The organism is Thermococcus marinus, assembly GCF_055389025.1.
In genome coordinates this window covers 1,310,220-1,417,325 of record NZ_AP042417.1, presented here as the reverse complement: position 1 = coordinate 1,417,325, position 107,106 = coordinate 1,310,220, and the positions used below count along the sequence as shown (strand labels likewise).

Sequence of the window (107,106 nt, the reverse complement as noted above, 5' to 3'; positions counted from 1 at the left end):
GCGAGGCCGAAGCGCGCTACGGGCGCGCGATGGACTTAATCATAGCCGGCCAGAAGTACGAGTTCATCGACGGCCTGACCCACGAGTTCATGAGCTACGGCAGTGCAAAGGAGACCCTCACCGACCAGCTCGACAGGATTCTCGTCCACCCGGTTTACGGCTTCATAGCCATGGCATTCGTCTTCTACCTAGTCTTCAAGTTTGTCTTTACGTTTGGGTTCCCCCTCCAGGGGGTTCTCGATGACGCGTTCGGCAGGCTGGGAGAATGGGTGGCACCGCACATAGCTGACGAGACGCTCCGCGGGTTGCTCGTTGATGGTATAATCGGCGGCGTCGGTTCGGTGCTCAGCTTCTTCCCGCTGGTCTTCCTTCTCTTCCTCGCCCTCTCGTTCCTCGAAGACCTCGGCTACATGGCGAGGGTAGCGGTGCTCATGGAAGGAATACTCAGGAAGTTCGGCCTCCCCGGAAAGGCCATAATACCGCTCATCCTCGGCCTCGGCTGCAACGTCCCGGCGGTGATGGCCACAAGGACGCTCGACGAGGAAAAGGACAGGCTGGTCGCGATGTTCGTGAACCCGTTTATCCCATGCTCCGCCCGCTTGAGCGTCATCAGCTTCCTCGTCGGGACGTTCTTTGGGGGGGACGCGCTCGTTGCGCTGGCAATCTACCTGATAAGTTTGGGCGTGGCCCTGCTCTCTGCAAAGCTCGTCAGCAGGTTCGTTCCAGGTGAGGAGAGCCCCTTCGTGATTGAACTACCGGAGTTCCTTCTCCCCAGCTGGAAGAGCCTGCTCCTTCATTCCTGGGAGAGGAGCAAGGAGTTCGTCAAGAAAGCGGGAACCGTGATCCTCGTGGGTTCGATAGTGATATGGTACCTCAGCAACTATCCGGTGCCCATTGGAACCGGGAAGAGCTACGCCGAGAGGCTCGGGCACCTCGTTGAGCCATACCTTCACCTCATGGGGCTTGACTGGAAGGCTGGAGTGAGCCTGATATTTGGAATAATCGCCAAGGAGAACGTTATATCAACGTACAGCATACTCTACGGCGGTCTGAGCGGTGAAGCACTCAGAGAAGCCATTATGGGTGCGATGAGCTCCCTCCAGGGCTTTGTCCTGGCTGTTGTCACGACGCTCTACATCCCGTGTGTAGCAACGATAGGCGCCATAAGGGCAGAGAGCAACTGGAAGTGGGCACTAGCAGTCACGGTTTACATGATAACTGTTGCCTCCCTCGTTGGAGTCATCATCTGGCACGTTGGAACGGTGCTGGGGTTGTGAAGATGGGCAAGATGGAAGAAGTGCTGAGGTTAATCAACGAGGGCAAGCGGTTTCCACAGGAGATTGCCGAGGAGCTCGGAACTAAGGTCGAGGAAGTCGAGGGAATCATTGAGCTCCTTAAAAGTCTCGGATACATCGAGGAGATTGAGCAGGGGCCGTCCTGCGAAACCTGTCCGCTCAGGAAAATCTGCTATGGGAAGTGCCTCGTGCCGAGAGTGAAGGTGCTCAGGCCCAGCTTTAAGGTGCAGGGGGAGTGAGCGGGGCCTGGCTTCATTTTTAAACATTTTCCGCTTTTGATTGTATCACAAATCTGGGGGCTGTTCACCCCAAAACGGGCAACATTGCGTACTGCCTTTGAGTTGCAGGCATTTTGAGTTTTCCACGTCAAATCTTGACATGTTTCTGACTATTGTTGTACATCTCCCTGGGGGTGATATATTTTACAGCCGTAAAATATATAAGCCCGCAGGTGGTAGCCATAAATGGTGATACCATGAAAGCCGTAATCCTTGCAGGCGGTTTTGGAACGAGGCTCAGGCCGCTCTCATCAACGAGACCGAAGCCGATGATTCCTGTTCTCGGAAAGCCCAACCTCCAGTACATCCTCGATGCCCTTGAGAAGGTCGAGGAGATTGACGAGATTATTCTCTCAGTCCACTACATGAGGGGCGAGATAAGGGAGTTCATAGACGAAAAGATGCCAGATTATCCCAAGGAGATACGCTTCGTAAACGACCCGATGCCCCTTGAGACGGGCGGTGCGCTGAAGAACGTTGATGACTACGTGAGCGAGGACTTCCTTGTGATTTACGGTGACGTCTTCACCAACTTCGACTACCGCGAGCTCATAAAGGCCCACCGCGAGAACGAGGGCCTTATAACGGTTGCAGCGACCAAGGTCTACGACCCGGAGCGCTTTGGAGTCCTTGAGATGGACGAGAGCGGAAAGGTGCTCCACTTTGAAGAGAAGCCCAAGAGGCCGAAGAGCAATCTCGTCGATGCGGGAATCTACGTCGTTAACAAGAAGGTGCTCGAGGAAATCCCCCGGGGCAAAGAGGTCTACTTCGAGCGCGAAATCCTTCCGAGGTTCGTCGAGCGCGGCCAGGTCTACGCCTACAAGATGCCGAAGGGAACCTACTGGGTCGACCTCGGAACTCCTGAGGACTTCTTCTACGCCCACCAGATTGCACTCGATGAGATGGCGAGGGAGAACGGCTACTTCTACATAGCAGAGACGGCAGAAGTCCCTGAGGACGTTGAGATTCAGGGGCCGGTCTACATTGACGAGGGCGTCAAGATAGGGAATGGCGTAAAGATAAAAGCCTACTCATACATCGGGCCAAACACCGTGATAGAGGACAAGGCCTACATCAAGCGCTCCGTCCTCATCGGAAACGACATAATCAAGGAAGGGGCCGAGCTCAAGGACGCAATCCTCGGCGAGGGAGTTGTCGTCGGCAGGGACGTCATCGTAAAGGAGAACGCCGTTATCGGAGACTACGCCAAGATTTACGACGGGCTTGTCATCTACGGCGCCAAAGTCCTGCCCTGGAAGAAGGTCGAGGAGTACGAGGCCTACATCAAGATAAAGCTCGACCCGACGAAGGTCAGGCCCGGCCAGTACCCAGACCGCTGTCCACTCGGCCTTCCAGAGTGTATCTACAAGAAGTTCAAGGCAATAGCCGGCGAGAAACCGCCGTGCGATGAGTGTATCGAGAACCAGTGGCTATTCTGATTCCTCCCACTTTTTTAACTATTCGTAACACCACTCATATGACACGAACTTGTCAAACTTCTTGGCCAAAAACCTTAAATAACATGCTGTTTTTGCTCCGTTAAGGGAAATCCAATGAAGAAGTTTCCTGCTAAGCTTGCTTCTTGGGACGACATAGAAAGATGGGCAAAGGAAGGAGCTTGGAACATTCTGGAAGGAGGCTGGAGACCAGACGTGGTGGTTGGACTCGCAAGGGGCGGCTGGGTTGCGGCGAGGCTCTACTGCGACTATCTCGGCGTCAAAGACCTCGTCAGCCTGAAGGTCGAGCACTGGGGCGTTACAGCTACACCTGACGGCAAGGCGAAGCTCAGGTACGGCACCAACTACGACCTGGGCGGCAAGAAGGTTCTCATCGTGGACGACATAAGCGACACCGGAGAGAGCCTGACCCTGGCCAAGAACTACGTCGAAGGCCAGAAGCCCGCAGAGGTAAGGGTCGCAACGCTCCTTACCATCAAGGGCTCCCGCTTCAAGCCGGACTACTACGGCGAGGAAATCGACTGGGCCTGGATAGTCTTCCCGTGGAACTTCGTCGAAGACATGATTAACCTCGTGGGCAACATTCTTGAGGAGAAAGAAGCTGTGAGCACCGACGAGATTGTTGGGCTCTTCAAGGAGCTTCACGGTATGGAAGTCCCAAAGGGCAAGCTCGAAGAGGCCCTCAGGATGGCAGAGATGAGGAAAGTTTTTAAGTTCCGTGACGGGAAGTGGCGCAAAGCCTGAGGTGCTACCATGGACAGGGAAAAGAAAGTCGAGGAGATACGCAACCACAGCGTCTACGCCCGTGAAATCTACGAAATGCACAGCGAGAGCATAGACAGCGTTATAGAAAACTACGAGAGCCTGAAGGAGGACTATCTCAGCGACCACTCGCGGGCGAGGATTGTCAGGATAGTCTTCAACGAGGACAACGGCCTCCCCCTGGCGATAGAGTTCAACAGGAAGGACGACAGCTTCAAGGGCTTCACAATTGCCATCGGCAAGCCCCACATCAAGAGCAACGGGAACGGAAAGGAAAATGGAGAAGAAGCAGACCCCGCTCAGGAAGAGGCGAGCGGCTGAACGTAGAAGCCCAGCTCTATTCCATTTTTACTCCATATTTCATAGCTGCTGAGGTAGTAGGTCGGATTCTGGAACAGCGCCGTTAGCTCCCTGTTCTCGCCGGCAACCCAGACGATGTAGTTCTCCGGGTTGTAGGGGTTTCTAACCGCCATCACGACGCTCGCATTAACAACGTCCCCGAGACTTCCAGCGACAACACTTGAATCGCCGTAGAGTCCCCTAAGCGGGCTCTTATCGTCGAGAAGGACAAAGCTCGTGACGTCTGTGGCGTGTGCCAGAACCCATGTCCCGTTGACTCTCTCAAAGTGGAGCGGGAACTTATCGTCAAGCTCCTCGACCAGCATATTCGACACGGGGCCTCCAACAAGGACGATGTTCTCCCTCAGCTCGTCGTCGGTGACGTTAACGTCCGCTTTAACTACTACATCAACGTAATGCGGCCACTGGGAGTAAAAGGCCCTGAGGTTCTCGGCTATGGCCTTGGCTGTCCTCTTGTCGTACTCTGTCCCGCTGGGGTCGGGGTTCTGGGTGCCGTACACCACAACGACTCTTCCAGCAACGGCTCCTTTGTCGAATGCCTTCAAGGGGGTCACTGGGACACGCTTCTGGTAGAGCTCCTCTGCATTTTGAGACGGTACTGCGGCCTTCAGTTCGTCCATCATATCATCAACGTAGTCGTCCAGGGGTTTTCCTTCTTTTGTGCTTATCTCGGCGTATTTTTCGTAGATTTCGAGGGTGTCCTCTATCCAGAACTCTCCCCAGGCCTTCTGCATCCACATCTCCAGCTCTGCGTACGCGGGGGTGACTTCCTTAAGCGCAAAGTCGGCCCAGCCGTCGGCGAAGCCTTCATATATCATCCCGGTTGGGCCCCAGAAGTGTATATCGTAGCGTGCAAGGTACGGCATGTCTTCCTCTATCGTGTCCTCAAGGTACCTGAGGCTGTACGTGAGGTCGTCATAGTGGGCGTTGAGACCGGGAATTGTGAGGTCGTGGCCGAGCTCATGGTAGATGAATGTGAGGTATATGAGCTCGTTGAGCTCCCTGCTCTTGATGTAGTCCCTGTTGAGGGGAAGGCCAAACATCGTGTCCCTCGCTGTCTTGTAGCTCCAAAGCGTCCTCTGGGGGTCGCGCCTCACCAGGGGGATTATTCCGCCAGCGCCGTAGACCTGAAGGCCGTCGCGGACTGGGCTGAAGCTGTGGCCGTGGATTGCAACAAGAAACGGGTGGTAGAACTCGAAGCTGACGTTGGAGACGCCCATGTAGCGCCCCATGAACTCGTCCGGCGGGAGGAGTGAGAGGGCGTTCTCGTATATCTCAAGGTCTTCCGTGTAGTAGTCCTGGTGGTCTCTGTAGAAGGCCATAAAGTTGCTCTCCCGCGCGAAGTCCCTAAGGACCCCGATAAAGTCTAGAGTCCATGGATCGTCGATGGGGGCCCAGGGCTGGAGCTCCGGGGGTTCTGTACAGAGGAGGAGGTAGTACTCAAGGGAATACAGCAGCATGTCCTTTTCGGATATTGATGACGCCCCGTCGAGGTGCTCCCTCAGCATCTTGACCGCGCGGTGGTTCCTGTAAGGTGCGAAGTACGAGTCCACCTCGTCGAGATAGCCTCCACGGTCTATGACGAATGGGTCGCCCCTTCCGAAGGCAAGGTAGTAGACAACACTCAGCAGCTCCGTGTTGGGGCTTATTGTCACGAGAACCCTGGGGCTGGGGTCATAGGCACCCGCCGGGAGTGCACTACTCAGAAACAGCAACACGATTATTAAAGCTCCCAACTTTTTCATGACGACACCCCATAGTACAGAAGTGATGCGGTTTATAAGACTTCTGTAATCTGCAAGATTCCCCGAACAACGTTTAAAAGATGTGCGTTGAGTTAAGTTAGGGTGACCGAAAATGAAGAGGGGAACTCTGCTCATAGCACTGCTCCTAATCGCGTCGTTTATTCCGCTCACCGGCGCTTCAGAGGAAAAGCCCCTAGTGGTCGCCAGCATAGCTCCTATTGCCTCAATAGTCCAGGACGCCTTCGGCGACGCAGTGGAAGTCGTGTACCTGATTCCGCCGGGTGCAAACCCCCATGAGTACCAGATGACGGCGGACCAGATTGAACTCCTGAGGAGTGCGGACGTCATAGTGACCACCGGCGGGCACCTGCCCATGGAAAAGAAAATATCAGAGCTCAAGGAGGAAGGCACCATTACCGGGGAGACACTTTTCTTTGATGATTACAGGGAGGAAGGTTTCCGCTACCTGCCCGAACACTGGTACAACGGCAAGGACAACCCTCACGGGGTCTGGCTCGATCCCTACAACGCCCTGGCCATAGCATCGGCCGTGGAGAAGGCGCTCGAAAAGGCTGACCCGGTGAACGCGGGACTTTATAGGGAGTTGTACTCGGACTTTGAAGGCAGGGTTAGGGCCATAGTTGAAGCTTACAAGGCGCTTGTTGATGAGAACAGGACAGCCGTAATCCAGCTCCCCTCGAACCAGTACGCCATTGAGTGGCTTGGAATTACCGCGGTCGCTTCGATAAAGCCTGAGGAAGAGGTTCCGGCCATAGCCGTTGACGAACTCGTCGAAACGGCCAGAGGGGCAGACCTTGTAATCTATGCAGTAGACAGCCCTGAGCAGATGAAGGACGCGGCGAGCGAGCTGGCCAGGAAGAGCGGGAAGCCCCTGGCTGGAATACGTGTCTTCTGGAGTGAGAAGCCCTACACCGAAGTTCTGATAGAGAACAGCGCCGCCGTGATTAAGGCCCTCGGCGGTGAGCGCCAGGAAGCCGGGAATGTTCAGGAAAACGACGTGGGACGCTATGTGGTGCTTTCCTTGGTCTCTGGAATAGTGCTTGGGGTTGCTCTTGGGGTCATACTCAAGAAGTGACTTCCTCTTTTTCCCGTCAGTTTCATTTCTCTCTGCAGTCGGCAATGGAAGAGAAGATAAAAACGGAGAGGGAGCTCACTCCCTCTTGTAGGGCTTTCCGTCGGCCTTCGGCGGCCTCGCCTTTCCTATTATTCCCGCGACCACTACCAGGGTCACGACGTAGGGTAGCGTCGCTATGAACTGCCAGGGTATCGTCCCCGCGAGCCAGGGGTTGTTCTGGATGTAGATTGCGAGGTTGTCGAAGAACCCGAAGAGGAACGCTCCTCCGAGCGCCACGAGCGGGTTCCAGCCGCTGAAGACCATGTTGGCGAGGGCTATGAAACCCCTTCCAGCGGATATCGTCTTCGTGACCGTGCCGAGCCAGTCAACACTCAGGTAGGCTCCAGCTATTCCTGCAAGGGCGCTCGCTATCAGAACAGCCGTGAAGCGATAGAGCTCGACGTTTATTCCGAGGGCATCTGCCGCCTCCGGGTTCTCACCGACCGCCCTAATCCTCAGCCCGAATGGGGTCTTGAAGAGCACCCACCAGGCTATTATGGCGATGACTATCGTTATGGGCACCATCGGGCTGAGGGAGTTTCCGAAGGCGTCCATCCAGAGGGGCTCAATCTGGACGTTGCTCGGAACCTGGTGCTGACCGGCGGTTCCCCAGTATGCGAAGATTCCAAAGGCCACGGCTCCAGCGGCGAGGAGGTTGAGGCCGATACCTGGGATGACGTGGTCTCCCTTCAGGTAGACCGTCAGTATTCCGTGTAGGGCTCCGAGGAGCATGCCGACGAGGGCTCCGCCGAGGAGTCCAACCCAGCCGTTTCCCGCAAGCTCTGCAAACATCGCGCCGAAGAACGCTGAGAACATCAGTATTCCCTCGTAGCCGATGTTAACGACACCGGCCCTCTCGCTTATCACGGCGCCTATGCTGGTTAGGGCTATCGGAACCATTGCGGCGAGCGAACCGAGGAGCAGGCTGATTATCATTGTCTCGTTCATGCCTCACCCCTCCTGAACACCTTGGTAACGAGGTCGAGCAGTCCGGGGACGGCGACCGCTATGATGATTATTCCCTCAATGACCTTGACCATCTCAAGCGGGACGTGGGCATGCTGCTGCATTGCTGTAGCTCCTGCGTTCAGCGCTCCGAAGAGGATTCCGGAGAAGATTATGCCGAGCGGGTGGTTCCTTCCGACGAGGGCAACGCCTATTCCATCGAAGCCGTAGCCGTAAACGTTGGCCAGTCCCTGGGTTATCGCGTAGCTCGGGGGAACTCCCATGACGAGTCCAGCCCCTGCGAGTCCCGCGCTCATGCCGCCGATAACGAACGACCATATTGCAGAGCGCCTTGGGTTAATTCCGCCGTACTCTGCCGCCCTCGGGTTCTGACCGCTGGTTCTGAGCTCGTAACCGAGCTTGGTGTGCCACATCACGATGAAGATTATCACTGCCGTGAGCACTGCGACTATGAAAGACCAGGAAAGGCTCGTTCCCTTCATGAGGAGCGGAAGCCTGGCCGAAGGTGGAACTGGCAGGGTGCTGTTGGGGTCTTTCGGGTTGTAGTAGACGCTGACCGCAAGCCAGCTGACGACGAAGAAGGCAATCCAGTTGAACATTATCGTGGATATGACCTCGTGCACTCCCCTGAAGACCTTGAGGACTGCCGCCGGTAGGGTCCAGAGGGCACCTACGAGAAGGCCAGCGAGGAGGCCGGCTATCGGGTTCTGGAGGTGCTGGGTCACGATTATCGCCGCTATGGCGCCGAAGTAAACCGTCCCTTCGGCTCCGATGTTGAAAAGTCCAGTTCTGGCACCTATTGCAAAGGTTATGGCGGTCAGGATTAGCGGGGCGGCCTTGCTGAGGGCCTCGGCAATGCCGTCAGCTGACCCTAGAGACCCCTTGATGAGCCAGTAGTAAGCGGAACCCGGGCTGTAGCCGCTGAACCAGAGGACGAGGGCGCCAACAAAGGCGCCGATGAGTATCGCCAGGACGCTCTCGGCAAGGGGCTTGGTGTATCCCCTGAGCTCACTCCTGAGGCTCACCCTTAACACCTCCCATCATGAGTCCTATCTGCTCCTCGGTAACCTCCTCCGGCTTAACTATGCCCATGAACTGGCCCTCGTACATTATCGCCATCCTGTCGCTGAGCTGTAAGACCTCGTCCAGGTCTGCAGAGACGAGAAGGACGGCCTTACCCTCGTTCCTCAGCTTGACGAGGTAGTTCCTGATGTATTCCGTCGATGCTACATCAACACCGCGCGTCGGCTGAGCCGCTATGATGAACTTTGGTTTCTTGCTGACCTCTCTCGCAACTATCAGCTTCTGCTGGTTTCCACCGCTCAGGCTCTTCACAGGGGCCTTGGTTCCGGGCGCGCTGACTTCGAACTCCTCTATGAGCCTCTTCGCATGCTCCTCAACCTTACTCCAGTCGAGGAGGAAGCCCCTTGAGAACTCCTTCCTCCAGTGCATTCCGAGGATTGAGTTTTCTGTGACGCTCATGTCGATGATAAGACCCATGTGAATTCTGTCCTCCGGGATGTGGGCCATTCCCATGTCGTAGAGCTCCCTCGGCGTTTTGCTGGTGATGTCCACACCGTTGAGATAAATCTTACCTTTCTCAACTTTCCTAAGCCCGGAGATAGCTTCTATGAGCTCGCTCTGGCCGTTGCCCTCGACACCGGCTATTCCGAATATCTCGCCTGCCCTCACCTCGAAGGTGAGGCCTCTAACAGCCTCTTCCCCCCTGTCGCCTTTGACCCACAGGTCTTCAACGCGGAGAATGACATCACCGGGCTCCTTTGGAGGCTTCTCAATCCTCAGCACAACGTCCCTGCCGACCATCATCTTAGCGAGGAGCTCTGGCGTTGCTTCGCTGGTATTAACTGTTCCGATTACTTCACCCCTCCTGATGACGGTAACGCGGTCGGTAATCTCCATGACCTCGTTGAGCTTGTGGCTGATGAAGATTATCGTCTTCCCCTGCTCCTTGAGCTTTCTGAGGACTGCGAAGAGCTCCTTCACCTCTATCGGGGTGAGGACTGCCGTGGGCTCGTCGAGAATGAGTATGTCAACGTCGCGGTAGAGCATCTTCAGGATTTCAATCCTCTGCTGGACGCCGACAGGCAGGTTCTCAACCGGGACGTCGAGGGGCACCTGGAAGTTGAGCTCGTCCATGAGCTTCTGGAGCTTCTTCCTAGCGTTCTCGACGTCAATCTTGGACAGGAGGCCGTGTCCTTCCATGCCAAGGATTATGTTTTCGAGGGCGTTGAAGACGTCCACGAGCGTGAAGTGCTGGTGGACCATTCCAATTCCGTTGGCTATCGCATCTGCGGGGCTCTTGAAGTGGACTTCCTTCCCCCTGAGGAAGATTTTGCCCTTTGTGGGCTTGAGCATTCCGAAGAGTATCTTCATCAGAGTCGTCTTTCCGGCACCGTTCTCCCCGAGAAGGCCGAGGATTTCGCCCTCGTAGACCTTAACGGTGACGCCCTTGAGGGCCTTTGTACCGTCCGGATAAACCTTAACAATGTCTCTCATCTCAAGCACTGGAGTCCGCTCTTCCATCGCTTTTCACCCCCAGGGAAAGAAGAACAAAAAAGGGAAGAAATCACTGCTTGTGGTTCTGGTAGTAGTCGAGGGCCCAGTAGGCACCGAAGCGGTATCCACCCTCGAACTTGTAGAGCACCGGAATCTCCATACCGAGGACGATTCCGATGGTATCCTTGCCGTCGTTGAGGGCTATGAGGGCCGCAAGGGCTCCGGCGAGGGCCGAGCCCTCGTTCTCCTTGAAGAGCACCATCTGGACGTTCTTGGGCATCTCTGGGTCGAAACCGTCGATGATGACGAACCTCTGGTTCGGGTACTCCTGGGCAACCTGCTTGACGGGTTCGGTCATCATGTAGCCGACGGCAACGATGATGTCGTACTCACCGCTCTTGGCGAGGCTCCTGAGGTTCGGGAGGTAGTCGTTCTCGCTGTTGCTCTGAACCTCGGTGACCTCAAGGCCAAACTCATCGGCCGCCCTCTTGGCACCGAGGTAGGCCATGTCGTTGAAGCTCAGGTCGCCCCTGCCTCCAACATCGTAAACGACGGCTATCTTCTTGGTGTTCTGCCTCTGGTTGAGCTTTTCATCAAAGTGGGTCTCCGGAGCGGGCTCGTTGGCGCTCCAGTTCTTGGCGTATTCCTCCATGGTCTTCCAGTCCTCGGCTTTCCTTAGGGCCTCAATCTGGTCCTTGGCGGTGGCCTTCGGGACGACAATCTGGCCGTTTACTATCTGGTTCTGGAGCTCGTCAACGGCCCCCCATATCCAGTCTGGAACCTGCTTCCTGGTCTGCTCAAGGAACTTGATGAGCCCGTCCTCGCTCTTGAATCCGAGCTCGCTGAGCTTCTTCTGCTTGATATCCTCAGGAAGAGAATCGAACATGGCCTTGACGTCCTCGATGTCTGAGAGCTTGACACCGCCCTCCTTGAGGCCGAGCTCGACGACACCGCCGACGAACTTGTTCTCCTCCGCCTGCTTGACGGCGTTGTAAACACCGAGGTCAACGCGCTTCATCATGCTCGCAATTATTGCTCCCGGCTTAATCCAGTCCTGGGCGGAGTCAACACCGATTGCAAACGGCGGGCCCATCTTCTTGTTGTTGGCCTTCAGGTAGTCGCCTATGGCCTCAAAGACACCGAGACCGGTTCCACCGGCGACCTGGTAGACTACCCATGCGCCCTGCTGGAGCTGGGCCTGGGTGGCCTGTTTGCCCTTAGCAGGGTCACCAAAAGAGCCAGTGTAGGTGTAGAGGATGTTTATTCCGGTCTTCTCCTCCCCACCGCTGATGCAGCCGCTGGCCACTACGCTAAAGGCCATAACGCCTATCAGGAACAGAGCAAGCAATCTTCTCATGCCTAACACCTCACGAGTTCTGAAAATATCTAAAGTGTAACGCAAATATATACTTTGCGGTCTGGAAAAAACCGAAAATTTGGGAAAAACTTTAAACCTTCGTGGAAAAGTTTTTTGTGATGACGATGTTGAAGAAAATAGCCGAAATGGATTCGGGAGCGGTTTTAATAACTGGAGACGGGAAGAGACTCGCGGAAATATACTTGAATGTATGGGGCAGTAGGGGCAAGCGCATACTTGCGGAACACCTCCCATTTAAGGTGGACGGTGATGTTTACATTGGTTCACCTTTTGAGGGTGACGACTTCGACGTGTACCTGATACTCAACCCCCTCTCACGCCCGAAGGAAGAGCGGGAAAAGTTAATCGAGTGGCTGAAAGAGCACAGGGATAAGCTTGTCCTGCTGTATGAAAGCAAGTATGTGAAGGACTCGATAACGCGCTACAAGCTGAGGAACTTCATAGACTACCTCATAGCGTACAAGAGGGAAACTGTTGGCTTCGAGAGGGTTGACGTGATGCGCCTGGATGGCGGAAAGGTAGTGGGGGGCAAGACCTACGTGAGGAGGCGCTGAGGCACGTGGCTTATAAACTGTGAGGTAGAGAGACCAGCGCCCGATGACGAGTGGCTTCGGGTCTGAGGAGTGATGACACCAGCTATCGCCGAGGGCTTTTTATAGGCTTCCTCAATCTTTTCTCCGGGTGGGAGCATGTTTGGAAAGCTGAGGGAGAAGCTCAAGAGGTTCACCCGGCAGGTCGAGGAGAAAATCGAGGAGGAAGAGAAAAAGGTGGAGAAAGGGGCCGAGGCCGAGAAAAAGCCCGGCCTGATGGAGAGGCTCCTCCAGGTCGAGATAAAGGAGAAGGACGTCGAAGATGCACTCGACGAGCTGGAGCTTGAGCTCCTTGAGGCAGATGTTGCCCTTGAGACCGTTGAAGCCCTCAGGGAGAAGATTAAAGAGAAGCTCGTCGGCAAAAAAGTTCGCATCGGAACGAACAAGGCCAAGCTCATTGAAGGGGCACTAAGAGATGCCATTCTTGAAATCCTAACGCCCGAAAAGAAGCTCGACCTCCTTGAGATGATTCGCTCCAAGGAGGAGAAGCCCTTCGTGATAGTCTTCGTCGGCTTCAACGGCTCGGGGAAGACGACCACCATTGCAAAACTCGCCAACTGGCTCAAGAAGAACGGGCTGAGCGTCGTCATAGCGGCGAGCGATACGTTTAGGGCTGGTGCGATAGAGCAGATAGAGGAGCACGCCAAGCGCGTCGGCGTCAAGGTCATCAAGCACGACTACGGGGCGGACCCGGCGGCAGTTGCCTATGACGCCATACAGCACGCGAAGGCGAGGGGGGTTGATGTCGTTCTCGTGGACACCGCGGGAAGGAACGAGCTCAACAGGAACCTCATGGACGAGATGAAGAAGATTGTGAGAGTCACCAAGCCCGACCTGGTAATCTTCGTCGGCGACAGCCTGAGCGGAAACGCCGTTGTAGAGCAGGCCAAGCAGTTCAACGAGGCCGTTAGGATAGACGGCGTAATCCTCACCAAGCTCGACGCGGACGCGAGGGGCGGAGCGGCCTTGAGCATAAGCCACGCGATAGGCGCGCCTATACTCTTCGTGGGCGTCGGTCAGGGCTACGACGACCTTACGCCGTTCGACGAGAAGTGGTTCGTGGAGAGGATTTTCGGGGAGGAGTGAGCTTTTCCCTTTTCTTACACGCTGACCGCGAGCCCCATACGAACCACAATCCAGACCGCGAGGAAGCTCAGAACGGCTGCGACGGCCCATATGGTTTCATCGTTTCTATCAGGTTGTATCTCCAAAACCTTCTCTCCAGCCCACTGGAGAAGGGGTGCGAGGAGCAGAACGGTGAGCAGGGCGATTCCTTCGTCAATGGTCAGGAGCGCCGTTCCCGCAAGCACCACAATCCCTGCGGAACCCGAAAGCAGGGCTGTTTCTCTCCGCTTCCTCCAGAGGGCGTAAACGGTAGGAATGAGAAACGGAAGCGCAACGGCAAGGAAAAAGATCGGTGATGGAGAAAACTCAAAGGAGCAGGCTGGAGGGTTCCTCGACCAGCAGACGGCCTTCACGTAGTCTTCCCACGGAACGGCGAAAGCGAGCACGAATTCAATGGAGGGAAGGAGGAAAGGATAAAGGAGTGAACGGAGCTTCATGGTTTACCACCCCATGTTAACACGATGCAGCTGTGAGTTCAGCCACTATCATCATGCCTACTATAAGGCCCGGCAGAAAGCCCGCAATGCTGAGCAGCACTTTTTCCCACTTGTCTTTCCCCAATACACCCCCTACCACAGCCGAAACAACAATCAAGACTACTAAAACACCCGGTCCCGTAGTTTTAAAATAGATTGCAATCACCGACAAAACGGGCAACCCTATTGAAAGTGCCGATTTCTTTAGGGCGGGCTCCTTAGACCAGAGGTATAGAATAATCAGGACGAGTGCAGGAAGAAGGACCAAGAGAACGAACTCCAATGATGGAGAGTATTTGCTCCAGGAAACGCAGGGTCTTCCTGCCCCAGCCGTCCAGTTCTCAAAGAAAATTGTGCTTTTTTCAACATAATATCCACCGACGGACCGACTATTGTAGGCAAGCATAAGTTCCCAGGCCGTTGAGAAAGCAATAACAGAAAGGTGGAGAAGGAGGTTTTTTAGTTCCATAAGCTCACTCCCATACCTTATACTTTGACGGAAATGCCGTTCCACACCATGATACAGAGGATAATTGAAGCTATAAGTGACATGGTTGCCCATATCCATTTCTCCCCCGCCTTCTGTGGGGTAGTTTCCCCCTGCTGACGCCAATGTATAGTATCGCCGAGGTGATTCCTGCCCCTATGGGGGGTACCGGTGACTTTTCTAAGAGATAAAGAAGGAGCAGAGTTACTAAGACAACGGCAAGTGAAGATGTTCCAAACGCTATGAACTCACTCCATTTCTTCCAGAGGCCGAGGAGGATTGAGGCCATGAACGGTGCCATCACGAGAACAACGAAAGCCAGCGATGGACTAAAGTGAAAGTCACAAATGGGGTATGGGTGCGTCTGAAGGCAAGAAGCTCCAACGTAATATTCTGAGGGAAGCAGAATCATTAGCAGGAACTCCCATGCGGGAAAGAGGAAAGGATAGAGGAGCGAGCGGAGCTTCATCGGGCTCACCCCTGTTTTGGAGTAATTTTCACTAAGTATGTATCTGAGCCCCAGTTACCCCACGCCAAATAGTGCTCGTACATGTCCCATCCATCATGAATCACTACGTAATCTATGGTGTGGCTGTTTCCAACGTATCCAACTATGACAACACTATGGTCGTCGTATGATTTTTGTTTATCTACTACACTGCCTCCATTGTCTAACTGGAGTAGTACAGGTCTGTGGTTATCAACTTCTTCAATGACATCATCCTCATGTATATACGGTGCATAAAACAATGTGCACAAACCCCATGTGCATGTTGGCTGTGCGTCGTAGCTGTGCATGAGGGGCCACGAGACTATTCTTTTCTCCTTGTACATATAAGTTTTACACCCACAGGACCCTTATAAGCTCCTCAAAGTCCACCTTCGCCGTCATATCTATGTTTATCGGCATTACTCTGACTCATCTCCTCCCGAGTTGAGATTTGTGATTTTATACTGCACCAGATATTCCACTCCAAACCATAATGCAGAGGATAAACGAGATTATGAGTGACACGGTTAGCCACACCCATTTTTCTCTTCCTTTTGCGGAACAGTTTATTCTTCTGTAGAGGCCACCATACAAAACCACCGAGGCGATTCCCGCTCCGGTAAAGGGAATCCAAGACTTTTCGAAGATATACAGGAGTAGGAGAGTTACTAAGACAACGGCAAGCGCAGGGATTCCAAACGCTATGGGTTCATCCCATTTCTTCCACAGGCCGAGGAGGATTGAGACTATAAACGGCGCTATCACGAGGAGAATAAACGCTGGTGAGGGCCTAAAGTGAAAGCTACAAATTGGATGTGGATGAGTCTGAAGGCAGGAAGCTCCAACGTAGTAGTCCGGGGGAAGTAAAACTATCAGCAGGAACTCCCATGCCGGAAAAAGAAAGGGGTAAAGGAGAGAGCGAAGTTTCATGGGATTTACCTCCTCTTGGGGACTATTTTGACGAGATGAGTTCCAGAGCCTCAGTTCACCCACTCCTTCAAGTGAAACCACTGTTGGATATATTCTCCATTGACGTTAATAAACTTTGTGTGAACATAAATTAATAAGCATAGCATTACTCTTGTTTAGATTAGATTTAATGAGTTCAATTGCTCATCGTATATGTAAATATAAGTTTTACACCCACAGAACCCTCTTCAGTTCCTCAAAGTCCACCCTCGCCGTCATATCTATGTTTATCGGCGTGACGCTGACCTTCCTCTCGACCTTCAGGGCGTAGGCATCTGTCCCTGGCTCGAAGTCTTGGACAAGTTTGCCGACAATCCAGTAGTAGGGGTTGCCCTTGGGGTCAATCCTCTCCTCGACCGTTGGGGAGTAGCGCTTCCGGGCTAAGCGGGTGATTGCTATCTCCGTTTCCTCCGTCGCGTCGCTCGGAACGTTGACGTTGAGCATGTCAACGCCCTCAGGAAGACCTCTCTCCAAGAGGGCTCCCGCGATTCTCTTGAGGAAGTGAGTCGAGACCGAGAAGTCAACCCCCTCACCCTCGCCGAGGGTCTTCTTCCACTCCACCTCAAGGCTAATCGCTATGCTCGGAATCCCGTGGGTAGAAGCCTCTATTGCCGCTGAGGCCGTCCCTGAGACTGTTATCTCGGTGCTCAGGTTCTCGCCGAGGTTAATCCCGCTCACGGCTAAACCAAAGCTCCCGAAGCGGGCTATGGCGAAAATCACGCAGTCAGTAGGAGTTCCATCTATTCCGTAGGCTATCTTTGCGCCGGGAACGTCAACGCGCTTGGCCCTTATCGGCCTGTGGAGCGTCATGGCCCTGCCGCTCGCGCTCCTCTGGAAGAGGGGGGCAACGACGTAAACTTCGCCGAGCTCACTCAGGGCTTTCACAGCGGCGCGCAGTCCGTTGGAGTAGATTCCATCGTCGTTCGTCAGGAGAATCCTCAAAACGAACCCCTCCGCGTCAGTGTTTATTGTCAGGGTTCTCATATAGTTTTTCTACATTCCTTCATGCCAAACATAGCCCATTAACTGCATTGTGAAGGCAGGCAATATAAAACGTTTGGGCTGGCATGCCTGCTCATAGTTGGTCTCTGCTCCAAATGTGGAGGATAATGTTTTAATATGAGACCCGGTATTATATAGTAGACACTCGGGGTGATACATATGCGGGCCCTAAAATCAATCCCAGAGGTGAACAAATCAGAGCTTTTGGAGTATGCAAGGAAAGAAGGCGGTCTGATGCTAGTAGTAGCGGGCGGCAGACCCATTGCTGCTCTTTCCAACGGGGAGCCCGTGTACTCTCCTGTCGAGGTTCCCGAGGTGCTCAGGGACGTAACCCTCTACCGAATTGACAAGTGGGAGCTGCTCGATCTCATTCATGGGGAGCTTGAGCTCCCTCAAACGGCCGGAACCCCTTCTGAGGCTGTCCCTAGGGTTGTGGATTTCTCCATGAGCCTTGACCTGCCCCCGGAGCTTATGCTGAAGGTCGAGAACGCGGTTCTTGACTTTGTTAAAAAGCTTTCCCGTGGAGGCAGGGTGGCGGTGGCATCAATCAGGGCGGACGGCAGGGTGCTCCAGGGGGTTACCGGAACCAACATCCTGGCACTCAGCGTTTCTGCGGAGGGTTATGCCACTGAAGACGTCCCGCTGGATGTCATTGCGCGTGAAATGGGTGTCATCATCGAGAGGGCGGTGGGCTTTAAGACTCGCGTCCACGTGAAGGAGGCGAACTTCAGGGTCGTTCCCAGGCTCCCGCTCGTGAAGTTCAGGAGAAAGGCGGTGGACTTCAAGGGCGGAAGGATAATCGAGGTGTCCCTCCACGCCGGGAAAGGGGCAGGCCTGAAGATTGACAGGGCAAAGGTTGAGGCGGAGGTTGAGAAGCTCCTGAGGGAGGCTGGGATTTCACAGGAGTTCGTGGAGGCGGCAAAGGGGGACGGAGGCCATGAGAGCGGAGAGGCAGACGTCGGGAAGATTGAACGTGAGGTTCTGAACCAGTTTTCGGCCGTCCGCGGGATTTCAGTGAACTGGGTGGAGGTCGTGAAGGCCCCCTCTGGCTATCGGGTCGTGGTCGGCGTGGACAGGACGTCCAAGAGCTTGAGCGACAGTAAACTCGAAGAAACCGCCAAGGGGGCACTAAAACGGGTTGAGGAGGGAATAAATGCGCTAGGCAGAGGCGCCAGAATCGAAAAGGCCTACATCGTTATCGAGCGCGATATATACTGACTTTTACTGACCTTTCTTTTTGGTACCCTCTTCACGGCGGGGCCTGCAAACCCTTAAAAGAGAACCCTGCAACGTGCCCTTGGTGAGAGCATGACATACTGGACAAGCGAAGACAACGTCGCCGGAAAGCCCGGAACGGCACTCTTCATAATACTCCCCACCATTGGGTGCTACCGCTTCAGGATTGGAAAGGCCTGCTACATGTGCGCTTACCCCACTGCCGCCCCGAAGGTGAAGTGGAGCCAGGAAGCGATAGTGGACTACGTGAGGGAAGCGCTGGAGAAAATCAAAGGTAAGAAGGGACCCTTCGCGGTGAGAATGTTCACCTCGGGCTCGTTCCTTGACAACGGAGAGCTCAAACCTGAGACGAGGAGGAAAATCTTCGAGCTCTTAGCTAAGATGGACAACGTTGAGGAAATCGTCATCGAGAGCAGGAGCGAGCTCGTCCGCTACGATGCTGTTAAAGAGCTTGCCGAGCTCGTCCCAGACAAGCACTTTGAAGTTGCAATAGGACTTGAAACAGCTAACGACGATGTAGCTGATGTCTCGATAAACAAGGGCAACACCTTCGCGGACTTCGTAAGGGCGGCGGAGATAGTACACGAAGCCGATGCGAAGGTTAAGACGTACCTCCTCCTGAAGCCGATATTCCTCTCCGAGCGCGACGGGATAGAGGACGCCAAGGAAAGCATAATCAAGGCCGAGCCCTACACGGACACCTTCTCAATAAACATAACGGACATCCAGAAGGGCACGCTCTACGAGAGGCTCTGGGAGAAGAACGAGTACCGCCCTCCCTGGCTCTGGAGCGCCGTTGAAGTCCTCATCTGGGCGAAGAGGAAGTTCCCGAACAAGAGAATCCTGAGCGACCCGGTCGGTGCGGGCTCAAAGCGCGGCCCCCACAACTGTCTCACCGACTACGACAAGGTCATTGGAAAGGCCATCAAGAAGTTCTCGGCAACCCAAGACATGAAGTACATCGAGAACCTGAAACCGGAGTGCAGGGAGCGGTGGGAGTACATAGTCGAGAACGGCCTCCTCGACTGGCAGCTGCTGACGTGGTGATTCTTCGGGAGGAGGCCCTCTTCTCCTGAAACTTTTGTTCTGAATACCCCCTGTTCCCGAATGGACTCCTTCTGAACATCAATGTCCCCCCGCGAAAGCTTTAAATGTTGACAAACGTAAAAGGCCCTGCTAAGAGGTGATTCCCATGGCCGAAAATGCGAACACAGTCATTGAAAAAAACGGCTATCTCGTCGTCGGGAAGGCGGAAGGTGTCGTTGAAATTGACGTTGATACGTTTCTCTGCAAGGGCTGTGGAATTTGTGTCGAAATGTGCCCCAGGAAGGTCTTTGAGTGGAGCAAGGAGCTGAGCGAAAAAGGCGTCCACTACCCAGTTCCGATTCATGCCGAAAAGTGCGTTAAGTGCAAGCTCTGCGAGCTCCTCTGCCCGGACTTCGCGATATCAGTAAGGTGGTGAGTATGATAATCCGCGGCGACGAGCCTGAACAGCTCAGGCTCATTCGAAAGCTCTACAAGCCCGGCAACTACTTCCTGCAGGGCAACGAGGCCGTTGCATACGGCGCGCTCTTTGCGGGCTGCCGCTTCTACGCAGGTTATCCAATAACTCCATCGAGCGAGATAGCGGAGACGATGGCGCGCGAACTTCCGAAGCTCGGCGGCTACTACCTCCAGATGGAGGACGAGATAGCGAGCATAGCCGCGATGGTCGGGGCGTCCTGGACGGGCCTCAAGGTCATGACGGCAACCGCGGGGCCGGGCTTCAGCCTCATGCAGGAGAACCTTGGCTATGCTGTGATGACCGAGACCCCGCTCGTCCTCGTTGATGTGCAGAGGAGCGGGCCTTCAACGGGCCAGGCCACGAAGGGAGCGCAGGGCGACTTCTTCCAGGCGAGGTGGGGAACTCACGGCGACCACCCGATTGTGGCGGTTTCTCCTATCAGCGGGCAGGACGCCTTCTGGGAGACAATAAGGGCCTTTAACATCGCCGAGAGGCTCAGGACTCCCGTGGTGGTTCTCTTCGATGGTGTTCTCGCCCACACGAGGGAGCTCATCAAGATTCCCGACGTTGATGAGGTGGAGATAACCTACCGCAAGCTCCCCCAGAACGAGGAAGAAGCTAAGCTCCCCTTCGGCGACCCGCACGGAGACGGCGTTCCACCGATGCCCCTCTTCGGACACGGCTACTTTACCCACGTCACCGGTTCGACCCACAAAGAGAACGGCCTTCGCGATGTCTACACGCCGGAAGTCCACGACAGGCTCGTGAGAAGAATCCACAAGAAGATAGAAGGGAACCGCGAGGTCTACGAGAAGTACGAGGAGCACTTCACGGACGACGCAGAGATACTGGTCGTCAGCTGGGGAGTGACGGCAAGGCCCGCCCTCGGAGCCGTCCTCAAGGCACGGGAAGAGGGCATAAAGGCCGGCCTCTTCGTGCCGAAAACGGTTCACCCGTTCCCCGGAGAAAGAATGAGGGAGCTCGGAAAGCGCGTTAGAGCCATACTCGTCCCGGAGATGAACCTCGGCCAGATGATACTCGAAGTCCAGCGTTTCGTCAACGACGACGTTCTGCTCAAGGGCGTGAACAAAATCGGCGGAGTGCCCCTCACAGTTGAGGAAATCCTGCGCGAAATAAGGGGTGTTGCCTGATGGCAAAAGAAATCTATTCCACTTACCCGATGGTTAAGTACCTCCGCAAGGAGGCCCTTCCCACTGCCCTCTGTCCCGGCTGCGGCGGTGGAACCGTCCTCAACGCATTTGCAAACGCCGTTGACCAGCTCAAGCTCGACCCGAAGGATTTGGTTGTCGTGAGCGGAATAGGCTGTTCCGCATGGATAGCCTCACCCTACTTTTTGGCAGATACCCTCCACACGACGCACGGAAGGGCGATGGCCTTCGCGACCGGCGTGAAGGTCGGTTTACCTGACAAGAAGGTCGTCGTGATAAGCGGGGACGGCGATTTGGCGAGCATAGGCGGAAACCACCTCATTCATGCCGCGAGGAGGAATATCGACATAACGGTGATTCTCGTCAACAACTTCATCTACGGAATGACAGGCGGACAGGTCGCTCCGACGACGCCCTTCGGCGCCAAGACAACCACAAGCCCCTACAGGAACATAGAGCACCCTCTGAACGTATCAGAGACCGTGGCCGCCGCCGGGGCGAGCTACGTGGCGAGATGGACGACCGCTCACGTCTATCAGCTCATCGAGAGCATAAAGAAGGCGCTCCAGGTCAAGGGCTTCTCCCTCGTCGAGGTGGTCTCGCAGTGTCCGGTCCAGTTCGGAAGGAGGAACAAAATGAAAGAGCCAGCAGAGATGCTCCGCTGGTTCCTGAAGAACAGCGTCCCGATAAGCAAGGCAAAGAAGATGTCACCGGAGGAGCTCGAGGGCAAGTTCGTCATCGGGGAGTTCGTCAACAGGCAGAGGCCCGAGTTCACCGAGGAGCTCAACAAGCTGATTGACGAGGTTCAGGAGCAGTTCGGCCTTAAGGAGGTGTGAATGATGCAGATTAGGCTCGCCGGAATCGGCGGTCAGGGCGTTGTGCTCGCGGGGGTAATACTCGGCGAGGCCGCCGCGATAGAGGGGCTGAACGTCCTCCAGACGCAGGACTACAGCTCCGCGAGCAGGGGCGGCCACTCGATTGCGGACGTCATAATCTCGAAGGAGCCGATTTACGACGTCATGGTCACCAGGGCTGATGTTCTCGTTGCGCTCCACCAGCTCGGCTACGACACCGTCAAGGACTCACTCAAGGAGGACGGGCTTTTAATCATCGAGACGGATTTGGTCAGGCCCGATAGGGACTACGTCGGCGCGCCCTTCACCAGAATCGCCGAGGAGACCACTGGGCTCGCCCTGACAGTAAACATGGTCGCTCTCGGCTACCTTGTAGCGAAGACGGGCGTTGTAAAGAAGGAGAGCGTTGAGGAAGCGATTAGGAGGCGCGTCCCGAAGGGGACTGAGGATGTGAACATCAAGGCTTTCATGGCAGGCTATGAGGAGGGGCTGAAGTGAAGGTTGTCGAGGATAGGGACCACCCTAAAGGCAGAATCATAGTAATTCAGACAGACGAGAAAAAGTGCAAAATCCTGATAACACATCACGCACTTTCCCGCGCAAGGCGCTGGAAACTTTCCCTTGAGGAGCTTATTGAGGCAGTACTATATCCCGAAGAGGTTCTAACAGGACATCACGACAGGTTTATAGCGCATAAAGCAGAGAACGACCATATTATTCGGGTTATCTATGAGTACGAGCATGGCGTTCCCGTGGTCGTAACGGTGTATAGACCGTGTAAAGAGCGTTACTTTATGGGTGGTGGTGTTTATGAAGATAGAGTACTCGCAAGATGCTGACGTCTTGATTATCCGCCTTAGAGATGACGAAATCGTGGATTCGGTTGACCTTGGTGAAGGTGTCATTGCGCACCTGAACGAAAAAGGAGAAGTCGTGGAAATTGAAATACTCGACGCATCCAAGTCAGTCGACTTCAGGGAGCTCGTTCTCAGGATTCCGAGCGGGGTGGTAGCATGAGGTACCCGTTTCCCGTTGGTAAGTCAGACTTCATTCAGGGTGATGAGGCAATAGCAAGGGCCGCAATCCTTGCCGGCTGCCGCTTCTACGCGGGCTACCCAATAACCCCTGCCAGCGAGATATTTGAGGCTATGGCCCTCTACATGCCCCTTGTTGACGGCGTAAGCATCCAGATGGAGGACGAGATAGCGAGCATAGCGGCGATAATAGGTGCTTCCTGGGCCGGTGCGAAGGCGATGACAGCGACGAGCGGTCCGGGGTTCAGCCTTATGCAGGAGAACCTCGGCTACGCGGTTATGACCGAGACGCCGATAGTCGTCGTCGACGTCCAGCGCGGAGGCCCCTCAACGGGCCAGCCGACCCTTCCGGCGCAGGGCGACATAATGCAGGCTATATGGGGCACCCACGGCGACCACATGCTCATCGTCCTCAGCCCCTCGACCGTCCAGGAGGCGTTCGACTTCACAATCCTGGCCTTCAACTTCGCTGAGAAGTACAGGACGCCGGTGGTTCTCCTCACCGATGCGGAGATAGCACATATGCGCGAGCGCGTTTACATTCCCAGCCCAGAGGAGATCGAGCTCGTTGAGAGAAAGCTTCCCGCCAGCGAGGAAGAGGCCAAGCTCCCCTTTGGAGACCCGCACGGAGACGGCGTCCCGCCGATGCCGATATTCGGGAAGGGCTACCGCACCTACGTGACAGGCCTCACCCACGACGAGCGCGGGAGGCCGAAGACCGTTGATGCTGAAGTCCACGAGAAGCTCATAACGAGGATTTTCAGGAAGATACTCGACCACAAGGACGAGATAATAAGCTACGAGGAGTTCATGCTCGACGACGCCGATGTAGCAATCGTATCCACCGGAATCGTCTCGCGCTCTGCCATAAGGGCCGTTAAGATACTCCGCGAGAGGGGCGTTAAGGCGGGTCTGCTCAAGCTCAACACCGTCTGGCCCTTCGACTTTGACTATATCGAGGAGCTCGCGGAGCGCGTCAGGAAGATATACGTGCCCGAGATGAACCTCGGACAGCTCTACCACCTCGTCAAGGAGGGAGCAAACGGCAAAGCCGAGGTCGAGCTCATAGCCAAGATTGGCGGTGAGGTGCACACGCCGATGGAGATAGTTGAAAGGGTGGTGGGATGATGTACATGAAGTCCGCTTACGAGATTCGTGACAAGTACCTCAGAAAGGACATGCTCCCCACAATATTCTGCCCCGGGTGTGGAATCGGCAGCGTCCTCCAGTTCACTTTAAGGGCTATAGACGACCTCGGCCTCAACCAGGACGAGATTGTATGGGTGAGCGGAATAGGCTGTTCCTCACGTGTGCCCGGCTTCGTGAACTTCGACGGCCTTCACACGACCCATGGAAGGGCTTTGGCCTTTGCTACAGGCATCAAGCTCGCCAACCCCAACCTCAAAATAATCGCCTTCATGGGCGACGGCGACGCCGCGGCTATCGGTGGAAACCACTTCATCCACGCCATAAGGAGGAACCTCGACGTCACGGTTATTCTCATCAACAACTTCACCTACGGAATGACCGGTGGCCAGGTCGCGCCCACCGCCCTGAAGGGCCTGCGCGGAACTACAGCGCCATACGGCCAGTTTGAGAACCCATTTGACATAGCCGGCCTGGCCGTTGCCGCCGGCGCTAACTACGTTGCAAGGTGGACAGTCTTCAACTACCTCCAGGGCATCAACAGCATCAAGAAGGCCCTCAGCAAAGAAGGCTTCACGCTTGTGGAGTTCCTCTCGCCGTGCCCGATAAGCTTCGGAAGGAGGAACAGAATGAAGACTTCCCCGGAGCTCATCCGCTGGTACCAGAAGATAACCGTCCCGCTCGCGAAGGCCAAGAAGATGAAGCCAGAAGAACTTGAGGGCAAGATAGTCATCGGAGAGTTCGCAGACAGAGACAGGCCCGGTCTCGTGAGGGAATACAGAGAGTACATAAAGAGGGCCAAGAAGATGATGGGGTGGGAAGAATGAGGAAGGAAGTCCTCTTCAGCGGGTTTGGCGGCCAGGGTGTCATACTCGCGAGCGTCATCCTCGGCAGGGCGGCCGCTGTCTACGAGAACCTCTACGCCGTCCAGACCCAGAGCTACGGCCCTGAGTCCAGGGGCGGCGCGAGCAAGGCGGAGGTCGTCATAAGCGACGAGCCGATTGACTACCCCAAGACGCTCCAGCCGGACTACGCGGTCTTCTTCTCCCAGGAGGCCTACAACAAGTACCTCCGCACAGTAAAGGAGGGCGCGACGGTAATAATCGAGAAAGACCTCGTCCCCCACAGAGACCTTGACTTCGAGAAAAAGCTTAACGTCATAGCCCTCCCCCTGACGGAGATAGCGGAGGAGACAACCGGCCTCAGCTTGACGATGAACATCCTTGCCCTGGGACTGCTCGTCGGGATTACGGGAATAGTGAGCAGGGAAGCGATTGAACAGGCCGTCCGCGACTCCGTCCCGAAGGGCACGGAGGAGATAAACGTTAGGGCCCTCCACAGGGGGTTCGAGCTCGCTGAGGAATTCAAGGGCTGAGCCTATGAAATTTCTGCTGTTTTCTCTCATCTTCTCTCATGTCCTATTTCTCTTGACATCATGACTGCAGGACGGGCATCGTTTTTGTTTGCGGCACTCTACCAACAAGGCTTATTAAGCCAAGTTATGAACACAGAAACATGATAATCAACGAAACGAAGGGACGAGTCTGGCAGGGGCACGTTGAAGTTGCTGACACATTCCTCAAGCGGTTTAGGGGGCTGATGCTTGTGGGCAATGTGAACTACGCCCTCGTTTTTGTGCTCCCGGTCGAGAGCAGGCTTAACGCCTCAATTCACATGTTCTTCATGCTGAGCGACATAGACGTAGTCTGGCTGGACTCCACGAAGCGGGTGGTGGACTTCAGAAGGGCGAGGAAGTGGCGCGTATATGCACCGAAGGCACCTGCCAGGTATATAATCGAGGGCCCGGTGGGGCTGATAAAAGCGCTCGACGTGGAGGAAGGCGACCTGATAAGCTGGACCCCCAGCGAGGAGAAGAGGGGGGCAATCCCCGTAAGGCTGTCCCTGCCCGACGGCATCTCGTTTGAGAAGGGCACCAATGGGGTGGCGCTCGTTGAGAGCGTCAAGGAGGTAAAGGCAGAGAAGCCTTAAAACTCCAGCTCGACCCCGTTTTCGTCCCCTTCCCAGAGAACCAGCCTTCTGAGCTCGACACCTTGGGGGAGCCTCTTTTTAACCTCCTCCGCTATCCACAGGGCGACGTTCTCGGTCGTGGGGTTTTCAAAGATGGTGTTCAGGTTCCGGTGGTCAAGCTTACCGACTATTTCACCCACGATGCGCCTGAGTTCGAGGAAGTCAATGACGTAGCCGTTCCTCATGGGGCCCTCGACTGCGACCTCAAGTATGAATGTGTGCCCGTGAATTTCTTCGGGTTCTCCATTAATAACAACCGCGTGCGCTGATTCAAACTTGAAGCGTTCTACCACCCTAGCTTTCATTCCGACCACCAGAGGGAAAAGGCCGCCCCTGCTGATAAGGGTTTTCCTCCTTTCAATTCTCCTAGAGTCTTATTGCAACTTGCAACCAGGGCCAGATGGCCGGCCTGAGCGAGGACGAGATAACTTTCAATTCTCCTAGAGTCTTATTGCAACCCTTTATAGTTACTACCGTAAACCTGTCTGAGTACGTCTTTCAATTCTCCTAGAGTCTTATTGCAACGACGACAAAACCCTCGCCGTGTCGCTCCCGAAGAACAGGACTTTCAATTCTCCTAGAGTCTTATTGCAACGCACTCTGGCAAGACGGTGACCGGGCCGTACGTCGCTTTCAATTCTCCTAGAGTCTTATTGCAACATGTTTTTTGTTGATTACACGTTAGACAAAATAAGGACTTTCAATTCTCCTAGAGTCTTATTGCAACGCTTGGGCCGTGTCGTCGTAGGTAACCGAGCCGATGTCTTTCAATTCTCCTAGAGTCTTATTGCAACCACTTCTTCTTGCCGTCTATGAGCGCCTCGATGTCCTCTTTCAATTCTCCTAGAGTCTTATTGCAACCCAGTTCACCGCGCCGGGCCTGCGGAGCGTGTTGCTTTCAATTCTCCTAGAGTCTTATTGCAACCTGCAACGGCGACGAGGCGTGCATCAACAAGTGCGCCGCTTTCAATTCTCCTAGAGTCTTATTGCAACTATTAGAATTTCCATAGCCCTGCGAGCGAGGTAGAACCTTTCAATTCTCCTAGAGTCTTATTGCAACTCCGGGAGCTTAACGCTGGTTGTTACCCTGCCATCTTCCCTTTCAATTCTCCTAGAGTCTTATTGCAACAGGGTAGATGCCCCGCATCCAGCTCCTGAAGAGCTGGTCTTCTTTCAATTCTCCTAGAGTCTTATTGCAACCCAGATTGCGACGACAATTGTCCAGGGCCAGATGGCCTTTCAATTCTCCTAGAGTCTTATTGCAACGCGCTCGTCCTCGCTCTCTATCCTTAGCCAGCGCTCAACTTTCAATTCTCCTAGAGTCTTATTGCAACTTTTCCGTCTCGACGATGCCGAGTTCCTCGACGAGGCTTTCAATTCTCCTAGAGTCTTATTGCAACCACGTCAAGGGCTTTGAGCGCCCTCCTTGCCTTCCGCGTTGCACTTTCAATTCTCCTAGAGTCTTATTGCAACGAATCACTTCGTCTGGGACCTTCGGGGGACGGCCCTTCTTTCAATTCTCCTAGAGTCTTATTGCAACGAGCGCTGAAGTTGCCAGCATGCTGAGCCAAAGCTCCACTTTCAATTCTCCTAGAGTCTTATTGCAACGCTCCACAACAGTCCATGGGTTCGGCCCAACAACAAACTTTCAATTCTCCTAGAGTCTTATTGCAACTCAACACTATCAACACGGTTTACATAGTTTACATTCCCTTTCAATTCTCCTAGAGTCTTATTGCAACGCGCTGGCAATTATGAGCTCCGCCTCGTTCCTTCTGCTTTCAATTCTCCTAGAGTCTTATTGCAACACTTCAAGAAAAAAGAGCGCAGGTATCCGCTAATGGCTTTCAATTCTCCTAGAGTCTTATTGCAACCGGAATCTGCTCAAGCTCCGAAAGCGCAAAATCTCTCTTTCAATTCTCCTAGAGTCTTATTGCAACGTGGTGCCCTGGCTTTAGAAACTCGGGCTTCTCATACACTTTCAATTCTCCTAGAGTCTTATTGCAACATGGTTAAGGTAAGAAACATTTTCGGAGACGTCTATTCCTTTCAATTCTCCTAGAGTCTTATTGCAACAGGGCGGAAAATCCGCCCATTCGTCCAGCAGAGACCTATAAACACTCAGATATTTAAGCTTTTCTGGAGACCCCTGCAAAAGCAGAGGGGAGGCACTCTGAATTCGGGCCTTGAGAAGTTCCCCTGTGCACCGCTGGGGCCATCTTGTCGTTTCTTTTCCTACATGGGTGAAAACCTCTCAGTGATTTCCGGAGAAAAGATAACACCCCAATTCAAAATTTTAGCCGTTTAGTTGCTCGAAACTCAAAAAGATTCAATTTAAGCAGGGTTTTAGACTAAAGCCCTACCAGAACAGCCCCGTTCAGAATTCCAGAGAATTTTCGTTACAAAATCCAAGCTAAGTTGTGACAATTTGTGATGTTCTTAGACCCACGAAAATCGATTTCCAGGAGCCTTATGTCGTCGAAACGGATAAAACATGGTCCAATAAAGCAGAAAATTCAAATCAAAGGGAGCTCATCGTGATAGAACGTCAAAACCTAGCTCCCTGAGCTTCCATATTATCTCCATCGGGAAGCCTACGACGTTGTAGTAGTCGCCCCTAATCCACTCGACGAAGAGGCCGGCCTTTCCCTGAATCCCGTAGGCCCCGGCCTTGTCCATCGGCTCGCCGGTTCTTAGGTAGGCCCATATCAGCTCATCGTCCAGCTCGCGGAACTTGACTTCGGTCGTGACCGAGCCAGTTATCTCCTCTCCCTCGCGGACTATGCAGTAGCCGGTCGTGACGGAGTGAACCCTCCCGCTGAGAAGTCTGAGCATCTCGTAGGCTTCCTGCTCGTCCCGCGGCTTGCCGAGTATATGGCCGTCAATGCTGACGACCGTGTCGGCACCGATGACCGTGCCGCCGACGCGCGAGTAGACCTCCCGCGCCTTCTTCCTGGCGAGCTCGACGGCGCACTCCTCCGGAACCGTGCTGGAGCACTCTTCCTCGATGTTGCTCGGAACCACGTGGAAGTCCGTAATGAAACGCGACAGTATCTCCCTCCTTCTCGGCGATGCAGAGGCAAGAACCAGCATCAGACCACCCCCAAACGTTAAAAGGAAAGGGCCCAACTGAGAGGGGCGATGACGACAATTTCGCTAGCTGACCAGTGATGAGTACTCTCGCAACCGAGCCTGGCAGTCCTCTTTTATATTCCAGTCCCTCAGATTCTTGCTGGGGAAAGTGGATATAAGAAAGGGAAAGCTCAGGTGCTCGCCCATATCGGTATGCCCGCATCGATGAGCCTCTTGAGCTCCTTCCCTATCGGCGTGCTCTTGCTGACCTTGACGAGGCCCTTCTTGCTCGGCGTTGCCGTGAAGACGTACTGCTCACCGCCGTAGAACTTGAGGGGCTTCTTCGCGTAGTCCGGCGAGACCCTCAGGACTATCGTTTTCTTCTTTTCCTCGACCTCGACGGGTATCTTCTCCTTGGGCTTCTCGGCTTCCCTCTCGGTGAAGCTCTTGACGTCTATGCTTATGCCTATCCTCTTTTCCAGCTCGGTTATGCGCTTGCCCTTCTTGCCGATGATTGCCGGAATGTCGAACTCGTCCGCGTAGATTACCGCCTTGTGCGGGCTGACTATCTCGACCTCGGTGTAGACGTCGGGCAGGAACTTCTTAATCTCCTGCTTGAGCCTCTTCTCGGCGAGTCTCAATGCCGGAGCCTTCTCCTCCTTCTTGACCGGGACGACGCTTACCTCTTCACCGTAGGTGTAGATCTCGTACTCCAGCTCGCCGGTCTCGAAGTCGCGAACCTCTATGACTGGCCTCGCCAAATCCTCCTCCTTCATTCCGCTCGGAACCTTGACGAGGTACTCAAGGGTCAGAACCTTTGCAACCCTTCCGGCCTTGATGAAGAGCACTGTATCTACTATCTGGGGTATCATTCCGAGCTCGACCCTTCCGATGAAGCGCTGTATGGCGTCAATCGGCTTCGTCGCGTGGACGACACCGACCATTCCAACTCCGGCCAGGCGGAGGTCGGCGTATATCTTGAAGTCGCTGGTCTTCCTCATCTCGTCGAATATCGTGTAGTCCGGCCTGACGAGGAGCAGTATGTCACCAGTTAGCTCCATCTTGCCGCTTAAAGCCGTGTACTGCGTTATCTCCTCGCTGACCTGCAGGTCTCTCGGCTTCTCCATAGTCTTCACTATCTTGCCCATGCTCGCGTACCACTCGGCCAAAGCCTGGGCGAAGGTCGAGTTGTGAACCAACACTGGAGTATTGCCAGCAATGAAGTTGTGGTTGGGAACGGTTATGTCATATACCTCGAACTCGCCCTCAACCACCGCGATTTCCTTGACCCTGTCCCAGAATATGTTCTCATCAAGCATGAGACGCAGGTGGGCGAGATACTCCTCTATGAACTCGGCCTTGGTGTAGTAATCCTCCACGGCCTTTTCGATGAGCTCCTTTAGTGTTGTAACTCTAACCTCTGCTCCCGAAAGGAACAGACTCAGCATCGGCTGAGACATTACGCCGTACGTCGAACGCCCTATCCTGTCAAAGATGCGAGCGAGCAATACCCTGACGTTATCGCTAAGTGATACCCACATTTTTGCCTCCCGTTCGAGCAGGCCTGTCTCTCTGTGGAACGCACTTACCAACTTAGCTATCGTTGAGGGCATTGGCGTTCTTTTGCCCTCCAGCCACAGCTTTGGCCCCTCCGGGTCAATTCCATTCCGTATGTAGAACTCTCTGGATACGCGAGAACTGATGAACTCAACGATTTCCCTCCAGCGGTTCAGCTCGTTCATATAATCTATGAGGCTCTTAGCGTCTCTCTCAACTCCAACGTAGTCCCTGTAAATCTGGAGGTATTCCTGGTAAATCCTTCTGAGCCTATCAGGGGAATACGAATTCTTGAGCGGGTTCTTAACTGGTCTCCTGAGAAGAAGTCCAAGCGTCTTTATGGTTTCCCCCGCTGGAATCGTGCCTGCGTTGGGATTCGCCTTAATATAGAAATGCCTTTCAAAGCCCTTAACCCTGAATCGGGGCCTAACGATTTCGTAAAACTTCCTGATGTCTTCTGAATTCTTAATGAGCACCCTGTAGTAAGTGCGTCCATTAATCATCTTCTCGGAGACTATCGAAGGAATTCCAAGGCGCAGGAGAAGATAATGAATCCCGTGGGCAAAATCCCTACTTGCGGTGGCTATCTCAAGCTCCTTACCGATGTAGCCGTCCCCCTCAAAAACCCCCTTGAGGAAGGCAGCTATTCTCCTCTCGTCCGCTCTGAGAACAAGTTTGGGAACCTTTATTGTTTTTGCCTTTTCTCTCTCGGGATAGCCAAGAGCCCTCAAGAGCTTTTCTATAGTCTTCGAGTTCCTAACGCGCAATCTTCCGGGTGAGACAAAGTAGAATTCCTCCTCGCTCACGTTAAACAGGGACTTCACAAGTCCCTTGAAGTGCTCCACAAGTTCCTCATCGAAGTTGTTGAATTCAAAGACACTCCCAGAGCCCTCAGCCCACATCATGCCGAGAAACTCGAAGAACTCCTCGTTGAGCTTGATAAATGGGGGTATCTCCCGAGAACTCCTGTGGTTTCTTCCCCTGTAAAACACTCCAACGGTCCCCTCTGGGATAGCCTTGTCTATGGGGACAGCGCTTCCGTCCTTGAGTCTCGCAAAGAAGCCCTCTCCAACCAGTTCGCCAACCCAAAGCTTCTCTGGAAGGTCAGACTTCACGGCGATTTTTCTTGGAACAGCTATCGGAGAGCCCACCTCAAGGTTGCCTGCATCCTCCCACACGACGAAGCCGTTCTTTATCGTTAAGACTGGGTGATTTGGACTGAGTGTTATCTCCCTTCCGGTAGAGGTTTTCAGCTTGATTAACCTTGTTTCTTTCCTCTTGTGGACTTTGGCAACTTCCTGAACATCAACCTTGTTGTGAGATAGCGTTATGACTCTCGTTCCGGGTTTAAGACTTGAAATTGGTACAAAAGTTCCATCTGCCAACAGAACTGGAGTTTCAGGGGGCAAACACTTACCCTCTCCAGGCGCTCCGGCGATGAGTATCCCCTCCGCCTTGTCCTTGAGCCTCTCAAGGAGCCTCTCGCTGAGCTCGTAGTCATCTATGCTGAGCTTCTTGACCGGCCTCACCGCGGTTATCTCTATCCTGTCCGCGAAGGGGGGTTTGGCTATGACGATACGGTAGTTCCTGAGCTGAACGACGGTAGCTCCTGGTTCGTCGAGTTCTATGAAGCTGTCGGGTTCTCTCTTCGCCCTCTCCACTATGTCGTCGGCTATCTCCTCCAGCTCCTCGTCGGTGAGCGGTTCGTCGCGTATCGGGACAAGCCTCCACTCACCGGGCTTTCCTTTCTTGGCGAGGGGTTTAACTCCGGCCTTGAGGTGGACGCTCATCGTGGTCTCGTCAAAGAAGTCCTCAAGGCGGTGCTTCACCCCGCGCTTGGCGGTCAGGTATATCACGTCTATGCCCTTGGCTATCGCGATGTCGCGCTGAACCTGGTCGCCGGTTATGAGGGTCGCGTTGAGCTCCCTGGCGGTCTCGCGCACCATGTGGTCTATCTCGCCGGCTTTAGCCCTCCTAATCTGCCAGAGCTCCGGCCTCTCGCCGTAGAACTCCAGCAGGATTTTGCCGCCCTCTGCCATCTCGCGGAGCTTCTTGAGCTCCTCAAGGCCGGTGTGGCCTATCGCCTTTCCTTCATTAGCCTGGTGCTCAATCTCGGCCACGACCGCTTCGGGAACCACTACCTTGACCTTCTCGTCAAGGGTTGAGAGGAACTGGGTCAGCCTGCCATCAACTATCACGCTCGTATCTGGAACGAACACTCTCATCTCTCTCACCGGTTTTCGGTGAGGCTAAAGGTTCATAAAGGTTTAGGCCAACATCAAATGGGTGAAAGAATGGGCCGGCTAATCTCCATCGCGAGCGGGAAGGGAGGAACCGGCAAAACGACGACCGCCGCGAACCTCTCAATAGCATTGGGTAAAATGGGTTACAAGGTACTGGCAATCGACGCTGACCTGACTATGGCAAACCTGAGCCTTGTCATGGGGATAGACGATGCTGAGAAGACTATTCACGACGTCCTGGCCGGCACGGCCGAGATTAAGGACGCGATATACACCACGAGGTTTGAGAACGTCCACCTCGTTCCCGGTGCCGTTGACTGGGAGCACGTCCTGAGGGCAGACCCTAGGGGGTTGCCCGGCGTGATAAAGCCCCTCAAACCTTACTTCGACTTCATCATAATTGACTGCCCCGCCGGCCTCCAGATGGACGCGATGAACGCGATGATGAGCGGAGAAGAAGTAATCCTCGTAACGAACCCGGAAATCTCGTGCATCACCGACACTATGAAGGTGGGGATAGTCCTTAAAAAGGCCGGCCTGGCAGTTCTGGGCTTCGTCCTTAACCGCTACGGCAGGAGCGACAACGACATACCCCCCGACGTTGCAGAGGAGGTCATGGAGGTCCCGCTCCTCGTCGTCGTCCCGGAAGACCCCAAAGTTAGAGAAGCGACCCTTGAAGGTATCCCCGTTGTTGAATACGCCCCTGACTCGGACGGTGCAAAGGCCTTCTATGAACTGGCTGAGACCGTCGTGAGGATAGCCGGCTTCAAGGCGAGGGTGATGGGATGATTCTGGCGTTTATAGGCACCGCGGGGAGCGGAAAGACAACGCTGACGGCCGAGTTCGGGAAGTACCTTGAGGAGAACGGATACTCCGTGGCCTACGTCAATCTGGACACGGGCGTCAAAAAGCTGCCTTACGCTCCTGACGTTGATGTCCGCGAGGACGTGACCGCCTGGGAGCTGATGGAAGAGGGGCTCGGCCCGAACGGGGCGATAGTGAAGAGCTACGACCTGCTGATTCCAAAGGTCAGCAACTGTGCGGACAAAATAAGGGAGCTCGACGGGAAGAACGACTACGTGCTGATAGACACGCCCGGCCAGATGGAGACCTTCCTCTTCCACGAGTTCGGAGTAAGACTCATGGAGGCATTCCCCGACGCCCTCGGCGTCTACCTCTTCTCGCCCGAGATACTGAGGAAGCCGACGGACTTCTGCTCCGCGCGGTTCTTCGGCCTCATGATTGACCTCAGGCTCGGTATAACCACCGTCCCCGCTTTGAGCAAGGTGGACACTGCCAACGTTGACGAGCTGAGAAAGTACCTCGACGACATTGAGTACCTGACCGCGAGGCTAAAGCTGGAGCCGTCCACCCAGGGCCTGCTCGCCTACAAGCTTTGCTCGGTTCTTCCGGAGCTGGCCCCGCCAACGAGGGTTCTCTATCTCTCGGCGAAGACCCGTGAGGGCTTCGATGAGCTTGAGACAGTAGCGTATGAGCATTACTGCACCTGCGGAGATTTAACGTGAACAATCATTCAAAGTTCCGCCAGGTTTCTGCAAACTTTCTCAAGTGGGAAGGGCTAAGGCTTTTTTCCTCGCCAGAGAAAAGGTTTTGGTGAGAGCATGTGCCTTATTGCGGGAGGAATCGGGGAGATTAGGGGAAGGCTCATCAAGATGGCGCTGGCAGGTAAACACCGCGGGCCTGAGAGCTTCGGTGTCTGGACCGACGAGGGGGTTCTCAAGTCTAACGACTTCTCAAGGCTAGGTGGGATTCCTGGAGGGAGAATAGGCGTCCTCCAGTGCCGGCTGGCGATGACCGGCTCCAAGGAGTTCACCCAGCCCTTTGTAAACGAACTTGCCCTCGTCCACAACGGCGAAATTTACAACCACTCTCAGATTAGGGCGTTCCTTGAGGGGAAGGGGGTCTCATTTGAGAGCGACGTTGATACCGAGGTAATCCTCAGGCTCATCGAGTTCCTGAGGGATGGGGGGCTGAGCGTCCCCCAGGCAGTCAGAAACGCAATGCGCTGGCTTGAAGGAGACTATGCCGTCGCTTTCTCGGACGGCGAGAGGATTTACCTCTTCCGCGACCCGATGGGGGTAAGGCCGCTCTACTTCTCGCCAAACGGGTTCTTTGCCAGCGAGAAGAAAGTCCTCTGGGCAATCGGGGAAAAGGCAGTTCCAGTCGAGCCGGGCGAACTCGTTGTTCTTGGCGACGGGGTCAGCCGGGCGAGGGTCTTCTCCCTTGAAGAGCTCAGGGGAAGATACCACCCCGAGGGGAGCCTTCTTAAGGGCCTTGGAAACGTGCTTGAGCACGCGGTCAGGCTCAGGGGCGCCGAGAAGACGGGCGTTCTGTTCTCCGGTGGTCTCGACAGCACCCTCGTAGCTTACTTAGCTTCGAGACACTCGGACGTCATACTTTACACCGCCGGGACTGAGGACAGCCCCGACCTTGAGTGGGCGAGGAAGGTCTCAGACCACTTTGGCTGGGAGCTGAGGGAGAGGATTTTTACCCTCGACGACGTCAGGGAAGCCGTGAAAAGGGTAATCTTCGCAATCGAAGAGCCGAACCCGATGAACCTGGCCATTGGACTGCCCATCTACTTCGCCACCGAGCTCGCGGGTAGGGAGGGGACGAAGGTTCTCCTGAGCGGACAGGGTGCGGACGAGCTGTTCGGCGGCTACGCGAAGTACCTGGACAGACCTGAGCTCATGTGGGACGACATCCTCAACATGGCGGAGCGGAACCTTGCGAGGGACGACAAGATAACAATGCTAAACGGTGTCGAGGGAAGGCTCCCGTTCCTTGCTCTGCCCGTGGTTGCCCTCGCGCTCAGGACTCCAATGGGGCTTAAAATCTCCGGGGACGAGCGGAAAGTTATCCTGAGAAAGCTCGCGCTGAAGCTCGGAATCCCGGAGTGGGTAGCGAAGAGGGAGAAAAAAGCGGCCCAGTACGGCAGCAGGGCCCAGAAGCTCCTCGAAAAACTCGCAAAAGAGGGAGGGCTGTCCCTGAGGGAGTTTGCCGAGAAGCTGTTCCGCGAGGCGTTTCCAAACGCTTTTTAACCTTCCTTTCCAATTCCCGGACATGCGCGTTATAATGGTCGGCCACTACCCGCCCCACGGCGGGGGCGTTGCGAGGCATCTCGACAACCTGGTGAGGGAGCTTAGGGAGAGGGGACACGAAGTCCACGTCCTGACATACGGCCCCGTGAAGCCGAGGGACTTTGAGAGGGAGTTCGTGCACCAGGTCAGAGTGCCCCCGGTTTATGGATTCCGAGGGACGAGCTTCGCCTTTCTTGGGGCGAGGAAACTTGTCAGGCTCCACCGGAAGTTTAATTTCGACATCATACACGCCCATTTCGTCGGGACAACGAGCTTCGCCGGCGCCCTTGCCAGGGAGAGGCTGAACATCCCGTTCGTTGTAACAACCCACGGGAGCGACCTTGAACACACCGCGAAGCTGGCGCTCGGGAGGCTCTACGTCAGAAAGAGCCTTGAAAAGGCGGACGCGGTTGTGGCCGTCAGCCACTACCTGGCGAAGCTCGCCGAGAGGCTGGGGGCGGGGGAGGTCAGGGTAATCCCAAACGGCGTCGAGAAAATGGAAGAAGTCCCCGCAAAAAGGCGCTACATCACGTTTATCGGCGCCCTGCGGGAGTACAAGTCCCCGGAGACCTTCATCGAGCTCGCGAGACACTTTCCGGGGGAAGAGTTCCTCGTGGCTGGGGACGGCCCCCTAAGGGCTAGGCTCGAAAAGGACGCACCCCATAACGTCCGCTTCCTCGGCTATCGGAGGGACATCAACAGAATTCTGTCCGAGAGCAGACTGCTCGTCCTCCCCTCGAAGAGAGAAGGCTTCGGCCTCGTAATCCTGGAGGCAACTTCCCTTGGAGTTCCTGCCATCGGAAGGCGCGTGAGTGCAATTCCGGAGCTCATAAGGGATGGTAAAAACGGACTGACGTTCGAGAGCTTTGATGAGCTCGTTGATGCTGTGAGGAAAATGCTCGAACCCAAGAGAAACCGGAAGGCTGGGTGGATAGGAAGGCACGTCGCCGGGCTCTACTCGTGGAAAAGGGTTGCCCGGGAAGTTGAAAGCCTTTACAAGTCCCTCACGGGATAGGTTTTTAACAACTTTTTCCGGCATCTCGCTGGGTGGGAGCATGACGATTGTGATAAACATGCGAGACGGAGTTGACGAGAGAAAGATTAAGGTCGCTGCAAGGCTGATCCTCGAAGGAAAGCTCGTCGCGTTTCCGACCGAGACCGTCTACGGCCTGGGAGCAGACGCGCTGAATGAAGAGGCCGTGAAAAGGATTTTTGAGGCCAAGGGAAGGCCAGCTGACAACCCCCTCATCGTCCACATAGCTGATTTCAACGACCTGAAGAAGCTCGCGAGGGAGGTCCCGAAGGAGGCAAAGCTTCTCGCCGAGAGGTTCTGGCCAGGCCCCCTGACCATCGTCCTGCCGAAGAAGGACGAAGTCCCGCTCGTAACCACCGGTGGTCTTGATACCGTCGCTGTGAGGATGCCGGCCCACGAAATAGCCCTCGCTCTGATAAGGGCGAGCACTCCCGTTGCGGCCCCTTCCGCCAACATAAGCGGGAAGCCGAGCCCGACCCTCGCGGAGCACGTTGTTGACGACTTCTACGGCAGGATTGAGGCAATAATAGACGGAGGGCCGACAAAGGTTGGGGTCGAATCAACAGTCATAGACCTCAGCTCGGAGAGGCCAACGCTCCTCAGGCCCGGAGGTCTCCCCCTGGAAGAGATTGAGGCCGTCATAGGACCGGTTGAGATTCACCCCGCCGTCAAGGGAAAGAACGCTGACCTCGCGAGGGCCCCCGGAATGAAGTACAAGCACTACTCTCCAAACGCCCAGGTCATAGTTGTTGAAGGGCCGAAGGAAATGGTCAGAGAAAAAATCAGGGAGCTCGTCAGAGAGTACCGCTCGAAGGGCTACCGCGTTGGGGTTATGGCGACAGAAGAGTTCGAGGCCGACGAGTTCTACCACCTCGGAAGGACGGTTGAAGATGTGGCCAAAAACTTATTCAAGGCCCTCAGGGAGCTCGACAGGCGCGGAGTTGACGTCATAATCGCGGAGGGCGTCGAGGAGAGGGGCCTCGGCCTTGCGGTCATGAACAGGCTCAGGAAAGCCGCGGGCTACCGGATAGTCCGGGCTTAGGCAACCCTTAAATATTGCCTGGGTTAAATCACTCTGAGTGAGTTGGGTTGGGGTGAGGATATTGATTTCGCCGGGTATTGACTCTTCACCTGAAGAGCTTGAGGAGTTGGGGTTCAAATATATAGATGAGGGAAAAACGAAGGAGGGCCTCAAGCTAATCCTCAGGGCGGCCAAGGGGTATGAAGAGAAAGACGATAAGGAGAACGCCGCGAGGCTGTACCGCTATCTCGGCTACTTCCTTGCCAGGCGCGTTGGAATCGAGAAGGCCAAGCCCTCACTCCTCAAGAGCACTTACCTCTACATAGACCTCATTGAGGAGGAGATTTCAAAACCTGAAGTGGACATAGACGTCCTCGACGAGTACTGCTTCCGCGTCCTTGAAGTGTTTGCAATGCTAAACGACACCCGCCTACTCACCAAGTATGCCTCCGAGTTCGCCGGCATATACGAAGACCTCGGGGAGTCCTACGAGAGTGCAGAAGACGTAACCTTTGCAATCAGAGCCTATGAGTCGGCCTTCAGGTACTACAAGCTTGCGGGTCTGGAAGACGGGGCCAGGAAGATAGCTGAAAAGCTCATCAGCCTTTACGGCCAGATAGCGGAGGCAAAGCTCGGTGAGGGCGACATTGGGGCGGCGGCAGATGCCTTCTACGAGCTGGCGCGCTATACGAGGGTCATATTTGGCTACGATGCCCACTTCAAGGAGATGATGGACACCGCCGCGAGGAACTACGAGAGGGCGAGCAAGCTGGCCTACTCTGAGGGAGACCTCAACGGAACCACGAGCTATCTCGTCAAGGCCCAGTATGCGTACCTTCTGGCCGGAAACAGCGGGAGGGCAAAGCTGATAGGAATAAACACTGTCAGAATGCTCAACCAGGTCATTAGCGCCCACCGCGCCTCTGGAAACGACAAGATGGCGTCTGAAAAGCTCATGGAAACTGCAGAGGCGTTAATTGGGGTTGGAAAGCTTGAAGAAGCCATGGGTGCCTACAAGAATGCCCTTGAGCTCGAGGGTGGGCTCAAACACAGAACCCGCATCAGGCTGGCGGTTGCCAAGGTTTACGCCTCTCAAAAGGGCTCGGAGGAAGTTCTTGAAAAAGTTGACTTGGTGGAGTTCCACCTGAAGAAGAACAACCTCCACAAGGCATTTGACATCGTTGATGGAATACTCCTTGAGAAAGAGGAGCTTACAGAAGCAAGAAGAAAAATACTGGAAGCAGAGGGAATCACTGAGTTCTGAGTTCCGCCCTCGGAACTGGGATGTGGTACGGAAGGCGCATCTCCTTGGCGATGACGGTCAGCATGGGCAATAGCTGGACTGAAAGGAAGTTAATAACTTCCACAAAGAGACGGGAGTCCACTTTCTTCTCTTCTTCCCATATGTTCAGGATTTCATCAGTCTTGTCCTTCTGGGGAGGAAGGTATAGTATTGAGCCTTCAATAACTGCCCGGGCTATCTGGGGGTTGTATGAAATCTCATAGGCAAACAGGACTTCGATTCCAGTTACTTTTCCAGTGGGCGTTCTCACTTCGCCGAGGCGAAGCTCCTTGATCCTTGGTGAGAGTTTAACCTCAACCTGTCCGGATGCAATGTTCTGAGCATCCCTCTCAACATCAACCTTGGTTATGTTGTACCCTAACACCGGCATCTTTTTCACCACCTCGAAGTTTACCGGGCTGTATAAAACGCTATCGGTAGGCCTTTAAAAGTTTCGGATAAAGTTTAGTTGATGCCGCGGGAAAAAGTAGTCCGTGTGTGGGACGAGAGGGAAGTTGTCTACACCCCCAAGAGGTGGCGCTACCTCTGGGAGAAAAGAGAAAAGGCCCTGAAAATAATGGAGCGCCTGAGCCAGTTCGACCCCCTGCTCTACGGCAGCGTAGCGAGGGGGGACGTGAGGCGGGACAGCGACATTGACATTTTCATTCCAATCCGGGTTCCGAGTTACCTCATCGAGCTCGCCCTTGAGGGCCTCGTGGGGAGAAGGAGGATAGTCATGGCAACCCCCTGGCACCTGATAAAGGGAGTAATTGAGATAGACGAGGAGACGACGGTAACGTTCCCCCTAATCGAGCCGACCGACAGGGAGCTTGAGTTCTACCGCTGGGGAGGGGCGATTGATTTATGGGGTGTCAAGACTAAGGAGCGCGTCCCAGGCGTCAACAAGAAGCTGATTCTGATAATTCCCACCGAGAAGGGCCACATCGAGCGCGAGGTCGTTGGGAGGGAGAGCGAGGTCGCTAAAATCCTCAGCGTGAGCGTGGATATAGTTACCGAACGCGTCCATGTTCTCACGAGGAGAGATTCAATTGGAAGGACGGGGATTTACCTCAACGAGGAAGTCCCGGACTGGATGAGCTTTGAGGAGGCCCTAAAAATAATCGCCGACCGCGACCCGAACGTGAGGAAAAAGGTGAGAGAGCGGGGGGGCGTATAGCGCTATCAGGCCCATTTCTCCTGGATATACGCCCGTATAAGCTCCTTCGTAGCGAGCAGACCCTTGACGTGAGTCCTCTCCATCCCGTGGCTCGCGTGGACGCCGGGCCCGATGAGGGCAACGCGGAAGTCCCAGCCGGCCCTTAAGGCCGCGGAACCGTCTGAGCCGTAGTAGGGGAAGACGTCAACCACGTAGGGAATGTTGTTCTTCTCTGCAAGCTCTATGAGCTTGGTCGTCATCTCGTAGTCGTAGGGCCCGCTTGAGTCCTTGGCCGCTATTGAAACGGCCGTTTCCTTGCCGGCAACGCCGTCTCCGACGACGCCCATGTCAACGACAAGGAGCTCTTTTGTTGTCGGCGGGTAGCCCGCGGAGCCGCCGTGACCGACTTCCTCATAGGGCGAGAAGAAGAACGCCACGGGGAGCTTTTCGAGGGTCTCGGCACCTAAATCGAGCATTAAGTCAATCATCACAGCCACGCTCGCCTTGTCGTCTAAAAAGTGGGCCTTGACGAAGCCGTTCACGTACTCGAACTTCGGGTCGAAGGCTATGAAGTCGCCCGGCCTTATGCCGAGCTTCTCGGTGTCCTCCTTCTTCTCGACCTCGACATCGAGGCGGATATACATGTTTTCCTCTGTCCTTTCTTTCTTTCCCGCGTCTTTGTTCACGTGGACACTTGGGTTCTTGAGGAGGAGCGTTCCGCGGTAGCGCTTCCCTGAGCGGGTTATTATCGTGCAGTATTCGCCCTCAAAGGCCGGTAGGAGAAGCCCACCGATGCGGGTGAAGCTTAGATGCCCGTTGGGGAGGATTTCTCTGACCATCGCGCCGAGGGTGTCAACGTGGCCCGCTATAACGAGCTCCGGCTCTGGGTGGTTGTAGGCGAGCAGGGCCCCCTTGTTGGTGTAGCGGGTCTTTATCCCTGCCTTGTCGAGCGTTTTCTCAATGTGTGCGAGAACCTCCTTAGTGTAGCCGGTCGGGGAAGGAATTTCAAGGATTTCTCTCAGAATCTCAACGACGCGCTCCATCGAAACCACCATTAAAAGAAAAATCGAAAGGGATAAAAAGCTATCTCAGAAGACCCAGAGCCTCGCTTCCTTGTACTCCTTGAAAGGTATTGCCTGGAGCGTGGGCTTTATTTTCTCAAACGTTTCCGTGGCGACGTAGAACTTTATCGAGCCATTGGGGGCTTTAAGCTCGACGGGAGTCTGGCCGTTGGCCTCGTTGCCCAGAAGGCCCTTTCCTCGCTTTACTGAGGTCTCTTCAACCCTTGCCACAAAGCTTCTGGCGCTCTCCCTGGCGTAGTCGTCTATGTGCTCCACGAAGTTTGGGGGAAGCTCAAGGGACGACAGGTAGTTCCTGACTGCCTCTTCGTATTCCTCCCTAGCTTTGGCGGCGGTGTAGGTTGAGATGTACGCTCCCCCGTACATCAGGCCCCTTTTGAGGGCGTCGCCCCACGTCCCTTCCTTCATCCTGATGTAGTAGACCTTGTCCCCTACTACCGCCCATATTCCGAACTTGGGCTTTCCCCTTGCTATTTCCTGTACGGGAACTATTAACTGGGCATCCATCAGCTACCACCTCCTTGTATTTCGAAGTTGTAGAAGGAGCCATCAGCTCCCAGGCCAAGAACCTTAATCCAGTCCCATTCCGGCCTGTAGTCAAAGGTGAACTTCACAAGCGGTGCCGGGAGGTAGAACGTCTTCCTGAGGGCGAACTCGTAGGCCCGCTTCTGGTCGTTCCACGTGTGCTGGTAAACCGGGAGCTTTCCGTCACTGAGCGACAGTGCTATGAATTCTTCACCACCGTAGTCCCCGTAGAGGCCGACGACGTTTGATATGGAAACGTAGGATCCCTTCTCGACGGTCATCGTTTTCTCGGTGTCCGAGTAGTCCGGCGCAAGGCCGTAGAGCTTGCCGTTTGAGTATGCGAGCAGTTCGTTCAGGTACCAGTAGTGGTAGGCACCAATCAAATCCACGCGGTCGTCTATTCTGTAGATGTTCGTGTCCTCCCCATAGTGGCCAACGGGATTCGGAACGAGGTAAGTTCCCTCATCGGTTAGAACGACAATGAAGTCGTCCGCTATGTATGGGTTGACCTCCCTTATCCTGTCTGGCAGGCTGTAAACCCTTGGCTCGACCGTTATGCTGGCCCCTTCATCCCACATCTTGTAGGCCGTATCAGAATCATAGACATAAATTCTGAGCTCGTTGTCCTTCCATGCATAGAAGAGGTAGTTCGACCAGAAGTACTGGACGAGCACTCCAGAGGCGTCAAAGTCGTAAACGACGTCACTCTTGAAGGTGTTCCATTCTACATCATTACCGGAGTGCCACTCAAGGCCCATCAGTACGTGGAGCTTTCCGTTCTCGTCAACCATAGCCGCGTAGTCTCCGTTAGGTATCGCGTAGTATAGTTTAGTCTTTGTGGGGAGGACGGTTATCCTCACACTCCCGGTATCGTGCGGGTCTATGTTGGGGTTATCCGTTTTCCCGTCGAAAAAGTCCTGGTCCCAGGGGACTATCCGGATGACCTTATCACCGTCAAGGAGGAATAAGGTGTTTTCATAGCCGTACGGGAAGTAGTAGAGCCTGCCTGTCCTTGGTGTTATCTTTATCCCGCGGTAGCTGTAGCCCTCTTTGGCGTAAACGAGCCCTTCCACCGTGTAGGCGTTTTCAAGGAAGTTTTTGAGCTGGTCTTCAAAAGAAGCCTCTGTTCCCTGCCCGCTTTCCGAAGTTCCTGTTGAAGTACTCCCTCCCGATTCTCCTGAGGTTCCTGATGAAGTTCCCGAGCCCCCTGACTCTTCGGCCGTGCCTTCGGATTCACCACTCTGAGATTCACCCGTTTGCTCGGTCTTTAGAACCTCGAACAGCCTGTAGTACTTCCCATCATCGCCCCAGAAGGCTATGACCCCCACGTCCCAGCCGTCAATGTGGCCGGAGGCCCACACCGGCTTGACTGGGAGGTCGAGATACCCGACCAGGGTCGTTTCGTGATAAGTGAAGTCGAAGGTGTAGAAGTAAGCCCTGTTTCCTTTCAGCGCCACGAATTCAACCCCACTGCTCGGGAGGTAGACGTAAACGCTCTCGTACCCTTCGAGCTTAATCTCAGCCTGATAATCATCGTCGAGTTTTCCGTCCTCGAAGACCATCAGCTTGAGGGTCTTCCCGTCGTAGACCGAAACAAGGTCGTAGTCACTTCCTTCATCAAGGGATAGCTGGGCGTTTTCACCGACGTCAACTTCCGCTGAGACCTTAACCCCCTCCGGGCCATCAACGGTATTTATGACGTAGAGCTTTCCGCCACTCAGGACGTAGATGCCCTGCTTTCCAACCAGCACGTCCCTTACGTTGTCAAATGAGAACCTTTTGGCTTCGGCTTTCTGGCCTTCCCCCTTCGTGAAGTCGAGGAGATTCTCGTAGTCCCAGCCAATTACGTAAACCTCGTTGCCGTTCCATGCGACGTAATAGACGTACTCATCGTCCTTTTCGGAACCCGCCGCCACGTGTTTAACGTTCAAATCCCAGCTCTCGACCCGTTTGGTCTTGTAGAAGTAGACGACCTTCCTGTCATCTTCGCTCGGCCAGCTTTTCCTCTCGTCCAGGTCGTACACGATGAGGTAGAGCTTTCCGTCGGCCCCAACGGTTAGTATCGAGTCCTGCGGGCCGGCGAAGGTGAACTCCACTCCTTTAACTGGCATCTTGAGCACGATGAAGGGATAGACCTCTAAGGTGCCGTCCGTGTACACCTGTGAAAAGCTCTCGTCTGAGTACTGATAGATGTAGAGGTTTCCCCCCGAGTAGAACATCGGGGCGTAGTCAAAGAGTGTGTTGTAGGCGTTGCCGTTGCTCACCCATGAAGAGCCGTCAACGTGGACCGTTATTCCTTTGAGGCCGTTCTCGTTGAATAGCTCAACGTGTCCTCTCTGGCCGATTTCTTCGAGGTTGCTGATTTTCTCCTCTGTTGATGTTCCTCCAGTTCCTCCCGATGTACCTTGATTTCCTCCGGCCGTTGTTTGCGGGGAAGTTCCAGTTTGCCCTCCCCCGGTGGACTTCTCGCTCGTTCCGCCCATGCAACCCGCTACCAGTACCACCCCTACTATCAACAACGCTATTAGGGCTTTCCTCAATCTGCCCACCCCCAACGGTGAGTGGAAAGAAAAGAAAGCACATTATCTCCAAGATGGCCAACCTGCTTGCTGACCTGAACTTTTTACTTTAGAATCTCCCCCACTTCGGCCAGCATCTTCTCGTAGTCCGCCTCGGTCATGCGTATCTTGACCTTGTCCCCCTCCCAGAACGTCACCTCTTTTCTTTCTATCGTTTCTTCCTCCTCTCTTGAGAAATCGAACCAGTCTATCTCCTCTTCTTCCTCGTCATACTCATCGTAGGGCTCTATTTCGCGGTAGCACTTTACAATGATCTTCTTTTTCCGCGATTTCCGGAAGATCCCAACCTCAACCTCTTTGACGGTGACGTCCTCTATGGTGAACCAGGCTGAGGTGCTGTACTTTCCTCCGTATTTTGTGTCCGCCTCTATCTCAACTCCGTAAGGCCTGAGCTTCTCCCACTTTTCGGCCAGTTCCTCGGCCGGTATCTTGAAGGTCTTGTGGCGTACGGATTTAACAAAGCTGGAAGCGGCACTCTTCAGGGAGTCCATAAACCCCATTTTCTACGCCCCCTTAGTGGGTAACCGGCCTCAAAATAGCAAAAGAGGCCGGAGCATAACTTTGTGGTTTAAACAATATGATTGAGCTCAGGGTATATTCCCCTATGTTAATTTCTTTTTAGTGTATTAGTGCTATATTACCTTTTCTCTTAATCATCCTATTGATATCTGTATGATGTTCCCCGCTTTTAATCTCGGCATTGCTCGATTTGCACAAATCCTAAATACTAAGACACACTACACTCTAAGAAGTGGTTGACATGGGGGCCCTTGCGTTTAAGTGCGAAAGGTGTGGTGCACCCCTTGAGGTGTCACCCGAAACCATTGTAGCTGTCTGTCCCTACTGTGGCTTTCCAAACCACGTCAGCGGCAACATCAAGACCGAGGAGATATACATTGTCCCATCCATCGATAAAAACGCCATAGCACGGGCCTTCTGGAGGGCAGTTGATGATGACTTCGACCTCAAGAGTATTAAGGACGAAATCCAGATAGTCGGTATAGAGGGCCACTATTCCCCCCACTGGACGGGTTTGGTGCACGTCTATGGAACCGTAAGGTACATGAAACGTGAGGAGGAGTGTCACACAGATTCAAAGGGAAACACACACTGTCAAACGGTAGAAAGGCACTATACGGAGAGGGTTGACGAGAACCTCCGTCTTCTCGGATCGGCCAGACGGCAGGTAAAGAGCTTTGGTGTCGATGACCTAATTATGCACTACTCCAAAACGCGACCCGACGACAGGAGGCTTCTGGACCTCGAAGAGGGGGAATGGGAGCGCATAAAACTTGAGATCCTGAACACGGAAATGGACGAACAGCAGGCAAAGCTGATAATGCGTGAGGATGCAATAGACGTCATCAGAAACCGCTTTCTAGCGAAGTCTGACAAGATAGAGCGCTTCAATATCCATGCCGATGAGCCGAAGAACGTCAGGCTGGTTCTCTTGCCCATGTGGACGGTCTACTACCGCTATGGGAACTCGATATTCCAGACGGTCTTCGCGGGCTGGGACGGGAAGAGGGTCGCCGCGACCGAGCCGATGAACGTCTTCAGGCAGGCCCAGTACCTTACAGGTGCAGGGGTGGGGATTGCAATAGCATCCTTTGGGGCGGCGCTGTTCTCAAGCTCCCCAGTCTTCGCGGTGTTGGCCATAGCTGGCGGCTCGGCACTGGGTTGGTTCGCGGGTAGCAAGGTGCTGGAAGGACAGAGAATTGAACGGGAGCGGAAAGGCGTCCTGGGGTGATAGCATGGAGGTCACTTGTCCCACATGCTCTGCAAAGTTTAAGGTTCCCGACACGGTGAGCGTTGCCACCTGCCCCTACTGCGGAACCACATTCCACGTTCACACCGGTGAAGAGAGTCGGGTTGACCACTTCTTCTTCCCGCCCATGAGGGAAGACCCGGCAGGGCGGCTCCTCAAGTTCCTTTCGAGACAGTACGGGGCCCCTGCTGACATAGTGGGTGCGAAGGTCACGAAAAAGGAGCTCCACTGGGTTCCAGTGTACTTCTTCTACCTCCACGGGAGGAGCAAGAGCAATGAGACAGTCGAGGAAGTCGAGTTCTTTGGCATTCCGGCGGGGTCGCCCTTTGTAGCTCTCTTAACAGAGTATCCGTTCCCGATCAGGGGAAAGCGCTTCTTCGATGATAGTATAGTGAAGAAGGGAAAGTACTACGAGCCCGACCTGGACAGGGAAAAAGCCGAAGCGATAGCACGCTCAAGGCTTGAGAGCGCTTTGAAAAAGGAAGCCAGCGAAGAAAACTCATACGCCGGTGAGCTGGAGCTAACCGTGAAGTTCCAAGGATTGGTGCACTATCCCCTCTGGGAAATCCACTACGAGTACGGGGGCGAGAACTTTGTCAACTTCGTGGACGGGACTGATGGAAGGGTCATTAGAGGGGAGTACCCCCTTATGAGCGATGCCCGAAAGAAAGCAACGCTCCTTGGCGCCGGAGTGATAGGTACCGGATTTGTGCTTGGTCTTCTTGCATCAGCGCTGACAGGAAGCCTCTGGGGTTTGGTCGGAGGACTGGCAGGTGGGTTTGCAGGCGGAGCTGGAATCTTTACGAAAGGTTCTGTTAAGAAGAGAACCATAAGCGAAGTAATCAAGGCCGGTAGAGGTAACGTTTATTTCCAACCGGCATGAAGTATGGAGGTGAACCGTATGGGGAAAGAAACTTCCATAGTTGAAAAGCTTGAGCTCATAATCCCCGGATTTCACGGCTACAAGAAGAGGGAGCTTATAAGAGAAGACGATATGCTAGTCAGGGGAAAGGTCGCCGACACCTTGGCCCAGGCGAAGAGGGAACTCGAAAGGGCACTCCAGAGGTGTGCAATGGTAAATTGCCAGCAACTGATGGGGATTGAGAACTTAAGAAAGAAGCTCATGATGCTTGAGAGCAGGATACGACATGCCGAGGCGGGCTATCGGGGCTACTTCGACAGGGTCAAGTTCAAGGAGAAAGAGCTCGAACGGCTTCTCGAATACGACGCAAAGATGATTGAAATGGCGGAGGATATACTAAACGAAGCCAAGAACATAAACGCACAGGCTGCCAATCCCCAAGCTCTGGGAATGGCCCTTTTGAACCTTGACGACAAGCTCGTGAACTTTGAGGAAGTTTTGAGCCGGAGGATGAGCTTCGCGGCGGGTGAGTGAAATGGTTCAGGTTATAGAGTGGGTCAACCCAGGAGAAGACGAGATAATCTGGCGCTACCCCAACGAGGTCATAAAGTGGGGTGCCCAGCTGATAGTCCATGAGTACGAAGTGGCAGTCTTCATGCGCGACGGTAAAATCTACGACGTCCTCGGGCCCGGAAGGCACACGCTGACCACTCAGAACTTACCGCTTCTCTACAAGCTCGTTGGTGGCTCAAACAGCCCCTTCAAGGCAACGGTAATCTTCGTCAGCATGAAGCAGTTCCAGGGACGCTACGGAGGAGAGACCCAGACTAGGGAGCTTGCCCCAGTCAAGTACTACGGTGTCTACTGGTTCAAGGTCGCTGACCCGGTGCTATTCATAACCGAAGTCGTTGGTGGCCAGAGTCTCTACGACACCCAAGACGTCACCAAGTTCATCAGGGCATACTTCAACGAGGGCATGATGAAGCATCTCTCGGCTTATTCGATAGTTGACCTCTTCCAGAACCTTGACATGGTGAGCACGCAGGTCAAGGTCAAGCTCATGGAGGACTTCCGCAGGCTGGGACTTGAACTGGTTGATGTGAAGATTGAAGGGGTAAACACCACTGACGAGTGGCGCCAGAGGCTCTTCTGGCTCATGCAGACTGGCAACGCTCAAGCGGTTATGCAAATGGACACTGTAAAGCAAGTCGCGGCCGAGCTCGGCAAGAGCCCTGGTGCCGGAATGGGGACAGGTATGGTTCTTGTTCCCCAGCTCTTCCAGCAACCTGCCCAACCGGCCCAGCCGGCTCAGCCCTACGCCGGCGCTCCTCCGGCTCCTCAGCAGCCCCCGCAAGCCGCTCCCGCCCAGCCGGCGGCGCAGCAGGAAATCTGCCCCTACTGCGGCAAGCCCATTCCACCGGGAGCGCGCTTCTGCCCGTACTGCGGACACGAAATCAAGCGTTGCCCCAACGGCCACATAGTTCCGGAAGGAGCGAAGTTCTGTCCGGTCTGCGGGGCAAAGATTGAGTGAGTTTTCCTTTTTACACTCTTTTTACATTACCATCTGTCGGTCTTTAAGAATCGGAGAGTAGGCCTTGTCTTCTTTCCTGAGAAGACCACATGATGAGCTGTAGTGACCACTTTGCGTGATCCTACTAAAAAGCACAAAACCGTGAGTTGGCACTTATAGAATAAACCCCAAACACTTAAGCACACAGCTGAAGAAAATCTGGTAGCGGGGGGAGGATTTGAACCTCCGACCTCCGGGTTATGAGCCCGGCGGGCACTCCTAGCTGCCCCACCCCGCTGCTCGACCCGTTATTTACTACCCCAAAGCTGATTTATAAAGTTTACGGTTCATAACTTCGCAGGATTCGAGATATTAAAAAAGGGCTAGAAGAACCCCTGAAAGCAAAAGGGTCACGGAGAAGTACGGGATGGAGATGCGGTGGAAGTCTTTTACGCTAACCCTTGCTATCCTGAGTGCTATCAGGTTTGCCAGGGAACCTATGACGAAGCCGTTGCCTCCAACGTTGACCCCCAGAGAGAGCGGAAGCCACTCCGGTTTGCCGGCCAGAAGGAGAACCGTTGCAGGGACGTTGCTGAACAGCTGGCTGAGGACGGCGGAAACGAGGAAGAGTTCAGAGCCCTCCCGGGGAAACTGCAGGCCCGCGTCCTTTAGTAGAAATGCAAGCTCATTGAAATCAACGAATATGAAGACGAAGGTCAGAACAAGCGCCCAGTCGAACTTCCTGAGCACTTCCCTGCCAACTAGGAGAAACGCAAGGGACGTGAACATTAGCGCAAGTGCTGGCCTCCCTGTTCTAATCAGGAGCACATCGGCTATCAGCGAGACAAGGGAAACGCCAAGGAGGGCCTTTTTGAGAGTAACTGACGGAACCCATTCAGTCGAGAGCCCCCTGTCTTTGATCCTCAGAGCGAACGCAAAAAGGACGGCGAGCCAGAGCGAAACGAAGGGGAGCATCGAACTGGTGAACTCCACGAATCCGAGGCTGTAGTTCTGCCATATTATAATGTTCTGGGGTTGCCTATTGGAGTCAGAGCGGAACCCACGTTTGCGGCGATAGCGGAGAGCGCCACGGCCCTTCCAGTGTCCACACTGGCGAGCTCTGAGGTCGCAACGACGAGAGGAATAAAAATCAGCACTGCGGTATCGTTCATGATAACGGTCGAGGAAAGCGAAATCACAAGAATGAAGAGCATTACATTTTTCTCCGAAAGCCTCGCTCTTTAGGGGGGATGCAGTAAACTGCCCAACGAGCACTAAATCCCCGAAACCCTTTTAAACCTTACCAGCGTAATAGGGCCTTGAAGAGGCCACCGAGAAAAAACCCTACTCGAAGGGGTTTCGTTAGTGCCTATCCGTTTGGATAGGCGACGCCGTTAGGCGTCCACATTCCACGCTGACTGGTGTGGCCGTAAAAACATTGAAAGAAAGGTGGCCTTTGAGCAATAACCCCAATCCGGATTTGCCGGTAGGGGTAACGGGCCGAAGACCCGGCCCGCGGGCTGAACCGAAACCGGCAACGGGAGTAGATTATGAGCCCGCAAACCTCCCCATCAATGGCGAGGAGTTAAGCCGAACCCTCGCCCTAGCTGGGAAGGAGGTCAGAAGCCCCGTTATCGCGGAGATGCTCTTCCAGTCTATAAGCTGTGGAGTCCTGCGTGGGAGGCCGGGGTCGAATACAGTCAGGACTAAGTAAAGTCCAATAAGCGCCAGGAGGAACCATTCACGCGGGATTATACATTTAAAGCGTCTCATGACTCACTCTCCCGCCTGCTGAGCCGCGGGGCCTCATCTTGTTCCTTGTGAAAAGCACGGAAGCGGTGGGTTATAAGGCTTTCTCGCAGGGCCCCGAAAGCCCCACGATGAAGATGAGGGTGGGAAAGTTGTCCGCTACGATAGTTTCGCATGTTTTAAAAGTAGCGGATAACCAGAATGGAACTGGGAGAGTGCCATCGGCTAACCTCTGCATTCTACTGCCCGCGGTCTGCTGTGAGAACTCACCAACAACACAGACAACACTTTATAACCCTCAGGTCCCCAGTTATTTCAGGTGGTGCTATGTACCTGACAAAGGAGGAGGAGCTCATTCTGGCAGGGGAGTATGGGTACGCGCTCCAGAAGGCTATGGAAATCCTGGTCGCCCTTGGGGACATCTACGGTGCAGAGCGCCTGATACCAATAAAGAGCGCCCAGATTGCGGGCGTCTCCTACAAGAACATCGGCGACGCCGGCATTGAGTTTCTGAGGGACTTCGCTGATGCAGGTGCGAAGGTAAGCGTTTACACGACCCTCAACCCGGCTGGAATAGGCGATGACGAGTTCATGGAGAAGCAGAGGGAAGTCCTCGAACTCTACCGAGCGATGGGGATAAAGGTAACCTCAACTTGCACGCCCTACTACGGCGCAAACCTGCCGAAGTTCGGCGACCACCTGGCCTGGAGCGAGAGCTCGGCGGTGAGCTTTGCAAACTCCATAATCGGGGCGAGGACAAACAGGGAGGGCGGGCCGTCGAGTTTGGCTGCAGCTATAGTAGGGAAGACCCCTGAGTACGGCCTCCATCTCGACGAGAACAGAAAAGCCACGATAGCGGTTAAAGTGGAAGCGAACGTGAAACGCTTCGTTGACTACTCGGCCCTCGGCTACCACCTCGGGAAGGCCCTCGGGAACGACGTCCCATACCTAACGGGGCTCAGGCCTGAGAGCGTTGACCACCTCAAGGAGCTTGGGGCATCTATGGCCGCGACCGGCTCGATAGCGCTGTACCACGTCGAGGGCGAGACGCCGGAATACAGGCACGCGGTTGATGACAAGATTGAGACCCTGACCGTGGAGGAGAAAGACCTTATGGCCGTCAGAGAGAGCTTCTCGGACGACTGGAGCGAAATAGACATGATTCTAATCGGCTGTCCTCACGCCTCACTGGTGGAGATTAAGGAGATAGCCGAGCTCCTCAGAATGCGCGGAAAACCCCTCAGGATTCCGCTCTTCATTACCGCGAGCAGAACCGTAAAGGCCCTGGCGGATTCTCTCGGCTATACTGAGGTCATAGAGCGCTACAACGGCAGGATTGTCGCGGACTCATGCTTTGTTGTGTCGCCGATTAAGGGCTGGTACAGGGGCATAGCGACCAACAGCGGGAAGAGTGCCTTCTACTTCCGCTCGTTCGGCTTCAGCGTGAGGCTCGACGACGCCGAGAGGCTCATAAAGGAGGCCCCGTGAGGTGGGAGCATGAAGCTGAAGGGGAAGAAAGTGGTTGGAGGAAAGGCCGAGGGCGAGCTGATAGTCTCGCAGAAACCGCTCTCCTTCCTCGGCGGGGTTGACCCCGAGACCGGCATCGTTACAGACGCCGAGAGCGACATAAGGGGCCAGAGCGTAGCGGGCAAAATCCTTGCGTTTCCGCGCGGGAAGGGTTCCACCGTTGGCTCCTACGTAATCTACGCCCTCAAGAAGAGCGGAAAGGCTCCAAAGGCAATAATCGTGGAGGAAGCGGAAACAATAGTCGCGACCGGCGCAATAATAGCGGGCATCCCGATGGTTCAGGGGATAGACGTCTCGAAGCTGAAGAGCGGGATGAAAGTTAGGGTGGACGCGGATTCTGGGGAAGTTGAGGTCGAGGAGTAACTTTTTAACTGCCCTTTCCATTTTAGTCCAGGAGATAGCGATGCCGAGGGGAATCTACGAGTGCTTAAACTGCGGCTACCGCGAAGAGAGGGACTCCAGGGAGCCCCTCCTCGAAGGCTCGTGCCCCCGCTGTGGGGGCGATATGATCCTCGTGGGCTATGTGGAAGAGAAGGCCGGAGAGGCAGTTAGCCAGTTGTCCAAGCCGGTACAGCCCAGCCCGGCCCCTGAGAGGGAAGTTCCGCACCTGCCTCCTGAAGTCGAGTCCAAACTCAGGACGTTCTATAACCTCAGGTTTGCGGGGTTCGACGGCAGGGTCTTCGTCTTTGAGGTTGATGAAATCCTTGAATCCAACTTTGAGGTCGTTTTGAGCGAGATGGAGAAGCTCGGCTACTGGTGCGCCCTTAAAAAGCGCCACGGAAAGGTTCTCCTCCTGGTTTTCCCGGCCGGCGAGGTTAAACCCGACAACCGCTGGCTTCCCTGGGTTTTTCTGCTTGCGACGCTCGTCACGACGTTTTTCTCGGGCTACCTCCTGGCCCTGAACTACATTGGAGTCCTTGATTACTACAACCTGCCCGGCATGAGGAACCCATACCTCATAGCGCTCTCGTTCTCGGCCAGCGTTATGGCAATCCTTGGGACGCACGAGCTCGGCCACAAGATTGCCGCGGCGTACCACGGCGTCCGGGCGACGATGCCCTACTTCATACCATTCCCCTTCAGCCTCATCGGGACTCTGGGTGCTGTCATAAGGGTCAAGTCTCCCCTCCCCACGAGGAACGCGGCGATAGACCTGGGGGCCAGCGGGCCGATAGCTGGCTTTCTGGTCGCGCTCCCCGTCACGGCTATAGGCCTCAAGCTCTCAGTGGTCGTGCCTCCGGAGATGGTGCCTGCCACGGAGGGAGGCGTCTACTTCGGGACCAACCTCCTGTTTGAGCTTATGACCAAGACCGTGCTCGGGATCCCTGAGGACTACGTGATATTCCTCCACCCAATTGCAATGGCAGGCTGGGTTGGACTGCTCGTCACGTTCCTCAACCTAATCCCGGTTGCCCAGCTCGACGGGGGCCACATCTTAAGGGCCTTCATAAGCGAGAGGGCCCACAGGATAGTAACTTACGCGGCCGCGTTCATTCTCATCGGAATGAGCTACCTGTGGAGCGGGTGGTTCATCTGGGGCCTCCTCGTGCTGTTCATAGGCTCTGCCGGGAACCCCGGGGCACTGGACGAGGTGTCGCCAATATCAAGGACAAGAATACTCCTTGCGGTGCTCGTGGCGGTTATATTCGTGCTCACGGCGACACCGGTGCCAATATGGACTACTTAGATTTCCCTGCCTCTTTCAATATCTGCTCGATGTCGTAGTATATGCTGTCCCTGGAGACCCCGAAGACCCTCGCGAGCTCGGAGATGTTGAGAACCTTCGGGTTGTAGTCAAAGGCCTCAAGAACCATCGCTATCAGCTTTCTCCTTTCCTTAAGGGTGTACTTGCCAACGGGTTTTTTCTCCTCAAAAACGTTGTAGACAACGACCCCAACGGCATAGGTTCTCCTGGTAACAGGTGTGGTGTAGGTTTTCACGTCAAAATCAACGATTTTGGCCCCCTCCGGCATGGTGGAGTTCAGCTTTTCAAGGGTTTTGTTAATGGCGTCCTCCCTGTTTTTTCCTGAGGAGAACTCGGCACGGACGACCTTGCAGGCGTTGATAGAGTGGTCAATCGCTAGGACAACACCGAGGTTCATAAAGGCTCCAAAGCTCAGCTGTATCTTTGCAGAATTTACAAAACCTGGCACGTCGCGTAAAACATTTTCTGATTTTTTGTTGATTTCCTCGATGCAATCCTCAATGCTTGCAGATTCGCAGTGGAAGCTTAGTAACATCAATGAGCACCTCTTGGATATAGTGCAATATTGGGTATGGTTCTCCCCATTATTGGGGAGAAAGATATATAAGCTTTTTTGGGGCAATTTATGGTTGAAGTAATCCTTTGGAGGTGGTTTGCCATGAAGAGGAAGGCCCAGGGTGCAATTGAGTACCTGTTTATGATCGCCGCGGCGCTGGTTATAATCCTGATAGTTGTTAGGCAGCTCCAGGGCAAGGGCGAGAGTGCCAAGGATACTGCTAGCCAAGCTGAAACCGAGATAAACAACACCCTCGGCGAGATGATGGGGAACAACCAGCAGAGTGGTGCCTCTGGTAATGGCACTGGCAATGGCACTGGTTGATGATCCTGGCGGATTATCTATGGTTGAGTGATAATGTTATTTTCTGTTTTTTTACTTTCAACATCCTGCAGGTGCCAGCAATGAAAAGGAGTGCTCAGGCTTCAATAGAGTACGTTTTTATGGTGGCCATCGCCTTAGTCTTGATACTCTTGTTCCTGCGCACGTTCTTTGATCCCCGCACTGGTACCGTCCGCAAGGTGGGGAAATTCCAGAATGATACTGAGGCTAAAATCTCCGATGAGATGGATAAAGTTATTAACGAGCAAGATTAATGCCCGGCCATCGTTTTAGAGGCTGTCCTTCCTAATGTTTGGAGCATTTGAGACAAAAAGTTTAACTATAACAAATGACTCAAGAGTTCTTCAGAGGTGACTCCTATGGCGTTCCTCTCCTTCGGCTCAAAAAAAGGCAAAATAAAAAAGCTCATTGAAGAAGAGCACTTCGATGAGGCCGTGGCGCTGGCAATCAAGGATAAAAAGGCACTTGAAGGCCTCATTGAGCTCCTCGATGACAACATGCCCGGAATCCGGGGGGATGCTCTCCTAATCCTTGGAATGATCGCCCAGCAGAATGGGGAAGTTCTGGGGCCGCACATAGAGAAGATACTCCCCAAAGCCGTGGAGCTCACCAAAAACAGGAACCCCTACGTTAAGGAGAACGCGATGGTTCTCTCCCGTGAGCTCGTCCTCAGGTTCCCGACCAAGGCGAGTGCACTGAAAAACACCATTCTCAATGACCTTATAGACGAGCTTAAAGAAGGTGACAAGAACACCAAGGCCTTCGCCCTGATAATGCTCGGCGAGCTCAAAGCTGAAGAGGCCAGACCTTATGCCGAAGAGCTCGTGGACGTTGAGGACAAGGTGATACTCCCCTTTGAGGGCAAGAAGTGGGTACCCCTCGGCCAGATAGCGAGGGAAACCCTTGAAAAGCTCTGAGGTGGTGCTAATGCCCAATCTGATTCTCTTTGTGATTTTTCTCTTTCTCCTCGCAATCGTCGGGTGGATAGTGCTTAAACTCACAATAGCAGTCCTTAAGTGGCTCGCGGTCAACGCGATTACCGGCCTCATAATAGTGGGTGTCCTCAACTTCCTGGGAGTCACCCACGTCCCCATAAACTGGCTGACACTCCTCATACTCGCCGTTGGGGGAGTGGTCGGCGCGTTTATCCTCATACTCATCTCCCTCCTCTAACTCCAAACCTTTATAAAGGCCCTTTTCTTGCCTATTTCAGCGAGAGAAGGTAGGGGTGATGCTCATGTCTCACAAGTCTGCGGAAATGTATGAGCTCAAGAAAAAGGTCGAGGAGCTGAAGGGCTATCGAGGCCGCGCAACCGAGCTCGTCAGCCTCTACATCCCGGCAGGCTACGACATAAACAAGGTCATGCAGCAGCTTAGGGAGGAGTACGGAACAGCCCAGAACATCAAGAGCAAGTCCACCCGAAAGAACGTCCTCGGTGCCCTCGAAAGGGCAATGCAGCACCTCAAGCTCTACCGAAAGACCCCTGAGAACGGTCTCGCCCTTTTCGTCGGAAACGTGAGTGAGCAGGAGGGAGTCAGCGACATAAAGCTCTGGGCGATCGTCCCGCCCGAGCCCCTCAACGTCAGGCTGTATCGATGTGACCAGACTTTTGTTACCGAGCCCCTTGAGGAGATGCTCCGCGTTAAGGACGCCTACGGCCTCATCACCGTCGAGAAGAACGAGGCCACGATAGGCCTCCTGAGGGGCAAGAGGATAGAAGTCGTTGAGGAGCTTACTTCAAACGTCCCCGGAAAGACCCGCGCCGGTGGTCAGTCGGCGAGGCGTTACGAGAGAATCCGTGAGCAGGAGACCCACGAGTTCATGAAGAGGATAGGCGAGCACGCCAACAAGGTCTTCCTCCCGCTTCTTGAGAAGGGTGAGCTGAGGGGAATCATCATCGGCGGCCCCGGACCGACCAAGGAGGAGTTCGTCGAGGGCGACTACCTCCACCACGAGCTCAGGAAGAAGGTTATCGGTGTCGTTGACATCAGCTACCACGGTGAGTACGGGCTCAGGGAGCTCGTGGAGAAGGCCAGCGACATACTGAGGGACCACGAGGCAGTCAAGGAGAGGAAGCTCATCCAGGACTTCTTCAGGCACCTCGTCAAGGACACCGGAATGATAACCTACGGTGAGAAGGAGGTCAGGAAAGCCCTTGAGCTCGGAGCCGTTGACACGCTCCTCATCAGCGAGGGCTACAACAAGGTTAGGGTCAAGGCTAAGTGCAACAACTGCGGCTGGGAAGAAGAGAAGACAATGAGCGAGGGGGAGTTCCAAGTCTACAAGAAGAAGCTGACCCACTGCCCCAAGTGCGGCAGCCAGAACATAACCTTCGAAAAGTGGGACGTCGCGGAGGAGCTCATCAAGATGGCAGAGGAGAGCGGTGCAGAGGTCGAGATAATTTCCCTTGACACCGAGGAGGGCCAGCAGTTCTACAAGGCCTTTGGTGGACTTGGAGCGTTCCTGAGGTACAAGATTCAGTGAGCTACTTGTACGCATCTTCTCTCTTCTTTAAACGATGTATCAGAACCAAGCGTTTTTACCAGTTAACAGAATAAATCACCCTGTAATCTCCGATTCTAACCCGATATATGTCCAAATCAGCGGAACCCTTTATCTTAACAATATCAAACCTGTCCCTCGGAACTGCTTCGTATCTAAGGGCCTCTTTTAACTCCAAGAACTTCCTCAGATTGGCCTTTGGGAGAGATTTAACAGCTTTAACTACTTCCCGCTTTATTTTGACCTCAAAGGTCATAAGTCGTCCTCCAAGAGATCTTCGAGGTCATCTGCGTTAACCCATTCCTCCTCGTGGAACTCCCGGGCTTCTCTTTCTATCTCCTCAACTTCCTCGGCCGAGAGCTCGTTCTTGACCAATGGAACAAGCAGAGCTTCAAGACGCTGAACTTCTACCTTTAGACGCTCAAGCTCTTCCATAACGTGCCTTACGGTTGCCTCACTAACCCTCTCCATAATCTCACCTCCCTGTGGTTCTCACGGAACTATTTCTATTTTTCGCTTAGTGGCCTGATAAGTTCCTTCAGAACTCAGCCCAGCACCTCAACGAGCAGTTTTCTAATCATCGTCCCGTCTGAAATGGAGAACTATCACACCGCGCATAAAACCACCGAGAGTTCTTGGAGAAGGAGGTATTTTAAGACTCCGAATGACTTGGGAAACCTTTAAGTATCGGTACCGATACTAAGTATCGGGGGCGATACCTATGCTGTTTGACCCACGGCCGAAGAGCAGGAGGGAGGAGATTTTCGACAGGGAGAAAGAGCTAAACTCTCTGCTTAAAGGAATGGAAGAGTACCCGATAACGGTTCTCATCGGAATCCGGAGGGTGGGGAAGAGTTCCCTCCTGAGGGTAACCCTGAATGAATTTGACGGTCTTGGCCTTTACCTCGATGCGAGGAGGCTTTACGCAGCAGGGGGCGGCACGATAAGTCCCGCCGTTCTGGTGGACGAGATTAGAAAGATACTCCTTGGAAAGGGCAGGTTCGGCTTTCTGAGTGGAATAAAGCTGGAGAGCGTTAATCTGGCGGGAGTAAAAATCACACCAAAGGAGATGACCATAATAGACGTCTTCGAACTCCTGAACGGCCTCGGGGAGAGGTTTGGGAGGATCGTCTTGGCTTTCGACGAGGCCCAGTACCTCCGCTTCTACGGGCCGAGGGGTGGAAAAGACCTTTTGGCTGGAATAGCCTACGCCTATGACTCTCTCCCGAACCTCGGCTTCGTGTTCACGGGTTCAGAGGTCGGCCTCCTCCATGATTTCATCGGTATCGACGACTACTCGAGTCCACTATTCGGCAGGGTCTACGAGGAAGTTGAAGTTAAGCCGTTCCCGAGAGGGCTCTCGGAGGCTTTCCTGCGGGTGGGGTTTGAGGAGGTAGGCTTGAAAGTTCCGGACGAGGAGATAAAGAGAGCTGTCGATGGGCTCAACGGCATTCCGGGCTGGCTTGTGGAGTTCGGTTTCAACTACTGGAAGAGCGGAAGCTTTGAGAGAGCTATGGAGAGAACCGTCGAGAGGGCCCGGGCGATGATACGGGAAGAGCTTCTTGAGCTTGAAAAGCGCTCTCCAAGGTATTCCCTAATCCTCAGGGCGATAGCAATCGGCCTCCACCGGTGGAAGAACATCAAGGACTACGTGGAGGCTAAAGGCGGGCCCATAACGAACGCGAGACTGTCCGCGCTCCTGAAGAACCTTGAGAAGATGAGCTGGGTGAGGAAAGAAAGCGGGGAGTACCGGATAATAGATCCCCTCGTGGAAAAAATATTGAAGGGCTAATCACATCTTCTCCGGCGCCTCTATTCCGAGTAGCTCCAGCCCGTTCCTGAGAACCTGCTTCACAGCTAAAACGAGGAGCAGGCGCTCTTCCCTGATTCCGTCCTCGGCCTTGAGCACCGGATGGTCCATGTAGAACTTGTTGAAGAGCGAAGCCAGCTCATTGAGGTAGGCAGGAACCAGGTGGGGCTTGATGTCCCTGCCCGCGCTCTCTATCACTTCAGGGAACTTGGCAAGGAGCTTGATGAGCTCCTTTTCGCGGAGGGTGAGCTTCGAGAAGTCGGCCTTCTCAAGGAGTGCCCTCCAGTCAGTCTCAACGCCGCTCTCCCCTGCCTTCCTCAGGATTGATGCACAGCGCGCGTGTGCGTACTGGATGTAGGGTGCGCTCTCGCCCTCGAAGTTGAGGACGTCGTCCCAGCGGAAGGTTATGACCTTGTCTGGGCTGTACTTGACGAGGTTAAAGCGAACCGCGCCAACTCCGACCGCTTCAGCTATCTCGTCCTTCTCCTCCTCGCTCAGGTTCGGGTTCTTCTGCTCGACCAGCTCCCTCGCCCTCTGGACGGCCTCGTTGAGAACTTCGTCAACGGTAAAACCGACCCAAGTTCCCTTCCTGCCTGAGAACTTGCCTTCAGGCCTCACAACGTGCTCGTAAGCCAGGTGGTGGAAGTTCTCAGCTGAGTCCTCAAAGCCGAGGAGCTGGAGGGCGTATTTAATCGCCATCTGGGGGTGCCTCTGCTCCGCTCCGATGACGTTTATCACTATGTCCCCTCTGCCGAACCTGCCGGGCATCTCCTCGCCATCAGGGGCAGTTGTCCAGGTCTCGTGGTTCTCAATCCTGTCCCAGACCTTGTAGAGCATGTCAGCCTTGACCTTGCCAAACTTCCAGAGGTGATACGCTATGTCCTTGCCTGTGTAAGTTGCCGTTCCGTCGCTCCTTTTGAGAACCAAAAACGGGTTCTTCATGTCAGGGAAGAGCTTCCTTAAATCCATTACAAAGGCCCCTTTGTACTTGCCCTCTGTGGCCCAGAAGAAGTTCTCGTTGGCCTCGATGAGCATGTAGGCCTCCTCGAAGATTCCGCTCCTCACTATGTCGCTCTCCCAGCTGAGCAGGTCGTAGGCGATACCCATGCGGTAGGTTGTGAGCATCTGGGCTTTAACAACGCGCTCCGCCAGCTTCCTGCCAATCTCGGCTATCTCGTTGTCCCCCTCTTCGAGCTTCTTCATGAGCTCGCGAACCTCTTTATCCACCTCTGGGTTTTCCTCGATGCGCTTGTTAACCTCGACGTAGAGCAGGCCCATTACGTGGTCTATGAAGTCCTCCTTCAGGCCTTTCTCCCTCAGCTCGGCCTCAATCCTCTCGAACTCCTCTTTCATGTTGAGGTAGCCCCAGAGAACCTGCGCGAACTGTACTCCAAGGTCGTCTATGTAGTTCTGCACCTCGACGGTGTAGCCGAGCCTGCGCATAATCCTCGCCATCGTGTCGCCCAAAACCGCGTTCCTGGCGTGCCCCATGTGGAGGGGCTTCGTTGGGTTCACGGAGGTATGCTCGACGATGACCTTCTTACCCTCACCAACGTTGCTTTCACCGTAGCTGGCGCCTTTTTCAAGGATTTCCTTCACAAGGGCCCTCCCGAAGTAGGCGTAGTCCACGTAGAAGTTTATGTAGCCGTTCACGGCCTTAACATCAGTTATCCCTTCTGGCTTTTCAATCCGCTCAGCGAGCTCTTCGGCTATGAGCTTCGGTGCCTTCCTGAAGACCCTCGCGAGCTGGAAAGCTACCGCAGTTCCAAAATCACCGAGCTCAAGGCTCGGTGTGTCGTCAAAGGTTATCTCTCCGTCCCACTCCTTCCCAGCCTCGGTGAGCATTTCATCGAGCGCCTTCCTGAGTGCGAGCCTTGCCCTCTCCCCTATCTCCTTATAGACCATCTTCACCACCGCTCCCACTTTAACCCAACCTTTAAAAAGTTCTCCCGCGAGCTTACAACGGGGATGGGTATGAAGCACCACGTCGGTGAGCACAAGGCCAAGAAGGGCCTCATAAGGATTGAGTTCGACGAGAAGGACGGCATAGCCGAGCACGTTAAGATTACGGGAGACTTCTTCATGCACCCTGAGGAGGCAGTCCACGACCTCGAGAAGAAGCTCGAAGGGCATAAAATCGAGGAGCTTGAAAGTCTGATTGATGAGTTCTTCGCCATGAGGCTCGACGTTGAGATGCCCTACGTTAACGTTGAGGACTTCAAGATTGCCCTCAAGAAGGCCCTCGAAGGGTGAGGTGTGTGGAACTCCGGAAGACGTTCTCGATGCTCCTTGGGACGTTCCTGATGGGAATAGTCCTTGGTGTAGCGTATGCTTACGTTCAACCGGAGAAGGCAGGAGAATACGTACTTAAGCTAGCGGAAGAGCTCGGGGGACTTTCGCCCAATCCCTTCGATAACTTCGTCAAAATTTTTACCCACAACGCCGGCGTCGCCCTGCTCGTCCTTGCCTCCGGGCTGTTCTTTGGAATTGGCCCCTGGTTAATGATGCTGTTCAATGGGGCCGTCGTTGGAATCGTGGTGGGGTTCTTTGCGAAGATTGGGGCGCCCTTAAGTCAGATTATCCTGGGCATAGTCCCCCACGGCGTCGTGGAAATCCCGGCATTCGTCCTTGCGGGAACCGCCGGTATTGTCTGGTACAGGAACATCCGTGAAGCTGAAAAACCTGCAAGCGGCTTCAAAGAGGGGATAAAAAAGGCGCTGAAGCTCTATGCAGTGGCCGTTGGAATGCTCCTAATTGCGGCCTTCATCGAGGCGTACGTAACTCCCAAGGTTGCCGGCCTCTGATACCTCGAAGGTTCCGTTCTCCTCGTACGTTTCTATTTCCCTCAATATCGCCTCCATCGGGTTTTCAAGTCCGCTGACGACGTTCCGTATGTAGCTCCTGTAGCTTCCGTTGGCCTCTATCATGCGCTCGGCGACCTCAGCGACTTCGAGCGGGTCGGTGGAGTGGAACTTGACGCCGAGCTCGATTAGCCACCTGGTCACCGACAGGAGCCTTCCCGGATAGGTGGAGATTGTAGGTGTCCCGAGCGCTATTGCCTCCCTGTTCATTGTTCCCCCTGCACCTATCATGAGTCTTGCATAGTGGAGGAGGCTGAGGCTGTCCACGGGCTTTTCAGGCATTATCACGTTGTCAAAGTGCTCGAAGCGTTTTCTCTGCTCCTCAGTCCGTGGGAAAAGGACTATAGGCATATCGGGCAGGAACGGAATGACGTCTTCGAGCACGCTTCTCTCCGGCCCGTTGAAGTAGTTGGCCTTAACCGGCTCGGTGCGCATCACGATGTAGCCGTTCTTCTTGAGGCCGAGCTCGTGGAATACCCTCCTGTCCGGCTTAAATCCGTAGAGGTGGGCCAGCTCTGAGAAGCCGTTTACTGGCTTCATGCCGTTGGGGTCGGCACCGCACTTGAGAAGCTCGTAGGCGTCTATAGCCTTCGGAAAGAGCAAGAGCCTGGTAAACGGCAGGATGAGCTTGTTCTGGGCAATGGCGGTTTCATTGTCCACGAAACCTATGCTGGGAATTCCAAGGCCAAATGCCACCCTGGGGGCCTCAACTGAGTGTTTGTAGACGGCGAGGTCAGGTTTTTCCTCGATTATCAGCCGGCTGAGCTTGTATACTCGTTCAGCGCTCGCGAGGAGCTTGCCTTCAAGGGTAGAACCGCCGTGCTTTCCGACAACGTAGTAATCAAAGCCAAACATGTCGAGAATTCCGGTGAGGCCGTCAAATTCCCTCGTTGTGATTAAAACCTCGTGGCCGGTTTTCTCAAGCTCCTTGATCAGGCCCTTGAAAAAGTGAACGTGAGGCGCGTTCGTGATATCTACCCATACCTTCATTCTACCACCCACCAACAAATGGACGGTTCTGTCCAATATAAGGCTTTCCGAAAAACGGTTTTGGAAGCGTTTTTTAGGACACTCCAGAAGAGTCCAATCAACAAAAAACGCTTTCTAACGCTTTCCTTCAATGGCACCGGTTGCAACAGGTTATATCTCCCGGCTCGAATTGGAGTGAGAGGGAACACGAAAAAATTTCCCGGTGTGCGTGTCAGAACGGTTTCAAAGCTTTCAAAATCGTTACCTCAAAAAGGCTTTTATTCGGCTGTTTCAACCCGCTTCGGTGGAAGCGATGGACGGAGTGAATGAGATAGCGGTAATAGGCCTTGGATACATCGGCCTTCCAACGGCGATAATGTTCGCGAACGCTGGCTTCAAAGTCACCGGTTATGAAATAAGGGAAGAGGTCGTTAAGAAAATAAACTCCGGCGAGGCCCACATCGTTGAGCCAGAGATAGACGAACTCCTCCAAAAGGCCGTTGAAAGCGGCAACCTCAGGGCCACCACCAACCCCGATGACATCAAGGGAAAGGACGCCTACATAATCTGCGTCCAGACCCCGCTGAAGGAGGACAAGACCCCCGACCTGAGCTACCTGGAGAGCGCCGTTAGGATCGTCGCGAAGGCCATGAAGCCCGGCTCCCTTGTGGTCATAGAGAGCACGGTCCCGCCGCTCACGACGGTTAGAATGGCAGAGCTCATAGAGGAACTCACCGGACTCAAGGCAGGGAAGGACTTCTACATGGTCCACGCCCCGGAGAGGGTTATGCCGGGGAGGATTTTCAAGGAGCTCGTTTACAACTCCCGCATTTTTGGAGGTATAACCCCTGAGAGCGCTGAAATGGCTGAGAGACTATATCGCTCCTTTGTCAAGGGGCAGACGTTCAAGACGAGCTCAACCGTCAGCGAGGTCGTCAAGCTTATGGAAAATACCTTCCGCGATGTGAACATCGCCCTTGCCAACGAGTTCGCCTTCCTCGCCCACCAGTACGGTATAAACGTCTTTGAGGCGATAGAGCTGGCCAACACCCACCCGAGGGTTAAAATCCACACCCCTGGAATAGGGGTTGGGGGCCACTGCCTTCCAAAGGACCCCCACCTGCTTCTCTGGCCAGCCAAAGAGGACTTCGGGCTCATAAAGCTCGCGAGGGAGATAAACGACTCCATGCCCCTCTTCACAAAGGATTTGCTCTTCTCGGCGCTTAAGGAGCTGAACGTCCCGCCGGAAGATGCCGTCATAGCGGTTTTGGGGCTGGCCTACAAGGGAGACAGCGACGACACTAGGAATTCCCCGGCGCTGGCATTCGTCGGGGAGATTGAGGAAGACGTAAAGGAGGTCAGGACGTATGACCCCTTCGTTCCGGGAACGAGCGGGAGCGTTGAGGAAGCAGTTGAAAACGCCGACGCCGTCGTTATAGCAACAGATCACTCAGAGTTCAAAAACATTGACTGGGAGCACCTTGGAAGGCTCATGAGGACGAGGATTCTCATCGACGGCAGGCACGTAGTCGAGAACCCGCCGAGGGGCTTCCTCTTCAAGGGCGTTGGGAGGGGAGAGTATTGAAGCCGGCCTTTGTATTTGGAACCCGGCCAGAGATAATAAAGCTCGCACCGGTTGTTAGGGCGTTCATTGAGAGGGGCGTTGAGCCCCTTTTAATTCACACCGGACAGCACTACGACTACGAGATGAGCAGGGTCTTCCTCGAGGAGCTTGAGCTCCCACCAATAGACCACCACCTCGAAGTCGGCTCCGGAACTCAGGCCGAGCAGACTGGGAAAGCGATGATAAAAATCGAGAGAGTTCTGATGGAAGAAAAGCCCGACGTGACGCTCGTTCAGGGTGACACCAATACGGTTCTGGCAGGTGCCTTGGCCAGCGTCAAGCTCAAAATCCCCGTGGCCCACGTTGAAGCTGGCCTGAGGAGCTTTGACAGGACGATGCCGGAGGAGATAAACAGGATTCTGGCCGACCACGCGAGCGAGGTGCTCTTCCCTCCAACAGAGGAGACCAGGAAAAACCTTGAGCGCGAGGGTATAACCGAGAACGTCTACGTGGTCGGCAACACCATCGTTGATGCCGTTCTCCAGAACGCTGAGGTTGCCGAGAAGAAGAGCAGCATACTTGAGAGGCTCGGACTGGAGCCGAAGGGATACGTGCTCATAACGGCCCACAGGGCAGAGAACACCGACAGCAGGGAGAACCTGACAAGGCTCGTTGAGATGCTTGAGGCCCTCCAGATGAGGGCCGTCTACCCGATGCACCCGCGGACGAGGAAGAGGCTTGAGGAGTTCGGCCTCTGGGAGAGGGTAAGCTCGATAGAGAACCTGACGGTAACCAAACCCCTTGGCTACCTTGACTTCCTCAAGCTGGAGAAGAACGCCTTCGCGATAATGACAGACTCAGGCGGAATCCAGGAGGAGGCGATAATCCTCGGCGTTCCCTGCCTGACCCTCCGCTACAACACGGAGAGACCTGAGACTGTCGAGGCGGGCGGGAACGTCCTTGTGGGTCTCGAAAAGGAGCGCGCCCTGGGATACCTCCAGAGGCTCTTGGAGGACAGAGAGTTCTACAGAAAGATGGCCGAAGCGCCGAACCCATTTGGCGACGGAAAAGCAGGGGAGAGGATAGCCGAGATACTGCTGGAGCTCTACAAAAAGGGAGAGCTGAAAGTCAGGAGCTCAAGGTTCATCTGAATCAATCCTCAGAAACTGGTCAAGCTGGGACGCTATCTCGCTGGCAACCATCTCGTAGGGGTCGCCCTCTGCGAGTTTCCCCACCTTTCCTTTTAGATGCCACCAGTAGGCAACGTCACAGGTCTGGTTTGCTATTCTGAGTTCTAAGAGTCTTTCTATGCATGCCTCGCGGAGCGTTTCCGCGGATTTATCAATCTCAGCTTCTGAAAACGCCAGCCCGCGGTTTATCGTCTCAACCGCGGATTCAACGTCGCCCGCGTAGGAATAGTAGAGGATCCCAGATATCGAAATTTCATTGTATATGAGCCCATCATTTTCCTCAACAACGGGCCCGTAAAAGAGGACGAACCTCCCCTTTAAGTCATAGTTCTGGACATCATCAACAATTACGGGCGTGAGGCTGTGCTTCCCAATTACTTCCACGAGGGCTTTTTCGATGTAGTCCCTGTACGGGTCCGGTGCCCACACGGCTACGTAAACGACGTTAGGGTTTTCTGGGGCGAACGTCCAGTTGTAGTCTTTGTATGTTATTAGTGTTCCACCACTCTGAGATGCACCTGAAAGGGCAGATAACACGTATGAATCCCGGGCAAGGGCAACTCCAACAATAGAGAGGACAATTAGCGCTACGATGCCCAACACTAGAAAGATACGTTTCACTAGCCCCATCCAAGAATGGTTCAAAAAATTACTTTAAAAAGTTTTTCAGACCTCAGTTCCAATGTAAATCCCGTGTCTCGTCCTGACGATTCTTACCCTTATCTTGTCCCCAACTTGGGCATTGGTGCCGACGACTTCGATGAGCCTGTTCCTTGCCTTTGCGAGCATCTCCCCCTCAATCCTGCCAGGGAGGACGACTTCCGCCTTAACTACCTCTCCAGGCCTAAAGGATAGAGGTATAAACTCGCGCCTCTCCATTCCGAAGTGGCTCGGCTTCAGGACGAGGGGCTTCATGCCGGTCTTCTCCTCAAGCTTTCTCAGCCAGGAGTAGAACTCCTTGAACGGAACGGGCTTCGCTATGACCGGGTTCCTCCCGAACTTGTATGGGACGTAGTTCTGGAAACCAAGAGCAGGCCAGCGCTTCCCTGCGCCGATTTTTCTCGCGAACTCTATGAATGCCTCGGCCTCGTCGTCGTTCACGCCAAATATTATCACCGGTGCAATAAGGACGTCAATGCCGGCGTTTACTAGAGCCTCGGCCATATCGAGGACGTGCTCAAGGTCGTAATCCTTTCTGCCCATGAGCATCTTCGCTTTCTCTGAATCGAGGGAGTGAATGGATAGGTTAACCCTGTCGAGGCCAGCTTCCGCCAGCTCCTCGACGAGTTTGTCGTTGAGAAGCGTCCCGTTGCTCTGCATCGATATGACCGAGACGTTAGGGTGCTCCCTGAGTGCCTGCACGAGCTCAACGCGGAAGGGATATATGAGCGGCTCACCCTGGCCGTCGAGGTGGGCTTCGAGGCCCTTGCCCTTTATCCGGGCGACTTCATCAAACCACTTCATGAGATAGTCAATATCAACCACGTAGTCGAGCTTTCTCGTCCTAGAGTAGGGGCCCTCATCAACGGAGCAGAAGATACAGCTCAGATTGCACCCGCTGACACCGCGAACCTGAATTAGATTGGTGCCCCTGTCAATCAGGCCGAAGGCGTTGTAGCCGAGGAGCGGGACGTCGAGGCCCTCATGGACGTAGAGAACCTTTCTCTTTGTGTAGCGGTTTCTCAGCAGGCCACCGAGGTTGTTCTGGATGTAGACCGCTATGAAGTTCTCAACCTTTTCGTAGTCAGTGTCAATGAGAAGCGCCCCTTCACGGGCAGTAATCTGGGGAGAGACACGGTATTTCTTCCGTATGACCCTCTCCAGCTCCTTCTTTGGAAAGTCAGCGTAAAGGGTCTCCCTCCAGATTAGCCTAATACTATCACCTGTGTCCTCGAAGACGACGTGGGGAAGGCGAACCTCAATCATGTTTCGGGAGTTTGGGCTCGCTCTTAAAAATCCGACGATGGATAAAACCTCCAGCCTGGGGCGTTCTGACGGCACGTCTCGTCCAAAAATTTTTTAAGGTAAGCACTGTCGCAATCATGCGGGCATGGAAACATTTTAATATCGTTGAATTAAATAGTCTATTAGTGAACTTAACTGGGGGGTAGCATATGTGGGGAAAGATTGAGCATTACTTTGACGAATACCCTGTGAGGAAGCAGATAGCCAAGACTCTCCTTAAGTACGGCCTAAAGGTCTCCGATGACATGAAGATCAAAGCAGGAGACATTGAAGTGCCGTACACCAAGATAGCAAAGGCCCTCGACGTTGACAGACGCGTTGTCAAAGAAACAGTCGCCATGATACTTAAGGTTCCGGAGCTCAGGGATATCTTCACCAACCTTGAGCCGACCGTCCACATGAAGTACGTCGGAAGGCACGTCGGCTACGGCGTCATCGAGATCGAGCCAGAGCCGAGGGCCGTCGGCATACTGGCAAGGGTCGCCCAGAAGATAGCGGACAAGGGAATAAACATCGTCCAGGTCGTTGCAGAAGATCCGGAGCTCTACCCGGAGGCAACACTCACGATAATCACCGAGAAGCCGATTCCGGGAGACCTCATCAACGAGCTGTCCAAGCTCGAGGGCGTCAAGAGGATATCAATCTACTGACTGCCCCACAGTTTTATTTTATACTCTTGTAGGGTTTGATGAGGTTAAAACCTGCAGTTCTCGTTGCCTTGGGGGCTAAATTCTCGATGTGTGTAAAAATCTTCAATGCGCTTTGTCGAGCACTCTCACCTCGCTGTGTGGTCTTGGCAAACTGATATATTGGCCCATATAATTCAGTGGGGCCCAAAGAACCCCTCTTGGCATTAAAGGACAAATATGGTGCCCTAATTTTAACCAAAAGTTCTAAACTGTCCTTCTTTATAAGTAAGGTTTATAAGTTATGGTTGGTAACCATTGATAGTTAATTCAAATGAGTCCATCAACCTCCGGAGGGTTGAGTATGGAAGAAGCAAGTCGAGCCAGCAAATTTGCGTACACGTTTATCGTACTGTTTATTCTGTGGCTTGTCGTTACTGCAAGCCTCGACAGCCAGGAACTGGTAGCTGGAGCGGTTATATCTCTGATAGTTGCGGCACTGACGCACGATGTATTCACCAAGGCAGGACTGGCAAACCTTCACCCCAAGAGAATTGCCTACGCAATAGCCTACATTCCCTACTTCCTGTGGGCCATGATAATGGCCAACCTTGACGTCGCTTACAGGGTTCTTCACCCGGCGAGGCCCATAAGGCCTGGAATCGTGAAGTGCAGGACCGTTCTCACCAGCGACACAGGAAAACTCGCGCTCGCGAACTCGATAACCCTCACCCCTGGAACGATAACCCTCGACGTTGACGAAGAGGACTACTTCATCCACTGGATATGGGTTCAGGACGATGTTCTCGGTGCCAAGGACGATTCCGAGCACGTTGAGAAGGCTTCAGAGGCCATAACCAGGCCCTTTGAAAAATTCCTGAAGGTGATCTTCGGATGATAGGGATAAACGTTTATCTCGCCCTGATAGCGATAGCAACGCTTCTCAGCATGTACCGCGTCTTCAGGGGACCAACGACGGTCGACAGGCTCGTTGCCGTTGACATCATGACGACCATTACAGCGGGCCTCATGGTGCTCTTCGCGCTCTACTACGAGAGGATGATATTCCTCGACGTGGCCCTGGTCTACGCTATGCTTGCCTTCGGTGGGGTCATAGCCTTCGCTCGCTACATGGAGGGAGGCCTATGAACGCCCTTGCAGCAATAGGAGAAGCTCTCGTGTTAATAGGAACGTTCTTCTACTTCCTCTCGGCCCTTGGCCTCATTAGGATGCCAGACGTTTACAACAGGATGCAGACCTCGACCAAGAGCGCTACCCTTGGAAGCCTCGGCGTCATGGTCGGCGTCGGCATCTGGGCGCTCGGCACCGATTTTGGAAGCGCCGCGTGGCTCGTCAAGACCATAGCTATAGCAACTTTTCTGCTGCTCACCAACCCGATAAGCGCCCACGCCCTCATCAGGGCCGCTTACAAGAGCGGAATCCCCCTCTGGGAGGGCAGCGTCGTTGACAAGTACCGCGAGCACCTGGAGGCCAAGGAGAAGGTAGCCGAGGAGGCACCCGCAGAGGAGGGTGGTGAAGAATGAACTGCATAACCTGCATTGAATACATAATCGTTGGCCTTATGATCCTCTCCGCAATACTCGCCGTCGAGTGGCGCGACCTGCTCGCAGCGGCGGTTGGGAGTGCTGCAGTCAGCCTGTTCGCGTCGTTACTGTTCTTCATGCTGCAGGCGCCGGACGTGGCAATGACCGAGGCGGCGATAGGCGCGGCGCTCAGCGGTGCGATATTCATCTTCGCAATCAAGAGAACCCAGCGCTTTGAGACCGAGGAAGAGGAGAAGCCTGGCTGGTGGGTGAGGTGGTGAAAATGCTCAAGCGCGCTCTCGCGATAATCTCCCTGCTCATAATCGGTTACTGGCTCGCCCAGGGCCTTGCAGGAGTCCCCTTCGGCGAGGACAAGATGCTCGTCGGCCAGTACTACCTCGACCACGTTAAGGAACAGACCGGCGCGGTCAACGCCGTCACCGCAATAGTCGTTAACTACCGTGGATTCGATACCCTCGGTGAGGTCACGGTTCTCTTCATAGCCTCAACCGGCGTTGGTGCCCTTCTCTGGAGGAAGAAGAGGGAGAGGACCGCCAAGACCGAGGGCTCGATAGTCCTTACCACCGGAACCAGGCTTCTCGTGCCGTTCGTGATGCTCTTCGGTGTGTACATCTTCATCTACGGACACCTCACCCCTGGTGGAGGATTCCCGGGCGGAGCCACCATAGCAACGGCGTTCCTCCTGCTCTACATGGCCTTCATCACCTACGAGATACCGCACAAGGCCTTCGAGAAGACAGAGGGCATCGTTGGAATGGCCTACGTCCTTGTCGGCCTCATCGGCCTTGCCATCGGCGGCTACTTCCTCTACGACTGGATATGGCAGGACTGGAAACTCGGCGTTGACAACATCGGCAGGCTCCTCAGCGGCGGGTTCATCCCGATAATCTACACCATCATCGGCCTCAAGGTCGGCACCGAGCTGAGCGGAATCATAGACAACATGCTCAAGGAGGAGGTGAGCGAATGATTTCAGTCTACTACTTCGGTGCCATCACCCTCATACTGATAGGCCTCTACGCGGTTCTCGTTAAGAAGAACCTCCTTAAGATACTCATCGGCCTCAGCATAATGGAGACCGGCGTTAACCTTCTCCTGGTCAGCGTCGGCTACGTCGCCGGAAAGAGCGCACCCATACTCAGCGAGGGAATCGGGCCCGCCCAGGCCGTTGACCCGATCCCGCAGGCCCTCGTTCTCACTGCGATAGTCATAGGCGTTGCCACGACCGCTATGGCCCTTAGCGTCGCCATAATACTCCACGAAAAGTATGGAACCCTCAACGTTGAGGAGATAAGGAGGTTGAGAGGATGAACGGGCAGTACGCTTCACTCCTCATAGCGTTACCACTCATAAGCGCCTTCTTCGTGCCCTTGATAAAGGGGCTTGGAAAGAAGGCCGTTAAGTACTACCTCGTAGCAATCACCGCGCTCCAGACCGGAATCGCGGCGTGGGTCTTCCAGCAGGTTTACACTTCCGGAGAGCCGATAATAGTCATGGCAGGCGGCTGGAAGCCGCCCGTCGGAATCAACCTCTACATCGGCCACTTCGCGGCGCTCTTCGTGCTCATCGTTGCCGCTGTAAGCTTCATGATGGCGGTCTTCAGCATCAGGGCCGTTGAAGTCGAACCTATAGACAAGTACGCCATGCTGTTCCTCCTGCTGATGCTCGGAGCAACCGGTATGATAGCGACGGGAGACCTGTTCAACCTCTTCGTCTTCATGGAGATAACCTCTATAACTGCCTACGCCCTCACAGCCTACAACAAGACGGGTGAAGCTGCGGAGGCCTCAATGAAGTACATCATCCTGGGAGGAATCGGCTCAAGCTTCTTCCTCATTGGCGTTGCCCTCATCTACGGTGCCACAGGAACGCTCAACATGGCCCACCTGGCCCAGCTTGCGGGTGCAATTGACCCAACGGTTGCCCAGGTCGGGCTGGCGCTTATAGTCTTCGGCCTGGCCGTCGAGGCGGAGCTGTTCCCGCTCAACGCCTGGGCACCCGACGCCTACCAGGCCGCGCCGCACCCGATAACTGCCATGTTCTCAGCCTTCGTCGTCAAGGCCGGCCTCTACGCGATGGCCAGGCTGCTCTACATCATGCAGGCCGCCGAGAGCTGGAGTTCAGTCCTCAAGATGCTCGTAATAATGGCCACCCTCACCGTCTTCGTCGCCGAGTTCGCGGCACTCAGGCAGAGGAACGTCAAGAGAATGATAGCCTACTCCAGTATCGCCCAGATAGGACTCATAGCCCTCGCCTTTGCCCTCGGAACCCAGGCGGGTGTTGATGCCGGAGTCTTCCACATGGTCAACCACGCCATCGTCAAGGCCCTCCTGTTCCTAGCCATAGGACACGTCGCGGTAACCCTTGGCGGCACATCACTGGAGCACTTTGAGGGCCTTGGAAAGAGAATGCCCCTGACGGCGTTCGCCATAACCGTTGGAGCTGTGGCCGCCGTCGGAATACCGCTCTTCAACGTCTTCTGGAGCAAGCTCAGGATTCTCCTTGCCACCCTCGGCGCAGGCTATACATGGGCCGCCGCCCTCGTGCTCATAGCAAGCGTTGTCGAGGCCGTCTATTACTTCAGGCTGATACACACGATGTGGTTCGCCGGGGAGGGCGGAAGAATTGGCGAGGGAGTTGCCGTCAGCGTTATACTCCTCGTCCTCGTGGCCCTCGTGATAGTCATCGGAGTTTACCCGGACTACGCCTGGAGCATAGCCCAGAAGGCTGGAAGCGACATCTTCAACGTGGCCCAGTACGTTAAGAACGTTCCACTGATGGGGGTGGGAGCATGATTAACGAGCTGCTTATAATCCTCTTTGCACCTCTGGTCGCAGGCGTCATCGCTTGGGCGCTTGACATAAGGGGAATTAGGGAAGCGATAGGGATAATCGGTGCGGCCGTCCCGCTGGCAATGCTGGCCAAGCTGTACTCCCAGGTGCTTGACGGGGCCATCAACCACTCAATCACTATCAGCGGGTTTACCCTCCAGTTCCAGCTCAACTCGATGAGCTGGTACTTCGCGGCCGTCGCTTCCCTCGTCGGCCTCGCGATGGCCTTTGGAATGGCGGTCACCTCCAGGGAGAGCTATGAGTGGCTCTTCGCCCTCATGAGCTTCACCGGAGTGCTCGGCGTCTTCCTGAGCCAGGACTTCGTGGGCTTCTTCCTGTTCTGGGAGCTCATGACCTTCGCAAGCTTCATGATGGTGCTTAAGAGAAACAGGCACGAGTCCCTCAAGTACTTCGTGCTGAGCGTCATCGGCGCCTACGCGATGCTCATAGCCATTGGAATGCTCTACGCAAAGACCGGTGCCCTTGACTTTGCATCAATCAGACAGGCACTCTACCTGGACGCGGCCATGGGCACGATAACGACCAGGGAGACTGCAATAATATTCGCGCTCTTCCTGACCGCATTCGGCGTTAAGGCGGGTGCCTTCCCGCTCCACGTCTGGGCTCCGGGAGCTTACAGCGAGACCGACCAGAGCTATACAGCATTCTTCAGCGGTGCCCTCAGCAAGGCTGGAGCCTATGGTTTCCTCCTGCTCTACGTCCTCATGGGCTACAAGCTCTACGCCGCATTCGGAACCTTCCACGACCACCTGGTCTTCGCTTACATAATCGCCTGGATAGGTGCGCTGACCGTCATTATAGCCAGCTTCCTCGCGGTTCTTCAGGAGGACATCAGGAAGCTCTTCGCCTACTCCTCCGTCGGCCAGGTTGGCTACATACTGCTGGCGTTTGGCCTCGGGACTTCCCTCGGATTCGCGGGAGGCCTGTTCCACGTGCTTAGCCACGCGGTCTTTAAGGGCCTCTTCTGGCTCGTCACGGCGGCGATAATACTCCAGACCGGCAAGACCCAGTTCAAGGACATGGGTGGCCTCGCCGAGAAGATGCCGTTCACCTTCGCGATGGGACTCATAGCCGTCCTCAGCCTTGCCGGAATCCCGCCGATGGCAGGCTTCGCGAGCAAGTGGCTCATTTACGAGGCGGCGATACAGGCGCACATGCCGCTCGTCGCCGGTGCGATATTCCTTGGAAGCGCTCTGGCCTTCGCATACGTGGTGAGGTTCCTCTACGCAGTCTGGTTCGGCCAGAGGCCGAGCGACCTTGAGGACGTCAAGGAGGCCCCGCTCCCGCTCCTCATAGGAATGGCGATACTCGCGATACCCAACATCGTCTTTGGAATTGCCCCCGGCATAGTTACCGACTACCTCAACAAGATGCTCGGCGGCGAAGTAGTGGGCGGCGACTACTACAAGCTAGTTACCCCGACCGGAACCTACAATGCCCTGCTCGTGACGGTAGTGCTTGTTCTCGGCCTCGCGATAGCCGGGCTCATCTACATCTACGGTGCCAGAACCCGGAGGATACCGGTTACCAACACTTACCAGTCAGGTAACCCCGTCACCGAGGAGTTCAACCTGAGCATCAGGAGAAACTTCTACAGGCCGCTGGCGGAAGCCCTTGGGTTCTGGCTCAGGTACAGCTTCGACAGGTTCTATGAACGCGTTGCCAGAATGGCGGAGGACTTCGCGGACTCCCTCAGGCAGGCGTTCTACAACGGAAACGTACAGAGCTACTCATGGTATCTGGCTATAGTGCTGCTCATACTTGCACTGTGGGGGGTGTTGTGAATGACTGACTGGAAGCTGGTACTCGAAGTCATTGGAATGATTATCTATGCAACGTTCATGGGATTCATATTCATGGGTATAGAGAGAAAAGCAATGGCAAGGATTCAGCGCCGTGTTGGGCCGCCGATCTACCAGCCCATAATAGACACGCTTAAGCTCCTCGGCAAGAAGGAGAGCGTCAGCCACGGCTTCATCTACGACTTTGGGCCGGTATTCGCCCTTGGAGCCAGCATAGCCGCGCTCCTCTTTATACCCATTGCCAACTTCCAGCTCTTCAGCTCAAACGCCGACCTCATCGTGGTTGCATACCTCTTGGAAATCCCCATGCTCGGCATAATGCTCGGTGCCATGAGCTCGGGCAACCCCTACTCAGCCCTCGGTGTCCAACGTGGTCTGCTCACCATGGTCGCCATGCAGCTCCCCTACGGACTGGCTCTGATAGCCCTCGTCCAGCACTGGGGCACCTTCAAGCTGGGCGAGATAGTGGCCCTCCAGCAGACCCAGGGATGGAGCATCCTCGTTCCAGCACTCTTCCTTGCGATGATAGTCTTCGACATAGTCTTCCAGGCAATGCTCGGCCTTGAGCCCTTCGACATAGTCTCGGCCCCGGCTGAAATCTCCATGGGTCCGATGGTCGAGTACGGGGGTAAGCACGCGGCACTGCTCTTCACCCAGCACGCGGTTCAGCTCTTCGCCGAGACTGCGTTCTTTGCGGTGCTCTTCCTTGGGGGGGCCAGCAACCTGCTCGAACTGCTGGTCAAGCAGATAGCGGTGCTCTTCATAGCGATATTCGTTGCCAGTATCTACCCGCGCTTTACCATCGACCAGGCGGCCAAGTTCTTCTGGAAGTGGCCGACCATACTGGGAATAATAGCCGTGCTCCTGACGATGTGAGGTGATGTGGATGAGTGAGATGAAAAATGACGATTTCGTAAACTACGAACTCCGGGAGTTCAAGCTCTTCGAGCCACTGTTCAGGTGGGCCAGAAAGAAGAGCCTCTGGATAGTAGCCTTCTGTACAGGGTGCGGCGGTATCGAGATGCCACCCCTGGCCACCGCCAGATACGACTTTGAGCGCTTCGGAATAATGCCCAACCCGGCCCCTAGGATGGGTGACCTGTTCCTTATTACGGGCTACGTAACGCCAAAGACCCTCAAGAGGATAATCATAACCTACGAGATGATGCAGGACCCCAAGTACGTCCTTGCCCACGGCTCCTGCCCCATTAACGGTGGAGTTTACTGGGACTCCTACAACGTTGTCAAGCAGCTCGACAAGTATATCCCGGTTGACGTGGCCATAGCCGGTTGCATGCCAAGGGCTGAGGCAGTCATGGAAGGAATCATGGAGATAATGAGGAAGATAGAGGACGGAACCGCGGACGGCTGGAAGAGGTATAAGGAGAACTATGAGTGGTACAAGAAGAACCAGGACGAGCTGTTTGGTGAAGGCTGGCGTGAGAAGGACGCCAGGAGGTGGCTGGCATGGATATGAACGAGAAGCCCAAGGTCGAGGAAAAAGTCCAGGAGGTTCCCGAGGTGGAGGCCCAACAGCTCCCCGAGACCAAGGAAGGAAAGCTTGTGGCAGAGATACTTAGAAAGGCCCCCTACGCCGAGGGAAGCGTGAGGAGAGCGAGGCGCGTCGAGTTCAAAGTCCCCGCCGACAGGATAAAGGAGTTCCTCGAACTCACGAGCGAGAAGTTTGAGATGCTCATGCAGATAAGCGTCGTTGACTGGATTAAAGAGGGTGAGTTTGAGCTCGTCTACCAGCTCTGGAGCGTCAGTGAGAGCGTCCATGCCTTTGTGAAGACAAGGATCCCGAGGGAGAACGCAAAGCTACCGACGGTCATGGACATCTGGCCAGTTGCGGAGACATACGAGAGAGAAGCCCATGAGTTCTTTGGAATAATATTCGAGGGCAACCCGAGGCTCGGTCCATTCATCCTGGAGCCGAGGGAGTACGAGAAGCACCCGCTCAGGAAGGACTTCAACACACTCGCCTACGCCAAGACCATCTACGGTGAGGACTTCGATAGATACGATGAGAGCAAAACCAATTACGTAATATGAGGTGATGATCATGGCGAATTTGGAAGTCCCGAAGGAGCTTAAAACCGAGGCAAAGGCCCACGACATGTACCTCCACCCAATAGACAAGGACACCTATGAGCTGTTCTTTGGTCCACAGCACATGGCTACCGAGAACTTCAGCATAATCCTCAAGATGGACGGCAACAGGATAGAAAAGGCAATCGTTAACCCCGGATTCCTCCACCGCGGTTTCGAGAAGCTGGCCGAGCAGAGGCCCTATTTCAGCAACATAGCCCTCATCCTCCGTATCTGTGTTCCGGAGAGCGACGTGCCGGAGAACGTGTACTCAATGGCCGTTGACGAGATAGTCGGCTGGGAGGTTCCGGAGAGGGCCCAGTGGATAAGGACTGTAGTCCTCGAAATGGCAAGGCTCAGCGCGTGGATGTTCTGGATTATGGGCTTTGGAAACGAGATAGGTCTCTACACCGCGGGTCAGTGGGCAGCAGCTTACCGTGAGAGGTTCATGCGCCTCTTCGAGGAGCTCACCGGTGGAAGGGTTTACCACATCTACACCGTTCCCGGAGGAGTCAGGAGAGACATACCGGGCGACAAGTGGCTCCGCCAGCTCCGCGACACCGTCGAGTACCTCAAGGGCAAGATGAAGGACTTCGACGAGATACTCTTCGACAACTACATAATGTTCGAGAGGACTGAGGGAGTAGGCGTCATGGACAAGAAGTTCGCCCTCAAGCATGCCGTCACCGGTCCGAACCTCAGGGCCGTTGGCGTTCCCTACGACGTCAGGAAGGACGACCCGTATTACCTCTACCCGGAGCTTGAGTTTGAGGTGCCCGTCCTGAAGGAGGGCGACAGCCTGGCGAGAGTCCTCGTTAGGAGGTACGAGATGGAGCAGGACCTCTACATACTAGAGCAACTCCTTGACATGGGGCCGCCGAGCGGGCCCTACATGGTGCAGGACGCAAGGCTCAAGGCCCTGCCAAGGTTCAAGCCGCCGGCCGGAGACGCCTACGCCCACGTCGAGAGCACCAAGGGAGACTTCGGTGCATACGTCGTCAGCGACGGAACCCACAAGCCCTACAGAGCTCACTTCCGCGGGCCGAGCCAGAGCCACGGTGTTACGGTTCTTGAAGAGCTCCTGAAGGGAGCCCGCCTTGCAGACGTTCCGGTCATCCTGAAGACCCTTGACAACTGCCCGCCGGACATAGACAGGTGATGAAGATGGAGAACGTTGAGAAGCCAAAGGTTAGGGTCGTCGGCGAGGAGAAGGTCAAGCTCAAGAAGTCATTCGTCAAGCCATGGCTGGGCATCAAGTACCTCTTCAAGAAGCCGGTCACGATAAAGATACCCTTCGAGAAGATAGAGCCCGCTCCAAAGTACAGGGGGTTCCACACCCTCGACTGGAAGAAGTGTGTCGGCTGTAACTTCTGCGGTCAGATATGCCCGGCCAGAGCCATAGAGATGACCTGGCTCGAAGTGGACGGCAAGATGGAGAAGAGGCCCCACCCGAAGGTTGACTACGGTCGCTGTACCTTCTGCCAGTTCTGCGTTGATGTCTGTCCGACCGGGGCCCTTGGCTTCAGCGAGAACTACTACCTTGCCGCGGGAGGCTCAGAGGAAGACCTTGAGCTCTTCAACTGGGTGCCGATCCACCCCGACAAGGTCAGGGAGATAAACGAGAAGTTCGGCGACTACCGCTTCCCGGTCGTCAAGATTGAGAAGAAGGCCGACGGAACCTACGTCTACCACCTCCGCGACGGGGACAAGATAGAGTTTAAGATACTCGGCTACGGCATCAGGCCGCCCAAGCCACCTGCGAAGCCCGCAACAAAGCCCGCCACAGCTCAAGAGAAGAAAGAGGCCCCCAAGCCGGCCGAGAAGAAGGAAGCCAAGCCCGAGGAAAAGAAGACTGTGTGAACCTTTTATTCCTTTTCTACATTTCCCACAATGGTCTTCTGAGGACCTAAGGGTGTTCTTCAACCGTTTTCCAAAAAGAAAAGATTAGAGACATCAGAGGAGTCTATCGAGAATTATCGCCGTTAGCGCTCCAACCGCCATTCCTGACTCAAGGATGCTGGCCACAAGCTTGGGGAATTGCTCCAAAAACTCCGGTGGGAGCTGGGGTGCGCCGAGACCCGCTATGAGGGCGGCGGCGAGTATCAGCGTGTTCCTGTCGTTGAACTCAACCTTCTCCTTTATCAGCCTCAGACCGGTGACGCTTATCATACCGTACAGGGCCAGAGTAAGGCCACCGAGGACAGGTGCAGGCATCGAAGCCAAGATGCCCGTGAACTTTGGCAGGAGGGAAAGGAATATCAGGATAACGGCCCCAACCTGGACGACGTGCCTGCTGCCCACCTTGGTGAGTGCCACGACGCCTATGTTCTCGGAGTAGCTCGTCGTTCCGCATGCACCAAGGAGGCCGGCTATCGAGCAGGCCAGGCCCTCACTGCCGATGCCCCTCGCTATCCTCTCCTCGGTTATCTCCGATCCGGTCACGGCCGCTATCGCGTGGTAGTCCCCGACGCTCTCGATTATGCTCACCATGAAGGCGAACAGGAGGAGGACTATCGCCGTTGTGTCAAAGACCGGCTGGCCCCACGGGAGCGGTTTGGGAACGCTCACCGCCGGCAGGCTCTCAACAAGCCCGAAGTCCACGAGGCCGAGTGGAACGCTCACGAGGTATCCGACTACTGCTCCAATGACAACGGGCACTGCCTTCAGGCTTCCCCTGCCCTTCAGGGCAACGAAGACAGTCGTGAGGAAAGTTATGAGCGCCACCAAGGTAGACCGGACAATCGTCTCCCCGGCGGGGTCTGCGTAGAAGTTGAAGAAGTTCTTGACGGCAACGTCTGCGAGGCTGAACCCGATGAGGGTTATTGTGACCCCAGTGACCAGCGGAGTGAAGAGCTTTCTGACCTTTCCGATAATCCCCAGCCAGCCTATCGCCGCCTCGATGAGCCCTCCGACTATGAGTGCCCCCTGAACCGCGGCCATTCCAAGGCTCGAGCCGATTGCTATCAGCCCCGGAATGAAAGCAAAGCTTGAGCCCTGCACTATTGGATAGCGGGAGCCTATCGTCGTCTGGAGCAGTGTGGCAATGCCCATCGCGAGAAGGACTGCCTGTATCATCATGGCAATCTCCGAGCCGCTGAGGTTCACTGCACCACCGACGACCAGGGGCACGGTGACGGTCGCTCCAAACATCGCGAGAACGTGCTGAAGGCCAAAAACCAAAGCCTTGGAAGGTTCGACTTTATCTTCAATTCCGACCTTGAGGACGGGTTCTTTCATCGCCTCGTAGGTTTCCATTAAAGCCCGCTCCAGCTGTGTGAAAGTTTGTTTAAAAAGTTTTCGGGAGTGGGAGAAATAGACAGAAAAATGTTAATCACTAACCCTGAACCATTTCTACGGTACTTCAAGGCAGGTTACTCAATAGTTCCCTTCATAGCCGTCGATGTTGGGCCGAGCAGGGTGAAGAAGGCGGCCGAGGAACTGAGCAAGCTCCCTGAAGTGGACGTTCTTGGCATAGCCACCGGGGCGCACGACATACTCATGCAGCTGACCTCCTTCCCGCCGTGAAGGGCGAGGGTTTGGCTTAACCCCTTGCCAACGGCAGGGAGGTTTGAGGGGTTCTCAAAAACGAACCCCAAAAGAGGGTTCGGAGAACCCCTCTGGCCGGGTCTCCGGCCAGTTACCCCTCCTCTGAGCATAAAGCCTGCCCAGATTCGGGGTTATGGTCCTCACAACCTTCCTCAAAATGTTAAACGCTCCAACCAAATCCGCGTTAAAGACAAGCCCCGTCGCGGGACACTTAAACAAACCACGAACAACCCTTGTCCCCTCATGAGGCTTCCCGCAAACGGGACAAACCTTAGAAGTGAAAGCCTCATCAACAACCAAAACCTCAATACCATGCTCTTCCGCAACCTCAGTTAAACGTTTAATGACATAATTAAATCGCCAGACGTGAGAGAGAATAAAGTTTTGCTTCTTGCCCTTACAGAATTCCGAGCTATGCTCTTAGGATAACCAACGACGATTCTATTAACTCCCAACTCGTAGAGCTTCCTAACCGTTCCTCTTACGGCAGTGTTGATGTAGTGTTTAGCCTGAAGCTTAGCCTTTTCGTGCATTCTCCTGAGTTTCCTACTCGTCTTAGCTCCTGACTTGTTAAGTTTTGACTGGTAGTCAGCAATTTTTCTCCTCCAGTAGAAGTCAATGCTTTTAAGCGGTCTTCCATTGACCAGGAAACTCTCGCCATTCTCCACGTAAACGGCCATGAGATTGTTCACTCCCAGGTCAATGCCCGCCGAGAGGCTTCCCTTTGGTGTTCTTGGGAGTTTAACCCATTCTTCAGCGTTTTTGCGAGAAATTTGTTGGACGGTTGCTGAACCGATTTCCCGTTTAAACTCCCCATAAACGGTTTTCTCGGTTCTGTTAAAGTCCACGATTTGGTCTTTGAAGTATTGTTGTCGCCTCAAGTAGTTTACTCGGTTCCAGGCTTTGGCTCCTGAATCGGCTAACTGGTGGAGGATTTTCGCTTGTTCTTTTGAGGGGTGGAGTTTTATTGTTACTGAGCGCTTCATTTCAAAGTATGGTAGGATTTTTAGGCTTTAAAAAAGTGTTGCCTTCCTGATTGAAAGGCGTTGAGTAGTTTACTGCATCCCAGCCGTGAACGACAAGACTTAAGAAAGAAAAATGTAAGGGACCTCCAGGAGCTGGAGAACTTCCTCATAGAAAAACTTGGAAGAATAGAGAGGCTGAGGAGCACCGAAACCTCAATCCTCACGAGTGTGCGGAAGTGGGGCTACGCGAGGGTGTTCTAGGTTGCAGAGCCCTTTGAGTGGGCAACTCTGGCAGGGCGCTTTTTCAAACTTTTCCACGTAGCCAAGGGAGGAGAGAACCGCTATGGCCCCATCGACCTCGTCCCTTGTGGCGCCCAGCCTCTCCGCCACCTCTCCAGGGCTCAGCCCCTTCCTGAGGAGGTCGAGGACTTCAGCAATCATCAGACCACCTCCAGCACCGGGACGGCAAGCCTCACGCCAGCGTCGATGACGCTGAACCTGGTCTCATAGACCATCTCAAGGGTCTCCTCCCTCAGCACCTCCTCCGGCTCCCCCGTGTGGACTATTCTGCCGTTTTTCATCACCGCAATCCTGTCGGCGAAGAGCGCCGCCATGTTTGGGTCGTGCATGACTATTACGGCACCAACGCCCTCCCTGGAGAGGGCCTTCACGGTGCTCAGAACCCTCACGCTGTTCCTCAGGTCCAGGTGGCTGGTAGGCTCGTCGAGGAGCAGGAACTTTGGTGAGGTCATTAGTGCCCGGGCAATCAGGAGCATCTGGATTTGCCCCCCGCTCAGGCTGGTGTAGGGCCTGTCGCTGAATTTGGATAGGCCAAAGAGTCCCAGGAGCTCCATGGCACGCCTCCGGTGTTTTCTGGCCGGTGAGCCAAAGGTACCAAGCTCCGACACCGCCCCGAGGAGCACGAAGTCGATGGCTTTGAAAGGAAACGCCGGCACGTGGTTCTGGGGGACATAACCGAGGAGCCTCGCCCGCCCCTCCGGAGAAAGGCTGTGGACGTCCTTTCCATCCACAGTTACCCGCCCGTTAAGGGGCCTCAGCTTTCCGAACATCAGCTTCAGGAGGGTGCTCTTACCGGCACCGTTCGGCCCGATGAGCGCCAGCACCTCACCCTTCTCCACGGAGATGGTCACCTCTTCTACTCCGAACCCGCCGTAGGTGAAGCTCAGGTTCTCAACGGAAAGCACAGCACCACCTCCCTAACTCCACCCTCCGCCCGTTTTCTTGAGCAGGTACGCGAAGAACGGAACCCCGAACAGCGTCATCACAACGCCGACGGGGAGGTCGAAGGGCAGAATCCTGACAAAAACGTCCGCGGCCACGGTTGTGGTAACACCTATTGAAGCGACTGCCGGGACGAGCCTCCCGTGCTCCGGCCCGACGAGCATCCTCGCGACGTGGGGGACTATCAGACTGACCCAGCAGATTATACCTACAAAAGCAACCACGCAGGCCACCATAGCAGAGGCGAGGAAAACGAAGATGGCCCTCCACCTCTGGAGTTGACCCCGAGGAACTCCGCCTCCTCACCGAGGCTCATGACGTCGAGCCTGAAGGACAGGAGGTACAGAACCAGGGAGGCCGCTGCGACCGCGGGCAAAGAGTAGGCGACCATCCACCACTCCGACCCGGAGAAGCTCCCCATCATCCACACAACTATGCCCGAGAGCCCTTCGTCAGGGAGCAGGACGAGGAGTACTGACAGCGCCGCGGAAAAGAGGGACGAGACGATGACTCCCCCGAGTATCAGGGAGACCGGCGACGCTTTTCCACAGGCCCTGGCGAGGGAATAGGCAAGGAAAACGGCCAGGAGGCCAAAGGCGAGGGCAAGAGGGGTTATCCCTATGTGTGGCAGGAAAGCGAAGCCAATGGCAGCACCGAAGGCCGCACCGGAGCTGACGCCCAGGAGCGAGCCCTCAACGAGCGGGTTCTTGAATATCGCCTGGAACGTCATCCCCGCAAGGCTCAGGCCGACTCCCGCCGAGACTGCCATCAGGGTTCTCGGAAGCCGGACGTTAAGGATTATGGCCCTGCCGAGGGGGTCGAGGTGGAAGGGGCTGGTTTTGTATGTCCCCGCGAATGCCCCCGCGAGGAGCGAGATGGCTGGCAGGGCGAGCAGGAGCCCTGCGAGGGGAATGCCTCCAGTCCGGTTCATGTTCGTGAGGCTCTGCATTCAACCACCTCCGAAAAACCTTTCGAGGAACTCCCTTTCCTTTCCCTTCCAGTCCGGGTATTCCTCCGGATAGACCGCCTTCCCCAGCTGCCACATCCCCACGGCCATCCTCGGGCCCCAGCGGAAGTAGGAACCCCTCCCGAGGTCGCCCCTCAGGAAGACGACCCTGCCGTTTTTGACGGCCTTCATGCCCCTCCACACCTCGTCCTTGAGTATGCGCTCCCTGAGTTTCTCCACCTCTTCTGGCTTTGTCATCGGGCTGCTGGCGAGGATGAGGACGTCCACATCCCGGTATTCGCTCACCAGCCTTTCCCTATCCGTCAATACCCTAACGGGCATCCTCCCACCGACGCTGATGCTGGCGGCGTAATCGGCACCAACGAGCCTTACAACGTCTGCAAGGATATCGTTCCCGTTCACGATGTACAGTTTGCCCATTATGGACTGAACGATGAGCACCTTCCTCCTCTCTCTGATTCCGGCAGCTATCTTTTGAACCGCCCCGACCTGCTCCCGGAAGTAGCCCGTGAACTCCCTCGCATTTTCTTCCCTTCCGAACAGCTTTCCAAGGAGCTCAACGGACCCGGGGATGTCGTCAATGGAGCCCTCCCTCAGGAAAACCACGGGGATTCCGTGGTTCATAGCCTTTCTCTCCAGCTCCTCCGGTCTGTGAACGCCTTCGATGCGGACCGATACTATTACATCCGGTCCCAGTTCGAGGACCTTTTCCCAGTTGTCTATCTCTACAGGGCGGGCCACGCGGGGCAGTCTTTTCAGGTCTTCGGGGATAAGCCCGTTGGAATCGACCGCACTGGATACGCCAGCAACCTGTTCATCGGCACCGAGTATGTGGACAATCTCAAGGGCCGTCGAGGGCAGAACTACCGCACGTTTCACGGGCAACTCCACGCTGACGTTCCTGCCTGCCATGTCGACCAGGGACGCGTTTTTTCCTCCGTTGCCGCCCCCGATGCACCCGAAGGAGCCCGCGATCAGGAGGGAGATTAGGAGGACCGAGAGGTGTGCCCTAATCCTCACGCCGCTTCACCCCCGACTTCAGCTTCTCCGAGCGCCGCTTCGAGCCTCGTACGGACGTAGTCGAGGCACATCAGGTAGGCAAGGGTGTTCGCCCAGAAGAGGCCGAGGGGCGTTAAAAGGGCTGTTTTGCCCCTTACCTCGACCCATCCCCTTTCCTCCGCGATGGCCAGCGAGGGGAAGTCCTCCAGCCTGAAGGTGTCAAAGGTAAGCCTACCCTCGAAAAGCCGCGATACAAACCGCTCAAAGTCGAAAGCCCCGGAAAGAACTGCCTTCACCGAGTAGGGATTCGAGAGGTACCTCCCCACTCCCGGAGAATGAAAGATGCGGTGCCCCATTACGTGACCTCCCGCTCCGGGCCCGATACCGAGGAGGGGCACCTCAGGCCTCGTGAACGTTACAGAGTAGAGGAAACCGTCCCTCCCGTTCGTGAAGTGGTTCATCGAGAGGTGCCGGTAGCCGTGCTCGTACAGGAACGTTACCGCGGACAGAAAGTCCCTCAGGTTCTCCTCCACGGAGGGGTGGGGGTATTTGGCCGTCAGTGGCGTGTGCTCAAGGGGGTATATCGAGAGCCCGTCGATATCGAGCTTTATGACTGTTTCAACGTCCTCTAAGAGGGTATTTCCGAAGGGGAGGTCGTAGAGGAGGTCTACTGATACAACGTCAAAGTACTCCATCGCGAGTTTGAGCTTTTTAAAGGCCTCCTCCGCCCCGGAACGTCTGCCGAGGAGTGCCCTTTTCCGCCCCTCAAACGTCTGGATGCCAAAGCTTATCCTGTTCACCCCAAGCTCCGAGAGGGCCCTGGCCTTCTCCTCGTCAAACTCGGACACTGTGCTCTCCACGGTGACTTCCCCCGGCGATGTCCTGGAGGTGACTTCGTCGAGTATCTCCCCGAACCCCTTCGCGGGAAGGAGGGTCGGTGTGCCCCCACCGAAGTACACCACCACCGGTTTGAAGGAGTGACAGTTCCGGAGCTCCCTGAGGAGGGCGTTCACGTACCTCTCATAGGGTACCGTTGGCCTCTCCCGGTAGAGGATGCAGAACGTGCAGTTGCCGGTGCAGAACGGGACGTGGACGTAGAGGAACCCCTTCCTGTTCCGGTAGAGCCTGGGAACCGAGACGTCCACGTCCCTGAAAAAGGGCCGCAGGGGGGAGAGGGCCCTGTGGTGGGTCTTTATCCAGTCCATTCCCTCACCCCCTTTCTAACGGGGATGTAGATTAGGCCCGAAACAACGCCGAGCAGCAGGTAGAGCGGCACACGGGGGCTCCATGGCTGGCCCTCAACCACGGCGGTGCCGACGAAATCGGCGAGGGTGTAAAAGGCACCCACCGCGAGGAGACCGAGACCGAGGAGCAGGCCGGAGTAGAGGTAGGCAACGCTCCTGCTCTCCCCCTTCCGGGCCTTTGGGACACCGGTCAGAAAGACGGCCCCTATCGTCAGCAGGACAAAGCCGGTGAAAAAGTCCCCGCTGAGGGTGGGGGCCTCTGAAGTAACAGCCCCGGCGAAGGCCAGCATCTCAGCAACCCCCGCGAGCAGGAATGTGGTGCCAAGTACGGCACACGTTATTCCGATGTTCTTCGTGTTCATATCAGAGCACCCCCTGCAACTATAAGAAGGGCAACTGCGTAGGCCAGCACTATCCCGTAGGCCACCGCAAAGGCCGCCCATTTGCCGCCTATCTCGCCCTTTATTGCTCCAATGGTGGCTATGCAGGGCACGTAAATCAAAACGAAGGCCATGTACGCGAAGGCCGAAACGGGAGTGAAGTCACCGCTCGCAGCAAGCACCTCCCCGAGGCCCTCCTCGCCGACCCCGTGGAGGATGCCAAGGGTTCCCACGACCACCTCCTTGGCAAGGAGTCCGAAGACGAGGCCGACCACGGCCTTCCAGTTCCATCCAAGGGGGCTGAAGAGCGGCTCAAGGGCGCGGCCAATCCAGGCCACCCATGACTTCGAGAGCGCCTCCCCGCTCTCAAAGGCCTCCGGCCCGATGTAGCCGCCGGGCCCGAAAACGCTCAGGAGCCATATCAGGACGACCGTGCCGAAGATTACCGTGCCTGCCTTGGCGAGGAACTTCTTTGTTCTCTCCCATGTCACCCCGAGAATTAAGCCCCAGTTGGGCCGGTTGTAGGGCGGGAGTTCCATGACGAAGTAGGAGGACTCGCCACCGAAAATGACCCTTCTGAAGAGCCAAGCCATCACGAGCGCAAGGGCTATCTCGAGGAAGTACATCGCGGTGACAACGCTGCCCTCCCTGCCCGCGAAGAATGCACCTGCGAAGAGGGCGTAGACCGGAAGTCTCGCGGAGCAGGACATAAGCGGATTGACGAGCACGGTGAGGATTCTGTCCTTCTCGTCCTCGATGGTCCTCGTGGCCATTATCGCCGGAACGTTGCAGCTGAAGCCGAGGAGCAGAGGTATCAGGGACTTGCCGTGAAGTCCGAACTTCTTCATGACCCTGTCCATCACAAAAGCGGCCCTCGCCATATAGCCGGAGTCCTCAAGCCACGCGAAGGCAAGGAACAGGAAGGCTATCTGGGGGACGAAAACGAGGACGCTCCCAACGCCGGCTATTATTCCATCGGCCACGAGCGAGGATAGCATTTCGTTGCCTATGTGCTCTCCGGCAACCTCCCCGAGCCATGCGAACAGCGCATCGACAGCATCCACAAAGGGCCCGGCTATGTCGAAGGCGAACTTGAACGCCATCCACACAAGGGCGACGAAGACTGGTATCCCGAGCCACCTGTGGAGGAATACCTCATCGAGCATATCCGAGACCGTCATTCGCTCCATTCTCTCAAGGATGGCATACCCTGCAATCTCCGCCGCGAGCCGGTAGCGCGCGTCCGCAAGCGCGAGCAGGAGCTCCTCCTCCGTTTTACCCTCTTCCCTCAGAATTTTCCTGTACTCATCGAGCGCCTCCGGCGCCCTTTCCTTCACAATTTCCCTGACTTCATCATCGTCCTCAAGGAGCCTTAACGCGATCAAAGTGGGGTTTTCCACCTTTCCGTTGAGGAGCTCCGACAGGCGCCTCACATGCCCATCGAAACCGGGGTATTCCGGCGGTTCGGGCCTTTTACCATCCCGGCATGACTCCAAAACCGCGTCCTTCAGCTCCTCAATCCCTTCGCCCCTCGTGGCCACGAGCGGGACAACCGGAATGCTGAGCCTCTCCCCCAACCTTTTGGGGTCTATCTTCAGCCCCTTCTCCTCAGCGGAATCCATCTTGTTGAGTGCCACGACCACGGGCACACCCATCTCAAGGATCTGAAGAAGGAGGTAGAGGTTTCTTTCGAGGTTTGATGCGTCCACAACGTCGATTATCAGGGAAGGCCTCTCTTTGAGTATGAAGTTCCTCGCAATCCTTTCGTCAACGGAGCGGGCGGAGAGGCTGTAGACCCCGGGCAGGTCAACGATGTGAAACTCAACCCCTCCGTGGGTGAAGCGGCCCTCCTTCTTCTCCACCGTGACGCCGGGCCAGTTGGCCACCTTGTGCCTCATCCCGGTCAGAGCGTTGAAGACTGTCGTTTTTCCGACGTTGGGGTTGCCTATTATCGCTATCGTGACTTCCTTCATTCCCCGATCACCTCAACGTAGATTCTTGAGGAAACGCCCCTGCCGAGCGCCACCTGAACGCCCTTGACCTCGACAACGAGGGGGCCGGAGAAGCTGTTTCTTACCACTCTGAGGTCGCTTCCTGGGTGGAGGCCCATCTCGGCGAGCCTTTCGGATATTCCCCTCCCCCAGACCCTGACGAGCCTGACGCGCCTCCCCGGCTCGATAAAGTTAAGGGGAACCACAGGGAACCACCTCCAGGCACTCCGCTTCCTCCTTCCTGAGCGACAGGCGGTAGCCCCGGAGCTCCACCTCTATCGGGTCACCGAGCGGCGCCTTCTTGAGAACCCTCACTTCAGTTCCCGGGAGCACCCCCATCTCCATGAACTTCAGTATCGGGCCCCCGCAGAGCTTCCTTACCCTGACGGTCGAACCGACGGGAACTTCGTCCAGCCGCATCGAACCACCTCCTGTACAGGGCTGGCGATTGTAGTTAGGCTCTCCTAACAACGTGGCAATATGAATTAGGGCACCTTAAAAGTCTTTCTATTTGTAAAAGTAACCTTTGAAGTTAAAATAAGTGATAATTAGGCCAACCTAATCAAACTCGGCAGGCAAAAAAGAAAAACCAGGGTTTATAAAGAAGCGGGGGGTAATGTGTGCCTTTGCAAAATTTGGGCCACATCGGCGTACGGTGCCGGAACCTGCGGGAGAAAAATGAACAGGGAATGCCCCTCAGGTCACCCTCTCAAGCCCATCCTTTTTGACGATATAGGTGTCCTCGTGCTTTATAGCGCCCTCCGGAATCATGAGGGGCGGGTGTATTATGCTCAGTACCATGTTTTCCTGAATCCTTGCAGCCCTCTGAGGGACGACTATCGTTGTTATCGGAGGCTCCTCAATTAGGAGACCAACGCCGTGAGTGTAGCCGGCCAGGTAGGTGTCCCCAAACCCCTTCTCCTTGAAGAAGTTCGCGAGCTTCTTCTCGACGGCGTTTAGGGCAACGCCAACCCTTGTCTCCTCAAGCGCAATCCTGCGGGCCTCTTCCTTGACCTCGATAGCCTTTCTCACTCTCTCGCCCGGCTCCCCAACGACGAACGTCCTCGCCATGTTGGCGTAATAGCTGTTCCAGTCGGCCCCAATGACGACGGTAACGACGCCGTTTTCCGGAACCCTGAGGTCGCGGAAAGGCTCGGCGTGTGCCCTGGGCGTCGTTGAAACGTAGACCTTGGGGTCTTCACTCCCATTGAGCATGAGCTCCCTCACGACCTCAGCCGCTATCTCAAGCTCGCTCTTGCCGGGCTTTATGACTTCTTCAGCGACATTCATCCCTTTCTTCGCGATCTTCCCGGCCTTCCTTATGTTGTCCAGCTCCCAGTCCTCTTTTATCATCCTGAGGTCCATCGTGAGGTCAAGGACGTCCACTATTTCCACAGTTGGATTGAGCCTCTGGAAGATTTTGTAGAATATCAGGTAAGCATCGCGCTCCACTCCGAACTCAAGGCCGACCTTCTTCATACCGTTCCCGCGTATCCAGCCCACGATGCCGGCCATCAGCTCCTCAACGCGCTGGAACTCCACGACGTTCTCTATCCAGCTTCTCTTCCTGAAAAGCTCTGCTTCGCCCTTGACCACATAAACAATTGGTTCTCCCTCCGCGGGGATGAGAAGGCTTGGCCTCAACCACTTCGTCCCCGTGAAGTAAATGAAGCTTGAGAGCGTCCTTATCACTGCCCCGTCTATGCCGTTCTCCCTAAGGAGCTCCTGAAAGCGCTCCACACGCCTTTTGAAAATTTCAGGGTTTCCTCTCATGTACATACCCCCATAACTTCTCCCCTATTTAACGTTAAAACACCTTCCCCCACCCAAGCTTCACCACGAGGAACCTGGCGTGACAGATGCCCATGTTTTCCAAGCTTTCCCCATTAACTACAAACGTGTCAATCCCTCCAGTCGAGCAACCTCTTCTCACCGTCTATCTCCTTGTAGGGGGCGATGTCCATAGTCATTTCAAGGGTTCCTAGATAGTTGCCCTCCTCGTCAAAGAGGGGCACGTATTTTATGTAAACGTACTTCGGCCCGAGCCGGAGCCAGAAGGCTGCCTCCTTCTTCCTGCCCTCCTTGAAGGCCCTCAGGATTTTGTTAACGATGTGAACGCTCTTCGGAGGGTGGCAGAGCTGGACCGGCCGTCCGAGAATCGACGGCGTCCTTGTGAATATTCTCTCGCCCGGGGAGAAGAACCGAACGCGGTCGTCCCTGTCTATAAAGGTCACGTCCACCGGAAGGGCCTCGAATATCGCCTTTAGTTCCTCAATGCTCACATAGCCGGTTCCAAGGTCTATGTCTCCCTCGCGTTCGAGTTCTGACCTGTCGAACTCCAACGGCTGGCCCCTCAATGCCTGCTGAACTTCCTTTGGAAGGTTCAAAAGTTCCTCGACACTCAGCTCTGGGTCGATCTCCCAGGGGTGGAGCGGTTTAACGTCCTCCCCGGGGTCCCAGGCTGGAGGGTTGACCTTGTAGTAGCCAATCTCGTCCTCCTGCATCCTTATTGCCTTCCACTCCCCATCGCTCAGCAGGGCCTTTAATGTGGGGTAGTAGATGTTGTTCTCCCTGAAGACCATGTCGCTCAGCGCGAACGAAGCCTCGCCCGCCTTTTCCTTAAAGCGCTCAACGAACTCCTCCCAGGGCATCTCATTCCTCTTCCTCAAAAGCTCGGCAAGCCTCTTTACCATAAACCTGATTTCGTCGTGCTTCGTCCAGAGGACGGTAGCTATTGCTGTCAGACCCCTCCGCTCGATGTAGGGGAAGGTGAGCATCTCCTCCCGGTTGTAGTGGGTGAAGCCGACCTTCCTGAGGTTGCCCACTATCTCCTCCAGGACACCGAGGATTTCCTCCCTCATGCGCTCGTCCCTGGTGGTTGCCAGAGTCCTCGCGTAGAGGTTGAGCATCTCGGAGTCCTTCATTATCTCCTTGTTCTCGAGGTAGAGCGTCTTGAGCGGGTGTCCGTCGGGCAGGTCTTTCTCCTCAAGCTCCTCCGTTCCGGCAACCGCTTCCCTGAACAGCTCAACGTGGAGGTCGCACATCTTCGCTATGTCCTTGGCGGAAACGCCTTCCTTCACGAGCTCCTGCTCTATGATTGGAATCTCAAGGGGTGAGATGCCGCTCAAAACCTGGCGGAATTCGTCCTTGAGTTTATTCACGTCCTCGCCCTCGTGAATTCTAAGGAGAAGCTTCTTCAGCTGCTCCTTCTTGTATTCGCGATTGTTCAACAACTCAGTCATCTTTACCACCTTCATGACTAGTGTCATATTGAGTACTTTTAAGCGTTTCTGGGCAAATTTGCCCAATAACCTTTATATGCCGCATGTCATAATTGGGAGCGGTGATGAAAAATGATGCTTGACGTTCGTGGATTGAAGGCACCCCAGCCGGCGCTTATGATAATAGAAAGCCTTGGAAAGCTCCAAGTGGGGGAAACGCTTGAGGTCATAGGCGATAAGCCCTTCGTTGACATGCTGGGAAAGCTTGAGGAAGCCGGTTATCGGGTTGAACTGAAAGAAGTTGGCGGGTCATTCGTGCTCAGGATAACCAAGACCGAGAACTCCAAGGAGCTTACGATGGAAGTCAAGGAGTGCGACGATAAGCTGGACGAAATAACGGAGGAAACCAACGTGGGCAAGCTCCTAAAGGCCTATCCGGAATCCCTCAAAATACTGGTGAAGTGCGGTTTCTCGCCTCTTGAGAACCCCGTGATGAGGAAAACCCTCGCGAGGACGATAACCCTGAGGGGGGCAAAGAAGCTCATTGGGATGAGCGACGAGAAGTTCAGGGAAATGATGGAAGAACTGAAAGGGCTGGAAGAAGGTAGATAGTTCAGTTCAAAACATTTCCATTGAGGTTTATTTGTTTTTTAGTAATCTCAACCTACGATGGATTTATTTTTGTTAATTCTTAAAGCCACTAGACTTTGGCGAGGCCGTTGCCCGCTCAATATAGTTCAGCCCCCGTTTGAGCTTTAAAGTATTCCTCGGCCCTCTTGATTAAGAATTCGTTTTTAATTTTCTTTCCAATACGCTTGAAGATCAATGTGGTTATGTCTCCGCCGAACCATGCTTTGTCTTCAATTAGCTCTCGGTAGCTCTCTTCATCGGTTAAATCGCTTTCTCTTACTGAAACAAGTATTTTATAACTATCCAATCTCTTGATTAGGACATACTCTTCCTCCTCCCTTCCAGGTCTTTCAATCAGCTCGTAGAGACCGTCCTCCAAGTCTAAGAGTTCTTTCTTCACTATGGTAACGTCCGAAGGAACGATTTCAAGCTTTTTCCTTTTCACAGTCTCAACTAACCATTCGTAGAAAAGAAACTGGTTGTTTTCTTCAAAGCCTGCATCTCTGAGGTCGTGGTCGTCCGTGTAACCACAGATGAGGACCGCCCCAACCCTCATCAGCTTTCCGAGGAACTTCATAAGTTCGGGGCTCAGGACGAACAGCCACCTGCCGGTGGAGACTCCAATCTGGAGGAGCGTCATGTTCTCCTTTGAGTACGTTTCAACCTCAAGCCAGTCAAAGGAATCTCCCTCAGTGGTTTTCAGCTCGTAGTGCAGTTCTCCCACTGCAACCAGCCTAAATCCCCTCATATCAAAGATGAACTTCAGGTGCTCTTCTCGTCTTTCCCGCTGGTACGCGAGTTCACGAGTGTACTTGAACTCGCGCGAGAGCTTATCAAGCACTTCCTTCCAGGATTTATCAAACACGGCAACGGTATAATAAGTAGTCCCCATTTCACTCCCCCCATGATTCATTACATAATGAAAATAAAGAAACATGTTCAGTCGAATTCCGAGGCTAGGTAACGCACTTCAACGTCCACACCAAACCGGGACTTTATTTCCTTTGGCAGGTACTGGGTGTAGTAATAGTAGTCCCTTATGTTCTCAATGCCTCCGGCATAGTACACCTCAATCTTTCTGATTCCCCTATTGATGGCGTACTCAGCGTACTTTGCAAGCTGTTCCTCGCTTATTTTATGTGCGTTTCTCTTGCACTCTATCAGCACGGTCTCCGACCCCTTCTCCGCAATTATGTCAATCTCGGTGTTTTTATCAATTGATGTTATCACCCTCTTCTCGACTTCCCTTATCGTCCACCCGTTCCTCTTGAGGTGGCTGACGACCTCTGCCTCATAAAGGGCACCTGACTTAATTTGGCCTCTCGCCAATTCCTGATTAATCTTGCTGATAAGCTCGCGCCCTCCGTGTTTAACGCTGCTTGCATCGTTAAGTACTTCTTCAAGCTTCTCAACGTCCCAGTCTCGGCGAATAACCTCCTTAAATGCATTCTTGTTAGTTAACCACTTCCTGATCCTTTTGAGGCTATCAACAACCTCATCAAAGTCCATGCCACGCCTTTTTACGTATTTCTCGCCTATCTCCTCGAGGTACTGCTTGCCCAGTTCATTTACGACCCACCTGGCGTTTTCTCTGCTGACTTTCGTGAATTCCCTAACCATTATTTTACGTCCCAGGTAGTCCTTTAGGTAGTCCTTTACGATGCCCATTGAAAATCTGGATATTTCGTCCCCGTCCTTCGCGAGTATCTTGATCCCCCATTTCCCACCGCGAACGATGTCTGTTGGATCTGGAGCAAGAATAGTGGATAGTGCATCATACGCCATTGCTGCCTCAGGAGAGACGTAATGTTCGATAGCAAGACTTAACGCATTGTCCACGAGGATTGCGCCTATTACCAGGACAATTCCCGGAACAGCCTGGGGCTGAACCTCACCCCCTGGCTTCTTCTCAGGACTGAACTCCTATGGAACCGCTACTGTGTTGTTCGCCGTCGCGTTAACGAAGCTTGCCGCGGCGCTCGCTCCACTGACGGTCATCCCAAGGAATAGCAACACGAGGGCCAAAGCAAGAACCCTCTTCCAGCCCAAGCGGATCACCTCCAATGTTGTTCAGATGGATAACAAATCCATACCTTAAAAATTTTCCATTAGAAGTTTTAACAAGGAAAAAGCAATCAAAAGAAGATTACTGTCTTGCAGAAGCTTGAAATTACAACCGCCAAAACAGGGCAATCAAGGGACTCCCATGGGCCGGAAACCGCCGGAAATTCAAGCCCCAACAGCTAAATTAGAGAAAGAAGAGCTTGGTTAATCAAGCTCCTCAGCGAGGGGCGAACCCTCTTCTACCTTTATTCCCCTGCTCAGCATGTCCCTGAGGTCGGCCTCCGGGTCACCGGTGAGCCTGAGGTCAAACTTCTTCCCGAGGGTCTCGAAGACGTTCGGCGTGAAGAACTCAGGAGCCTTGGGTCCGATGTAGATGCCCTTAATGCCCAGGTAGAGGAGTGAGTAGAGTATCGCTATGGCCTTCTGCTCCATCCAGCTGAGGACTATGCTGACCGGGAGCTCGTTGAGGCCGACGTCCAGCTCCTTAGCGAGCGCCCCTGCAATCTGGATTATCGAGTAGACGTTGTTGCACTGGCCGAAGTCCATGAAGCGCGGTATTCCCTCGATTTCGCCGTAGTCGCGCCTGTTGTAGCGGAACTTACCGCACGCGGCCGAGAGGATTATGGCATCCTTGGGCACCATCGCGGTAAGCTTCTCGTAGTAGCTCATCTTCGGGTTGGGGACGTCACAGCCACCTATGACGAAGACGTGCCTTATCTTGCCCTCGTTTATCAGCTCGATGAGCTTATCCATGAGCGGGAGCACGTTGGTGTGGTGGAAACCGGTGACGATGTAGCCGTCGTCCCTCTTTTCCATCTTCGGCGTCTCGAGCGCGCGCTTTATGAGGGGCTCGAAGTTGTAGTCCTCGATGTGGGGGACTCCTTCAAGGCCGGCTATTCCGGTTGTGAAAATCCTGTCCCGATATGCCTTCGTTGGCTGCTGGACACAGTTGCTCGTGCCGAGGATAACGCCCGGGAACTCGGCGAACTCCTTCTTCTGGTATAGCCACGAACCTCCCCAGTTGCCGTAGAGGGCCTTGAACTTCCTCAGCTCCGGGTAGGCGTGAGCCGGAAACGTTTCCGAGTGGGTGTAAACCTTGAGCTCGTCCTCAAGGCCCATCTCCTAGATCTGCCTGAGGAGCTCGTAGAGGGCCTTGTAGCTGTGGCCGGTGACGAGTATTCCGTGACCCTCGGCGGTTCCGGTGGGCACTTCGACCGGCTCTGGCCTGCCGAAGGTCTCGACGTAGGCCTTATCGAGGAGCTCCATGGCCTCAAGGTGAACCCTTCCGTTTTCGAGTATGAGCTCGAGGAAGCGGTTCTTGTCAAAGTTAACGTTGGTCAGAGTCGAGTAAAGCGCTTCAGCCAGAAAGTGCCCTATTTTGGGTCGTCGTAGCCAACCTCAAGGGCGTGATAGTAGTAAGCTGCGGTTCCCTTTATTCCGTAGATGAGGGCCTCCTGAAGGGAGTTGAGGTCCGGGTCCTTTCCGCACACTCCCCTTATCGTGCATCCTCCCGCCAGGCTCATCGAGCACTGGTTGCAGAGCATTCCGTACCTCTCCGGGGTTCTTATCGCCATTTCCCACACCCCCAATTCATGACAGGTGTCATATGCGGTTGTTTATTGGAAAAACCTTCATAAAAGCGTTGCGGTTTCTTAACTTAAAGAAGGGTTATGACTTATGTCATAACAAATCCCAAAAAGCTTAAATATTCCGCCTGTCATGGTTACCACCATGAAGGTCAGCGCTTTCGAAGTTGCCTCACGCTATGTTTATCCCTCACTCAGGCGGAGACTTGTAGAACACCTCCGCGAGAAAGGCTTGAAGCAGACCGAGATAGCGAGGCTCCTCCACATTACCCAGTCTGCCGTTTCCCGCTACCTCCACATGGATAGGGGGGCTTTAATAGACATCTCTCAGTTTCCAGACATTGACGCTGAGCTCCGCTCGTTTGCCGAAGAGATTATTGAGAAAAAGCCCGGGGAGTACGAGATACACAGGAGGCTCGTGGAGATCTCAGTAGAAATGTTGGGAAAGGGCTATGTCTGCTCATTCCATGCAAAAATTGACCCTGAAATAAATCCCTCGGAATGCAACGTGTGCCTTGACCTCTTTGGGTGATTTCTCTTTTCCCTCACGCTTTTTAGTCTCCCCCTATGTAATCAAGCGTCTCCTCAATGAAGTCCTCGAAAGCTTCCTCATCAATTTCTTCAATCCTGAGCTCGAACTTTTTGCCAAGGCCCCACCTCACTGCGAGGGGCCCTTTATCGGTCTCCGCGATTATCAGGCCAAAGGGCATGTCCCCGGCCCAGTGGTGTTTGGAGAACGTCACGTTGAAGCCCCTTCTGGCGAGCTCTTCCAGTATAATTTCGTAAGTCTGAAGTGGACCCTTGTCCGTCTTCGCAAATCCGACAAATGGCATTTTATATCACCGAATATAGTTTGAACTCGAAACTTAAAAGGTTTTGGTTTTGAATAGAAAAAACAGAAAACCGCTCCAATCCTCACTTCCAAAGGTACGGCAAGATACTGTAGCCCGTCCACAGCAGTGGGCCGAGGTTCAGGAGCAGGTGCGGTATGAAGGTGAAGACCATCTGGCCGGACTGGCGCCAGACGACTATGTGGAGGAAGCCGGAGATGGTCGTTGCCAGCACGAAGAGCGCGCCGAATACCGTTCCAGGCTCCACGACCGTCAGGAACTTCGTCCAGAACATCGTATGGATAAGCCCCACGAATGCCGCGAAGAAGACTAGGCCTGCCACGCGGTAGGGAAGGCTCTTCTTTCCGGGATAGAGGTCCCAGGAGTCAAATATGTAAAGCCAGAGCAACTGCTCGCTGGCCGCGTTTGCCGGTGCCCATAGGAGGGCGGTAAGAACCACGCCTGGGAGCCAGGGATCGTCCACTTTGACCGGGGCGAGGTACGCGAAGACCAGGCCGATGAGGATTACCCCCACGTTCACGTAGAACCATACCGGCGGGCGGGGCGGCATCGGGGTGCGGTAGCCGACGACTCCACGGCGGAGCTTTGCGAGGCCCCATGCCAGGCTGTAGTAGAGAATAATCGGTATTAGCGCGCCCTTCTTTCCGTACAGCCAGCCGGCGATGAAGGGGAACGCCACCGCAACTACGGCGGATATCGCCAGGTCAAGGCGTGACGGTCTCCATGACGTTGGGTCGTATCTTTGGGTTTCGGTAGCCGACATAAGCTCTTCCCCCACCTGGGAGGCTATGTTTATTTGTTCGCATTATGACATAGAAGCTTACCTGGTCGAGCGCTGGAAAAAATTGGTTAAAATAGAGCCACTTTCAGAAGTTTATTGGTTACGGGCCCCATACAAGAACCCAGACGCCTATTCCTATCAGCAAAAGCCCTGCCACAACGGAGAGCTCCGCACTGTGCCTGACCATTGTCTGGGAGAAGCGCTTGCTCTCGCTCACGCTCCCCATGGCGAGCAGGATTACGACGAGGGGGAGCACGAAGATGATGTTGTAGAGCGCCAGGAGGAAGAAGGCGAGAGCCCTGCTGCTGTGGGCTATTATCGTCGCGTAGACGAGGTAACTGCCGGCCGAGCAGGGGAGAAGTGTCGTGGAAACAACGACACCGAGGACAAAGGAGCCGACAAAGGTCGCGTCGGCGCTGAATATCTTTTTCCGTATCCTCCCCTTGTCCCCTATCCTGGAGCGCTCCATTATCCCCGTGACTATAGTGTATATCCCAAAGCCTATCGCAAAAACACCTGCCGCCCAGAGGGGAATGTACTGGCCGAGGAAGAGCAGGCCGACGCCGAGGAGGTAGTAGGAGATGTAGACCGCTAGTATAAACGCGGAGCCGATTACGTAGAGCCTCCTCTGTGAGACTTCCCTAACAGATATCGCGATGAGGAGCATCGTGTAAATCACGAAGGTGCACGGGTTTATCGAGTCGCTCATGGCCAGGGCGTAGAACTTGGGGATAAAGTCCGGAATGCCTAGGAGGTACAGAACGACGGCACTTAAGCCGAATGACGCCAGCAGGATTATGGTGAGGGCCTTGATTTCACTCCTCATGATAGAAGAGTACACATGGTGGCTTTTTACGCTTTCCGAAACAAAAAGTTGAAAACAAAAGGTCAACCCGTTGAGTTTCCGGCAGAGGTTGAATTGGCCTTCAGCTGGTCGAGTATTTCCTGGACGTCAACGGGTTCGTGTTCAACGAACAGCGTGTAAAGGGCGTCAATGACGAGTTTGGCCTTGGGACCGTCGCGGGGCAGGAGGTACGTCTCGCCTACGATAAGGAATACCCCGTTGTTTTCCATGGCCGTTGCAATGATTTCGGGCGCTTTTTCCACGTCGAACTCTCCCTCAATGACGGCGTAGAGCGTCCCGTTGTAGGCGATTGCTATCGCAGGGACGCCGGTTATGCCCGTGAGCTGCGCCAGCTGGTTGAACAGCTCCATGTTGGTCTGGTTATTGACGAGCTCGTAGTATGTGAAGGACTCCTCTCCATACTTCGCAGGTATTTTCTCCTTCATGTTCCGGCAGTGGGGGCAGGTCTTTGCACCGTACATGTAGAAGTGAACCTTATCGAGGTATATCTTAGTGCCGTTGACGTCAACGTAGTCCTGTTGAGCGGCTGTGGACGTTGAAGAGGTCGTATCCGTATTATCACTTCCTATGCATCCAGCGGAAAAGCCTATGAGAAATAACAACAGCAAAAGCACTCCTACTTTCTTCATCAGACCACCTGCCCTTTATCGGGGTCAGGGGTTATAAATTTAACACACGACCAGAACCCTTAAATCCCTCGGGGTCGTAATGATATGGGGGTTTTCATGCAGGCATGGTACCGCTCACGGGCCCTTTACGACGCCGTGATGAAGCTCGTGAAGGCCGGGAAGTTCGACGATGCCATGGAGCTCGCCGAGGGAATACCCGACGGGAGCGTCCGCTCTAAGGCTGTCAATGAGATAGTAATCGAGATGGCGAAGATGGGCGAGGACTATAGGGAGGCCCTAGATAGGGCCATAGAGACCGCCCTTGAGACAAAGAATCCAACGAAGAACCTGATGGGGCTGGCGTTTGAGTTTCTGGAGATGGAGAAGTTCGATGACGCCCTGTACATAGCGGAGCACATAACCGACCTCCCCAACCGCTCAAAGGTGCAGGCAGAGGTCGCACTCAGGTTCGCCCGGAAGGGGGACGTAAAGAGGGCTATGGAGCTGATAGAGGACATAATGGATGAAGACGTCAAGACGTGGGCAACCTCAATGCTCGCGAGCGAACTTTAGCTCGCAGGAGTTAAAAAGAAAAGCTTTGCCACGGTTTTTTAACAAAAATCCCTCCAAAACCCTTTTTTAACGGCCTCCCGCTGTTACCCCCAGGTGAGACCATGAACGGGGGAGAAATAATAGGACTGATCGGAATGCTGCTCCTCGTGAGCTCGTGGGTTCCACAGACGCTGGAGACGATAAGGACGAGGAAGTGCCCGCTGAACATGGGTTTCATAGTGATTTACGTGACAGCGGCGACCCTGCTGACGATATACTCCTACCTGATAGGAGACTGGATATTCTTCACCCTGAACTTCCTGTCAGCGTTCCAGAGCGCAATAAACCTCGTCGTGAAGCTGACGGAAAAGAAAGGGTAATCACTTCCGCTCGTAGAGGCCCACGAGCTCTCCCCACTGGATAACGTGGCCTTCCATGGCCTTCTCCAATTCTTTTCTTGTTGCCCCCGGCGGAAGGTTCAGCATTGTGTCGAGGGCGTAGACCTTGAAGTAGTAGTGGTGCACCCCGTGTCCCCTCGGCGGACAGGGCCCGCCGTAGCCTATCCTTCCAAAGTCATTTTTGCCCTGAACCATCGGAATTGGGCCCTCAACTTTTTCGACCTTGGGAACGTCCTCAGGAACTTCACCCGCGGGCGGAATGTTCCAGGCAATCCAGTGGGTGAAAGTCCCTGAAGGTGCATCAGGGTCGTCCATTATGATGACGAGGCTCTTCGCTTCTTCACTTATGTGCCCGATGAATATCGGCGGGTTTATGTCTTCACCCTCGCAGGTGAACTTGGCCGGAATGTAGTCCCCGTCGTGGAAGACGGAGCCTACCTCAAGGGTCTTCGGCGCGGTCATCTTCTCACCCCCACCGCCTATACAGCCTGCACCGATTAATAGGGCACTTATTAGAAGAGGAACTATGGCCCTCATAGTTAAATATTGCGCTCAACCCCGTAAAAGGCTTTTGCTAAAGGTTAAATACCCCGGAGCGTTCAAACAACCATGCGCGTGGTTTGGGAGAAGGAGATACCGGCGGAGAAGATAGTCGTCTCACCGAGGCCGGTCTGGAAGTGCCGGGCGTGTCCTATGTACGGCAAAAGGCCGAGCTGTCCGCCCAACGCTCCGGACTGGAGAGAGGCCAGGGAATGGGTGTCCCACTTCAAGAGGGCCCTGCTTATCAAGTTCGAGATAGACATGGAGCGCTTTGAAGAGGAAAAACGGGAAGCTATCCTCTACCTCCTCAAAAAAGAGGCCGAGTTCTTCAGGGAGGGAAAGCTCTACGCGATGGCCCTCTTCCCCGGCAACTGCAACCTCTGCCCCGACTGCCCCTTCGAGCGGGGCGAGCCCTGCAGGCTCCCAACGAAAGTCAGGCCGAGCATTGACGCGGTTGGGGTTGAGATAAGCTCCCTCGTCAGGATAGACTTCTCCGAAAGCGTTTTGTACGGAATGGTGCTAATAGAGTAGTGGTGTTAGGGAATGAAAAACGCCCGCTCCTCTCCACTGTCCCATCTGGCGGTTGCCCTCGCCCTGACCGTTGCCTACGCCGTTGGAGCCGCGTGGTTTTACTACGCTCCCGCACGGGGAGAACCAAACCTGGACGTGACTTTCCGGGGACTGTTTATTCACTTCCTGTTTCTGAGCTTTCTCTTCTGGATTGTCGCAATCCCCGAGAAGAAGCCTTTCCCCGCGTTAAACCTGCTCGTGCTCACGCTCCTGATGGTTCCGGCCGGAGTCGTTGCATCGCTCCTCTGTCTCTTCGCCCTAAGCGGGGCTGGACTTCGGGAGACGTATGGCATTGAGTACGTGGTACTGGCCCTCGTGCCCTTTGCGGTTGCCCACAAGTTGGTCAAGGGGCGTGTTTTGGCCGTTCCATTCATCTTGGCGGTGCTCTACGGCATCACCGCTTATCTATGGGTGAACGTGCCATGGTAAAGATTGCCTACGTGACCCTGCTCGGCCGCTCGCCGTGGGCGGCGGTCAACACCTACTACAAAATCCTGAAGGAGAAGAGAGTGAGTGGAGAGATTGAGCGCATATACATCTTCACGGAAGAGCGATACAGGGCCGTCCTGCCGAAGGTTGAGAAAGCTTTAAGGGCCATCTCCAAGGCCTACGGTCTCACCCCCAGGATTGAGGCCGTCGTAATACCCGACGACAGCTTTTTTGAGGCCGACAGGCGGTTCAGAGAGCTGTTCTCGGAGCTTAGAGACGGGGGATACACGATAGGGCTGGACATCACCTCCGGCAGAAAAGCGCTCGTCGCAGCCGCGATAGTGCAGGCGAGGGAGTTCCCGGTTTCGTTCATAGTCTATATGGCCCTCCTGGATAGGGACTTCCCGGACAGGCCCCATATGATGATTCCGGTTCACATGCAGCCCCTCAAGAACTTCCTCGGTGATGGCGATGAGTCCCGCTGAGGTCATAACCAAGCCGGAACTGCAGGTTCTCATCAACCTCCTCACGGAGGGAGGAGAACTTGAGGTGGGCTACCCGCTCTATGGGCTCCCGCTCCTCAAAGCAAGGCCGGCCAGAAGGGGCTACATCGTGGAAGTTCTGGCCGATAAGCGGGCTATCAACTCCCGCGTCCCGAAGAGGTTCGCCTCGGAGCTCCCGACGTGGGGCGACTTCTACGAGTGCTTCATCTCCTCCGGAATCCTCCGCTACGAGAACATAGCCGAGTTCGAGGAGACGCTTGAGCTCTACGAGAGGCTAAAAAGGGGAGTTGCCTTTGCGCCCGATACGAACCTGTTCTACCACCGCTTCATCTCCTCGTACAGGCCCCTTGACAAGTACCAGATAGTCGTGGCAGAGGGTGTGAAGAAGGAGATCGAGGACGCTATGAACTACAAGTACCGCCATAAACAGCTGGGGGAGATTGCCAGAAGGGTTCTAAACGCCCACCTTCTCAGGGAGTTCACCAACAGGAGAACCAAGAGGAGCAGGAAAGCGGCGTACATAGCCCTTAAGGAGTTCGAGAGGCTGAAGCCGAGGGTGATAATCGCCGAGAGCGTGGACGAGCCGGCCCACAACAACGACGAAATTATAGTCAAGACCCTCAAGAGGTACGACAACATGACGCCTTCCCTGCTCGTCTTCCTGACCGCCGACATCGCCATAACCGACGTCGCCAAGATGGAAGGGCTGGAGTACTTCCTCTTTAAGTACCCCAGAGAAAAACTTGGAAGGCACGTCGTTAGTGCATACCAGCTCAGGACGCTCCTCTTCAACCTTGCTGCAGTCTTCGGGGTGATTGATGTAAACGGAGTTCTCGTCTTCGGCGAGTTCGGGGGCAAGGTGAACATTGACGAGCTCAAGCTGGTGTTCCCGGCAGAGGACAATCTTTATCTGCAGTTCAGATTCCACCTTGAGCTGTGCCGGAAGCTGATGGAGATAATGGGCGGTTAGCCCTTCAGCTTGAATTTTATGAACAGCGCCGCCAGTTCGAGCACAAACATTGAGACTGCCAGTATTAACGAGACTGCCCTGTGAAGGGGCATCAGGACGACCGCCGTTGAGACGCCGAGCGCGACCAGCTCTTCCCCTTCTCTGCTTTCTCCTCCATAGCGGTACTCGATGAGAAAGGTCAACCAGGCCAGCCCGACAACGATTAGCCGGGAAATCGTTGGCTCCATCATCAAGACACATAACCCGAAGACGAGAAATGGGAGGGCGTAGAACAGCTTCCTCATTCACTCACCTCCAGCCCGCCTGAAGAGACCTCCGTGCCGTTGCACAAGACGGTGAAGATGTAGTCGCCGGGCGCCCTGACCATGACCTTGAGCTCCATGTCGCCGTTCCTCATTATCGTCGAGCCGTTGAGTTCATCGAGCCTCTCAGTGTCCCACATACCTTCAATACTCAACACCTTCTGGGGCCTCACGCTCAGATAAGAAGTCGTGTTGAAGTTCTCCTGTGGCACCTCGATTAAGATGGGAATTCTCTCTGCGTATGGGACGCAGACTGTGCCTATAATGGGCCTGCCGTTGACCGTGACGTTGAAGTCCTTAGGGACGAAGGGTGGGACAAGCTTCAGCGCTGAGACCACTATGCTGGCGTTGAGGTCTCTTCCAACCACTTTAACCGTAAATGCGGACAGAGTGGCGTTCATATCTCTGAAGAGCGCCAGGACATCTTCAAAAACCGATGCAGGCACTGTCACCCAGCCCGAAAATGTGCCGTTTATATCGGCGCTTTTAACTGCGAGTGTTGTGGTGGCACCACCATCAAGTTCTTGGGTATTGGTACTGGCTGAGTCCGAAGAGATGCACCCGCTGGCTATGGCCCCGAGAAGAACCAGCAGGAGAAGGAGGATATTGGCTTTATGCATATTCCACCACCAAAAGTGTTAGAGAACTAAAAGCCTAAAAGTGTTGTGGAAAACCAGAAAGGGAGAGAAATCAGCTAAGCATGCCCTCAAGCTTCTCAACGAACTCGATGCTCCTCTTGAGGTCGGCGAAGTACTCCTTGGCCTTCTCGACGTGCTCCCTCTCAACCCTTCCGCCCTTTGCCAGGACGCTAGCAGGTGCGAGGAGCTGGACGGCGTAGCGCAGGCTCGTCTTCTCTCCAAGCTCGGCGAGGTACTCTATGGCCTCCTCGCTGACATCAATCTTCTCCTCCTTGGCCCTTATCTTCACTATCTCCCTGATTTCCTCCTTCCTGTAGGGCTCGGTGTTGATTATGAGAAGCCTGTCGAGCATGTCAATCGGTATGCCGTGCGGAGCCTCTATGTCGGTGCCCCTTATCCTCGTCCTTCCCCTGTTGGTGGCCAAGATAAGGATCGGCGCTAGCTCGCTTTCCATTGCCCTGGCTAAGAACGAGAAGGCCTCGATGTCTAGCATGTGGACTTCGTCTATGAAGAGCACTCCGGGGACGAGGGTGGCCCTTCCCTCCTCGACCCAGCTCTTGACGGTCTCATCAACGCGCCTCCTGACGTCGTCGCTTATCTCCGCCCCGGTGCTGAACAGCAGGCCGAAGATGTTTCCTCTTGCATTCGCCACGTCGAGGTCGTGGAGCGTGACTGTGTAAGTGAACTCCTTTATCTTGAGAACCGGGCCGTTTGGGAGGTTCACCTTGCGCTTGAAGAACAGCCCCTCTTCCTCCTTCGTGGTTCCTATCTTTGAGACCCTGCCCGTCTCGGCGTCAATCTGTATGACGTCGCCCTCCTCAACTCCCATCTCCATGAGCTGGTACGCTATCTCCCTGCCGGCCCTGACAGTCTTCTCGTCGTCCTTTGTGCGGAGGGTTATGATGACACTCTCGGGAACCTCAACGTAGGGGTTAAAGGGGTGCCTCGTGCGCTTGATTTCAATCTTGGCGACCTCACCCTCGTAGACCTTCCTCTCCTCGCTTATCCTGACGCCTATCGCCCTCCTCATGGCCTGCTTCAGGAACTCCGTCTTGTTGACCTCGGCGGAATAAATCTCGCTCCCGGCTATCTGGACGAAGGGGACGTCTTCACCGAGCTCCCTGGCTATTCCCATTGCTATGGCCGTCTTACCGCTCCCGGTCGGGCCGACGAGCAGAATCCCCTTACCTGCGAGCTTTCCGCGCTTGATGAGCTCAACGGCTATTCCAGCGGCCTCCCTCGCTTTAACCTGCCCGACCATGCCGTCGGCGATGAACCTGGCCTTCCCGTTCTCGTCGAGGCCGAGGCCCTTTATGTGGGAGTGCATGCCAACCCTGTCAAAAGAGACCTTTGCGACTTCCTCTATCCCCGCTGGCACCCTCTCACCCCCTGCCTTTAATCTTTCCATGAGTTACTAAAAGATGACGGAGGTTTAAAAAGTTGACGGAGGCTCAGGCCGTCGATCCCGGGCATCAATGACCCCAAAGGCCAATGTCATCATCGCCGGTAGTAGTTGGCTCCTCTGCTTAAAAACTCACCTGAACTTAACGGCAAAGTACAGTGAGGCAGTGCCGATTATTATGCTCACCGCGAGGATAAACGAGCCTATGGTTCTTACAAGGTATGCCTCCTCCTGGAAGGCGAGCCAGCCCAGGATAAGACCAGCAAACACAAGGGGTACTACCGAGAGCTCGGACTTCCAGAGAAAGCCAATTCCAAGTAAAAGGCCGGCGAGTAAATAGAGTGGATTTCCATAGTTCAGGAAGAGAAGAACGGACAAAACCGAACCTGCCCAGGGAACGAGTTTACCAGCTTTTTCCCAGCGGTTGATATAAACCGAGCCCGTCAGAAGACTCAGGAGTGACAGGACAGCGCTTATCTGCGAAGCCATGGGGTTGGAGTCCTGAGTGTAAAGAGAGACAAACACAAAGACTGCTGAAAGGGCCACGAGGAAGAGGGCCCTTTTCATGAGCTCACCTCACAGGACGTTGAGGTACTTGTGCACCTGGAAGCTCAGGCCGACATTTTTTCTCCCCATTATCTTGGCCGCCTCACGGTAGAGCTCCATTAACCTCGCCTGGGTGATGTCTATCGGCTCCCTTGGCTGGATTACGAGCGGGGCAAGGTCTTTCATAAGTTCAGCATACCAGCGGACGTTTTCAATCTTCGTGTCCTTTGTCACCACGAGCTTGGCGTAGGTCTTTGCACCGGTCTCCTTCAGAATTCTTATGCTCTCCACCTCACGGAGCACCAGCGACTTCCAGTCTTCAGTTGCCTTGGCGGTCTCGTCCTTTATGTCCACGCTCGCATAGTCAGTGAGGTGGGCGACCTCCTTAACGAGCTCCGGGAGCCCGCCGTGGGTCTCAAGGAAGTTGTCGAAGCCGAACTCCTTCATCTTTTCCATAAGGGCCCGCAGGGGCTTTACCTGGAGCGTCGGCTCGCCGCCGGTGTAGCTTATCGAGTGGATATCCCCAGTGTCGAGGCGGAGAACCGCGTTGACGACATCATCGAGTTCCGCAGGGTTTGGTCTGTACTCGAACTTTCCAGTAAACGGTTCTACCTCGTAGCGCCAGCGTGAAACGCGGGAGGCATCTATGTACTCCCTTGAGTCGCACCACTGGCAATGAAGGTCGCACCCTGCAAAACGGACAAATATCTGCCTCCTTCCGAATGCAGAGCCCTCGACACTGCCCCCCTCACCCTGCCAGCTGTTGAAGACCTCTGCCATTATGAGCTTCATACAAACACCTCACAGCTCGTCAACGTCAACGCCCTTGACGTGCTCGCTCACGTAGCCCTCAAGGATTTCGACCCTTACGCTCCTGTCCTCCCCGGTCATGTCAGCCATCAGCTGAACGCCCCTTGCGTAGTCCCAGAGGCGCCTTTTTGCCTCGTCGGTTACGGCCTCAGCCATGACTATTATCTCCCGCTCGTCGGCCCTCTGGCTCACGAACTCGATTACCTTCCTCGCGTCCTCCTCGGTGAAAACGCCTCTCTTCTTAAACAGCACCGCCACCACCTCACAGCATTATGCGGACAAACAATTATGTAATTGCACAATTATGTGAATATGCGCTTAGGTAGTCGTGTGGCCTAGATGTACTTGAGGAGAACATCCACCGCTTCCTCGAACAGCTCCTTCTCCCTTCCATCGAGGATGCCCTCAAGGTAGTTGAGAGCGACCAAGTTGAGGATTATGTAGGCAGTGTTCCTGTCAAGGCCTAGGGAGTAGGCGTCGTAGTAGACGCGCTCTTCGCCCAGAGCCTCGTTGAGCATCTCCACAAAGTAGTTTATCTCCTCCACTGTGAGCTCGTCCCACCTGCTCTCAAGCTCATCGAAGTAGCGCTCCATGATGCGAAGTGTTTCGAGGTCAACCTTAAGCGTCCCCTCGAAGTACGGGAACTCGCCGACGCGGAAGAGCTTTACCCCCTCGTCGTCCCTAACCGCTATGCTGTCCCAGAGAACTATTCCCTCAACGGGGTTGTGGCCGTACCTGCTCGCCAGGTATGAGAACCTCTCAAGGGCAAAGTCCATGTCCTCTATAAACTCCTCTTCGTCTCTGAAGTGGATTATCTTGCTCACGGTTCCAGTCATGTTTCGCACCTGCCCTGGGTTGGGGTGAAGGTTATAAGACCTTTACCCTACTCCCTCCGCCCGACGAGTAGGGGGTTGCGATGACGTCGGGACCCCCAGGGGGGCGACAGCCCCAAACTGCCCCCCTTACAAACTTCGCCTACGCGAAGTTTGACCAAGGTTCGTGATTCTTCTCCAAAAATGCAATCCTAAGAGGTTTTCACTC

The 107,106-nt window shown here is 54.7% G+C and carries 121 protein-coding genes, 1 tRNA gene, 5 pseudogenes and 1 CRISPR repeat array (1 of these 128 cut by a window edge); of the genes and pseudogenes, 68 read left to right on the top strand and 59 right to left on the bottom strand.

Annotated features, from left to right (window positions below; translation table 11 throughout):
- The 5 genes from feoB (ACZ5ER_RS07865) to ACZ5ER_RS07845 all read left to right on the top strand — a co-directional run.
- Positions 1 to 1,277, top strand: partial view of a ferrous iron transport protein B gene (gene feoB / locus ACZ5ER_RS07865; protein ID WP_464934171.1) — the 3' portion only. 712 nt of this gene lie to the left of the window's left edge; 1,277 of the gene's 1,989 nt are visible here — the last part of the coding sequence; its start codon lies off the left edge, out of view; the stop codon is at positions 1,275 to 1,277.
- A gap of 2 nt (positions 1,278 to 1,279) precedes the next feature.
- Complete coding sequence (locus ACZ5ER_RS07860; protein ID WP_050003401.1) at positions 1,280 to 1,534, top strand: hypothetical protein; 255 nt, start codon at positions 1,280 to 1,282, stop codon at positions 1,532 to 1,534.
- Between the two features lie 236 nt (positions 1,535 to 1,770).
- Positions 1,771 to 3,012 carry a sugar phosphate nucleotidyltransferase gene (locus ACZ5ER_RS07855; protein WP_464934170.1) on the top strand — a complete coding sequence of 414 codons (1,242 nt, stop codon included), beginning with the start codon at positions 1,771 to 1,773 and terminating at the stop codon, positions 3,010 to 3,012.
- A gap of 114 nt (positions 3,013 to 3,126) precedes the next feature.
- On the top strand, positions 3,127 to 3,774 hold the full coding sequence (locus ACZ5ER_RS07850; protein WP_050003399.1) for a phosphoribosyltransferase: 648 nt from the start codon (positions 3,127 to 3,129) through the stop codon (positions 3,772 to 3,774).
- A gap of 9 nt (positions 3,775 to 3,783) precedes the next feature.
- On the top strand, positions 3,784 to 4,113 hold the full coding sequence (locus tag ACZ5ER_RS07845; RefSeq protein ID WP_050003398.1) for a hypothetical protein: 330 nt from the start codon (positions 3,784 to 3,786) through the stop codon (positions 4,111 to 4,113).
- Here ACZ5ER_RS07845 and ACZ5ER_RS07840 read toward each other — a convergent pair.
- Positions 4,092 to 5,897 carry a DUF4932 domain-containing protein gene (locus tag ACZ5ER_RS07840; protein WP_050003397.1) on the bottom strand — a complete coding sequence of 602 codons (1,806 nt, stop codon included), beginning with the start codon at positions 5,895 to 5,897 and terminating at the stop codon, positions 4,092 to 4,094. The two genes, ACZ5ER_RS07845 and ACZ5ER_RS07840, sit on opposite strands and share 22 nt — an antisense overlap.
- Positions 5,898 to 6,009: 112 nt before the next feature.
- Here ACZ5ER_RS07840 and ACZ5ER_RS07835 point away from each other — a divergent pair, with 112 nt between their 5' ends.
- Positions 6,010 to 6,993, top strand: coding sequence for a metal ABC transporter solute-binding protein, Zn/Mn family (locus tag ACZ5ER_RS07835; RefSeq protein ID WP_050003396.1), 984 nt, complete (start codon positions 6,010 to 6,012; stop codon positions 6,991 to 6,993).
- Positions 6,994 to 7,068: 75 nt separating this feature from the next.
- Here ACZ5ER_RS07835 and ACZ5ER_RS07830 read toward each other — a convergent pair whose 3' ends face one another.
- The 4 genes from ACZ5ER_RS07830 to ACZ5ER_RS07815 are packed head-to-tail and all read right to left on the bottom strand — an operon-like array spanning position 7,069 to position 11,872.
- Positions 7,069 to 7,980 (bottom strand): ABC transporter permease, encoded by a 912-nt coding sequence (locus ACZ5ER_RS07830; RefSeq protein ID WP_050003395.1) that lies wholly within the window; start codon positions 7,978 to 7,980, stop codon positions 7,069 to 7,071.
- Positions 7,977 to 9,023 carry an ABC transporter permease gene (locus tag ACZ5ER_RS07825; RefSeq protein ID WP_050003394.1) on the bottom strand — a complete coding sequence of 349 codons (1,047 nt, stop codon included), beginning with the start codon at positions 9,021 to 9,023 and terminating at the stop codon, positions 7,977 to 7,979. The genes ACZ5ER_RS07830 and ACZ5ER_RS07825 overlap by 4 nt, the downstream gene beginning before the upstream one ends.
- The gene (locus tag ACZ5ER_RS07820; protein WP_464934169.1) at positions 9,007 to 10,542 is read right to left on the bottom strand and encodes an ABC transporter ATP-binding protein; all 1,536 of its coding nucleotides are present in this window, start codon (positions 10,540 to 10,542) and stop codon (positions 9,007 to 9,009) included. The genes ACZ5ER_RS07825 and ACZ5ER_RS07820 overlap by 17 nt, the downstream gene beginning before the upstream one ends.
- A 43-nt stretch (positions 10,543 to 10,585) precedes the next feature.
- Positions 10,586 to 11,872, bottom strand: a complete 1,287-nt coding sequence (locus ACZ5ER_RS07815; RefSeq protein WP_050003392.1) for a BMP family lipoprotein — start codon at positions 11,870 to 11,872, stop codon at positions 10,586 to 10,588.
- 125 nt (positions 11,873 to 11,997) lie between these two features.
- Here ACZ5ER_RS07815 and ACZ5ER_RS07810 point away from each other — a divergent pair, with 125 nt between their 5' ends.
- Positions 11,998 to 12,447: a hypothetical protein gene (locus ACZ5ER_RS07810; RefSeq protein WP_464935158.1), complete on the top strand. Its 450-nt coding sequence runs from the start codon at positions 11,998 to 12,000 to the stop codon at positions 12,445 to 12,447.
- A 135-nt stretch (positions 12,448 to 12,582) separates the two neighbouring features.
- Complete coding sequence (gene ftsY / locus ACZ5ER_RS07805) at positions 12,583 to 13,569, top strand: signal recognition particle-docking protein FtsY (protein WP_464934168.1); 987 nt, start codon at positions 12,583 to 12,585, stop codon at positions 13,567 to 13,569.
- 14 nt (positions 13,570 to 13,583) lie between these two features.
- Here the strand turns inward: ftsY and ACZ5ER_RS07800 are convergent, their stop codons facing one another.
- The 6 genes from ACZ5ER_RS07800 to surE all read right to left on the bottom strand — a co-directional run bounded on the left by ACZ5ER_RS07800 (position 13,584) and on the right by surE (position 16,972).
- Positions 13,584 to 14,045 carry a hypothetical protein gene (locus tag ACZ5ER_RS07800; protein WP_464934167.1) on the bottom strand — a complete coding sequence of 154 codons (462 nt, stop codon included), beginning with the start codon at positions 14,043 to 14,045 and terminating at the stop codon, positions 13,584 to 13,586.
- Positions 14,046 to 14,061: 16 nt separating this feature from the next.
- A complete protein-coding gene (locus ACZ5ER_RS07795; protein ID WP_464934166.1) occupies positions 14,062 to 14,652 on the bottom strand; it encodes a hypothetical protein in 591 nt (196 codons plus the stop codon).
- The gene (locus ACZ5ER_RS07790; RefSeq protein ID WP_464934165.1) at positions 14,624 to 15,040 is read right to left on the bottom strand and encodes a hypothetical protein; all 417 of its coding nucleotides are present in this window, start codon (positions 15,038 to 15,040) and stop codon (positions 14,624 to 14,626) included. Before ACZ5ER_RS07790 ends, ACZ5ER_RS07795 begins: the two co-directional genes overlap by 29 nt.
- Positions 15,041 to 15,045: 5 nt before the next feature.
- The gene (locus ACZ5ER_RS07785; protein WP_050003387.1) at positions 15,046 to 15,405 is read right to left on the bottom strand and encodes a C39 family peptidase; all 360 of its coding nucleotides are present in this window, start codon (positions 15,403 to 15,405) and stop codon (positions 15,046 to 15,048) included.
- Positions 15,406 to 15,520: 115 nt separating this feature from the next.
- On the bottom strand, positions 15,521 to 16,072 hold the full coding sequence (locus ACZ5ER_RS07780; RefSeq protein ID WP_227738698.1) for a hypothetical protein: 552 nt from the start codon (positions 16,070 to 16,072) through the stop codon (positions 15,521 to 15,523).
- Between the two features lie 126 nt (positions 16,073 to 16,198).
- On the bottom strand, positions 16,199 to 16,972 hold the full coding sequence (surE, locus tag ACZ5ER_RS07775) for a 5'/3'-nucleotidase SurE (RefSeq protein ID WP_464934164.1): 774 nt from the start codon (positions 16,970 to 16,972) through the stop codon (positions 16,199 to 16,201).
- Positions 16,973 to 17,191: 219 nt separating this feature from the next.
- On the opposite strand from surE, the gene ACZ5ER_RS07770 reads away from it, so the two are divergent.
- The 12 genes from ACZ5ER_RS07770 to ACZ5ER_RS07715 all read left to right on the top strand — a co-directional run bounded on the left by ACZ5ER_RS07770 (position 17,192) and on the right by ACZ5ER_RS07715 (position 25,964).
- Positions 17,192 to 18,250 carry a hypothetical protein gene (locus ACZ5ER_RS07770; protein ID WP_464934163.1) on the top strand — a complete coding sequence of 353 codons (1,059 nt, stop codon included), beginning with the start codon at positions 17,192 to 17,194 and terminating at the stop codon, positions 18,248 to 18,250.
- Between the two features lie 90 nt (positions 18,251 to 18,340).
- A complete protein-coding gene (locus ACZ5ER_RS07765) occupies positions 18,341 to 19,315 on the top strand; it encodes an archaeosine biosynthesis radical SAM protein RaSEA (RefSeq protein WP_050003384.1) in 975 nt (324 codons plus the stop codon).
- 145 nt (positions 19,316 to 19,460) lie between these two features.
- Positions 19,461 to 19,730 carry a 2-oxoglutarate ferredoxin oxidoreductase subunit delta gene (locus ACZ5ER_RS07760; protein WP_464934162.1) on the top strand — a complete coding sequence of 90 codons (270 nt, stop codon included), beginning with the start codon at positions 19,461 to 19,463 and terminating at the stop codon, positions 19,728 to 19,730.
- 2 nt (positions 19,731 to 19,732) lie between these two features.
- Positions 19,733 to 20,923 carry a 2-oxoacid:acceptor oxidoreductase subunit alpha gene (locus ACZ5ER_RS07755; protein WP_050003382.1) on the top strand — a complete coding sequence of 397 codons (1,191 nt, stop codon included), beginning with the start codon at positions 19,733 to 19,735 and terminating at the stop codon, positions 20,921 to 20,923.
- Positions 20,923 to 21,777 carry a 2-oxoacid:ferredoxin oxidoreductase subunit beta gene (locus tag ACZ5ER_RS07750; RefSeq protein ID WP_464934161.1) on the top strand — a complete coding sequence of 285 codons (855 nt, stop codon included), beginning with the start codon at positions 20,923 to 20,925 and terminating at the stop codon, positions 21,775 to 21,777. Before ACZ5ER_RS07755 ends, ACZ5ER_RS07750 begins: the two co-directional genes overlap by 1 nt.
- Positions 21,778 to 21,780: 3 nt before the next feature.
- Entirely contained in the window at positions 21,781 to 22,293 is a 513-nt protein-coding gene (locus ACZ5ER_RS07745) for a 2-oxoacid:ferredoxin oxidoreductase subunit gamma (RefSeq protein WP_050003967.1), read from the top strand.
- Positions 22,290 to 22,634: a DUF4258 domain-containing protein gene (locus ACZ5ER_RS07740; protein WP_050003380.1), complete on the top strand. Its 345-nt coding sequence runs from the start codon at positions 22,290 to 22,292 to the stop codon at positions 22,632 to 22,634. Before ACZ5ER_RS07745 ends, ACZ5ER_RS07740 begins: the two co-directional genes overlap by 4 nt.
- Positions 22,606 to 22,812 carry a DUF2283 domain-containing protein gene (locus tag ACZ5ER_RS07735; RefSeq protein ID WP_050003379.1) on the top strand — a complete coding sequence of 69 codons (207 nt, stop codon included), beginning with the start codon at positions 22,606 to 22,608 and terminating at the stop codon, positions 22,810 to 22,812. The genes ACZ5ER_RS07740 and ACZ5ER_RS07735 overlap by 29 nt, the downstream gene beginning before the upstream one ends.
- Complete coding sequence (locus ACZ5ER_RS07730; protein WP_050003378.1) at positions 22,809 to 23,957, top strand: 2-oxoacid:acceptor oxidoreductase subunit alpha; 1,149 nt, start codon at positions 22,809 to 22,811, stop codon at positions 23,955 to 23,957. Before ACZ5ER_RS07735 ends, ACZ5ER_RS07730 begins: the two co-directional genes overlap by 4 nt.
- Positions 23,957 to 24,802, top strand: a complete 846-nt coding sequence (locus ACZ5ER_RS07725; protein ID WP_050003966.1) for a 2-oxoacid:ferredoxin oxidoreductase subunit beta — start codon at positions 23,957 to 23,959, stop codon at positions 24,800 to 24,802. The genes ACZ5ER_RS07730 and ACZ5ER_RS07725 overlap by 1 nt, the downstream gene beginning before the upstream one ends.
- On the top strand, positions 24,799 to 25,350 hold the full coding sequence (locus ACZ5ER_RS07720; protein ID WP_050003377.1) for a 2-oxoacid:ferredoxin oxidoreductase subunit gamma: 552 nt from the start codon (positions 24,799 to 24,801) through the stop codon (positions 25,348 to 25,350). The genes ACZ5ER_RS07725 and ACZ5ER_RS07720 overlap by 4 nt, the downstream gene beginning before the upstream one ends.
- Positions 25,351 to 25,490: 140 nt before the next feature.
- Positions 25,491 to 25,964, top strand: coding sequence for a DUF192 domain-containing protein (locus tag ACZ5ER_RS07715; protein ID WP_050003376.1), 474 nt, complete (start codon positions 25,491 to 25,493; stop codon positions 25,962 to 25,964).
- Here ACZ5ER_RS07715 and ACZ5ER_RS07710 read toward each other — a convergent pair.
- The 3 genes from ACZ5ER_RS07710 to ACZ5ER_RS07700 form a co-directional block, all read right to left on the bottom strand.
- A complete protein-coding gene (locus tag ACZ5ER_RS07710) occupies positions 25,961 to 26,308 on the bottom strand; it encodes a 6-pyruvoyl trahydropterin synthase family protein (protein WP_050003965.1) in 348 nt (115 codons plus the stop codon). The genes ACZ5ER_RS07715 and ACZ5ER_RS07710 overlap by 4 nt on opposite strands.
- Positions 26,309 to 26,357: 49 nt before the next feature.
- A CRISPR array of direct repeats spans positions 26,358 to 28,079; the repeat unit is 30 nt; unit sequence CTTTCAATTCTCCTAGAGTCTTATTGCAAC.
- Between the two features lie 456 nt (positions 28,080 to 28,535).
- Complete coding sequence (locus tag ACZ5ER_RS07705; protein WP_464934160.1) at positions 28,536 to 29,096, bottom strand: Maf-like protein; 561 nt, start codon at positions 29,094 to 29,096, stop codon at positions 28,536 to 28,538.
- Positions 29,097 to 29,266: 170 nt separating this feature from the next.
- Entirely contained in the window at positions 29,267 to 32,857 is a 3,591-nt protein-coding gene (locus ACZ5ER_RS07700) for an LAGLIDADG family homing endonuclease (RefSeq protein WP_050003374.1), read from the bottom strand.
- Positions 32,858 to 32,926: 69 nt separating this feature from the next.
- On the opposite strand from ACZ5ER_RS07700, the gene minD reads away from it, so the two are divergent.
- From minD to ACZ5ER_RS07670, 6 genes are all read left to right on the top strand, one after another.
- Entirely contained in the window at positions 32,927 to 33,664 is a 738-nt protein-coding gene (minD, locus tag ACZ5ER_RS07695; protein ID WP_050003373.1) for a cell division ATPase MinD, read from the top strand.
- Positions 33,661 to 34,401 (top strand): ATP/GTP-binding protein, encoded by a 741-nt coding sequence (locus ACZ5ER_RS07690; protein ID WP_464934159.1) that lies wholly within the window; start codon positions 33,661 to 33,663, stop codon positions 34,399 to 34,401. The genes minD and ACZ5ER_RS07690 overlap by 4 nt, the downstream gene beginning before the upstream one ends.
- A gap of 96 nt (positions 34,402 to 34,497) precedes the next feature.
- Positions 34,498 to 35,937: an asparagine synthase-related protein gene (locus tag ACZ5ER_RS07685; RefSeq protein ID WP_464934158.1), complete on the top strand. Its 1,440-nt coding sequence runs from the start codon at positions 34,498 to 34,500 to the stop codon at positions 35,935 to 35,937.
- A 22-nt stretch (positions 35,938 to 35,959) separates the two neighbouring features.
- Positions 35,960 to 36,991, top strand: coding sequence for a glycosyltransferase family 4 protein (locus ACZ5ER_RS07680; RefSeq protein ID WP_050003370.1), 1,032 nt, complete (start codon positions 35,960 to 35,962; stop codon positions 36,989 to 36,991).
- 40 nt (positions 36,992 to 37,031) lie between these two features.
- Positions 37,032 to 38,051: an L-threonylcarbamoyladenylate synthase gene (locus ACZ5ER_RS07675; RefSeq protein ID WP_464934157.1), complete on the top strand. Its 1,020-nt coding sequence runs from the start codon at positions 37,032 to 37,034 to the stop codon at positions 38,049 to 38,051.
- 37 nt (positions 38,052 to 38,088) lie between these two features.
- Entirely contained in the window at positions 38,089 to 39,294 is a 1,206-nt protein-coding gene (locus ACZ5ER_RS07670) for a hypothetical protein (protein ID WP_464934156.1), read from the top strand.
- Here ACZ5ER_RS07670 and ACZ5ER_RS07665 read toward each other — a convergent pair.
- Positions 39,281 to 39,703 (bottom strand): hypothetical protein, encoded by a 423-nt coding sequence (locus tag ACZ5ER_RS07665; RefSeq protein WP_050003367.1) that lies wholly within the window; start codon positions 39,701 to 39,703, stop codon positions 39,281 to 39,283. The two genes, ACZ5ER_RS07670 and ACZ5ER_RS07665, sit on opposite strands and share 14 nt — an antisense overlap.
- A gap of 81 nt (positions 39,704 to 39,784) precedes the next feature.
- Here ACZ5ER_RS07665 and ACZ5ER_RS07660 point away from each other — a divergent pair, with 81 nt between their 5' ends.
- On the top strand, positions 39,785 to 40,489 hold the full coding sequence (locus ACZ5ER_RS07660; protein WP_464934155.1) for a nucleotidyltransferase domain-containing protein: 705 nt from the start codon (positions 39,785 to 39,787) through the stop codon (positions 40,487 to 40,489).
- Between the two features lie 5 nt (positions 40,490 to 40,494).
- Here the strand turns inward: ACZ5ER_RS07660 and ACZ5ER_RS07655 are convergent, their stop codons facing one another.
- The 4 genes from ACZ5ER_RS07655 to ACZ5ER_RS07640 all read right to left on the bottom strand — a co-directional run bounded on the left by ACZ5ER_RS07655 (position 40,495) and on the right by ACZ5ER_RS07640 (position 45,151).
- Positions 40,495 to 41,511: a M42 family metallopeptidase gene (locus ACZ5ER_RS07655; protein WP_464935156.1), complete on the bottom strand. Its 1,017-nt coding sequence runs from the start codon at positions 41,509 to 41,511 to the stop codon at positions 40,495 to 40,497.
- Between the two features lie 45 nt (positions 41,512 to 41,556).
- Positions 41,557 to 42,054 carry a hypothetical protein gene (locus ACZ5ER_RS07650; protein WP_050003364.1) on the bottom strand — a complete coding sequence of 166 codons (498 nt, stop codon included), beginning with the start codon at positions 42,052 to 42,054 and terminating at the stop codon, positions 41,557 to 41,559.
- Positions 42,054 to 44,612 (bottom strand): hypothetical protein, encoded by a 2,559-nt coding sequence (locus ACZ5ER_RS07645; protein ID WP_464934154.1) that lies wholly within the window; start codon positions 44,610 to 44,612, stop codon positions 42,054 to 42,056. Before ACZ5ER_RS07645 ends, ACZ5ER_RS07650 begins: the two co-directional genes overlap by 1 nt.
- Positions 44,613 to 44,695: 83 nt before the next feature.
- Complete coding sequence (locus tag ACZ5ER_RS07640) at positions 44,696 to 45,151, bottom strand: hypothetical protein (RefSeq protein WP_464934153.1); 456 nt, start codon at positions 45,149 to 45,151, stop codon at positions 44,696 to 44,698.
- Between the two features lie 260 nt (positions 45,152 to 45,411).
- Between ACZ5ER_RS07640 and ACZ5ER_RS07635 the strand changes: the two genes are divergently transcribed.
- From ACZ5ER_RS07635 to ACZ5ER_RS07620, 4 genes are read left to right on the top strand one after another with little or no spacing between them, the layout of a single operon-like run.
- Positions 45,412 to 46,401: a TFIIB-type zinc ribbon-containing protein gene (locus ACZ5ER_RS07635; RefSeq protein WP_464935155.1), complete on the top strand. Its 990-nt coding sequence runs from the start codon at positions 45,412 to 45,414 to the stop codon at positions 46,399 to 46,401.
- A gap of 4 nt (positions 46,402 to 46,405) precedes the next feature.
- Positions 46,406 to 47,302 carry a zinc ribbon domain-containing protein gene (locus ACZ5ER_RS07630; protein WP_464934152.1) on the top strand — a complete coding sequence of 299 codons (897 nt, stop codon included), beginning with the start codon at positions 46,406 to 46,408 and terminating at the stop codon, positions 47,300 to 47,302.
- Between the two features lie 18 nt (positions 47,303 to 47,320).
- Positions 47,321 to 47,815, top strand: coding sequence for a hypothetical protein (locus tag ACZ5ER_RS07625; protein ID WP_464934151.1), 495 nt, complete (start codon positions 47,321 to 47,323; stop codon positions 47,813 to 47,815).
- 1 nt (position 47,816) lies between these two features.
- Positions 47,817 to 48,812, top strand: coding sequence for an SPFH domain-containing protein (locus tag ACZ5ER_RS07620; RefSeq protein ID WP_050003358.1), 996 nt, complete (start codon positions 47,817 to 47,819; stop codon positions 48,810 to 48,812).
- A 199-nt stretch (positions 48,813 to 49,011) separates the two neighbouring features.
- Here the strand turns inward: ACZ5ER_RS07620 and ACZ5ER_RS07615 are convergent.
- The 4 genes from ACZ5ER_RS07615 to ACZ5ER_RS07600 form a co-directional block, all read right to left on the bottom strand.
- Positions 49,012 to 49,089: transfer RNA gene (locus ACZ5ER_RS07615), tRNA-Met, on the bottom strand.
- 74 nt (positions 49,090 to 49,163) lie between these two features.
- Entirely contained in the window at positions 49,164 to 49,784 is a 621-nt protein-coding gene (locus tag ACZ5ER_RS07610; protein ID WP_464934150.1) for a transporter permease, read from the bottom strand.
- 26 nt (positions 49,785 to 49,810) lie between these two features.
- The gene (locus ACZ5ER_RS07605) at positions 49,811 to 50,005 is read right to left on the bottom strand and encodes an SLC13 family permease (protein ID WP_464934149.1); all 195 of its coding nucleotides are present in this window, start codon (positions 50,003 to 50,005) and stop codon (positions 49,811 to 49,813) included.
- 334 nt (positions 50,006 to 50,339) lie between these two features.
- Entirely contained in the window at positions 50,340 to 50,564 is a 225-nt protein-coding gene (locus ACZ5ER_RS07600; protein ID WP_050003357.1) for a hypothetical protein, read from the bottom strand.
- A 303-nt stretch (positions 50,565 to 50,867) separates the two neighbouring features.
- Here ACZ5ER_RS07600 and ACZ5ER_RS07595 point away from each other — a divergent pair, with 303 nt between their 5' ends.
- The 3 genes from ACZ5ER_RS07595 to ACZ5ER_RS07585 are packed head-to-tail and all read left to right on the top strand — an operon-like array spanning position 50,868 to position 53,754.
- Positions 50,868 to 52,028, top strand: coding sequence for an aconitase X catalytic domain-containing protein (locus tag ACZ5ER_RS07595; RefSeq protein ID WP_464934148.1), 1,161 nt, complete (start codon positions 50,868 to 50,870; stop codon positions 52,026 to 52,028).
- A gap of 9 nt (positions 52,029 to 52,037) precedes the next feature.
- Positions 52,038 to 52,430: a DUF126 domain-containing protein gene (locus ACZ5ER_RS07590; protein WP_050003355.1), complete on the top strand. Its 393-nt coding sequence runs from the start codon at positions 52,038 to 52,040 to the stop codon at positions 52,428 to 52,430.
- A gap of 40 nt (positions 52,431 to 52,470) precedes the next feature.
- On the top strand, positions 52,471 to 53,754 hold the full coding sequence (locus ACZ5ER_RS07585) for a site-2 protease family protein (protein WP_464934147.1): 1,284 nt from the start codon (positions 52,471 to 52,473) through the stop codon (positions 53,752 to 53,754).
- Here ACZ5ER_RS07585 and ACZ5ER_RS07580 read toward each other — a convergent pair.
- Positions 53,747 to 54,307 (bottom strand): hypothetical protein, encoded by a 561-nt coding sequence (locus ACZ5ER_RS07580; protein WP_227738695.1) that lies wholly within the window; start codon positions 54,305 to 54,307, stop codon positions 53,747 to 53,749. The two genes, ACZ5ER_RS07585 and ACZ5ER_RS07580, sit on opposite strands and share 8 nt — an antisense overlap.
- Before the next feature lie 123 nt (positions 54,308 to 54,430).
- Here ACZ5ER_RS07580 and ACZ5ER_RS07575 point away from each other — a divergent pair, with 123 nt between their 5' ends.
- The 5 genes from ACZ5ER_RS07575 (at position 54,431) to prf1 (ending at position 57,155) form a co-directional block, all read left to right on the top strand.
- Positions 54,431 to 54,652: a class III signal peptide-containing protein gene (locus tag ACZ5ER_RS07575; protein ID WP_464934146.1), complete on the top strand. Its 222-nt coding sequence runs from the start codon at positions 54,431 to 54,433 to the stop codon at positions 54,650 to 54,652.
- Positions 54,653 to 54,732: 80 nt separating this feature from the next.
- The gene (locus ACZ5ER_RS07570) at positions 54,733 to 54,924 is read left to right on the top strand and encodes a class III signal peptide-containing protein (protein ID WP_050003351.1); all 192 of its coding nucleotides are present in this window, start codon (positions 54,733 to 54,735) and stop codon (positions 54,922 to 54,924) included.
- Positions 54,925 to 55,029: 105 nt separating this feature from the next.
- The gene (locus tag ACZ5ER_RS07565) at positions 55,030 to 55,587 is read left to right on the top strand and encodes a HEAT repeat domain-containing protein (RefSeq protein WP_464934145.1); all 558 of its coding nucleotides are present in this window, start codon (positions 55,030 to 55,032) and stop codon (positions 55,585 to 55,587) included.
- A 10-nt stretch (positions 55,588 to 55,597) separates the two neighbouring features.
- Positions 55,598 to 55,843 (top strand): pro-sigmaK processing inhibitor BofA family protein, encoded by a 246-nt coding sequence (locus tag ACZ5ER_RS07560; protein ID WP_050003349.1) that lies wholly within the window; start codon positions 55,598 to 55,600, stop codon positions 55,841 to 55,843.
- Between the two features lie 64 nt (positions 55,844 to 55,907).
- A complete protein-coding gene (gene prf1, locus ACZ5ER_RS07555; RefSeq protein WP_464935154.1) occupies positions 55,908 to 57,155 on the top strand; it encodes a peptide chain release factor aRF-1 in 1,248 nt (415 codons plus the stop codon).
- A 55-nt stretch (positions 57,156 to 57,210) separates the two neighbouring features.
- On the opposite strand, the gene ACZ5ER_RS07550 is transcribed toward prf1, so the two are convergent.
- Together ACZ5ER_RS07550 and ACZ5ER_RS07545 are read right to left on the bottom strand one after the other, a co-directional pair.
- On the bottom strand, positions 57,211 to 57,429 hold the full coding sequence (locus tag ACZ5ER_RS07550; RefSeq protein ID WP_464934144.1) for a type II toxin-antitoxin system RelE family toxin: 219 nt from the start codon (positions 57,427 to 57,429) through the stop codon (positions 57,211 to 57,213).
- Positions 57,426 to 57,644, bottom strand: coding sequence for a DUF5646 family protein (locus ACZ5ER_RS07545; RefSeq protein ID WP_050003346.1), 219 nt, complete (start codon positions 57,642 to 57,644; stop codon positions 57,426 to 57,428). The genes ACZ5ER_RS07550 and ACZ5ER_RS07545 overlap by 4 nt, the downstream gene beginning before the upstream one ends.
- 250 nt (positions 57,645 to 57,894) lie before the next feature.
- Here ACZ5ER_RS07545 and ACZ5ER_RS07540 point away from each other — a divergent pair, with 250 nt between their 5' ends.
- Entirely contained in the window at positions 57,895 to 58,965 is a 1,071-nt protein-coding gene (locus ACZ5ER_RS07540) for an AAA family ATPase (RefSeq protein WP_464934143.1), read from the top strand.
- Here the strand turns inward: ACZ5ER_RS07540 and ACZ5ER_RS07535 are convergent, their stop codons facing one another.
- Positions 58,966 to 60,888, bottom strand: coding sequence for an arginine--tRNA ligase (locus tag ACZ5ER_RS07535; protein ID WP_464935153.1), 1,923 nt, complete (start codon positions 60,886 to 60,888; stop codon positions 58,966 to 58,968).
- Between the two features lie 69 nt (positions 60,889 to 60,957).
- On the opposite strand from ACZ5ER_RS07535, the gene ACZ5ER_RS07530 reads away from it, so the two are divergent.
- Together ACZ5ER_RS07530 and ACZ5ER_RS07525 are read left to right on the top strand one after the other, a co-directional pair.
- Entirely contained in the window at positions 60,958 to 61,236 is a 279-nt protein-coding gene (locus ACZ5ER_RS07530; protein ID WP_464935152.1) for a lipoate protein ligase C-terminal domain-containing protein, read from the top strand.
- 5 nt (positions 61,237 to 61,241) lie between these two features.
- Complete coding sequence (locus tag ACZ5ER_RS07525; RefSeq protein WP_227738693.1) at positions 61,242 to 61,787, top strand: stage II sporulation protein M; 546 nt, start codon at positions 61,242 to 61,244, stop codon at positions 61,785 to 61,787.
- Here the strand turns inward: ACZ5ER_RS07525 and ACZ5ER_RS07520 are convergent.
- Positions 61,734 to 62,834 carry a DUF354 domain-containing protein gene (locus ACZ5ER_RS07520; protein WP_050003342.1) on the bottom strand — a complete coding sequence of 367 codons (1,101 nt, stop codon included), beginning with the start codon at positions 62,832 to 62,834 and terminating at the stop codon, positions 61,734 to 61,736. The genes ACZ5ER_RS07525 and ACZ5ER_RS07520 overlap by 54 nt on opposite strands.
- A 292-nt stretch (positions 62,835 to 63,126) precedes the next feature.
- Between ACZ5ER_RS07520 and ACZ5ER_RS07515 the strand changes: the two genes are divergently transcribed.
- Both ACZ5ER_RS07515 and wecB read left to right on the top strand, forming a co-directional pair.
- Entirely contained in the window at positions 63,127 to 64,398 is a 1,272-nt protein-coding gene (locus tag ACZ5ER_RS07515) for a UDP-N-acetyl-D-mannosamine dehydrogenase (protein ID WP_464935151.1), read from the top strand.
- Positions 64,395 to 65,528 (top strand): non-hydrolyzing UDP-N-acetylglucosamine 2-epimerase, encoded by a 1,134-nt coding sequence (gene wecB / locus ACZ5ER_RS07510; protein WP_050003340.1) that lies wholly within the window; start codon positions 64,395 to 64,397, stop codon positions 65,526 to 65,528. The genes ACZ5ER_RS07515 and wecB overlap by 4 nt, the downstream gene beginning before the upstream one ends.
- Here the strand turns inward: wecB and ACZ5ER_RS07505 are convergent.
- Together ACZ5ER_RS07505 and ACZ5ER_RS07500 are read right to left on the bottom strand one after the other, a co-directional pair.
- Positions 65,514 to 66,197: a hypothetical protein gene (locus ACZ5ER_RS07505; protein ID WP_464934142.1), complete on the bottom strand. Its 684-nt coding sequence runs from the start codon at positions 66,195 to 66,197 to the stop codon at positions 65,514 to 65,516. The two genes, wecB and ACZ5ER_RS07505, sit on opposite strands and share 15 nt — an antisense overlap.
- A 36-nt stretch (positions 66,198 to 66,233) precedes the next feature.
- Complete coding sequence (locus ACZ5ER_RS07500; RefSeq protein WP_464934141.1) at positions 66,234 to 67,493, bottom strand: radical SAM protein; 1,260 nt, start codon at positions 67,491 to 67,493, stop codon at positions 66,234 to 66,236.
- Positions 67,494 to 67,681: 188 nt separating this feature from the next.
- Between ACZ5ER_RS07500 and ACZ5ER_RS07495 the strand changes: the two genes are divergently transcribed.
- From ACZ5ER_RS07495 to nuoI, 14 genes are all read left to right on the top strand, one after another.
- Positions 67,682 to 68,182 (top strand): ACT domain-containing protein, encoded by a 501-nt coding sequence (locus ACZ5ER_RS07495; protein ID WP_050003337.1) that lies wholly within the window; start codon positions 67,682 to 67,684, stop codon positions 68,180 to 68,182.
- Between the two features lie 340 nt (positions 68,183 to 68,522).
- Positions 68,523 to 69,056 (top strand): Na+/H+ antiporter subunit E, encoded by a 534-nt coding sequence (locus ACZ5ER_RS07490; protein ID WP_050003336.1) that lies wholly within the window; start codon positions 68,523 to 68,525, stop codon positions 69,054 to 69,056.
- The gene (locus tag ACZ5ER_RS07485) at positions 69,053 to 69,307 is read left to right on the top strand and encodes a monovalent cation/H+ antiporter complex subunit F (RefSeq protein ID WP_050003335.1); all 255 of its coding nucleotides are present in this window, start codon (positions 69,053 to 69,055) and stop codon (positions 69,305 to 69,307) included. The genes ACZ5ER_RS07490 and ACZ5ER_RS07485 overlap by 4 nt, the downstream gene beginning before the upstream one ends.
- A complete protein-coding gene (mnhG, locus tag ACZ5ER_RS07480; protein WP_050003334.1) occupies positions 69,304 to 69,702 on the top strand; it encodes a monovalent cation/H(+) antiporter subunit G in 399 nt (132 codons plus the stop codon). Before ACZ5ER_RS07485 ends, mnhG begins: the two co-directional genes overlap by 4 nt.
- The gene (locus tag ACZ5ER_RS07475) at positions 69,699 to 69,983 is read left to right on the top strand and encodes a DUF4040 domain-containing protein (RefSeq protein ID WP_050003333.1); all 285 of its coding nucleotides are present in this window, start codon (positions 69,699 to 69,701) and stop codon (positions 69,981 to 69,983) included. The genes mnhG and ACZ5ER_RS07475 overlap by 4 nt, the downstream gene beginning before the upstream one ends.
- A 2-nt stretch (positions 69,984 to 69,985) precedes the next feature.
- Positions 69,986 to 70,693, top strand: coding sequence for a Na(+)/H(+) antiporter subunit B (locus tag ACZ5ER_RS07470; RefSeq protein ID WP_464934140.1), 708 nt, complete (start codon positions 69,986 to 69,988; stop codon positions 70,691 to 70,693).
- The gene (locus ACZ5ER_RS07465) at positions 70,690 to 71,034 is read left to right on the top strand and encodes an NADH-quinone oxidoreductase subunit K (RefSeq protein WP_050003331.1); all 345 of its coding nucleotides are present in this window, start codon (positions 70,690 to 70,692) and stop codon (positions 71,032 to 71,034) included. Before ACZ5ER_RS07470 ends, ACZ5ER_RS07465 begins: the two co-directional genes overlap by 4 nt.
- The gene (locus ACZ5ER_RS07460) at positions 71,031 to 72,518 is read left to right on the top strand and encodes a proton-conducting transporter transmembrane domain-containing protein (RefSeq protein WP_050003330.1); all 1,488 of its coding nucleotides are present in this window, start codon (positions 71,031 to 71,033) and stop codon (positions 72,516 to 72,518) included. Before ACZ5ER_RS07465 ends, ACZ5ER_RS07460 begins: the two co-directional genes overlap by 4 nt.
- On the top strand, positions 72,515 to 74,359 hold the full coding sequence (locus ACZ5ER_RS07455) for a proton-conducting transporter transmembrane domain-containing protein (protein ID WP_464934139.1): 1,845 nt from the start codon (positions 72,515 to 72,517) through the stop codon (positions 74,357 to 74,359). Before ACZ5ER_RS07460 ends, ACZ5ER_RS07455 begins: the two co-directional genes overlap by 4 nt.
- Positions 74,360 to 75,253, top strand: coding sequence for a respiratory chain complex I subunit 1 family protein (locus ACZ5ER_RS07450; protein WP_050003328.1), 894 nt, complete (start codon positions 74,360 to 74,362; stop codon positions 75,251 to 75,253). It abuts the gene before it with no gap.
- A 10-nt stretch (positions 75,254 to 75,263) separates the two neighbouring features.
- Positions 75,264 to 75,854 (top strand): NuoB/complex I 20 kDa subunit family protein, encoded by a 591-nt coding sequence (locus ACZ5ER_RS07445; protein WP_050003327.1) that lies wholly within the window; start codon positions 75,264 to 75,266, stop codon positions 75,852 to 75,854.
- Positions 75,845 to 76,429: an NADH-quinone oxidoreductase subunit C gene (locus tag ACZ5ER_RS07440; protein WP_464934138.1), complete on the top strand. Its 585-nt coding sequence runs from the start codon at positions 75,845 to 75,847 to the stop codon at positions 76,427 to 76,429. The genes ACZ5ER_RS07445 and ACZ5ER_RS07440 overlap by 10 nt, the downstream gene beginning before the upstream one ends.
- A gap of 10 nt (positions 76,430 to 76,439) precedes the next feature.
- A complete protein-coding gene (locus ACZ5ER_RS07435; RefSeq protein WP_050003325.1) occupies positions 76,440 to 77,624 on the top strand; it encodes an NADH-quinone oxidoreductase subunit D in 1,185 nt (394 codons plus the stop codon).
- Between the two features lie 5 nt (positions 77,625 to 77,629).
- Positions 77,630 to 78,325 (top strand): NADH-quinone oxidoreductase subunit NuoI, encoded by a 696-nt coding sequence (nuoI, locus tag ACZ5ER_RS07430; RefSeq protein ID WP_050003324.1) that lies wholly within the window; start codon positions 77,630 to 77,632, stop codon positions 78,323 to 78,325.
- A 93-nt stretch (positions 78,326 to 78,418) separates the two neighbouring features.
- On the opposite strand, the gene ACZ5ER_RS07425 is transcribed toward nuoI, so the two are convergent.
- Positions 78,419 to 79,720 (bottom strand): uracil-xanthine permease family protein, encoded by a 1,302-nt coding sequence (locus ACZ5ER_RS07425; protein ID WP_464934137.1) that lies wholly within the window; start codon positions 79,718 to 79,720, stop codon positions 78,419 to 78,421.
- Between the two features lie 33 nt (positions 79,721 to 79,753).
- On the opposite strand from ACZ5ER_RS07425, the pseudogene ACZ5ER_RS07420 reads away from it, so the two are divergent.
- Positions 79,754 to 79,975: pseudogene (locus ACZ5ER_RS07420) on the top strand (Lrp/AsnC family transcriptional regulator); the annotation flags it as partial.
- A gap of 31 nt (positions 79,976 to 80,006) precedes the next feature.
- On the opposite strand, the pseudogene ACZ5ER_RS07415 reads toward ACZ5ER_RS07420, so the two are convergent.
- Positions 80,007 to 80,997 (bottom strand): annotated as a pseudogene (locus ACZ5ER_RS07415) (RNA-guided endonuclease InsQ/TnpB family protein).
- Positions 80,998 to 81,111: 114 nt separating this feature from the next.
- On the opposite strand from ACZ5ER_RS07415, the pseudogene ACZ5ER_RS07410 reads away from it, so the two are divergent.
- Positions 81,112 to 81,237 (top strand): annotated as a pseudogene (locus ACZ5ER_RS07410) (Lrp/AsnC family transcriptional regulator); the annotation flags it as partial.
- Here ACZ5ER_RS07410 and ACZ5ER_RS07405 read toward each other — a convergent pair.
- The 11 genes and pseudogenes from ACZ5ER_RS07405 to ACZ5ER_RS07355 all read right to left on the bottom strand — a co-directional run bounded on the left by ACZ5ER_RS07405 (position 81,190) and on the right by ACZ5ER_RS07355 (position 91,041).
- Positions 81,190 to 81,417, bottom strand: a complete 228-nt coding sequence (locus ACZ5ER_RS07405) for a hypothetical protein (protein ID WP_050003322.1) — start codon at positions 81,415 to 81,417, stop codon at positions 81,190 to 81,192. The pseudogene ACZ5ER_RS07410 and the gene ACZ5ER_RS07405 overlap by 48 nt on opposite strands.
- Entirely contained in the window at positions 81,417 to 82,181 is a 765-nt protein-coding gene (locus tag ACZ5ER_RS07400) for an ABC transporter ATP-binding protein (RefSeq protein ID WP_464934136.1), read from the bottom strand. The genes ACZ5ER_RS07405 and ACZ5ER_RS07400 overlap by 1 nt, the downstream gene beginning before the upstream one ends.
- A gap of 12 nt (positions 82,182 to 82,193) precedes the next feature.
- Positions 82,194 to 83,149 (bottom strand): annotated as a pseudogene (locus ACZ5ER_RS07395) (FecCD family ABC transporter permease).
- A gap of 18 nt (positions 83,150 to 83,167) precedes the next feature.
- Entirely contained in the window at positions 83,168 to 84,205 is a 1,038-nt protein-coding gene (locus ACZ5ER_RS07390; protein WP_464934135.1) for an ABC transporter substrate-binding protein, read from the bottom strand.
- A complete protein-coding gene (locus tag ACZ5ER_RS07385) occupies positions 84,202 to 85,389 on the bottom strand; it encodes a coproporphyrinogen-III oxidase family protein (RefSeq protein WP_050003319.1) in 1,188 nt (395 codons plus the stop codon). The genes ACZ5ER_RS07390 and ACZ5ER_RS07385 overlap by 4 nt, the downstream gene beginning before the upstream one ends.
- The gene (locus ACZ5ER_RS07380; protein ID WP_464934134.1) at positions 85,377 to 85,790 is read right to left on the bottom strand and encodes a hypothetical protein; all 414 of its coding nucleotides are present in this window, start codon (positions 85,788 to 85,790) and stop codon (positions 85,377 to 85,379) included. Before ACZ5ER_RS07380 ends, ACZ5ER_RS07385 begins: the two co-directional genes overlap by 13 nt.
- Positions 85,787 to 87,781: a ferrous iron transport protein B gene (feoB, locus tag ACZ5ER_RS07375; protein ID WP_464934133.1), complete on the bottom strand. Its 1,995-nt coding sequence runs from the start codon at positions 87,779 to 87,781 to the stop codon at positions 85,787 to 85,789. The genes ACZ5ER_RS07380 and feoB (ACZ5ER_RS07375) overlap by 4 nt, the downstream gene beginning before the upstream one ends.
- A complete protein-coding gene (locus ACZ5ER_RS07370) occupies positions 87,778 to 88,005 on the bottom strand; it encodes a FeoA domain-containing protein (protein WP_167911848.1) in 228 nt (75 codons plus the stop codon). Before ACZ5ER_RS07370 ends, feoB (ACZ5ER_RS07375) begins: the two co-directional genes overlap by 4 nt.
- Positions 87,992 to 88,219 (bottom strand): FeoA family protein, encoded by a 228-nt coding sequence (locus ACZ5ER_RS07365; RefSeq protein WP_050003315.1) that lies wholly within the window; start codon positions 88,217 to 88,219, stop codon positions 87,992 to 87,994. The genes ACZ5ER_RS07370 and ACZ5ER_RS07365 overlap by 14 nt, the downstream gene beginning before the upstream one ends.
- Positions 88,220 to 88,495: 276 nt before the next feature.
- Complete coding sequence (locus tag ACZ5ER_RS07360; RefSeq protein WP_464935150.1) at positions 88,496 to 89,572, bottom strand: M24 family metallopeptidase; 1,077 nt, start codon at positions 89,570 to 89,572, stop codon at positions 88,496 to 88,498.
- A gap of 128 nt (positions 89,573 to 89,700) precedes the next feature.
- A complete protein-coding gene (locus ACZ5ER_RS07355) occupies positions 89,701 to 91,041 on the bottom strand; it encodes a DUF438 domain-containing protein (protein WP_464935148.1) in 1,341 nt (446 codons plus the stop codon).
- Positions 91,042 to 91,152: 111 nt separating this feature from the next.
- Here ACZ5ER_RS07355 and ACZ5ER_RS07350 point away from each other — a divergent pair, with 111 nt between their 5' ends.
- Entirely contained in the window at positions 91,153 to 91,632 is a 480-nt protein-coding gene (locus ACZ5ER_RS07350) for a DUF1858 domain-containing protein (RefSeq protein WP_464934132.1), read from the top strand.
- Positions 91,633 to 91,747: 115 nt separating this feature from the next.
- Here the strand turns inward: ACZ5ER_RS07350 and ACZ5ER_RS07345 are convergent, their stop codons facing one another.
- From ACZ5ER_RS07345 to hcp, 4 genes and pseudogenes are all read right to left on the bottom strand, one after another.
- A complete protein-coding gene (locus ACZ5ER_RS07345; RefSeq protein WP_050003311.1) occupies positions 91,748 to 92,542 on the bottom strand; it encodes a hypothetical protein in 795 nt (264 codons plus the stop codon).
- Between the two features lie 47 nt (positions 92,543 to 92,589).
- A complete protein-coding gene (locus tag ACZ5ER_RS07340; RefSeq protein ID WP_464934131.1) occupies positions 92,590 to 93,435 on the bottom strand; it encodes a YraN family protein in 846 nt (281 codons plus the stop codon).
- A 138-nt stretch (positions 93,436 to 93,573) separates the two neighbouring features.
- Entirely contained in the window at positions 93,574 to 93,714 is a 141-nt protein-coding gene (locus tag ACZ5ER_RS07335) for a hypothetical protein (RefSeq protein ID WP_464934130.1), read from the bottom strand.
- 204 nt (positions 93,715 to 93,918) lie between these two features.
- Positions 93,919 to 95,258 (bottom strand): annotated as a pseudogene (gene hcp, locus ACZ5ER_RS07330) (hydroxylamine reductase).
- Between the two features lie 187 nt (positions 95,259 to 95,445).
- On the opposite strand from hcp, the gene ACZ5ER_RS07325 reads away from it, so the two are divergent.
- A complete protein-coding gene (locus tag ACZ5ER_RS07325; RefSeq protein ID WP_050003309.1) occupies positions 95,446 to 95,832 on the top strand; it encodes a transcriptional regulator in 387 nt (128 codons plus the stop codon).
- Positions 95,833 to 95,854: 22 nt separating this feature from the next.
- On the opposite strand, the gene ACZ5ER_RS07320 is transcribed toward ACZ5ER_RS07325, so the two are convergent.
- From ACZ5ER_RS07320 to ACZ5ER_RS07305, 4 genes are all read right to left on the bottom strand, one after another.
- Complete coding sequence (locus ACZ5ER_RS07320; protein WP_050003308.1) at positions 95,855 to 96,133, bottom strand: hypothetical protein; 279 nt, start codon at positions 96,131 to 96,133, stop codon at positions 95,855 to 95,857.
- 82 nt (positions 96,134 to 96,215) lie between these two features.
- Entirely contained in the window at positions 96,216 to 96,914 is a 699-nt protein-coding gene (locus ACZ5ER_RS07315) for a hypothetical protein (RefSeq protein WP_464934129.1), read from the bottom strand.
- Positions 96,915 to 97,032: 118 nt separating this feature from the next.
- Positions 97,033 to 97,758: a cytochrome c biogenesis protein CcdA gene (locus ACZ5ER_RS07310; RefSeq protein ID WP_464934128.1), complete on the bottom strand. Its 726-nt coding sequence runs from the start codon at positions 97,756 to 97,758 to the stop codon at positions 97,033 to 97,035.
- A gap of 62 nt (positions 97,759 to 97,820) precedes the next feature.
- A complete protein-coding gene (locus tag ACZ5ER_RS07305) occupies positions 97,821 to 98,426 on the bottom strand; it encodes a glutaredoxin family protein (protein WP_464934127.1) in 606 nt (201 codons plus the stop codon).
- A gap of 96 nt (positions 98,427 to 98,522) precedes the next feature.
- On the opposite strand from ACZ5ER_RS07305, the gene ACZ5ER_RS07300 reads away from it, so the two are divergent.
- A complete protein-coding gene (locus tag ACZ5ER_RS07300) occupies positions 98,523 to 98,978 on the top strand; it encodes a tetratricopeptide repeat protein (RefSeq protein WP_464934126.1) in 456 nt (151 codons plus the stop codon).
- A 101-nt stretch (positions 98,979 to 99,079) separates the two neighbouring features.
- The gene (locus ACZ5ER_RS07295) at positions 99,080 to 99,337 is read left to right on the top strand and encodes a hypothetical protein (RefSeq protein ID WP_050003303.1); all 258 of its coding nucleotides are present in this window, start codon (positions 99,080 to 99,082) and stop codon (positions 99,335 to 99,337) included.
- On the opposite strand, the gene ACZ5ER_RS07290 is transcribed toward ACZ5ER_RS07295, so the two are convergent.
- Entirely contained in the window at positions 99,338 to 99,892 is a 555-nt protein-coding gene (locus ACZ5ER_RS07290; protein WP_464934125.1) for a YbhB/YbcL family Raf kinase inhibitor-like protein, read from the bottom strand.
- A gap of 72 nt (positions 99,893 to 99,964) precedes the next feature.
- Between ACZ5ER_RS07290 and ACZ5ER_RS07285 the strand changes: the two genes are divergently transcribed.
- Genes ACZ5ER_RS07285 through ACZ5ER_RS07270 form a run of 4 tightly spaced genes read left to right on the top strand, consistent with a single transcriptional unit; the run spans position 99,965 to position 102,367 of the window.
- Entirely contained in the window at positions 99,965 to 100,426 is a 462-nt protein-coding gene (locus ACZ5ER_RS07285) for a DUF2284 domain-containing protein (RefSeq protein ID WP_464934124.1), read from the top strand.
- A gap of 12 nt (positions 100,427 to 100,438) precedes the next feature.
- Positions 100,439 to 100,894: a hypothetical protein gene (locus tag ACZ5ER_RS07280; protein WP_464934123.1), complete on the top strand. Its 456-nt coding sequence runs from the start codon at positions 100,439 to 100,441 to the stop codon at positions 100,892 to 100,894.
- On the top strand, positions 100,888 to 101,379 hold the full coding sequence (locus ACZ5ER_RS07275) for a hypothetical protein (RefSeq protein ID WP_464934122.1): 492 nt from the start codon (positions 100,888 to 100,890) through the stop codon (positions 101,377 to 101,379). The genes ACZ5ER_RS07280 and ACZ5ER_RS07275 overlap by 7 nt, the downstream gene beginning before the upstream one ends.
- Positions 101,360 to 102,367 carry a PIN domain-containing protein gene (locus ACZ5ER_RS07270; RefSeq protein WP_050003298.1) on the top strand — a complete coding sequence of 336 codons (1,008 nt, stop codon included), beginning with the start codon at positions 101,360 to 101,362 and terminating at the stop codon, positions 102,365 to 102,367. The genes ACZ5ER_RS07275 and ACZ5ER_RS07270 overlap by 20 nt, the downstream gene beginning before the upstream one ends.
- Here the strand turns inward: ACZ5ER_RS07270 and ACZ5ER_RS07265 are convergent.
- The 7 genes from ACZ5ER_RS07265 to ACZ5ER_RS07235 all read right to left on the bottom strand — a co-directional run bounded on the left by ACZ5ER_RS07265 (position 102,364) and on the right by ACZ5ER_RS07235 (position 106,901).
- Positions 102,364 to 102,651: a hypothetical protein gene (locus tag ACZ5ER_RS07265; RefSeq protein ID WP_464934121.1), complete on the bottom strand. Its 288-nt coding sequence runs from the start codon at positions 102,649 to 102,651 to the stop codon at positions 102,364 to 102,366. The two genes, ACZ5ER_RS07270 and ACZ5ER_RS07265, sit on opposite strands and share 4 nt — an antisense overlap.
- Positions 102,648 to 103,289, bottom strand: coding sequence for a hypothetical protein (locus ACZ5ER_RS07260; RefSeq protein ID WP_050003296.1), 642 nt, complete (start codon positions 103,287 to 103,289; stop codon positions 102,648 to 102,650). Before ACZ5ER_RS07260 ends, ACZ5ER_RS07265 begins: the two co-directional genes overlap by 4 nt.
- A gap of 70 nt (positions 103,290 to 103,359) precedes the next feature.
- The gene (locus ACZ5ER_RS07255) at positions 103,360 to 104,715 is read right to left on the bottom strand and encodes a RuvB-like domain-containing protein (protein ID WP_464934120.1); all 1,356 of its coding nucleotides are present in this window, start codon (positions 104,713 to 104,715) and stop codon (positions 103,360 to 103,362) included.
- Positions 104,716 to 104,841: 126 nt separating this feature from the next.
- A complete protein-coding gene (locus ACZ5ER_RS07250) occupies positions 104,842 to 105,276 on the bottom strand; it encodes a hypothetical protein (protein ID WP_050003294.1) in 435 nt (144 codons plus the stop codon).
- Positions 105,277 to 105,285: 9 nt separating this feature from the next.
- Positions 105,286 to 106,047 carry a 7-carboxy-7-deazaguanine synthase QueE gene (locus ACZ5ER_RS07245; RefSeq protein ID WP_050003293.1) on the bottom strand — a complete coding sequence of 254 codons (762 nt, stop codon included), beginning with the start codon at positions 106,045 to 106,047 and terminating at the stop codon, positions 105,286 to 105,288.
- Between the two features lie 9 nt (positions 106,048 to 106,056).
- On the bottom strand, positions 106,057 to 106,317 hold the full coding sequence (locus tag ACZ5ER_RS07240) for a hypothetical protein (protein WP_050003292.1): 261 nt from the start codon (positions 106,315 to 106,317) through the stop codon (positions 106,057 to 106,059).
- A gap of 83 nt (positions 106,318 to 106,400) precedes the next feature.
- On the bottom strand, positions 106,401 to 106,901 hold the full coding sequence (locus ACZ5ER_RS07235) for a hypothetical protein (RefSeq protein ID WP_464934119.1): 501 nt from the start codon (positions 106,899 to 106,901) through the stop codon (positions 106,401 to 106,403).
- Positions 106,902 to 107,106: the final 205 nt, after the last annotated feature.

Bases quoted from the DNA above. Each gene is read 5' to 3' on its own strand.
- ACZ5ER_RS07255 (WP_464934120.1), bottom strand. From the start codon at position 104,715: ATGGAAAGATTAAAGGCAGGGGGTGAGAGGGTGCCAGCGGGGATAGAG.
- ACZ5ER_RS07860 (WP_050003401.1), top strand. From the start codon at position 1,280: ATGGGCAAGATGGAAGAAGTGCTGAGGTTAATCAACGAGGGCAAGCGG.
- ACZ5ER_RS07290 (WP_464934125.1), bottom strand. From the start codon at position 99,892: ATGAGGGCCATAGTTCCTCTTCTAATAAGTGCCCTATTAATCGGTGCA.
- ACZ5ER_RS07315 (WP_464934129.1), bottom strand. From the start codon at position 96,914: ATGTCGGCTACCGAAACCCAAAGATACGACCCAACGTCATGGAGACCG.
- ACZ5ER_RS07470 (WP_464934140.1), top strand. From the start codon at position 69,986: ATGCTCAAGCGCGCTCTCGCGATAATCTCCCTGCTCATAATCGGTTAC.
- ACZ5ER_RS07360 (WP_464935150.1), bottom strand. From the start codon at position 89,572: ATGAGAGGAAACCCTGAAATTTTCAAAAGGCGTGTGGAGCGCTTTCAG.
- ACZ5ER_RS07700 (WP_050003374.1), bottom strand. From the start codon at position 32,857: ATGAGAGTGTTCGTTCCAGATACGAGCGTGATAGTTGATGGCAGGCTG.
- ACZ5ER_RS07575 (WP_464934146.1), top strand. From the start codon at position 54,431: ATGAAGAGGAAGGCCCAGGGTGCAATTGAGTACCTGTTTATGATCGCC.
- ACZ5ER_RS07745 (WP_050003967.1), top strand. From the start codon at position 21,781: ATGCAGATTAGGCTCGCCGGAATCGGCGGTCAGGGCGTTGTGCTCGCG.
- feoB (WP_464934133.1), bottom strand. From the start codon at position 87,781: ATGAAGGAAGTCACGATAGCGATAATAGGCAACCCCAACGTCGGAAAA.
- ACZ5ER_RS07655 (WP_464935156.1), bottom strand. From the start codon at position 41,511: ATGGAGCGCGTCGTTGAGATTCTGAGAGAAATCCTTGAAATTCCTTCC.
- nuoI (WP_050003324.1), top strand. From the start codon at position 77,630: ATGGAGAACGTTGAGAAGCCAAAGGTTAGGGTCGTCGGCGAGGAGAAG.
- ACZ5ER_RS07565 (WP_464934145.1), top strand. From the start codon at position 55,030: ATGGCGTTCCTCTCCTTCGGCTCAAAAAAAGGCAAAATAAAAAAGCTC.
- ACZ5ER_RS07855 (WP_464934170.1), top strand. From the start codon at position 1,771: ATGAAAGCCGTAATCCTTGCAGGCGGTTTTGGAACGAGGCTCAGGCCG.
- ACZ5ER_RS07300 (WP_464934126.1), top strand. From the start codon at position 98,523: ATGCAGGCATGGTACCGCTCACGGGCCCTTTACGACGCCGTGATGAAG.
- ACZ5ER_RS07515 (WP_464935151.1), top strand. From the start codon at position 63,127: ATGGACGGAGTGAATGAGATAGCGGTAATAGGCCTTGGATACATCGGC.
- ACZ5ER_RS07850 (WP_050003399.1), top strand. From the start codon at position 3,127: ATGAAGAAGTTTCCTGCTAAGCTTGCTTCTTGGGACGACATAGAAAGA.
- ACZ5ER_RS07495 (WP_050003337.1), top strand. From the start codon at position 67,682: ATGTGGGGAAAGATTGAGCATTACTTTGACGAATACCCTGTGAGGAAG.
- ACZ5ER_RS07425 (WP_464934137.1), bottom strand. From the start codon at position 79,720: ATGGAAACCTACGAGGCGATGAAAGAACCCGTCCTCAAGGTCGGAATT.
- ACZ5ER_RS07680 (WP_050003370.1), top strand. From the start codon at position 35,960: ATGCGCGTTATAATGGTCGGCCACTACCCGCCCCACGGCGGGGGCGTT.
- ACZ5ER_RS07305 (WP_464934127.1), bottom strand. From the start codon at position 98,426: ATGAAGAAAGTAGGAGTGCTTTTGCTGTTGTTATTTCTCATAGGCTTT.
- ACZ5ER_RS07235 (WP_464934119.1), bottom strand. From the start codon at position 106,901: ATGACTGGAACCGTGAGCAAGATAATCCACTTCAGAGACGAAGAGGAG.
- ACZ5ER_RS07560 (WP_050003349.1), top strand. From the start codon at position 55,598: ATGCCCAATCTGATTCTCTTTGTGATTTTTCTCTTTCTCCTCGCAATC.
- ACZ5ER_RS07435 (WP_050003325.1), top strand. From the start codon at position 76,440: ATGGCGAATTTGGAAGTCCCGAAGGAGCTTAAAACCGAGGCAAAGGCC.
- ACZ5ER_RS07590 (WP_050003355.1), top strand. From the start codon at position 52,038: ATGAAGCTGAAGGGGAAGAAAGTGGTTGGAGGAAAGGCCGAGGGCGAG.
- ACZ5ER_RS07385 (WP_050003319.1), bottom strand. From the start codon at position 85,389: ATGGACTGGATAAAGACCCACCACAGGGCCCTCTCCCCCCTGCGGCCC.
- ACZ5ER_RS07585 (WP_464934147.1), top strand. From the start codon at position 52,471: ATGCCGAGGGGAATCTACGAGTGCTTAAACTGCGGCTACCGCGAAGAG.
- ACZ5ER_RS07675 (WP_464934157.1), top strand. From the start codon at position 37,032: ATGACGATTGTGATAAACATGCGAGACGGAGTTGACGAGAGAAAGATT.
- ACZ5ER_RS07535 (WP_464935153.1), bottom strand. From the start codon at position 60,888: ATGGTCTATAAGGAGATAGGGGAGAGGGCAAGGCTCGCACTCAGGAAG.
- ACZ5ER_RS07785 (WP_050003387.1), bottom strand. From the start codon at position 15,405: ATGTACAAGGAGAAAAGAATAGTCTCGTGGCCCCTCATGCACAGCTAC.
- ACZ5ER_RS07720 (WP_050003377.1), top strand. From the start codon at position 24,799: ATGAGGAAGGAAGTCCTCTTCAGCGGGTTTGGCGGCCAGGGTGTCATA.
- ACZ5ER_RS07245 (WP_050003293.1), bottom strand. From the start codon at position 106,047: ATGAAGCTCATAATGGCAGAGGTCTTCAACAGCTGGCAGGGTGAGGGG.
- ACZ5ER_RS07325 (WP_050003309.1), top strand. From the start codon at position 95,446: ATGAAGGTCAGCGCTTTCGAAGTTGCCTCACGCTATGTTTATCCCTCA.
- minD (WP_050003373.1), top strand. From the start codon at position 32,927: ATGGGCCGGCTAATCTCCATCGCGAGCGGGAAGGGAGGAACCGGCAAA.
- ACZ5ER_RS07650 (WP_050003364.1), bottom strand. From the start codon at position 42,054: ATGGATGCCCAGTTAATAGTTCCCGTACAGGAAATAGCAAGGGGAAAG.
- ACZ5ER_RS07460 (WP_050003330.1), top strand. From the start codon at position 71,031: ATGAACGGGCAGTACGCTTCACTCCTCATAGCGTTACCACTCATAAGC.
- ACZ5ER_RS07765 (WP_050003384.1), top strand. From the start codon at position 18,341: ATGACATACTGGACAAGCGAAGACAACGTCGCCGGAAAGCCCGGAACG.
- ACZ5ER_RS07600 (WP_050003357.1), bottom strand. From the start codon at position 50,564: ATGAGACGCTTTAAATGTATAATCCCGCGTGAATGGTTCCTCCTGGCG.
- ACZ5ER_RS07595 (WP_464934148.1), top strand. From the start codon at position 50,868: ATGTACCTGACAAAGGAGGAGGAGCTCATTCTGGCAGGGGAGTATGGG.
- ACZ5ER_RS07640 (WP_464934153.1), bottom strand. From the start codon at position 45,151: ATGGGGTTTATGGACTCCCTGAAGAGTGCCGCTTCCAGCTTTGTTAAA.
- ACZ5ER_RS07505 (WP_464934142.1), bottom strand. From the start codon at position 66,197: ATGGGGCTAGTGAAACGTATCTTTCTAGTGTTGGGCATCGTAGCGCTA.
- ACZ5ER_RS07705 (WP_464934160.1), bottom strand. From the start codon at position 29,096: ATGCTGGTTCTTGCCTCTGCATCGCCGAGAAGGAGGGAGATACTGTCG.
- ACZ5ER_RS07620 (WP_050003358.1), top strand. From the start codon at position 47,817: ATGGTTCAGGTTATAGAGTGGGTCAACCCAGGAGAAGACGAGATAATC.
- ACZ5ER_RS07355 (WP_464935148.1), bottom strand. From the start codon at position 91,041: ATGACTGAGTTGTTGAACAATCGCGAATACAAGAAGGAGCAGCTGAAG.
- prf1 (WP_464935154.1), top strand. From the start codon at position 55,908: ATGTCTCACAAGTCTGCGGAAATGTATGAGCTCAAGAAAAAGGTCGAG.
- ACZ5ER_RS07465 (WP_050003331.1), top strand. From the start codon at position 70,690: ATGATTTCAGTCTACTACTTCGGTGCCATCACCCTCATACTGATAGGC.
- ACZ5ER_RS07605 (WP_464934149.1), bottom strand. From the start codon at position 50,005: ATGCTCTTCATTCTTGTGATTTCGCTTTCCTCGACCGTTATCATGAAC.
- ACZ5ER_RS07755 (WP_050003382.1), top strand. From the start codon at position 19,733: ATGATAATCCGCGGCGACGAGCCTGAACAGCTCAGGCTCATTCGAAAG.
- ACZ5ER_RS07365 (WP_050003315.1), bottom strand. From the start codon at position 88,219: ATGCGGCTGGACGAAGTTCCCGTCGGTTCGACCGTCAGGGTAAGGAAG.
- ACZ5ER_RS07840 (WP_050003397.1), bottom strand. From the start codon at position 5,897: ATGAAAAAGTTGGGAGCTTTAATAATCGTGTTGCTGTTTCTGAGTAGT.
- ACZ5ER_RS07760 (WP_464934162.1), top strand. From the start codon at position 19,461: ATGGCCGAAAATGCGAACACAGTCATTGAAAAAAACGGCTATCTCGTC.
- ACZ5ER_RS07635 (WP_464935155.1), top strand. From the start codon at position 45,412: ATGGGGGCCCTTGCGTTTAAGTGCGAAAGGTGTGGTGCACCCCTTGAG.
- ACZ5ER_RS07250 (WP_050003294.1), bottom strand. From the start codon at position 105,276: ATGAAAAGGGCCCTCTTCCTCGTGGCCCTTTCAGCAGTCTTTGTGTTT.
- ACZ5ER_RS07275 (WP_464934122.1), top strand. From the start codon at position 100,888: ATGGTAAAGATTGCCTACGTGACCCTGCTCGGCCGCTCGCCGTGGGCG.
- ACZ5ER_RS07285 (WP_464934124.1), top strand. From the start codon at position 99,965: ATGCGCGTGGTTTGGGAGAAGGAGATACCGGCGGAGAAGATAGTCGTC.
- ACZ5ER_RS07625 (WP_464934151.1), top strand. From the start codon at position 47,321: ATGGGGAAAGAAACTTCCATAGTTGAAAAGCTTGAGCTCATAATCCCC.
- ACZ5ER_RS07835 (WP_050003396.1), top strand. From the start codon at position 6,010: ATGAAGAGGGGAACTCTGCTCATAGCACTGCTCCTAATCGCGTCGTTT.
- ACZ5ER_RS07530 (WP_464935152.1), top strand. From the start codon at position 60,958: ATGAAGCACCACGTCGGTGAGCACAAGGCCAAGAAGGGCCTCATAAGG.
- ACZ5ER_RS07455 (WP_464934139.1), top strand. From the start codon at position 72,515: ATGATTAACGAGCTGCTTATAATCCTCTTTGCACCTCTGGTCGCAGGC.
- ACZ5ER_RS07405 (WP_050003322.1), bottom strand. From the start codon at position 81,417: ATGATTGCTGAAGTCCTCGACCTCCTCAGGAAGGGGCTGAGCCCTGGA.
- ACZ5ER_RS07665 (WP_050003367.1), bottom strand. From the start codon at position 39,703: ATGCCGGTGTTAGGGTACAACATAACCAAGGTTGATGTTGAGAGGGAT.
- ACZ5ER_RS07485 (WP_050003335.1), top strand. From the start codon at position 69,053: ATGATAGGGATAAACGTTTATCTCGCCCTGATAGCGATAGCAACGCTT.
- ACZ5ER_RS07550 (WP_464934144.1), bottom strand. From the start codon at position 57,429: ATGACCTTTGAGGTCAAAATAAAGCGGGAAGTAGTTAAAGCTGTTAAA.
- ACZ5ER_RS07450 (WP_050003328.1), top strand. From the start codon at position 74,360: ATGACTGACTGGAAGCTGGTACTCGAAGTCATTGGAATGATTATCTAT.
- ACZ5ER_RS07310 (WP_464934128.1), bottom strand. From the start codon at position 97,758: ATGAGGAGTGAAATCAAGGCCCTCACCATAATCCTGCTGGCGTCATTC.
- ACZ5ER_RS07580 (WP_227738695.1), bottom strand. From the start codon at position 54,307: ATGTTACTAAGCTTCCACTGCGAATCTGCAAGCATTGAGGATTGCATC.
- ftsY (WP_464934168.1), top strand. From the start codon at position 12,583: ATGTTTGGAAAGCTGAGGGAGAAGCTCAAGAGGTTCACCCGGCAGGTC.
- ACZ5ER_RS07545 (WP_050003346.1), bottom strand. From the start codon at position 57,644: ATGGAGAGGGTTAGTGAGGCAACCGTAAGGCACGTTATGGAAGAGCTT.
- ACZ5ER_RS07475 (WP_050003333.1), top strand. From the start codon at position 69,699: ATGAACTGCATAACCTGCATTGAATACATAATCGTTGGCCTTATGATC.
- ACZ5ER_RS07570 (WP_050003351.1), top strand. From the start codon at position 54,733: ATGAAAAGGAGTGCTCAGGCTTCAATAGAGTACGTTTTTATGGTGGCC.
- ACZ5ER_RS07630 (WP_464934152.1), top strand. From the start codon at position 46,406: ATGGAGGTCACTTGTCCCACATGCTCTGCAAAGTTTAAGGTTCCCGAC.
- ACZ5ER_RS07295 (WP_050003303.1), top strand. From the start codon at position 99,080: ATGAACGGGGGAGAAATAATAGGACTGATCGGAATGCTGCTCCTCGTG.
- ACZ5ER_RS07730 (WP_050003378.1), top strand. From the start codon at position 22,809: ATGAGGTACCCGTTTCCCGTTGGTAAGTCAGACTTCATTCAGGGTGAT.
- ACZ5ER_RS07260 (WP_050003296.1), bottom strand. From the start codon at position 103,289: ATGCATAAAGCCAATATCCTCCTTCTCCTGCTGGTTCTTCTCGGGGCC.
- ACZ5ER_RS07690 (WP_464934159.1), top strand. From the start codon at position 33,661: ATGATTCTGGCGTTTATAGGCACCGCGGGGAGCGGAAAGACAACGCTG.
- ACZ5ER_RS07685 (WP_464934158.1), top strand. From the start codon at position 34,498: ATGTGCCTTATTGCGGGAGGAATCGGGGAGATTAGGGGAAGGCTCATC.
- ACZ5ER_RS07815 (WP_050003392.1), bottom strand. From the start codon at position 11,872: ATGAGAAGATTGCTTGCTCTGTTCCTGATAGGCGTTATGGCCTTTAGC.
- ACZ5ER_RS07800 (WP_464934167.1), bottom strand. From the start codon at position 14,045: ATGAAGCTCCGTTCACTCCTTTATCCTTTCCTCCTTCCCTCCATTGAA.
- ACZ5ER_RS07750 (WP_464934161.1), top strand. From the start codon at position 20,923: ATGGCAAAAGAAATCTATTCCACTTACCCGATGGTTAAGTACCTCCGC.
- ACZ5ER_RS07500 (WP_464934141.1), bottom strand. From the start codon at position 67,493: ATGATTGAGGTTCGCCTTCCCCACGTCGTCTTCGAGGACACAGGTGAT.
- ACZ5ER_RS07350 (WP_464934132.1), top strand. From the start codon at position 91,153: ATGATGCTTGACGTTCGTGGATTGAAGGCACCCCAGCCGGCGCTTATG.
- ACZ5ER_RS07345 (WP_050003311.1), bottom strand. From the start codon at position 92,542: ATGGGGACTACTTATTATACCGTTGCCGTGTTTGATAAATCCTGGAAG.
- ACZ5ER_RS07320 (WP_050003308.1), bottom strand. From the start codon at position 96,133: ATGCCATTTGTCGGATTTGCGAAGACGGACAAGGGTCCACTTCAGACT.
- ACZ5ER_RS07490 (WP_050003336.1), top strand. From the start codon at position 68,523: ATGGAAGAAGCAAGTCGAGCCAGCAAATTTGCGTACACGTTTATCGTA.
- ACZ5ER_RS07735 (WP_050003379.1), top strand. From the start codon at position 22,606: ATGAAGATAGAGTACTCGCAAGATGCTGACGTCTTGATTATCCGCCTT.
- mnhG (WP_050003334.1), top strand. From the start codon at position 69,304: ATGAACGCCCTTGCAGCAATAGGAGAAGCTCTCGTGTTAATAGGAACG.
- ACZ5ER_RS07280 (WP_464934123.1), top strand. From the start codon at position 100,439: ATGAAAAACGCCCGCTCCTCTCCACTGTCCCATCTGGCGGTTGCCCTC.
- ACZ5ER_RS07380 (WP_464934134.1), bottom strand. From the start codon at position 85,790: ATGAACACGAAGAACATCGGAATAACGTGTGCCGTACTTGGCACCACA.
- ACZ5ER_RS07660 (WP_464934155.1), top strand. From the start codon at position 39,785: ATGCCGCGGGAAAAAGTAGTCCGTGTGTGGGACGAGAGGGAAGTTGTC.
- ACZ5ER_RS07270 (WP_050003298.1), top strand. From the start codon at position 101,360: ATGGCGATGAGTCCCGCTGAGGTCATAACCAAGCCGGAACTGCAGGTT.
- ACZ5ER_RS07790 (WP_464934165.1), bottom strand. From the start codon at position 15,040: ATGAAGCTCCGCTCGCTCCTCTATCCTTTCCTCTTTCCCGCATGGGAG.
- ACZ5ER_RS07725 (WP_050003966.1), top strand. From the start codon at position 23,957: ATGTACATGAAGTCCGCTTACGAGATTCGTGACAAGTACCTCAGAAAG.
- ACZ5ER_RS07810 (WP_464935158.1), top strand. From the start codon at position 11,998: ATGTTGAAGAAAATAGCCGAAATGGATTCGGGAGCGGTTTTAATAACT.
- ACZ5ER_RS07445 (WP_050003327.1), top strand. From the start codon at position 75,264: ATGAGTGAGATGAAAAATGACGATTTCGTAAACTACGAACTCCGGGAG.
- ACZ5ER_RS07710 (WP_050003965.1), bottom strand. From the start codon at position 26,308: ATGAAAGCTAGGGTGGTAGAACGCTTCAAGTTTGAATCAGCGCACGCG.
- ACZ5ER_RS07440 (WP_464934138.1), top strand. From the start codon at position 75,845: ATGGATATGAACGAGAAGCCCAAGGTCGAGGAAAAAGTCCAGGAGGTT.
- ACZ5ER_RS07830 (WP_050003395.1), bottom strand. From the start codon at position 7,980: ATGAACGAGACAATGATAATCAGCCTGCTCCTCGGTTCGCTCGCCGCA.
- ACZ5ER_RS07340 (WP_464934131.1), bottom strand. From the start codon at position 93,435: ATGGCGTATGATGCACTATCCACTATTCTTGCTCCAGATCCAACAGAC.
- ACZ5ER_RS07540 (WP_464934143.1), top strand. From the start codon at position 57,895: ATGCTGTTTGACCCACGGCCGAAGAGCAGGAGGGAGGAGATTTTCGAC.
- ACZ5ER_RS07770 (WP_464934163.1), top strand. From the start codon at position 17,192: ATGCGGGCCCTAAAATCAATCCCAGAGGTGAACAAATCAGAGCTTTTG.
- ACZ5ER_RS07845 (WP_050003398.1), top strand. From the start codon at position 3,784: ATGGACAGGGAAAAGAAAGTCGAGGAGATACGCAACCACAGCGTCTAC.
- ACZ5ER_RS07820 (WP_464934169.1), bottom strand. From the start codon at position 10,542: ATGGAAGAGCGGACTCCAGTGCTTGAGATGAGAGACATTGTTAAGGTT.
- ACZ5ER_RS07265 (WP_464934121.1), bottom strand. From the start codon at position 102,651: ATGAGGAAGCTGTTCTACGCCCTCCCATTTCTCGTCTTCGGGTTATGT.
- ACZ5ER_RS07795 (WP_464934166.1), bottom strand. From the start codon at position 14,652: ATGGATATGGGCAACCATGTCACTTATAGCTTCAATTATCCTCTGTAT.
- ACZ5ER_RS07520 (WP_050003342.1), bottom strand. From the start codon at position 62,834: ATGAAGGTATGGGTAGATATCACGAACGCGCCTCACGTTCACTTTTTC.
- ACZ5ER_RS07715 (WP_050003376.1), top strand. From the start codon at position 25,491: ATGATAATCAACGAAACGAAGGGACGAGTCTGGCAGGGGCACGTTGAA.